Genomic DNA, 100732 nt, shown 5'->3' on the forward strand with positions numbered 1-100732 from the left:
GGTTGATTGGGTGCTCAAAGTACATGTGTGGTTTATAAAACTACATATGTATATATAGAGCAAGGGTGTAGTGCATGACGCCGATGATGTATATACAAGAGCGAGTATGTAGCGCGTGACGCCGATGCCACGTTTGTGGCGGCAACTCTCGGCTGAACCTGGCGCGCCCATCGATCACACGGATCCTCCGGCGGCGCGGCTACCGTGGATTCCAACAAACGCTCCAGCGCCCGATGGGCGGCGCGCGAGACGGTCAACAAGAGCAAGCCGGCCTTCGCCGCGCCGCCCATCACCGCCCCTCCCACTTGATGTGCACGCCCTCAGAAAGCCAACCTCCGGCAGCGCGGAGCGTCATCGGCACATGCCCCGAAAACGCAATGCCAAACGTGGCCGCCCGCGCGGCCGCGGCTTGGCGGCCCTGTAGATTTCATTCCCCGAACACGGGTCCAGCAGCGCGACAAATCTCGAAACCCGTAGCCCCTGGCGGCGGTGGCTTGCGGAGTGGGCAACCTCGATGCGCCCGAGGGAATCGGAAGGGAGCCGAAGGCGGACGACGATGACAACGGGGGGGCCCGCCTAGGGAAGTCCGGCGCCCGCGCGCCGGACCGCAATCGTGGGCGCCCACTCCGCAAGCCACCGCCGCCAGGGGCGACCTACGAAGAACCGTCGACGAGCAACCTACGAAGCCCCATCCGACGCTAGCCCCTATTTGGAATAAACCAAATCTCGCAACCCCAACGACAACCCAGGCCAATAAGTAATCACAAGAAGGCAAACAATCACCACCCCCACGAATGGCACCAACGGCTTGATCAACCTCTCCAACGGCAGCTTGGCAACCGCGCACGCCGCAAAGAGATTCACCCCGAATGGCGGCGTAATCATGCCCAGCGCCAAGTTGACCACCATGATGATGCCGAAGTGCACCGGGTCCACGCCGAACTTCAGGGCCACCGGCAGCAACAGCGGGGCCAGCACCACGATCGAGGCCGAGGTTTCGATGAACATGCCGATCACGAACAGCGCCGCGTTCACCCCCATCAGGAACGTGAACTGCGTGTCGAACAGCTGCGACAGCCAGATGCCCAGCGCGTCGGGGATGCCTGCGCGGTTCAGCAGGAAGCTGAAGACCCCGGCGTTCGCGATCACGAACATGATCACCGCCGTCGAGACTACCGACTTGTGCAGCGTGTCCGACAGTTGCTTGAAACTCAGGCGGCGGTAGATGAATTTTCCCACCACCACCGCGTACATCACCGCCACCACCGACGCTTCCGTCGGCGTGAAGACGCCGCCGTAGATGCCGCCCAGGATGATGACCGGCATCATCAGCGCCAGCCAGGCGCGCTTGAAGGCCGGCCACAGCGGCAGGCGGCCTTCGCCGTCGCGCTTGCCCAGGTTGTTGCGTTTGGCGTAGATCCAGACGTAGAACATCAGGGCCACGCCGATCAGGATGCCAGGCATGACGCCAGCGATGAACAGTTCGCCGGTGGACGTGTCGGTCGACACCGCGAACAGGATCATCGGGATCGATGGCGGAATGATCACGCCCAGCTCCGCCGCGCTGGCTTGTAGCGACGCCGCGAAGGGGGCGGGGTAGCCGTGGCGGATCATCGCCGGGATCAGGATCGCGCCCACCGCGAAGGTCGTGGCCACGCTGGAACCGGCCACCGCGGCGAAGATCATGCAGGTCAGCACGCAGGTGCAGGCCAAGCCGCCCTGGATACCGCCGACCACGCTCTTGGCGAACTCCACCATGCGTTCGGAAATACCGCCGGCTTCCATCAGGTTGCCGGCCAGGATGAAGAAGGGGATCGCGACCAGGGGGTACTTGTCCAGGGCGGCGTACAACTGCTGGGCCACCACCAGCCAGGGCAGGTTGGCGGCGCCGACGCCGGCCAGGCTGGCCAGGCCGATCGACACCGCGACCGGCACGGACAGCCCGAAGAAAATCAGCATCGAGACAATCATTAATTGGGACATGGCAATATCGTCTGCTTGGATTCGGGGCGGGGGCTCAACCTTGCGCGTCGTTGCGCACGGGGACGTCTTCTTCCTCGCCAGCGCACCAGCGGGCCAGCACGGCGATGGCGGCGAGCGTGGCGCCGACCGGAATGGCCGAGTAGATCCAGGAAATGGAGATGTCCAGGCTGGGCACGTTCTGGAAGCGCACGCGGTAGGTCATCTGGCCGCCGATCCAGGCGATGAAGCCCAGGAAGCCCGCGCAGATCAGGCCGATGACCGCTTCGAGCACGCGGCGGCGCAGGCCGCCCAGCATATTGCGCAGCAGTTCGACGCTGATCATGGCGCCGTGGCGAAAGGCCAGCGCCACGCCCAGCAGCACCGTCCAGATCAGCAGGGCGCGTGTCAGCACCTCGCTCCAGTCGGCGGGGGAATGCAGTACGAAGCGCGCGATGACCTGGTAGAAGGCGGCGGCCGCGGCGGCGACCAGGAGGAGTTGGGCGATGACCGACACCAGCTTGAAGAGGATGCGGTCGAAGGCGCAGAGCAATCGCATAGGAGTTTCCGGTAGCGGATAACGAGGGGCAGGGCAGGGACTAAGGGGGCGCATCGATCGGGGCGAAACGCCGCAACCCCATCAAGCAGCCGCACGGCGCGGAATCGCTGCCAGGGCGGAACCGGGTTCCGCCGCGGCAGCGGCTCGCGTCCGCCGGGTTTACTTGGTGTCGCGGATCGCGTCGATCAGCTTCTTGTCGAACTTCTTGTAGTACTCGGGGTAGGCGGGTTCGACGGCGGCGGCGAAGGCGGCGCGGTCGACTTCCGAGACCTGCATGCCTTCCTCCTTGAGCTGTTCGACGCCGGTCTTCTCGATGTTGTCCACGTAGGCGCGCATGGCCTGGGCGGATTCCTTGCCGGCCTTGTCGAACTTGGCCTTGTCGTCGGCGGACAGGCCGTCATAGACATTGGACGACATCAGCACCAGCGCCGGGCCGTAGACGTGGCCGGTCAGCGACAGGTATTTCTGCATCTGCGACAGCTTGGCCGACGTGATCACCGACAGCGGGTTTTCCTGGCCGTCGATGGTGCCCTGTTGCAGGGCGGTGGCCACTTCGGGCCAGGCCATCGGGGTGGGCAGGATGCCGATCTGGCGGAAGGCCGTGATGTGGATCGGGTTCTCGGTCGTGCGGATCTTCAGGCCCTTGGCGTCCGCCGGGGTCTTGACCGGGCGCACGTTGTTGGTCAGATGGCGAAAGCCCTGTTCGCCCCAGGCCAGCGCGATGATGCCGCGGCTGGGGAACTTTGCCAGCATATCTTGTCCGATCTTGCTGTCCAGCACGTTACGGGCGTGCGGCAGGTCGCGCAGCAGGAAGGGGATGTCGAAGACGCCGGTCTCGGGCACGAAGTTCAGGGTGGCGCCGGTCGAGACGATGGCCAGGTCGATGGTGCCGATCTGCAGGCCTTCGATCACTTCGCGTTCGCCGCCCAGCGCGCTGTTGGCGAATTGCTGTACTTTGTATTTGCCGCCGCTGGACGCTTCGATGGATTTGGCCAGGGCGTCGGCGCCGGCGCCATAGTGCGACGACGCGGACAGGGCATACGCCATCTTCAGTTGGGTCTGGGCCGAAGCGGCCAGGGGGGCGGCAGCCGCGCAGGCGGCAAGAATCGTGGCCGCGAGCCAGGATTTACGCATTGTCTTCTCCAGGGTTTTGGGTATTTTTTTGCAGCTTGATGTGTGGCACCGTAAGGCGCTTCGCGCATGATAGCGGGATTCGGCCCCCATTCCGGCCGTTGGTTAACATTGGCAGATGATGGATTTCCCTGATGTCTCGCGGGCCCGGCGCCCCGGTTTCTGGACCACCCTGGCGCTGGGCGCCCGCATGATGATGCGCGATGCGCGGGCCGGCGAGCTGCGGCTGCTGGTGCTGGCCCTGGTGGTGGCGGTGGCCGCCGTGACCAGCGTCGGCTTCCTGGCCGACCGCGTCAGCCGCGCATTGGAGCGCGACGCCGGCCAGATGCTGGGCGCCGACCTGGTGCTGGACGCCGACGAGCCGGTGCCGCAGGCCTTCATGGACCAGGCGCGCGAACGTGGCTTGCAGGTTTCCAGCACCTGGCAGTTTCCGTCCATGGTCAGCGCCGGCGACGGCGCGCAATTGGCGGCGCTCAAGGCCGTCGAGCCCGGCTATCCGCTGCGCGGCGCCCTGCGGGTGACCGACGCGCCGTTCAGTCCCGATGCGCCCACCCGCGACATCCCGCCTGAGGGCGCGGTCTGGGTGGACGCCCAACTGCTGTCGCTGCTGAGCCTGAAGGTGGGCGATACCCTGAACGTGGGCGACGCCCATCTGCGCATCGACCGCGTGATCACGTACGAACCGGACCGCGGCATGCAGTTCGTGAATGTGGCGCCGCGGGTGCTGCTGCGCGCCAGCGACCTGCCGGCCACCGGCCTGATCGCGCCGGGCAGCCGCATCGGCTACGCGCTGCTGGCCGCCGGCCAGCCGGACGCGGTGGCGGGGTACTCCGCCTGGCTCAACCAGAACCTGAAGCGGGGCCAGAAGGTCGCCACGCTGGAATCGGGCCGCCCCGAAGTGCGCCGCACGCTGGACCGGGCGCAGCGCTTCCTATCGCTGGTCGCGCTGCTGGCCGTGCTGATTTCCGCGGTGGCGGTGGCGCTGGCGGCGGGCCGTTACATGACGCGGCACCGCGACGGCATCGCCGTCATGCGCTGCCTGGGGGCGGTGCAATCGCAGGTGGCGCGCATGCTGACCCTGGAATTCGCGCTGGTCGGTCTGTTTGCCTCGGCCGCCGGCTGCCTGCTGGGCTACGCCGTGCATCAGGTGCTGGTGATGGTGCTGGCCTCGTTGATCGATACCGCGCTGCCCGCGCCGTCGGCCATTCCGGCGTTGCAGGGGCTGTTGACCGGCCTGTTGCTGCTGCTGGGGTTTGCTTTGCCGGCGCTGGCGCAGTTGCGCCACGTGCCGCCGGCCCGGGTGTTGCGGCGTGACGCCGATACCCTCAGCGCCCGCAGCGCCACCGGCTATGTCGTAGGCGCCGTCGGCTTTGCCCTCTTGATCTGGTGGTTCGCCGGCGACGCCAAGCTGGGCGGCGTGGTGGCGGGCGGCTTCCTGGGCGCGTTCGCCGTGTTCGCGCTGGTCGCCTGGCTGTGCATCCTGGGCCTGGCGCGGCTGCGCGGCCTGGCCGCCGGCCTGCCGGCCCTGCGTTTTGCGCTGGCCGGGGTGGTGCGGCGGCGCGCCGCCACCATCACGCAGGTCTGCGCGCTGGCGGTGGGGCTGATGGCCTTGCTGCTGCTGGCGATGACGCGCACCGACCTCATCCAGGGCTGGCAGCGCACGCTGCCGCCGGACGCGCCCAACCGTTTCCTGATCAATGTGCAGCCGGACCAGCGCCAGGCCGTGACCGACGCGCTGACCCGCGAGGGGCTGGGCGGTATCGTGCTGTCGCCGATGGTGCGGGGCCGCCTGATCGCCGTCAATGGCAAGCCGGTGGGCCCTGACGACTACGAAGAGCCGCGCGCCAAGCGCCTGGTGGACCGCGAGTTCAACCTGTCCTATGGCCAGGACATGCCCTCGTCCAACCGGATCGAGCAGGGCCGGTGGCTGACGCCGGGATCGGCCGAGGTCTCGCTGGAATCGGGTCTGGCCAAGACCCTGGGCATCAAGCTGGGCGACAAGATAACCTTCGACGTGGCGGGCCAGCAGGTGGAAGTGGCCGTGTCCAGCACGCGGCGGGTGGATTGGGATACGATGCGCGTGAATTTTTTCGCCATCCTGACGCCCGCGTCCCTGGCCGACATGCCGCAAAGCTGGATCACGTCCTTTTACCTGCCGCCCGACAAGGCGCAGGTGCTACCCGCGCTGGTGCGGCAGTTCCCCAACCTGACGGTGTTCGACGTGGGCGCGATCCTGCAGCAGCTGCAGTCGGTGCTCAACGAGGTCGGACGGGCGGTGCAGCTGTTGTTCCTGTTCACGTTGGCGGCCGGCGTGCTGGTGCTGTCGGCCGCGCTCACCGCCACCCGCGACGAGCGCATGCGCGAGGCCGCGGTGCTGCGCGCCCTGGGGGCCACCCGCCGCCAGCTGGCGCGTTCGCAGCGCATCGAGCTGTGGGCCGTGGGCGGGCTGGCCGGCCTGCTGGCGGCGGCCGGCGCCACCGCGATCGCTTGGGCTTTATCAACCCAGGTGTTCGATTTCACCATTACCCTCAGCCTCTGGCCCTGGCTGGCCGGGGTGGGCGCGGGTATGCTCGGCGCCTGGGCCGGCGGCGCGCTGGCGCTGCGCGGCGTGCTGCGCACCCCGCCCCTGGTCACCCTTAGAGAAACCTGATGAGTTCCCGCGTGCAGATCATTACCGAACCCGTGGATATTTCCCGCAGCATTTTCGAGCTGCTTGGCGGCGAGCCGGGCGTGCGCGCCCTGGTCGACCGCTTCTACGACCTGATGGACATCGAACCGGACCTGAAGGAACTGCGCGCCGCCCACGGCCCCAGCCTGGACGAGGCGCGCGACAAGTTGTTCTGGTTCCTGTGCGGCTACTTCGGCGGCCCTGATCACTATATAGAGCGCTTCGGCCATCCGCGGCTACGGGCCCGCCACCTGCCGTTCTCGATCGGCATCGTCGAACGCGACCAATGGGTCGCGTGCATGGGCCGCGCGATGCAGGACGAAGGCATCGAGCCCGCCCTGGTCGAACGCCTGTTGCAGTCGTTCTTCGGCGTGGCCGACTGGATGCGCAACCGTGAAGGCTAAGCCGGACCCCTCCGGCGCCCGGCGCCAGGCCTGGCCCGCGCCATTGGCCGGCGCCATGCTCAGTGACGCCCGCCTGGGCGATTCCGGTCCCGACATCTTCAACCCGTCCCACTACGGCGACCGGGCCCGTCCGGTTGATGCCGGCGGCCGCCAGGCGGCCTGGTTCGTGCAGGGGCAGGGTTGGCAGGGCGTGTTGCGGCGCTACCGCCGCGGCGGGCTGATCGCCAGGATCAGCCGCGACACCTACCTGTGGGCCGGCGAGGACCGCAGCCGCAGCTTCCGCGAATTCCGGCTGCTGGCGGCGATGCGCGAGCAAGGCCTGCCGGTGCCCGCGCCGCTGGCCGCGGCCTACTGGCGCCAGGGGCCGACCTACCGCGCCGCCATCGTGGTCGAGCGCATCCCGGGCGTGCGGCCGCTGGCGCAGGCCCTGGCCGACCCGCTCTGGCAGCCGGTGGCCGAAGTCATCGTGCGGATGCACCGGGCCGGCGTCTGGCATGCGGACCTGAATGCCTTCAATATTCTGATCGGTTCCGACAACCGGGTCTGGCTCATCGACTTCGACCGCGGCACCCAGGGCAGGCTGTCCGACCGCCAGCGCCAGGGCAACCTGGAGCGCCTGCGCCGTTCGCTGGTGAAGGTGGCCGGCGAAGACGGCGAACGCTTCTGGCTCAAATTGCGCGACAGCTACTGGACGGCCTGGGGCGTGGGCGTGCAGCCGTAAGCCCATGGCGGCCCCGGACGTCGCAATCGGGGCCTAATTGCGGCAAATTCGGCTAAATCTGCCGGTAAAGTTGGTCAGGTCCTTGCTAAAAAGCTTTATGATTTCGCCTTTTGGTACTCCTGTAACTTACGGCGGATAGCTGGGGGGCTGGTAATGAAACTAAGGGCGGGAATGCGCTGGGCGCTAGGGACGATGCTGGTCATGGCAGCCACGTCGGCCGCGGTGGCGCAGAACAAGGTCGTCAACGTCTACAACTGGGCCGAATACACGGCGCCGGACACGATTCCGGGTTTCGAAAAGGAAACCGGCATCAAGGTCCGCTACGACGTCTACGACAGCAACGACACCCTGCAGGCCAAGCTCCTGGCCGGCAAATCGGGTTACGACGTCGTTGTCCCGTCCACGCATTACGCCTCGCGCCAGATCGAGGCGGGCCTGTTCCAGAAACTGGACAAGTCCAAGCTTCCCAACCTGAAGTACCTGGACCCGGACGTCATGGCGCTGGTTGCCGCGGTCGATCCCGGCAACGAATACGCCGTGCCCTGGGGCTACGGCACCAACGGCCTGGGCTACAACGTCACCAAGGTCAAGCAGATCATGGGCGACAACGTCGACCTGGCCAGCTGGGACATGATCTTCAAGCCCGAGAACGCCGCCAAGCTGAAAGAGTGCGGCATCTCGATGCTGGACGAAGCCGCGCAGGTGTTCCCGGCCGTGCTCAAGTACCTGGGCAAGGATCCCAACACCACCAACGCCGACGACTACAAGGCCGCGCTGGATGTCCTGAAGCAGATCCGCCCCTACATCCGCCAATTCAGCTCGTCGGGCTACATCGACGAATTGGCCGTCGGCGATCTGTGTATGGTCTATGGCTTCTCCGGCGACGTCATGATCGCCCGCAAGCGCGCCATGGAAGCCAAGAAGGCCTACGAAGTGAACTACTTCATCCCCAAGGGCGGCGCCCCGGCCTGGTTCGACCTGATGGTCATTCCCAAGGACGCGCCGCATCCGGAAGAAGCCCTGGCGTTCATCAACTACATTGAAACGCCGCAGGTGCACGCCGCCATCACCAACACCATGTTCTACCCGAACGCCAACAAAGAGGCGCGCAAGTACGTGGTCAAGGACGTGGCCGACAACCCGATGATCTACCCGTCGCCCGAGGTCTCCAAGACCTTGTACGTCATCAAGGCCCTGCCTTTGAACATCCAGCGCCTGCAAACCCGCATGTGGGCCGAGCTGAAGTCCGGACGATAGCCATCATGACCGATAGCCGTTACTCGGCGCAGCATTCGGCTGACCCGGACGAGTTCGTCCGGGTCGCCGATGTCGTAAAGATCTTTGGCGACGTGGTCGCCGTCCGTTCCGTCAACCTTTCGGTCAAGCGCAACGAGATTTTCGCGTTGCTGGGCAGCTCCGGCAGCGGCAAGTCGACCTTGCTGCGGATGCTGGCCGGCTTCGAGGAAGCCACCTCCGGCCAGATCCTGCTCGACGGCGAAGACATCACCAGCGTGCCGCCGTACCGCCGGCCCGTGAACATGATGTTCCAGTCGTATGCGTTGTTTCCGCACATGACGGTCGAGGCCAACGTCGCCTTCGGCCTGAAGCAGGAAGGCGTGGACCGCGCCGAAATCCACGACCGCGTGTTCGAAGCCCTGGACCTGGTCCAGATGGCGGGCTATTCGCGGCGCAAGCCCAACCAGCTGTCCGGCGGCCAGCAGCAGCGCGTCGCCCTGGCGCGCAGCCTGGTCAAGCGGCCCAAGCTGCTGTTGCTCGATGAACCGATGTCCGCGCTGGACAAGCAGATCCGCCAAAAGACCCAGATCGAGCTGGTCAAGATCCTGGAGCAGGTCGGCGTGACCTGCATCATGGTCACCCACGACCAGGAAGAGGCCATGACCATGGCCCATCGCCTGGCCGTCATGACCGAAGGCCAGATCGTCCAATGCGGCACGCCGCAGGACGTCTATGCCTTCCCGAACTCGCGTTTCGTGGCCAGCTTCATCGGCTCGACCAATATGTTCACCGGCACCATCGTGGTCGACGAACCCGACCACGTCGCCATCGAAAGCCCTGAATTGAGCCGTCCGCTGTACGTCAGCCACGGCGTCAGCGAACCCCTGGGCATGGACGTGCACGTGTCGATCCGCCCCGAACGCATGGTGGTGTCGCGCGAGCAACCCGCAGGCGATTACAACTGGGCCCACGGCATGGTCAGCCACATGGCCTGGATGGGCAGCTACGCGCTCTACCAGATACGCCTGGATTCGGGCGCCATGGTCGAGGCCAGCGTGCCCAGCCTGCTGCTGGCCCAGATGGACGCCCCGGGCATCGATGAAGAAATCTTCGTCAGCTGGGACGCCGACAGCGCGACGGTGCTGGCGTCATGATCCGCTTTTCGCCCCGCGACTGGTTGCCGTCTGGCCGGACGCTGGCGGTGGTGCCGCCGTTCGCCTGGCTGGTGCTGTTCCTGCTGGTGCCGTTCCTGCTCGTGTTCAAGATCAGCTTCGCCGAGCTCAAGTTCGGTGTTCCGCCGTACACGTCGCTGGCGGAATTCAAGGACGAAGCGGTGCAGTTCAGTCTGCACCTGCGCGGCTACATCCTGCTGTTCACCGACAGCCTGTATTTCGCCACCTACCTCAGCTCGGTCAAGATCGCCGGCATCACCACGCTTGCCTGCGTGCTGATCGGCTATCCCATCGCCTATTACATCGCGCGTTCGTCGCCTGGCGTGCGTAATCTGCTGCTGCTGGGCGTGATCCTGCCGTTCTGGACCTCGCTGCTGTTGCGGGTGTACGCCTGGGTCGGCATCTTGCGCAATGATGGGTTGCTCAATAATTTCCTGCAGTGGCTGGGCATCATTTCCAGCCCGCTGGAGATCTACCGCACCGACCTGGCCGTGTACATCGGCATGGTCTACGCCTACCTGCCGTTCTTCATCCTGCCCTTGTACGCCACCCTCGTGAAGATGGACCTGCGCCTGCTGGAAGCCGCCTACGACCTGGGCGCCAAGCCCTGGCAGGCGTTCTGGCAGATCACCGTGCCGCTGTCGCGCCAGGGTGTCATCGCCGGCGCCATGCTGGTGTTCATTCCGGCGGTGGGCGAATACGTCATCCCCGAAATGCTGGGCGGTGCCAATACGCTGATGATGGGCCGCGTCATGTGGAACGAGTTCTTCAACAACACCGACTGGCCGATGGCCTCGGCGGTGACCTGCGTGATGGTGCTGTTGCTGCTGGTGCCGCTGGCGCTGTTCCAATACAACCAGGTCAAGCAGCAGGAACTGGCGACCGGGGGCCGCAAATGAACGGTCCCAACAAGACTTTGCGCGCCATCGTGCTGGGGCTGGGCTACTTCTTCCTGTATGTGCCCATCATCAGCCTGATGGTGTTCTCGTTCAACGAGTCGCCGGCCGTCACGTCCTGGACCGGCTTCTCGTTCCGCTGGTACCACTCGCTGTTCAATGACGACGCGCTGCTGCGCGCGGCCTGGCTGTCGTTCCGCATCGCCGCCATGACCGCCACGGCCGCCGTCATCATCGGCACTTGGGCCGGCTATGTGCTGGGCCGCATGGGGCGGTTCCGCGGTTTTGCGCTGTACGTCGGCATGCTCAGCGCGCCGCTGGTCATTCCCGAGGTCGTGCTGGGCATCTCGCTGTTGCTGATGTTCGTGGAACTGCGCGGCCACCTGGGCTGGCCGGCCGAAAATGGCATCTTCACGATCTGGGTCGGCCACGTGACCCTGTGCATGGCCTTCGTGGCCGTGGTGATCCAGACCCGCATCCGCGACCTGGACCGCTCGCTGGAGGAAGCCGCGCTGGATCTGGGCGCCACGCCCATCGTCGTGTTCTTCAAGATCACGCTGCCGCTGATCGCGCCGGCGCTGGCATCGGCCTGGCTGCTGTCCTTCACCCTGTCGCTGGACGACGTCGTGCTGGCGTCCTTTTTGTCCGGCCCCAGTTCCAGCACCTTGCCCATGGAGGTCTTCTCCCGCGTGCGGCTGGGGCTGAAACCCGAGATCAATGCGCTGGCCACGCTGTTCATCCTGGCGGTGGGCACCTGCGTGATCCTGGCCAACCGCATGCAATGGCGCAAGGAGTCCGAACCCAAATGAAGCAAACCACCCTGTATGGCCTGACCAAGTGCAGCACTTGCGTCAAGGCGCGCGACTGGCTGACCGAACACGGCGTCGATCACCAGTTCATCGACTACCGCGACCATCCCGTGGCGGCCGCCACCCTGAAGGCCTGGTCCGGCAAGGTCGGCGGCTGGGAAAAGCTGGTCAACCGCGCCTCCATGACCTGGCGCAACCTGCCCGACGACCGCAAGACGCCCGCCACCGACGCGCAATGGACCCAGCTGATCGCTGAATTCCCCGCGCTGGTGCGCCGTCCCGTCACCGTCACGCCCGATGGCGAGGTCGGTGTCGGCTTCAGCGAAAAGCGCTACGGCGAACGTTTCGCCTGACACCGTGGCCACCCGGGCCAACCAGGCATCGCGCCGCGCGGGCAACGCGTTGCCCGATGCCTTTTTCAATCGCGACGCCCGCGTGCTCGCGCGCGAGTTGCTGGGCAAGGTCGTGCGCCATCGCGTGGGCGGCCTGTGGCTGTCGGCCCGCATCATCGAGACCGAAGCCTACTACCTGGAAGAAAAGGGCAGCCACGCGTCGCTGGGCTATACCCACAAGCGGCGCGCCCTGTTCATGGATGGGGGCGTGGTCTACATGTATTACGCCCGCGGCGGCGACTCGCTCAATTTCAGTGCCGCCGGCCCCGGCAATGCCGTGCTGATCAAATCGGCCTATCCCTGGACCGACGCGCTGTCCGGTCCCGACGCGTTGGCGCGCATGCAGCAGCTGAATCCCGATGCCCAGGGGCAGCCGCGGCCGCCCGCCAAATTGTGTGCGGGCCAGACGCTGCTGTGCCGCGCGTTGGGCCTGAAAGTGCCGGATTGGGATGCCCGCCGGTTCGATCCGCGGGCGCTGTTCGTGGAAGACGTGGGCCAAGCGCCGCAGGCGTTGATCAGCACCACCCGCCTGGGCATTCCGCCCGGACGCGACGAGCACCTGGAATACCGCTATGTCGACCCGGCCTACGCGGCTTATTGCACCCGCAACCCGCTACGCCGCGGGCAGGTGGCGGGGCGGGACTATCAATGGGTCGACCCGCAGGGGAGAGTGCTGCAACACGCGCCCTGAGCATCAGGGGCAGGGGGCGGTATCGCCGCCCGCCATGCTGCAGGCCGGGTTCAGACCTGCGCGCCCGATCCGCTTTGGCTGGCTCTCAGGGCCGCCTCGCGGGCGCGGCGCGCCATGGCGGCGCGCATCTCGACGTATTTGCGCTGGATGCGCTTGCGGTTGAGCCGCTTGCTCCAGGCGTAGACCGGCACCAGCGGCAGCACGCCGAAACCATCGATCAGGAACAGGCCCGTCTTGCCGTCCGCGTTCTGGCCGCAGGCGATGTTGCTGGCCGACAGGTCGTGCAGCACGACGTGGGCATCGGCCAGGTCTTCGACGAATTCGTCCAGTTGCGCGGACAGGTTGGCGTCCATCTTGCCCTGGCGCGCCAGGTCGGCCACGGTGGGCGCGATGTTGCCTGCGGCGTCGGTGATCTTCTCGACCAGCAGGCCCAGGCCCAGCGTCGTCTGCGCCACGCCCACGATGCGCGCCATGGGCACCTGCCAGACGCCGGACGGGCGCGTGGTGGTGGTGACGTACTCGGTGATTTCGTTCAGGTAGACGCGGTAGGCGCTTTCGCGCTGGTACTGCTTGTACCAGCGCTTGAAAGGCCGCGCTTCCAGGTAGACGGCGCGCGCCTGCATGTCCATCACCTTGACGAGCAGGGACGGTGCATGCGGGTGCTGGAAGATGTGGCGATCGCCGCCAATGGCCACGGGCGTTTCGTCATTGAGATTCAATGGACCGAAGACGGATCCGAAGCCGACGGCGGGCGCACAGGATGTAGGGAGATCAGCGGTATTCAACTCTTTTTAAGGATTTTATATATGTTGTTAACAGTTTAATGCTCTTGCTTGCTCTTGGTCTTGCATCCGCGGGGTGAAGTCGTTTCGGATAGCTACAAGGGCAGGGATGCGGCCCTATAATTTCGGGCAGCTGCCGTGGGCGCGGCGTGGGGGTTTACCTTGTCGAATGACATTCTGCTTTGGATTGCCGCCGGTGGCGCGGTGCTGGCCTGCCTGGCGGCCCTGACGGCCGTGGTGATAGCGCGGCTGTCGCGTCCCAGCCACGATGGCCGGCTGGACGCGTTGCTGGAAGGGCTGGAGCGCACCGAACGGGCCTTGCGGGCCGATATCGGCGAGGGCCAGCGCGGCCTGCGCGCCGAATTCTCGGAATCGACCCGGGCCTTGCGCCAGGAGCTGGCGCAATCCCACGGCGACCTGCGCGCCGCGCTGACCCGCGACGCCCAGGCGGCCCGCGCCGAATCCGCCGAATCGCTGGGCCGCTTCGCCGCGGGCTTTGGCGAGCAGTTGCAGGGGCTGATCCAGATCAACGAGCGCCGCTTGATGGAAGTGCGCACGACGGTCGACCAGCGCCTGCAGGCGTTGCAGACCGACAACAGCGCCAAGCTGGACGAGATGCGCCGCACCGTGGACGAAAAGCTTCACGCCACCCTGGAACAGCGCCTGGGCGAGTCGTTCAAGCAGGTGTCCGACCGCCTCGAAGCCGTGCACAAGGGCCTGGGCGAAATGCAGGCGCTGGCCGCTGGCGTAGGTGACTTGAAGCGGGTGCTGACCAATGTGAAGTCGCGCGGCACCTGGGGCGAAGTGCAGTTGGCGCGGCTGATCGAAGACAACATGACGCCGGAGCAGTACGCCAGCAACGTCAAGCCGGTGCCGGGCAGCGACGCGGCGGTCGAATTCGCCATCCGCCTGCCGGGGCGCGGCGATGGCGGGACGCCGGTCTGGCTGCCGATCGACGCCAAGTTCCCCAAGGAAGAATACGAGCGCCTGATGGATGCGCAAGAGGCCGCCGACGTCGAAGGCGTCAAGGCGGCCGGCGCCGCGTTGGGCAAGGCCGTTGAAGTGCAGGCGCGCCTGATCGCGTCCAAGTACGTGGCGCCGCCGCACACCACGGACTTCGCCATCATGTTCCTGCCCACCGAAAGCCTGTATGCCGAAGTGCTGCGGCGGCCGGGCCTGCTGGACCGCCTGCACGATCTGCGCATCAATGTGGCGGGGCCCAGCAACCTGGCGGCGCTGCTCAACAGCCTGCAAATGGGCTTTCGCACGCTGGCCATCGAGCAGCGCTCGTCCGAAGTCTGGCAGGTGCTGCGCGCGGTCAAGACCGAATTCGGCAAGTTCGGCGACGCGCTGGCCGGCGTCAAGAAAACGCTGGACACCGCCAGCAGCAAGATCGGCCAGACCGAGGTGCGCACCCGCGCCATGCTGCGCAACCTGAAGAGCGTCGAGGCCTTGCCCGAGGCCGAGGCCGCGCGCCTGCTGGGCGGCGACGGCCTGGAAACCAACGCGGGCAGCGACGCCGAGGCCGCCGACGAGACCCCGCTGCCCGACGCTGGCCGGCCCGCGGGCTGATCCACCGCTTGGCCCGCAGGCGGTCCATGCCCGGTCTGCGGCCGGCCCGCGCTTGTGACCGGGGCGGTCTGTCGATATCCTCATAGTTGCGGCATTTCGCCGTCGATATCTGGAGCATCGTAAGCATGAGCCCCGCTGACCGACTTGATTCCTCTTCCTTCGACGCGATGGCGCTGGGCGCCGATATCGCCCAGGGAGCCACGACCGCGCTTGCCGCGATGCAGCAAGCCGTGGAAAGGGTGGCGGCGCGCAATCCGTCGATCAATGCCGCCTGCGGTGTGCAGGCCGAACTGGGCCTTGAACTGGCCGGAAAACTCGATGACGAGCTGGCGGGCCTGACGTCCGATCAGCGCCTGGCGCTGCTGCGCCAACGTCCCTTCCTGGGCGTGCCCACGCTGCTCAAGGACCTGGGCACGGCGGCGCTGGGGTTGCCCAGCGCCATGGGTTCGGTACTGTATGGCAAGGTCGACTGGACGGTCGACGCCGAAATCGTCAAGCGTTACCGCCGCGCGGGCCTCATCCCGTTTGGCCGCAGCACCAGCGCCGAACTCGGCCTGAGCCCCACCAGCGAATCCCCTGTCTACGGAGCCCCCACGCAGAACCCCTGGAAGGCCGGTCACAGCGCGGGCGGTTCCAGCGGCGGCGCGGGAGCCGCGCTGGCCAGCGGCATGGTGCGCATCGCGCACGGCAGCGACGGCGGCGGTTCGATCCGCATTCCCGCTTCGTGTTGCGGCGTGCTCGGCCTGAAGCCGTCGCGCGGCATGATGCCGCTGGGCCCGCTCAAGGGCGAAGGCTGGGGCGGCTTGGCCACCGAGCACATGATGACCCTGTCGGTGCGCGACTGCGCCACGTCGCTGGACATCAGTGCCGGTGCCGACGTGGGGGCGCCGTACGCCTCGCCCGCCAAGCCGCAGGACACCTATCTGGACATCGTCTCGCGGGTGTCCGCCGACCCGCAATCCGCGCCGCGGCGCCGCATCGCGTTCATCAGCACCACCTACGAGGGCGCGGCCATCGATCCCGAAGTCGCCGCCGCCGTCGAAGAGGCCGCCCGCTTCTTTGCCGGGCTGGGGCACGAAATGGTCAGCGCCGCCCCGCCCGTCGGTTCGGAAGAAGTGCTGTCGCCCATGTTGCCCTTGATCGCCAGCGCGGCGGCCAACGCCATCGACGGATTCGTCGGCGCGCGCAACCGCCGGCTGGCCGCCGACGAACTGCAACCGACCACGCTGGGCGCGCGCGAATATGCGCGCGCCATCTCCGGGGCGCAGTACGTCGCCTGCGTCGATAGCTGCCACGAGATCACGCGGCGCATCGGGCGCTTTCTGCATCGCGACGGCGCGCAGGGCCACGACCTGTTCCTGTCGCCGGTGCTGGCGCAGTTGCCTGCGCCTATCGGCCGCTACGCCATGGACAACGCCGACTACCTGGCATACCGCCTGGGCAAGAAGGGCGTGATCGCTTATTCGCCCTTCGCGCCGCTGGCCAACCTGACCGGCATGCCTGCGATTTCCATTCCGTTCGGCCTGTCGGCCGACGGCCTGCCCATCGGCATCCAGGTCATGGGCCCGCTGGGCAGCGAGGCCTGGTTGCTGGAACTGGCCGCCCAGGTCGAGGCCTTGCGGCCCTGGCAGCGGGTAGCGCCCATCGCCAGGTAGCGGCGCTGCCGGGCAGGCGGGTAGCAGGACGAGCGTGGCTGTGGCGCGGCCGCGCGTGGCACATCAACGTATAGCCGGGAGCCAGCATGACTTCGTTCGTGACCCATACCGTCCTTAATCAGGTTCCGCCCCTGGAAGATTATTCGCTGTACGAGACCGACCCCGCCCTGCGCGAGGCCGCGGCCCGCGAGGGCGCCGGGGCCTGGGCGGGCGACCTGGCGGCGCACGGCGCCTGGTTGGGGCGGTCCCAGACCCTGGCCGCCGGCGCCGAAGCCAACCGCTGTCCGCCGCGTCTGTTGGCCTACGACCGCGGCGGTCATCGCATCGACCATGTGGAATTCCATCCGGCGTGGCAGCTGCTGATGAACGGCATCGCGGCGCGCGGCCTGCACAGCCGGGCCTGGGCGCAGCCGGTGCCCGGCGCCCAAGTGGCGCGCGCCGCGGCCTACCTGATGCAGGGCCAGGTCGAGGCCGGCACGCTGTGTCCCACCACCATGACGTTTGCCGCGGTGCCTCTGTTGCAGCGCGAGCCGGCGGGCGTGGTCGACTATGGCGGCGATTGGCTGCCCGCGCTGTATTCGCGAGAATTCGACGGCGCCGACGCGCCCCTGGCCGGCAAGCGCGGCGCCCTGATTGGCATGGGGCTGACCGAGAAGCAGGGCGGCTCCGACCTGCGCGCCGTCACCACGCGGGCCGAGCCGCTGGGCCCGGCGGGCCGAGGCTGCGCCTATCGTCTCGTCGGGCACAAATGGTTTTTTTCGGTGCCGCAGGCCGACGCGCATCTGGTACTGGCGCAAACCAGCGAAGGACTCAGCTGCTTTTTCGTGCCGCGCTGGATTCCCGGCGGGCCGCGCAACGCCATCCGCATCCGGCGCCTGAAGGACAAGCTGGGCAATCTCAGCAACGCCAGCGCCGAGGTCGAATTCGAAGAGGCCTGGGGGGCGATGGTGGGCGAGCCCGGACGCGGCCTGGCAGTGCTGCTGGAAATGGCGGCCACCACCCGGCTCGATTGCGTGCTGGGCAGCGCCGCGCTGCTGCGCCAGGCGCTGGTGCAGTCGCTGCACCATGCCGGCCACCGCCAGGCTTTCGGCAAGCCGCTAATGGCGCAGCCGCTGATGCGCAACGTGCTGGCCGACCTGGCGCTGGAATCCGAGGCCGCCCAGGCGCTGGCGCTGCGGCTGGCGCGGGCGGTGGACGAGCGGGGCGACACGCGGTCGCGCGCGCTGGCGCGGGTGGGCACGCCGGCCGCGAAACTCTGGGTCTGCAAGCGGGCGATCACGGCGGTGGCCGAATGCATGGAAGTCTGGGGCGGTAACGGCTACGTCGAAGAAGGCCCCATGCCGCGCCTGTATCGCGAAACGCCGGTCAACTCCATCTGGGAAGGCTCGGGCAACGTCATGGCGCTGGATGTGTTGCGGGCCCTGCAACGCGAACCCGAAGCGCTGCCGGCCCTGGAAAGCGAATTCGCGCCGGCGGTGGGCCAGTACCGTGAATTCGACGCGGCGCTGGCGGACTGGCGGTCATTGCTGGCCGGCACCGTCCAGGCCGAGTTCCAGGCCCGCCGCATCGCTTGTGGCCTGGCGCGGCTGTGGCAGGCGGCGCTGTTGATCCAGCACGCGCCCCAGGCGGTGGCGCAGGGCTTTGTCGGCAGCCGCCTGGGCGCGGCTGGCGGCGTGTTCGGCGAGCTGGCGGCGGGCGCCGACGTGGCGGCGATCCTGGCGCGGGCCTGGCCGGCCGCGGCCGCATGCTAAATTTCCCCGCTCTACTCACCTTTTTTCCGCATTTTCCCCGCCATGCTCACCCAGCAAGAACTCAAGCAGCAAGCCGCAGACGCCGCCCTGGAACTCGTTGAACAGGTTGCCGGCCCGGACGTCATCATCGGCGTGGGCACCGGTTCCACCGCCGACCTCTTCATCGACGGGCTGGCGCGTTTCAAGGGCCGTATCGGCGGCACGGTCGCCAGTTCCGAGCGCAGCGCGGCACGCCTGGCGGGCCATGGCCTGAAAGTGCTGGACCTGAACGACGTGACGTCCATGCCGCTGTACGTGGACGGCGCCGACGAAATCGACGCCAACCTGCACATGATCAAGGGCGGCGGCGGCGCGCAGACGCGCGAAAAGATTGTGGCCTCGGTGGCCGAGCGCTTCGTCTGCATCGTCGACGAATCCAAGCTGGTGCAGGTCATGGGCAAGTTCCCGCTGCCGATCGAAGTCATCCCGATGGCGCGTGAATCCGTCGCCCGCGCCATGGTCGCCCTGGGCGGCCAACCGCGCCTGCGCGAAGGCTTCGTCACCGATAACGGCAACATCATCCTGGACGTCGCCGGCCTGTCGATCACCGACGCGCCGGGCCTGGAAGCCCGCATCAACAACCTGGCGGGTGTCGTGACCGTCGGCCTGTTCGCCATTGCCGGCGCCGACGTGGCGCTGCTGGCCACGCAAAACGGCATCCGCCGCCTGGACCGCCGCGCCTGAGCGCGCGAGCGGTGCGCTCCGCCCGCGCTTGCCGGGGGCGGAGCCGCGATTCATAATCCTGTCACACTTGGGTCATAACCTTGCCGGTTGTGCAGGCCCATCTCGAGAAACTCTTTCATATCGGGGCAATGCAATGAGATCAACCACGCAGGGAGCCCGGATGACGGAGCATACAAACAAGCAGTTCGACGCAGATCTGGAAAGCGTCCGTTCGCAGTTCTTGCAGATGGGCGGCGTGGTCGAAGCCATGATCCAGGAGGCCATCGATGCGCTGGCCAGCGGCGATCTGACGCTGGTTGAAAAGGTGCGCGAGCGTGAAAAGGAAGTCAATCGCCACGAAGTGGAGATCGACGAGAGCATCAGCCGCATCCTCGCCCGCCACCAGCCCACCGCCATCGACCTGCGCATGCTGATGGCCGTGTCCAAGATGCTGACCGACATGGAACGCTCGGGCGACGAGGCCGAGAAAGTGGCCACCGTGGCCCGCCGCATCCACGAAGCCGACATGCCGCACATTCCGGTGATCGAATTGCGTCACATGGCCTCCAACGTGCGCACCATGCTGCACCAGGCCCTGGATGCCTTCGCCCGCCTCGACCCCATCCTGGCCGCCGCCGTCGTGCGCAGCGACAAGGAAGTGGACAAGGAATGGAAGGGTGCGCTGCGTCACCTGATCACCTACATGATCGAAGACCCGCGCACCATTTCGCGCGCCATCGATATGATCTTCATCGCGCGCGCGCTGGAACGCATTGGCGACCACGCCAAGAACATGTCCGAACGCGTCATCTACATGGTCAAGGGCGCCGACGTGCGCCACACCGGCGTCAAGAACACCGAGCGCCTGGCGCGCGGCGAAGAAGACACCCCGAACGAACAGCAGGATTCCTGATCCGCGGGCGGCTTTGCGCCGCTCGCTGTCCAGGCAAAAGAAGGCCCCAAGCGCCGCGGCGTCTTGGGGTTTTTTCTTGAGGTACTGGTTTTCCTGCTTTTGTTTGGTATCGGTGGCGGGTGGCCGTGCCTTACCGCGTGGCGGCTACGGCGGCCGGCGGCAGCACCGTACCCTGGCACAGCCGTGGGTCGGGCACGCCGGGTTTGCCGGCATTGATGCGTCCGGCCAGGCGGCGGCCGAAGGCGGGCAGGGCCTGCGCGCTGACCTCCAGGTCATACCAGCCTTCGCAGCCTGCGTATTTCAATTCCAGCGCGCCGCCGGCCTGCACGTGCGCCATGGCGCGCCAGCCGTCGCCCATGCGTGATTCGATCTTCACCGGCTGGTGCGTGTCGCCGTGGTTGATCAGGCGCAGTCGCACGCCGGATGTCACCGGCACCAATTGCGTTTCGAGCAGGCCGGCGTCTTGCGCGTCGCCGCGGAACTGGCGGTGAAAGCCGTCGGGGCCCAGCAGCCACAGATCGTAGGCGCCGTCCGCATGCAGGCGCCAGCCGTCGTCCAGCCGGGCACCCGCGCCCACCGTGTAGCGGCGCGGGGCGCGCGCCAGCACCAGGCGGTCGTACACATGCAGCACGGCGCCGGCCGTGCCGGGGTTGCGGAAGGTCAGGCGGTAGTGCTCGCTGTCCGCGGTCATGCGGCCCACGGCCTCCAGGGCATAGGGCAGCGCGCAGGCGTGGCGGATGCTGTCGGCGTGCAACCAGCCGCGGTCGCCGGCAAAATCGAAGGCCGAGGTCAGGTCGCCGGCCACGGCGCGGCGCCAGGCGCTGATGTTGGGCTCGGCCACCCCGAAACGGGCTTCCAGGAAGCGGATCACCGAGGTGTGGTCGAACACCTGCGAATTGACCCAGCCGCCCCGGCTCCAGGGGGACACCACCAGCATCGGCACGCGCGGGCCCATGCCGAAGCCGCGGCCGTGCAGCGCCGGCGGGTCGTCCGGAGAGCCGGCGCTGGGGCCGTGGCGGGCATCGTGGTATTCGCCGTCCAACTCCACCGTGGACAGGCCGCCGCAATGGTTGCCCGCCGGGTCGTGCGTGACGCGCGCCGGGGGCGCGGGTGGCGGCATGTGGTCGAAAAAGCAGTCGTTCTCGTCGTAGGTGACCAGGAACACGCAGCCGCTCCAGACGGCAGGGTTGCGCGTCAGGATCTCGAGCACCCGCTCCGTATAGGCGCCGCCCTGGCGCGGCGACGAGACTTCCGGATGCTCGGAATCGGCGGTGGGCGCGATGATCCACGACACCTGGGGCAGCGTGCCCTGGTCCACGTCGCGCGCCAGGTCGTCCAGGGTATGGGTGGACAGGGCCCGGTCGCGCAGCGGCGCGTGCGCGGCGTCGCCGGCAAGCTGGCGGCGGTACTGGCGAAAGCCGGCCAGCGGGTTGTCGTGGAAGTTGTCCGCCATGTCCTGGTAGATGCGCCAGTCGATGCCGGCGGCCTGCAGGCGTTCCGGGTAGGTGGTCCAGCCATACCCCTGGTCGGCCGGTCCCAGGCGGTCGAACGTATTGACCAGGGCGGGGCCGCCGGCGCGCCCCAGCGGATCGTTGGTGCCGGTCCACAGGAACAGCCGGTTCGGATTGGTGCCGGCGTGGATCGCGCAGTGGTAGGCGTCGCACAGCGTGAAGGCGTTGGCCAGCGCGGTCTGGAACGGCACTTCGTCGGGACGGTAGGCACCCAGCCCCAGGCGGCTCTTGGCGGCCAGCCATTGGTCCATGCGGCCGTCGTTCCAGGCGCGCTGGGCGTCGTCCCAGGTGTGCGGCGTGATGTAGCCCACCGGCGTGTGGCTGGCGTATTCGCCATGCAGCGCATAGGGCCGCAGTTGCTGGCCGCCGTCGGCCTGAATCAGCACGTTGCCCGCCGCGGTGGGCGCGGGATGCGGGTCGGCAAAGCCGCGCACGCCGGGCAACGCGCCGAAATAATGGTCGAAGGACCGGTTCTCCTGCATCAGGATGACGACATGCCGCACATCGTCCAGCGTGCCGCGCTTGCGGTCGGGCGCGATCGCCAGCGCACGGCGAATGGCCGGGGGCAGGTCTGCGGCGAGGGCGGAACTCGGTTCTTCTGTCATGACGGCTTTAATACGACCAGCAATATCGGAATCTTAAGGCCAGTGCCGGGCGGGGCGGCCAATCGGGCTGCAAAAGCGCGAAGCCCCTCGCGAACGAGGGGCTTCGAGGCGTGCCGCGCGCGGCGGCGCGGCGGCAATCAGGCCGAGGGCGGGACGTAGCCCTGAGCTTCGACGCTGCCATCTTCGAACAGGAAGCGTTCCATTTGCTGCTGCAGATACTTGCGGGCGCGGGCGTCGGCCAGGTTCAGGCGGTTTTCGTTGACCAGGCGGGTTTGCACCTGCTTCCACTCTTCCCAAGCTTCCTTGGAAATGCTTTGCCAGATACGGGTGCCGAGTTCGCCGGGGTAGGGCGGAAAATCCAGCCCTTCGGCTTCACGCTTCAATTTCACACAGTTGACGGTACGGGCCATGGTTCGCTGCCGGAAAGAATAAGTAATGGGCCATTTTAGCGGGCTTGGCGCGCGGACGGCGCCAAGCCCCTTCGGACCCTGCGGGTAGCGCCGGGCGTTACAGCTTCTTGATGAACACCAGGCTGTTGCGCGAGCGGTTGTAGTGGTTCTGTTTTTCGCGTGGCAGGTCGGTGATGCCGCCCTGCACGAAACCGCGCTTCATGAACCAGTGCGAGGTGCGGGTGGTCAGCACGAACAGCCGCTTGGCGCCGGTGGCGCGGGCGCGCGATTCCATGTGGCGCAGCAGGATCTCGCCTTCGCCCGAGCCTTGCCATTCGGGGTGCACGATCAGGCAGGCCATTTCGGCCATCTGCTCGTCGGCGAAGGTGTGCAGGGCCGCGCAGCCGTAGATCACGCCATCGTGCTCGAGCACGGTGAAGTTTTCGACATCGCGTTCGACCACGCTGCGCGGGCGCGGCACCAGCGTGCCGTCGGCTTCCAGGGGCTCGATCAGGCTCAGGATGGCGCCGACGTCGTCGATGGTGGCCGGGCGCAGGTCGTCCAGCGTGTCTTCCACCACCATGGTGCCCACGCCGTCGTGGGTGAAGATTTCGAGCAGCACGCTGCCGTCCAGCGCGAACGGCACCAGGTGGGCGCGGGCCACGCCGCGCTTGACCGCCAGCGAGGCGTACTGCAGGTAGGCGCCAGTTTCCTCGTCCAGCGAGCCGGCGGCCAGCAGGCCGTCGGCGTCGACGCGGGCCAGTTCGGTGTCGACGGTGCCGTCTTCGTTCAGCACGCCTTGGCCGCTGGACAGGAAGATCAGCTTTTCAGCGCGCAGCGCCACGGCCACGCTGGTGGCCAGGTCTTCCATGGCCAGGTTGAAGGCGTCGCCGGTGGGCGAGAAGCCCAGGGGCGACAGCAGGACGACCGACGAACCCTTTTCGATGGCGAACTTCAGCGCGTCGACGTCGATCTTGCGCACCTGGCCGGTGTGCTTGTAGTCCACGCCGTCGAGCACGCCGGTGGGGCGCGCGGTGACGAAATTGCCCGAAATGACGCGGATGTGCGCGTGCGACATGGGCGTGTTGGGCAGGCCCTGGCTGAAGGCGGCCTCGATGTCCAGGCGGATTTCGCCGGCGGCTTCCTTGGCGCATTCCAGCGCGGCGGCGTCGGTGGGCGCCAGGCCGCGGTCGAATTGCTGGGTGAAGCCCTTCAGGCGCAGTTGTTCGTTGACCTGGGGGCGCGAGCCATGCACCAGCACCAGCCGTATGCCCAGCGAGGACAGCAGCGACAAGTCCTGGACCAGCGCATTCAGCGCGCCGGCCTGCACCAATTCACCGCCAAACGCCACTACGAAGGTCTTGCCTCGGAACGCATGCACATAGGGCGCCACATCTCGGAACCATCGGACGAACTGGGCAGGGGCGAATTCAGGGGCTTCAAGGGCGGAGACGGTGTCTGGTTCCAGGTCGGGCATGATGGGTGGGGCAAATCCTGAGAGTGGCAACAACGCGGCGAGGCGCCGCGTCAACGCGCCGTCGCAAGGGCGGCGTGCCGAAATTATATGACCGCGGGGCGTTTATATAATAGGAACCTAACCGGACAAATCGTACATGCCAGAATCTTCCCGCCCGCGGCCGCCCGAAGCAGCCGACGGGTCGACCCGTGCCCCCGGAAAGCCGCGGGCCAGCGGCGTGGCCCAGGCCGAGCGCCGGGCGCCCCGCCCCGAGCGGCCCATTCCCGCCGTCACCTACCCCGAAGACCTGCCCGTCAGCGCGCGGCGCCAGGAGATCGCGCGCGCCATCGCCAACCATCAGGTGGTGATCGTCAGCGGCGAGACCGGCTCGGGCAAGACCACCCAGCTGCCCAAGATCTGCCTGGAGCTGGGCCGCGGCCGCCAGAAGATGATCGGCCATACCCAGCCGCGGCGGCTGGCCGCCACCTCGGTGGCCAAGCGCATCGCCGAGGAACTGAATACCCCGATGGGCGAGGTGGTGGGCTACCAGGTGCGGTTCAGCGACCGCACCGGCCCCAACGCGTCCATCAAATTGATGACCGATGGCATTTTGCTGGCCGAGTCGCAGCGCGATCCGCTTTTGCGCCGCTACGACACCATCATCATCGACGAGGCGCACGAACGCAGCCTGAACATCGATTTTCTGCTGGGCTACCTGAAGCAGCTGTTGCCGCGGCGCCCGGACCTGAAGATCATCATCACGTCGGCCACCATCGACGCCGAGCGCTTCGCCCGCCATTTCGCGGCGTCCGAAGACAAGCTCGCGCCGGTCATCGAGGTCTCGGGCCGGCTGTACCCGGTTGAATTGCGCTACCGCCCGGTGCGCGAGGAAGCCGCCGAGGACGAGGCGCCCGCCAAGCCCGGCCGCGACCGCGAACGCATGTCCGGCGACGAAGAGCGCGACCTGGTCGACGCCATCGTCGACGCCGTGGACGAGTGCGCCCGCCATGGTCCGGGCGACGTACTGGTGTTCCTGCCCGGCGAGCGCGAGATTCGCGAGTCGGCCGAGGCGCTGCGCAAGCGCCATCCGGCTGGCACCGAGGTGCTGCCGCTGTACGCGCGCCTGTCGCAGGCCGAACAGGAACAGATCTTCCATCCGCGCGGCAACGCGCGGCGCATCGTGCTGGCCACCAACGTGGCCGAAACCTCGCTGACCGTGCCCGGCATCCGCTTCGTGGTCGACAGCGGTCTGGCCCGCATCAAGCGCTATTCCTGGCGCAACAAGGTCGAACAGCTGCGCATCGAGCCCATCAGCCGGGCCTCGGCCAATCAGCGCGCCGGCCGTTGCGGCCGCGTCGGCCCGGGCGTATGCATCCGGCTCTACGACGAGGCCGACTTCAACGCCCGCGCGGCCTTCACCGACCCCGAAGTGCTGCGCTCGTCGCTGGCCTCGGTCATCCTGCGGATGAAGTCGCTCAAGCTCGATGACATCGAGCAGTTTCCCTTCGTCGAAGCACCGCCCGGGCGCGCCATCGCCGACGGCTACCATCTGCTGCAGGAACTGGGCGCCATCGAGCTGGCCTCGGCCGACGACGATCCCGATGCCACCCGCAGCGGCGCCTCGTTCGTGCTGACCGAGACCGGCCACGAACTGGCCAAACTGCCGGTGGACCCGCGCATCGGCCGCATGATCCTGGCCGCGCGCGAACAGCAGTGCCTGGCCGAAATGCTGATCATCGCGTCGGCGCTGTCGGTGCAGGACGCCCGAGACCGCCCCATGCAGGAGCGCGAGGCGGCCGAAGCCGCCCACGCCAAGTTCGCCGACGACAAGTCCGAGTTCATTTCCTTCCTGAAACTGTGGCGCTGGTACGGTGAACAGGTCCAGCACAAGGCCTCGCAGCGCAAGCTGGTGAGCCTGTTGCGGCAGAATTTCCTGTCGCCCATCCGCCTGCGCGAATGGCACGACGTTCACACCCAGCTGGCTGCCCTGGTGGGCGAACAGGGCTGGCGCGTCAACCAGATCGAGGCCACCTACGAACAGCTGCACCTGGCCCTGCTGTCGGGCCTGCTGGGCAACATCGGCTTCAAGAGCGACGAGGGCGGCCATTACCAGGGCGCCCGCGACATCCGCTTCCACATCCACCCCGGCTCGCGCCTGGTCAAGAAGGCGGGCCGCTGGATCGTCGCCGCCGAACTGGTCGAGACGACCCGGCTGTATGCGCGCTGCGTGGCCAGGATCGACCCGGTCTGGCTGGAAAAGGTGGGCGCCCACCTGATCCGCAAGAACTGGTCGGACCCGCGCTGGGAAAAGAAGGCTGGCCAGGTCGTGGCCAACGAACGCGCCACGCTGTACGGGCTGACCATCTACACCGGCCGGCGCATCCAGTACGGCCGCGTGCATCCGCGCGAGGCGCGCGAACTGTTCATCCGCCAGGCGCTGGTGCCGGGCGAGATCGATACGCGCCTGGCCTTCGTGGCCCACAACCGCAAACTGATCGCCGGCATCGAAAAGCTCGAGCACCAGACCCGCCGCCCGGACATCCTGGTCGACGACGAGCTGATCTACGCCTTCTACGACCGCCAGTTGCCGGCCGACATCTCGCAGACCGCGACCCTCGAAAAATGGGTGGGCGGGCTGGACAAGGCCGCCGCGGCCAAGCTCATGCTGACGCGCGACGAGTTGATGCGGCACGAGGCCGCCGGCGTCACCACCGACGTCTTTCCCAAGAAGGTCGAGTGGCAGGGCGTCTCGATGGCGCTGGACTACCACTTCGAGCCCGGCTCGCCGCGCGATGGCGTGACGCTGTCGGTGCCGCTGTTTGCCCTGAACCAGATCGATCCGGCGCGCTGCGAATGGCTGGTGCCCGGCATGCTCAAGGAAAAGGCGCATCTGCTGCTCAAGTCCTTGCCACAGAAGCTGCGCCGCCACTGCGTGCCGCTGCCCGACTACGCCGCCGGCTTCTACGACCGCTGGTTCGAGCGCATGGCCGATCCCCAGATGGGCCTGGTCGACGCCCTGATCGCCGACATGTGGGACCAGGTGCAGGTGCGCCCGGCCGTGGCCGATTTCAAGCTGGAAACCCTGCCGGCCCACCTGTTCATGAATTTCCGGGTGGTCGACGAGCATGGCCGCATGCTGTCCGCCGGCCGCAACCTGGCCCAGTTGCGCGCCGAATTCGGCAAGCAGGCCCAGGCCACCTTCCAGCAGTTGGCGGCCAGCGATACGCAGGTGGCCCAGGCGCTGGCGCATGAAAACCTGACGTCCTGGTCGTTCGGCCCGTTGCCGGAGATCCTCGAGATCAAGCGCCGCGGCCAGTCGGTCATCGGGTATCCGGCGCTGGTGGACCGGGGCGCGCATTGCGACCTGGACGTGTTCGACGATCCCGACGAGGCCCGCAAGGCCCACCGGGCTGGCCTGCTCAAGCTGTTCCGGCTGGGCCTGCGCGAGCAGGTCAAGTTCCTGGAAAAGAACCTGGCCGACCTGACCAGGATCAGCATGCTCTACATGACGCTGGGCACGCAGGAAGAGCTGCGCGACCAAATCATCGACTGCGCCCTGGGCCAGGCCTGCCTGGCCGAGCCCTGGCCCGTCAACGAGCAGCAGTTCGAGGCCCGCCGCACCGAAGGCAAGGGCCGGCTGGGCCTGCTGGCGCAGGAGGTTGCCCGCCTGGCGGGCACGGTGCTGACGGAATACGCGGCCCTGCAGCGCAAGCTGCCGCAGGCCAAGCCGCACGCCGCCGCCTACGCCGACCTGCAGCAGCAGCTGGGGGCGCTGATGCCCAAGTGGTTCATCCGCGACACCCCCTATGCCCAGTTGTCCCACTACCCGCGTTACCTGAAGGCGGCGGTGGCGCGCATCGACAAGCTGCGCGCCGATCCGGGGCGGGACGCCAAGCTGGTGGCCGAAATGGCGCCGCTGCTCACGCAGTACCAGCGGACCCGCTCGGCCCTGAAGGGGGCGCCCGACCCGCGCCTGGACGAGTTCCGCTGGCTGCTCGAAGAGCTGCGGGTGGCGCTGTTTGCGCAGGAATTGCGCACGCCCATGCCGGTTTCGGTCAAGCGGCTGATGAAAAGCTGGGAGTCCCTGCAACGCTGACGGCGGGACGGCGCGAGCCGTCCCGTATTACAGGCAGATTTCAGTCGTTTTCCGTTCAGAGACGCGTCATCTGGTTATGCTTCAATGCGCGGGCCTTTCCCCGCCGCTCCCTGGAGCATTGCCGACATGTTCGAGCTTTTCAGCACCCGGACCCGCCCGTCCTCGTCGTCCCGCTCCTCGCCCAACCGCTGGGACTGGGCGCTCTTGCCCCTGGTCCTGGTGGTGCTGGCCGCCATGGCCTACGGCGCCTCGCAGATGAGCCGCCCCTTCGCCGTCGGCGAAGAACTGCCGATCTCCCTGGATCCGGTCTACCTGCCGTACTACCTCTTGCGCACCATCCTGCGCATGTTCACGGCGCTGGCCTTCTCGCTGCTGTTCAGCTTCATCTTCGCGGCCATCGCCGCGAAGTACCGCACGGCGGAAAAAGCGATGATCCCGATGCTGGACATCCTGCAGTCGGTGCCCATCCTGGGGTTCCAGGCCATCGCCATCGCCCCGTTCATCGCGCTGTTCCCCGGCAATCTGCTAGGGGTGGAATGCGCGGCGATCTTCGCCATCTTCACGTCCCAGGCCTGGAACATGGCGTTCAGCCTGTACCAGTCCATGCGCACCGTGCCGGCCGAGCTCAACGAGGCGGCGCGGGTGTTCCGGCTGTCGAGCTGGCAGCGCTTCTGGCGCCTGGAACTGCCGTACGCCACCCCGGGCCTGCTCTGGAACATGATGATGTCCATGTCCGGCGGTTGGTTCTTCCTGGTGGCGGCCGAAGCGATTTCGGTGGCCGGGCAGGACATCAAGCTGCCCGGCATCGGCTCGTACATCGCCGTGGCCATCGACGCCGAGGACGGCCGCGCCATCGCCTGGGCCATCGGCGCCATGATGGCCGGCATCCTGCTGTACGACCAGCTGTTCTTTCGCCCGCTGCTGGCCTGGGCCGACAAATTCCGCTTCGAGGAATCGCAGGCCGACGTCGCCCAGCAGTCCTGGCTGCTGGACTGGACTCGCCGCAGCCGCTGGATGCAAGCCCTGTCCAACCTGTTCTGGGCCCGCATGCGGCGCGCCCTGGGCTGGTTCAGCGTGTCCTATGACGGCACCTCGATCCGGGCCCGCGCCAAGGCGCCGGACCCGCGCTGGACCCGGGTCTGGGATTCGCTGCTGGCCGCCGGCGCGCTGCTGGCCACCTACAAGCTGGTGGTCTTCGTGCACGCGGAAGTGGGCTGGGCCGAAGTGCTGCACGTGGTGGGCCTGGGCGGCATCACCCTGGTGCGGGTGATGGTGCTGATCGGGCTGGCGTCCACGATCTGGGTGCCGATCGCCGTCTGGATCGGCCTGCGGCCCAAGTATTCCCAGCGGGTGCAGGCGGTGGCGCAGTTCCTGGCGGCATTCCCGGTCAATCTGCTGTTTCCAGCCGTGGTGTTCGTGATGGTGGCGTTGAAACTCAGCCCCAACATCTGGCTCAGTCCGCTGATCATCTTCGGCACCCAGTGGTACATCCTGTTCAACGTGGTGGCGGGGGCGTCGACGATCCCCAACGAACTGCGTCTGGCGGCCAGCAACCTGGGCCTGAAGGGCTGGCTGCTGTGGCGCCGGGTGTACCTGCCGGCCGTGTTCCCCAGCTTCATCACGGGGGCCATCACCGCCAGCGGCGGCTCCTGGAACGCCAGCATCGTGGCCGAGTACGTGTCCTGGGGCAACACTTCGCTGGTGGCCGACGGCCTGGGCAGCTATATCAAGCAGATGACCGAGCAGGGTGATTTCCACCGCATCGCGCTTGGCATCGGGGTCATGAGCATCTTCGTCATGCTGCTGAACCGGTTCTTCTGGCGAAAACTGTATTTGCTGGCCGAAGACCGCGGCCGGTAGGAGTCCTCATGAATGCCAATCTCCTGATCGAACTGCACGATGTGGGCAAATCGTTCCGCGCCGCGGACGGCACTGCCCGCAACGTGCTGGAACACGTGGACTTCATCCTGCACGAAGGCGAGATCGTCGCTTTGCTGGGCAAGTCCGGCTCGGGCAAATCGACGCTGCTGCGCATCATGGCGGGGCTGGTCAATGCCGACCAGGGCACCGTCACCTATCGCGGCCAGCCGGTGTACGGCCCCGCGTCGGGCATCGCCATGGTGTTCCAGTCGTTCGCGCTGTTCCCCTGGCTGACCGCGCAGCAGAACGTCGAACTGGGGCTGGAAGCCCAGGGCGTGGCGCCGGCCGAACGCGCCAAGCGCGCCGACGCCGTGCTCGACCTGATGGGCCTGGGCGGTTTCGGCGGCGCCTTGCCGCGCGAACTGTCCGGCGGCATGCGCCAGCGCGTCGGCATCGCCCGCGCGCTGGTCATGAACCCCGACGTGCTGTTGATGGACGAGGCTTTCTCGGCGCTGGACGTGCTGACCGGCGAAACCCTGCGCGACGACATGCTCGAGCTCTGGGACGAAAGCCGCATCTCGACCAAGGGCATCCTGATCGTGTCGCACAACATCGAGGAAGCGGTCATGATGGCCGACCGCATCATCATTTTTTCCAGCGACCCCGGCCGCATCCGCAGCCAGGTCCAGATCGGCCTGCCGCGGCCGCGCAATGCCGACTCTCCGCAGGTGCGGGCGCTGATCGACGAGGTCTACGCGCTGATGACCCAACGCCCGGCGCACGATGTGCCCACCCCGCGTCAGCAGGGCCTGGGCTACCGCTTCCCGCAGACCGAGGTCGAGCGCATGGAAGGCGTGCTGGATGTGCTGGCCGAGGCGCCCTTCAATGGCCGCGCCGACCTGCCCAAGCTGGCCGAAGAAGCCGAGATCGCCGACGATGACCTGCTGCCGGCTTGCGAAGCCCTGGGGCTGTTCGGACTGGCGCAGATCGACAAGGGCGACATCTTCCTGACACCGCTGGGCCAGCGCTACGTGCACGCCGACCAGGGGCAAAAGCAGATCATCTTCGGGCGCCAGTTGCTGGCCCACGTGCCGCTGGCCGCGCATATCCGGCACAGCCTGGAACAGGAGCCCGCCGGTGCGCTGCCGGAAAAGAACTTCCTGGATTCGCTGGAAGAGTTCCTGAAGCCCGACGAGGCCGAACGGGTGTTGAAGATCGCCGTGGAATGGGGCCGCTATGGCGAAATCTATGGCTACGATTACCACACCGGCCTGCTGACGCTGCCGGACCGCGACGCGGGGTGAGGGGCAGGGGCGGCGGGCCGGGCGGCCCGCCGTGGCGTGCTACAGCGCGATGAAGCCCACGATCACCAGCGCGATCAGGCCATACTTGGTGGCCTTGTACACCGTGCGGTTCCAGGCCTTGAAGGCCTTGCGCTTCTGGTCGATGACCCAGTGCGCGTGGGTCAGCTTGTTGATGGCGCCGGTCTGGTCGCCGCCGTCGTTGGGCGAGCTGGCCGCCGACATCACCACCCGGCCGAACCAGCGGTTGAAGGCTTCGGCCCAGCCCCATTTCAGTGGGCGCTCGACGTCGCAGAACAGGATGATGCGGTTCTGGTCGGTGCGGTTGTAGGCTTCGTGGACGTAGGTTTCGTCAAACACCACGCTTTCGCCGTCGCGCCAGCTGTACTGTTCGCCGTCGACGATGATGTGGCAGCCGTTGTCGTTGGGCGTGACCAGGCCCAGGTGGTAGCGCAACGAGCCCGCGAACGGGTCGCGGTGCGGGTTGAGCTGGCCGCCAGGGGGCAGCTCGGCGAACATGGCCGCCTTGACCTTGGGCAGCGTCTTCAGGATCGCTACGGTCTTGGGGCATAGCTCTTCGGCCGACGGGTGGCGCGCGTCATACCATTTCAGGTAGAAGCGCTTCCAGCCGTACTTGAAGAACGAATTGAAGCCGATGTCGTTGTGGCTGTCGGCCGCCTTGATGCGGCGCAGCTCGGCCATTTGCACGGCCTCGTCGCGGATCGTTTCCCAGTTGTCGTCCAGGACCTTGAGCTCGGCGATTTCGCTGGTGGTCAGGTAGGGCGTGGACGGCACGCGCGAAGCCAGCACCATGAAGGCATTGACGGGGGCGAGCAGCACGGAATGGTCCAGCAATTGCCGGCCCAGGGGCAGCTTGACGCGGCCTCGGAAGTGCGCAAACAGGATGGCGGCAAGCCAGATCCCGGGTATCAGCCATTTCATACGTAAATCTCGTCGTGCGGCGGGTGAGTCAGGTCCAATCGTCTATTGTTACACAGGGCTGCCCGGCAGGCGGCGCCGGAATCGTCCACGGCGCGTTTTTGGGCCGTTCGACTAGGTACAATTCCGCTATGTCCGAAGCCGTAACAAACCCGTCCCCATTTGTTCACCTGCGCGTCCACTCCGAGTTCTCGGTGGTGGACGGTATTGTGCGCATCCCCGACCTCATCAAGCGCGTGGCCAAGCTGGGCCAGCCCGCGGTCGCCCTGACCGATCTGTCGAACCTGTTCGGCCTGATCAAGTTCTACAAGGGCGCGCGCGGCGCGGGCGTCAAGCCCATCGCCGGCGCCGATGTCTGGCTGACCAACGACGAAGACCCGTCCAAGCCGTTCCGGGTGTTGCTGCTGGTGCGCAACCACCAGGGCTACCTGAACCTGTGCGAACTGCTGTCGCGTTCGTTTCTGACCAACCAGGGCAAGGGCCGGGCTGAAATCCGCCGCGAATGGCTGCAGGGCCAGGAAGGCCTGATCGTGCTGTCAGGCGGGCGCGGCGGCGACGTCGGCCAGGCGCTGGACGCCGGCAACGCCGTGTCGGCGCTGGCGCTGGCGCGCCAATGGGCGCTGATGTTCCCGGGCAGCTACTACATCGAACTGCAGCGCGCCGGCATGGACGGCGACGAAGCCTACACCCAGGCCGCCATGCGCCTGGCGGCCGAAGCCGGCCTGCCGGTGGTGGCCACCCACCCGGTGCAGTTCCTGGACGAATACGAATTCCAGGCGCACGAGGCCCGGGTCTGCATCGCCGAAGGCGAAATCCTGGCCAATCCGCGCCGGGTGCGCCGCTTCACCAAAGAGCAGTACCTGCTCAGCTCCGAGGAAATGGCGCGCCGCTTCGCCGACGTGCCCTCGGCGCTGGCCAACACGGTCGAAATCGCCAAGCGCTGCAACCTCAGCCTGGTGCTGGGCAAGCCGCGCCTGCCGGATTTCCCCACGCCCGACGGTGTGACGCTGGACGACTACCTGGTCCAGCTGTCCGAAGAGGGCCTGGAAAAGCGCATGGAGTTCCTGTTCCCGGACGCCGCCGAACGCGAGTCCAAGCGCGCGCAGTACTACGAACGCCTGCGCTGGGAATGCAAGACCATCATCCAGATGGGCTTTCCGGGCTACTTCCTGATCGTGCAGGACTTCATCAACTGGGGCAAGAACAACGGCGTGCCGGTCGGCCCGGGCCGGGGCTCGGGCGCCGGCTCCCTGGTGGCGTACGCGCTGGGCATCACCGACCTGGATCCCATCCGCTACGACTTGCTGTTCGAGCGCTTCCTGAATCCCGAGCGGGTCTCCATGCCCGACTTCGATATCGACTTCTGCCAGGACAACCGCGAACGCGTCATCGACTACGTCAAGGAAAAGTACGGCCGCGCCGCCGTGAGCCAGATCGCCACCTTCGGCACGCTGGGCGCCAAGGCCGTGGTGCGTGACGCCGGCCGCGTGCTGGACATGCCCTACATGTTCTGCGATGGCCTGTCCAAGCTGATCCCGTTCAACCCGATGGACCCCTGGTCGCTCGAACGCACTCTGAAGGACGAGCCCGCCTTCAAGGACCGCTACGAACAGGAAGAAGAAGTGCGCGCGCTGGTCGACCTGGCCAAGCCGCTCGAAGGCCTGACCCGCAACATCGGCATGCACGCCGGCGGCGTGCTCATCGCGCCCGGCAAACTCACCGACTTCTGCCCGCTGTATTGCCAGCCCGGCCAGGAAAACAGCGCGGTCTCGCAGTTCGACAAAGACGACGTCGAAGCCGCCGGCCTGGTCAAGTTCGACTTCCTGGGCCTGCGCAACTTGACCATCCTGGACTGGGCCGTGCGCTACGTGCGTCAGTTCAACGAAGACAAGCGCGACTTCGACGTCATGGCGCTCAGCCTGGACGACCCGGCCGCCTACAAGATTCTGTGCGACGCGAACACCACCGCGGTGTTCCAGCTGGAATCGCGCGGCATGAAGGAACTGCTCAAGAAGCTGCGCCCCAACACCTTCGAAGACATCATCGCCATGCTGGCCCTGTACCGTCCGGGGCCGCTCGAATCCGGCATGGTGGACGACTTCGTCAACCGCAAGCACGGCCGTGCCGCGGTGGACTACTTCCACTCCGACCTGGAAGCGACCCTCAAGAGCACCTACGGGGTCATCGTCTACCAGGAACAGGTGATGCTGATCTCGCAGATCATCGGCGGCTATTCGCTGGGCGGCGCCGACCTGCTGCGCCGGGCCATGGGCAAGAAAAAGCCCGAGGAAATGGCCAAGCACCGCGAGTTGTTCGAACAGGGCGCCAAGGAAAAGGGCCACGATCCCGACCTGGCGGTCAAGCTGTTCGACTTGATGGAAAAGTTCGCGGGCTACGGCTTCAACAAGTCGCACTCGGCCGCGTACGCGCTGATTTCCTACCAGACCGCCTGGCTCAAGGCCTACCACCCGACCGAATTCCTGGCCGCCACCATGTCGTCCGATATGGACGACACGGACAAGGTCCAGATCTTCTGCCGCGATGCGCAGGACAATGGCGTCGAAGTCCTGCCGCCCGACGTCAACTTCTCGGGCTTTCGCTTCGAGCCGGTGGCCGACAAATACACCGAAAAGGGCAAGCCGCCGCGCACCATGCGCTACGGCCTGGGCGCCGTGAAGGGCACGGGTCAGGGCGCGGTCGAAGACATCCTGCGCGCGCGCAAGGAAGGCGGCCCGTTCCAGAACCTGTTCGACTTTTGCCGCCGCGTCGGCAAGCAGGCCGTCAACCGCCGCACCATCGAAGCCCTGATCAAGGCGGGCGCGTTCGACACCATCGAACCCAATCGCGCCGCCATGCTGGCGTCGGTGCCCACCGCGATGGAAGCGGCCGAGCAGGCCGCGCGCAGCGCCAACCAGTCGTCCCTGTTCGGCGACGACAGCAGCGACGTGGTGGCCGGCGAACTGGCCAAGGTCGCGCCCTGGGACCTGCACAAGAAACTGACCGAGGAAAAGTCGGCGCTGGGCTATTACTACAGTGGCCACCTGTTCGACGCCTGGCGCGACGAAGTGCGCCAGATCGTGCCGATGCAGCTGGCGCGGGTCGAGCCGCAGCGCGACCTGCAATGGATGTGCGGAGTGCTGGCCAGCGTGCGCGTCATGATGACCCGCCGCGGCAAGATGGTCTTCGCGGTGCTGGACGACGGCACCGCGCAGGTCGAAATCTCCGTCTTCAACGAACTGTACGAAAAGCACCGCAACCGGCTGCGCGAAGACCAGCTCGTCATCGTGCAGGGCAAGGTCAGCAACGACGACTACTCCGGCGGCATGCGTATCGTGGCCGAGCAGCTCTATGACCTGCAGCTGGCGCGCGAGGCGCGGGCCAAGTCGCTGCGCGTCAAGCTCAACGGCGCGGCCGACGCCGCGCGCCTGCGCCAGATGCTCAATCCGTTCCGCGCCGAGCCCGAAAACGGCATTCCCGGCGTGCCGGTCGACATCGTTTACACCAAGAACAATTTCCTGTGCACGGTGCGGCTGGGCGAAGAATGGCGCGTCCGCATGGCCGACACGCTGCTCGAGAACCTGAATGCCTGGACCAAGCCCAACGGCGTGGAGGTCACGTACTGATGCGTATCGTTCACTCTGAAGCCGCCACCAGTTTCGGCGGCCAGGAAGGACGGATCTTCAAGGAAATGAACGCCATGCGCGCGCGTGGCCACCACCTTGAAGCCATTTGCCAGCCCAGCGCGCTGCTGGCCCAGCGCCTGTCGGACGCGGGCTTTACCGTGCACACGCTGGAAATGGACGGTCCCGTCAATTACCTGAAGGGCGTTGCCGCCATCCGCCGCATCCTGCGCGAAGGCCGCTTCGACGTCCTCAACACGCACAGCCGCCGCGACACCGTCATCGCCGCGGCCGCCGCGCGCCTGGCGGGCACGCCGCTGATCGTGCGCACCCGCCATCTGTCCAACAAGGTCGGTTCGCTGTGGTCCTATACCCGGCTGCCGCATCGCGTTACCACGGTCAGCGACCACGTGCGCGAGCACCTGATCGAACGCGGCGTGCCGGCCGATCGCGTCGCCACCGTCTATTCGCCCATCGTGCTGCCGCCGCCGGTCGAACACTCCACGCTGCGCGAAGAATTGGGCCTGGCGCCGGACGACCTGGTGGTGGGGTGTGTTGCCGTCATGCGCGCCACCAAGGGCCACAAGGACCTGATCGACGCCATGGCGCCGCTGATGGCCAGCCGGCCCAAGCTGCACCTGGTCTTCGTGGGCGGCGGTTCGCCGGTGTTCGAGCAGACCGAAGCCTACGTGGCCGAGCGGGGCCTGCAAGACCGCATCCACCTGATGGGCACCCGGCGCGACGTGCCCAACCTGTTGGCCGGGTGCGACCTGTTCGCGCTGGCGACCCAGCAGGAAGCGTCCGGCACCGTCTACGTCGAAGCCCAGGCCAGCGGTCTGCCGGTTATCGGCACCGACGTGGGCGGCGTGTCCGAGATGTTCCGCAACGGCGAAACCGGCATCCTGGTGCCGCCCAAGGACCCGGCCGCGCTGACCGCCGCGCTGGAAAAGCTGATCGACGACCCGGCGCTGCGCCGCCGCATGGGCGAGGCCGGCCGCAAGATGGTCTGGGAAGAGGGCGTCTTCTCGCCGGCCCGCCTGGCCGAAACCACCGAAGCCATCTACGCCAAATGGCTGGCGGAGCGGCGCGGATGAACGCGCCCAACGTCCCGGTGCTGATGTACCACCATGTCACGCCGGCCGGCGGCATGATCAACGCCTTGCCCGATGTCTTCGAGGCGCAGATGTCCCGACTGGCGCGGGCTGGTTACCAGTCGCTGTCCACCGATCAGTTCGCCGCCTATCTGGCCGGCGCGCCGGTGCCCGAGCGCTCCGTGCTCATCACCTTCGACGACGGCTACCTGAACAACTGGGTCCACGCCCATCCGATCCTGGCGCGCCACGGCATGCGCGCTGTGTTGTTCACCATCACCGGCTGGATCGGTGACGGTCCGGTGCGGCCCCATGCGGGGCAGGGCCTGCCGCTGCCGGCCACGCCCGACCACGATGCTTGCAAGAAGGCGGTGGCCGAAGGCCGCAGCGACGACGTCATGCTGCGCTGGAGCGAAATCGAGGCTATGCAGGCGGCCGGTACGTTTGAATTCCATTCGCACACCCATACCCACACGCGCTGGGACAAGGTCTGCGGGGCCGATGTCGACGCCAAGCGCGCGCACATCGCCCAGGAACTGGCCGACTCGCGCGAAACGCTGACGCGCCGCCTGGGGCAGGCCAGCGATCATCTCTGCTGGCCCCAGGGCTATTTCGACGCCGACTACGTGGCGGCAGCCCGGCAGGCGGGTTTCCGCCACTTGTACACTACCGACCCTTTTGGCCAGAACACGCCCGCCGCGGACCCCGAACACATCTACCGCTTCGCGGTGCGTAACCAGGGCGGCACCTGGCTGAACCGGCGCATCTGGTTGTCGCGCGATCCCTTCTGGGGACCGCGCTATCACGCCTGGAAGGCCTGGAAAAAGCGTCTTAGGAATCGCGGATGAAGTTATCAGTCATTGTCATCACCAAGAACGAAGCGGCCAACATCGCCGATTGCCTGAAGTCCGTGGCCTTTGCGGACGAATTCATCGTGGTGGACTCGGGCAGCACCGATGGCACGGTGGAACTGGCACGCGCCCTGGGCGCCCGGGTTGAAATCACGCCCGATTGGCCCGGCTTCGGCCCGCAGAAGAACCGCGCGCTGGACCTGGCCACTGGCGACTGGGTGCTGTCGATCGATGCCGACGAGCGCGTCACGCCCGAACTGGCCCGCGAAATCCAGGACACCATCAACGCCCCGGCCGCCGATACCTATGAAATCGCGCGCCTGTCCAATTTCTGCGGCCGCGACATCCGCCACAGCGGCTGGTGGCCCGACTACGTGCTGCGCCTGTTCAAGCGCGGCACCGCGCGCTTCAACGACGCGGCCGTGCACGAGCGCGTGGTGCCGGTGAGCGGCCAGCCGCTGCAGCTCAAGGGCTACTTCAACCACTACCCCTACGACAACCTGGACGCGCTGATCACCAAGATCAACCGTTATTCGTCCGATGCTGCCGCCATGATGTACGCCAAGGGCCGGCGCACGTCCGTCCTGGGCGCGCTGGGCCACAGCTTCTGGACCTTCGTCCGCATCTACCTGATCCGTCGCGGTTTCCTGGATGGCCGCCATGGCCTGGTGCTGGCCGTCACCGCGGCCGCGGGCAGCTTCTTCCGCTATTCGAAGCTGATGTTCCTGGCCGAGAAGAAGAAGTGAGGATCCTCTACACCAACTTCCACGCCAACAACGGCGGCGGCCACGTCACCTACATCATCAACCTGGCGCGCGCCCTGGCGGCGGATCACCAGATCACCGTCGCCGCGCCCGCCAGCAGCCGCCTGTACCGCTACGCCAAGGCGATTCCCGGCGTCACGGTCGTGGACATGCGCTACACCACGCGCCCCTCGTCGTGGTTCGGCGACCGGGCCCGCCTGCGCCGCCTGATCAAGGATGGCCGCTTCGACATCATCCATGCCAACGGCTCGGCCGACCACAAGCAGGTCATGCTGGCCACGCTGGCCATGGCGCGCCGCCCGCGCATCGTCTTCACCAAGCACAACGATCACCCGGTGACCAGCTTCGGCCACAAGCTGCGGGTGGCGCTGGCCACCGACCACAGCATCGCCGTCAGCGATTACATCCACCGGTTCCTGGCCGATTCGCCCTACCAGCGGCGCCCGATCACCACCATCCGCCACGGCATCGACACCCAGTTCTTCGCGCCGCCGCCCGCTGAAAGCCTGGACAAGCTGCGCGACATCTTCTTCGGCCCCGAGTGGCGCGGCAAGCTGTTGCTGGGCAGCGCCGGCGGCACCGACTACGACAAGGGCTGGCTCGACCTGGTGGCCGCCGTCGCGGCGCTGCCGCCCGGTGACAAGGAACGGGTGCTGCTGCTGGTGGCCGGCGATCCTCCCATCGAAGCCAAGCTGGCGCGCGTGCGCGAGCTGGGCATGATCGACCAGGTGCGCTTTCCCGGCCTGCTCGACGACGTGCGCGCCGCGCTGGCGTCGTGCCACGCCGGCTTCGTGCTGTCTTACCGCGAGGCGCTGTCGTTCGCCTGCCGCGAGATCATGGCCCTGGGCCTGCCCGCCCTGGTCACCAATGCCGGCGGCCTGCCCGAAAACGTCACGGAAGGGGTTGACGGCTGGATCGTGCCGGTGCGCGACGTGGCCGCCATGACCGCGCGCCTGCAGGACATGCTGGCCCACCCCGACAAGGTCCGGGCCATGGGCGCCAATGCCCGCGAAACCAGCCTGCGCGACTTCAACCTGACGCGTTTCGCCCAAGCAACAGTCGACGTCTACCAGCGAACATTGGGCGGACACTGAGCGCTTATAATCCGCGCTATGTCTATCCCCATTCTCATGTACCACCAGATCGGCGAGCCCAATCCCAAGGGCACGCCGTTTCGCGGCCTGACGGTGCACCCCGACGACTTCGCGCGCCAGATGCGCTGGATGCGTTTCCTGGGCTACCGCGGCCTGTCGATGCGCGACGTCATGCCCTATGTGCGCGGCGAACGCCGCGGCAAGGTGTTCGGCCTGACCTTCGACGACGGCTATCGCAACGTGGTTCAGAACGCCATGCCGGTGCTGGACAAGCTGGGCTTCACGGCCACCAACTACCTGGTGGCCAATCAGTTCGACGGCGGTAATGTCTGGGACGCCAAGATCGGCATCCCGTTTTCGCCGCTGATGACGGTCGAAGAAATGCGCCAGTGGGCCGCGTCCGGCCACGAAGTCGGTTCGCACACGCTGGACCACGTCCACCTGCCCGAGATGACGCCCGACGAGGCCCGCCGCCAGATGGTCGAGTCCAAGGATGCGCTCGAGCAGGCGCTGGGCGCGCCCGTCACTGCCTTCTGCTATCCCTACGGCGACCACGGCCCCGAACACCTCGTCATGGCCCGCGAAGCCGGCTACGACAACGCCACGCTGACCAAGCGCGGCCTGGCCAACGCCAGCGACGATCCCTTCGGCCTGCCGCGGGTGACCGTGTCGCGTTCGACGGGCATCTTCCGTTTCCTGCAGAAATGCCTGACCCGCTATGAAGACACCCGCGGGCGCGGCTGAGCGGCGGCTGCGCATCGCATTGCTGGTCGACCGCTTCGGCAACCGCTTCGGCGGCGCTGAAGCCTACGGGGTCGAGCTGATGCGCGTGCTCGGCAAGCGCCACGATGTCTCCATCGTCGCCCGCGACTTCGACAGCGACCTGCCGTTTCCTTTCCTGCCCATCCGCTTTCCCGGCTGGCTGCCCAGCTGGATGCGGGTGCTGTACTTCGCCTGGAAGGCCGACCGCCTGACCCGCGGCCGCTACGACATCGTGCATTCGCACATGAACGGCTGGGCCGGTGAAATCCAGGTCATGCATGTCACCCCGGTGCGCTACAACCGCCTGACCCGCGTCAAGCCGTCCAAGCGGGCGCTGGCCTGGCTCAGCCCGCGCCTGGCCACCTATCTGCTGCTGGAAAAATTCCGCGTGCGCCAGGCGCCGGCGCGCCGCGTCGTGGCGGTGTCCGGGCTGATCATGGACCAGCTGCACCGCAGCTATGGCCCGCAATTGCCGGTCGACATCATCGCGCCTGGTGTCAAGCTGCCCGCGCCCGAAGCCGCCGCCGGCCGGGATGCCACCCGCGCCCGGCTCGGCTGGGACGCCGGCACCATCGGCTGTCTGTTGGTGGCCCGCAACCCCTTGCGCAAGGGGCTGCCGGCGCTGCTCGACGCCTTGGCGCTGTTGCCCGCGGCCTACCGCCTGCTGGTGGTGGGCGCCGACGACGCCACCCGTGAACGCGTGCGCGCCGCCGGCGAGGTCGCCCAGCGCGTCACGCTGGTCGACCCCACGCCCGAGGTCGCCCAGTACTTCGCCGCGGCCGACATCTACGCCCACCCGACCCTGAACGACAGCTATGCCATGGCGCCCCTGGAAGCCATGTCCCACGGCTTGCCGGTCGTGGTCAGCTCGCCCGCCTACTGCGGCTTCGCCCAATACCTGTCGGCGGGCAAGGACGCCCTCATCCTGCAAGATCCGCGCGACGGCGCCCAGCTGGCGCAAGCCTTGCAACGCCTGGGCGACGAACCCGAGCTGCGCGCGGCCCTGTCCGAACGTGGCCTGGCCATCGCCCGCGACCAAAGCTGGGAAACCGTGGCGTCGCGCTACGAAGAGCTGTATCAAGCGGTGCTGCAAGAGCGCGCTTGAACTTGGCCGCGGACGAGATGCCAGCGGCTTCAGGTAAAAAAAACGGGACCTCAAAAGGTCCCGTTTTCAATGCCGCGGCGCGGTCGCCCGTTCCAGTTCGTCGAGCCAGCGCACCGCGTATTCCCGGTCCGGCCCGCACATGTCGTGCTGGGCTTGCAGCCCGCCGCAGAAATCCGGCCGCGCAGGCTGGCCGAAAATCGCGCAGCGCATGTCTGGCAGCAGCTGGATACAGGGCACGCCCGCCGGCTTGCCATCCGGCATTCCCGGAATCGGGCTGGTGATCGACGGCGCGATGCAACAGGCCCCGCAGCCCGGCCGGCAGGCAAGCGCCGCGCCCACGTTCAGACCCACCCGCGCAGCCAGTACACGAACAGCCCGGCGTATTCCTTGATGATGGAACGGCTGGCGTCGAAGGTGCGCTGGTCGGGCAGCCACAGGTTCAGCGAACCGTCGGCGGGGCGCACGATCTGGGGCGGGGCGGGGGCGGCGATGGCCACTACCCCCTGCTTGGAAAATGCCGCCATCGCGCGCGGCATATGCAGGGCCGACGTCACCAGCAGCACCTTGCCGATGCCACGGGTCTTGAGCTGGTCTTCGGTCAGGGCAGCGTTCTCGTAGGTCGTGCGGCTGGCGTTTTCCAGGATCAGCGCCGTTTCCGGCACGCCCTGCTGGCGGATGGCATGGGCCATGCCGCGGGCTTCGCTGACATCGCCTTCCAGCGCGCCGCCGGACAGCACCACCTTGGGCGCGCGCCCGGCCAGGTACAGCTGCGCCGCGGTATCCACGCGCACCACGGCGGTGTCCTTGTCGTAGGGCAGGAACCAGTTGGCGCGGCCATTGGCGGTATTGCCGCCCAGCACCACGATGGCGTCGGCGGTGGGCGATTCGGTGGGCGGCAGATGCGGATAGCGGCTTTCCAGCGCGCCGCCCAGCCACAGCGACGTGGCGGGCAGCGACCAGGCCAGGGCCCACAGCAGGCCCGCGACGATCAGGGCGCCGCCGGTCTTGCGCAGCCGGAACAAGCCGAGCACCAGGCCGACCACCACCAGGGTCAGGCACAAGTTGTAGGGAATGATCAGATTCGCGAGGTAGCTGGAAAAGGTCATGTCAAAACAATCCGTTTACTGCGCACCGTCCAGCAGCAGATTGGCCTGCTGTTCCACGGTTTCGATGGACGGCCACGCCGTCTCCGACCCGACGCACACCGCCCGAGGCGACCACGGGCCGGTGCGGCCCGGACGGGTGACGCCGAACAGCGTCAGTTCCCGGGCGGCGGCCGCCGCGGCGACGTGCGACACGCCGGAGTCGTTACATATCACCAGCGCCGCCCTGGCGGTCAGGGCAGCGAACGCGCCCAAGGACAGGGGAGGCAGCAACTGCGCCGTCGGCGCATTGCGCCGGGCTTCGTCGGTTTCCGCCGGAGGGGGGCACATTACCACGGTATGGCCCCGTGCCTGCAGTGCGCGGGTAAGTGTATCGAATCCTGGCCATACCTTGATCTTGCCCCGGTGCAGGCCGGTAGCGGTGGGGGCGATCAGCACGAAACGCTGGCCCGCCAATCCGGCCGCTTCCAGCGCCAGCAACGCGGTGCTTTCGTGGACAGGCGTCAGCGGCAGGTCCAGCGTGGGGCCCGGCTCGGCCGGGCCGGCGGGCAGGTCCCAGCGGGTCAGGGCCTCGCGCGTCAGGTGGTGCCAGGACTGCACGGCGTGCAACGCCGCCTGCGGCTTGGCCACCGGCCAGCGCAACAGGAAGCTGCGGCCGTCATCCCGGTAGCCGGCCGACGGCAGGCCCGCCAAGCGGAACACCAGGGCGCTGGACAGCGAATCCGGCAGCAGCAGCCCGCGCGCGCGGCGGCCATCGGCCCCCAGGCTGCGGCGGTGGGCGCTGACCTGCGCCCGATCTGGCCCCACTTTTCCCAGCATGGGAATGAAATCCCGCTTTTGCACGCCGTCCAGCAGGTCGCGGGCCCAGGGACGGGCGCATATCACCAGGGGCACGCCGGTGGCCTGCAGGGTACGCAGGCTGGGCAGGCTCATGCAGACATCACCCACCCAGTTGGGCAAGCGGACGTAAAGGCAACTGATTTCGGACATGGACAGGCGCGGTGCGCATCAAAGGCTGAAAGAAGGGAGGGGGCCGCGCCGCAGCGCGTAGCCGGTACAATCCCGGGCACAATTGTATTAAAGCGAGTGATTCCTTGAATTCTGCCGCACGCAACGCGCCCGCGGGCTCTCAGCCCGTCAAAGCTGAACTCTGGAGCCGCATCTATACCCGGGTCGGTTCCTACTGGAAGGGGCTGGTGCTGGCGACCCTGCTGATGGCCGGCGCCGCTGCCACGCAGCCCACGCTGGCCGTCATTATGAAGCCCTTGCTCGACGATGGCTTCGCGGGGACCAAACCCTATTATGTCTGGGCGCTGCCGCTGGCGGTGGTCGGATTGATCTTCGTGCGCGGCGTCTGCAACTTCTTTAGCGATTACCTGCTGGCATGGGTCGCCAACAACGTGTTGCTGGGCATGCGGCGCGACATGTTCGAGCGCCTGCTGGGCCTGCCCGACGCCGATTTCAAGCGCGGCGACACCGGGCGCCTCTTGAACCGCTTCACCATCGACGCAGGCAACGTCACCGGCTACGCCACCGACGTCATCACGGTGCTGGTGCGCGAAACCCTCGTCGTCATCGCCCTGATCTGCGTGCTGCTGTACATGTCGTGGGTGCTGACCCTGATCATCCTGATCATGCTGCCGGTGTCGGTGCTGATCGCCCGGGTCTTCATCAAGCGCCTGCGCCGCATCAACCGCGAAATGGTCAACATGAACGCCGAACTGACTCGCGTGGTCAGCGAAGGCATCGACGGCCAGCGCGTCATCAAGCTGTTCGACGGCTATGAAGTCGAACGCGGCCGCTTCGATTTCGTCAGCACCCGCCTGCGCCGCTTCGCCATGCGCACCGCTACCGCCGACGCGGCCCTGACGCCCCTGACCCAGGTCTGCATCTCGATCTCGGTGGGCGCGGTCATCGCCGTGGCCCTCAGCCAGGCCAACAGCGGCGCACTCACGGTCGGCAGCTTCGCGTCCTTCATGGCCGCGCTGGCCCAGATCTTCGATCCCATCAAGCGCCTGACCAACCTGGCTGCCCGCATGCAAAAGATGCTGGTGTCGGCCGAAAGCGTGTTCACGCTGATCGACCAAGTGCCCGAAGGCGATACCGGCACCCGCGAGCTGCCCGAGCCCGTGCGCGGCAAGGTCGAATTCCGCAACGTCACGCACCGCTTTACCGACGCCGACCGCGACACCGTCAATGACGTGTCCTTCGTCGTCGATCCCGGCCAGACCGTGGCCCTGGTGGGCCGCTCCGGCAGCGGCAAGACCACGCTGGTCAACATGCTGCCGCGCTTCGTCCTGGCCGATACCGGCGCCATCTTCGTGGACGACGTGCCCATCAACGACCTGAAGCTGCGCAGTCTGCGTTCGCATCTGTCGCTGGTCAGCCAGGACGTGGTGCTGTTTGACGACACCATCGCCGCCAACGTCGGCTACGGCGCCTTGGGCCAGGCCAGCGAGCAGCAGGTGCGCGATGCCCTGGCAGCCGCCAACCTGCTCGAATTCGTCGAAGGCCTGCCGCAAGGCATCAATACGCCCGTGGGCGAAAACGCCGCCCGCCTGTCCGGCGGCCAGCGCCAGCGCCTGGCGATCGCCCGCGCGCTGATCAAGAACGCGCCCATCCTCATCCTGGACGAAGCCACCTCCGCGCTCGACAACGAGTCCGAGCGCCAGGTCCAGGCCTCGCTCGAGCGCCTGATGAAGGGCCGCACCACGTTGGTCATCGCGCACCGCCTGTCCACCGTGCAGAACGCCGACCGCATCATCGTGCTGGACGCCGGCAAGATCGTCGAGCAGGGGCCGCACGCCCAACTGCTGGCCGCCAATGGCCTGTATGCGTCGCTCTACAAGATGCAGTTCCGCGAAGACTGACCCCGCGCGCGGCGCCTCGGCGCCGCGCCACCCTGGAGCCGACCATGTCCCTGCCCGCCGAAGGCAACCAGCTCGTCAACGTCGTGGTCTTGCTGGGGGCGGCGGTGGTGGCCGTGCCCTTGTTCAAGCGCCTGGGGCTAGGCTCCGTCCTGGGATATCTGGCCGCCGGCCTGGTGATCGGGCCGTTCGGCATCGGCTGGTTCTCCGATCCCAAATCCATCCTGCACGTCGCTGAACTGGGCGTCGTGATGTTCCTGTTCATCATCGGCCTGGAAATGCAGCCGTCGCGGCTGTGGAAGCTGCGCGGTGAAATCTTCGGACTGGGTGTTGCCCAGGTGCTGGCCTGCGGCGCGCTGTTGACCGTGGTCGGCCTGGCCGCCGGCCTGTCGGGCGCTGCGGCGTTCATGGCGGCCATGGGCTTCGTGCTGTCGTCCACCGCCATCGTCATGCAGATCCTGGCCGAGCGCGACGAAACCGCCAGCGCCCAGGGCCAGCGCATCGTTTCCATTCTGCTGCTCGAAGACCTTGCCATCGTGCCGCTGCTGGCGCTGGTCGCGCTGCTGGCCCCGCCCGGCGGCGGCGAGCATGCCGATCCCTGGCTGCAATCGGCCATCGCCATCGGCTGCATCCTGGCTTTGCTCGCCGCGGGGCGGTGGCTGCTCAATCCGCTGTTCCGGCTGCTGGCCGCGGCACATGCCCGTGAGGTCATGACGGCCGCCGCTTTGCTGGTAGTGCTGGGGGCGGCGCTGGTCATGGAACTGGGCGGCCTGTCCATGGCCATGGGCGCCTTTCTGGCCGGCGTGCTGCTGTCCGAGTCCACCTTCCGCCACCAGCTTGAAGCCGAGATCGAGCCCTTCCGCGGCATCCTGCTCGGCCTGTTCTTCCTGGGCGTGGGCATGTCGCTGGACCTGGCCGCCGTGGCCCGCGAATGGCAGCTGATCCTGGCCGGCGTGGTGATCTTCATGGCGGTCAAATCGGTCGGCGTATACGTGGTTGCCCGCATGCTGCGCGCCGGCCACGCCGAAGCCCTGACCCGCGCGGCCCTGCTGGCCCAGGGGGGCGAATTCGCTTTCGTGCTCTACGGCGCCGCCGCGGCCGCCGGCATTTTCGACGCCCATCTGGCAGCGGTGCTGATCGCCGTGGTCATTATCTCCATGGCGCTGACGCCTCTGTGCGTGCTGGCCCTGCGCTGGCTCCTGCCCAAGCCCGCGCCTTCGATGGACGGCGTGGACGTTGCCCAGGACCTGGACGGTTGCGCCCTGATTGTCGGCTTTGGCCGCTTCGGCCAGATCGTGACCCAGGCCATGCTGGCGCGCGACCTGAAAGTGTCGATCCTCGACACCGATACCGACGCCATCCGCGCCGCCGCCAAGTGGGGCGTCAAGGTGTATTACGGGGACGGTACCCGGATCGACATGCTGCGCACGGCGGGCGCCGAAAACGCCAAGGCCATCCTGATCTGCATCGACAATCCGCAGTCGGTCAGCCACATGGTCAAGCTGATCAAGTCCGAATTCCCGCTGGTGCAACTGGTGGTCCGCGCCTACGACCGGATCCACTCCCTGGCTCTGGCCAAGGACGGCGTCGACTACCAGGTCCGCGAAACCTTCGAATCGGCGCTGGTGTTTGGCGAAGCCGCGCTGCGCGCCATCGGCGTGCCCGCCGACGAGGCGGCGGAAGTGGTGGCGGACGTGCGCAAGCGCGATACCGACCGGTTCGACCTGGAAGTGGCGGGCGGGCTGTTCGCCGGCCGTTCGCTGCTATACGGCAACATGACCGGGCCGGCCGACGGCAGGAACGACCAGCTGGACCGCGAAACCGCGGGCCCGGCCTCTCATTCCGAGCCCGGCGCGCCCGCCTGAAACCTGCCGGTGCGCCGTAAATCGGGTGCTCCCCCGGGGATGACAGACTTATTACCGAGTCTTTGCATTACTTTACGCATCATTTCACGCGCAAGTCCGATCGGCTGAGGTAGATTGGTTTCCAACGGCGCTTCGCTTCCGAAGCGCGTTTGCCAGGGGGCTGCCATGCTGCAATCGGAGCGGATTTCCACGACCCCGCAAGCTGTCGGGCTTGAACTTGCACGGCGTCAAGCCATGACCCTGCGTTGCGGGTTTTCCGCTGGCGCCATGCGCCAGCTCGGCATCGCGTCCGGCCAGGCCTGGGCCATCAGCGCCCATCGGGAAACGGACAAGGCGCGCGGCGCCAAGGCCTTTCCCTTCCGGATCGCCGCGGCCGTCGCGTCTTGAAGGCGCGGCCAGGGCGCTGTTAGCCCTGGCGGCCGCCAGTCCACCGATGGGGCAGGCGGCCTACAGCTGGGCCATTGCCGCCCGGCTTTTCCCGGCCGACTTGGCCAGATACAGGGCGCGGTCGGCCGCGTGCAGCACGGCGGCGGTATCGGCGCCGTGGCGCGGAATCAGCGCAATGCCGATGCTGCCGCCGATATAGACCGGCATTTCCTGTTGTAGATCATAGGGTTGCCGGACGCTGTCGATGATCCGGTCGGAAAAGCGCCGGATGTCCTCGTTGCCATCCAGCCGTATCAGCAACACGAATTCGTCGCCGCCGATGCGGCCGGCTTCGGCGCCGGGCGGCTTCAAGGCCAACAGGCGTTCGGAAACCTGCTTGAGCAAGGCGTCGCCGGTGCCGTGGCCGTAGGTGTCATTGACCGCCTTGAATCCATCCAGGTCCAGGTACAGCACGGCGAATTCGGCCGCGCCCTGGCTGGCGCGCCCCACCGCCTGGTCCAGCGCGTGGAACAGGCCATAGCGGTTCAGCAGTCCGGTCAGCGAATCTTGCCGCGCCTGCCGTTCGTTCTCGCGTTCGGCCAGCATGGTCGCCACCAGCATGCCGTTCAGCCGGTACGAAGCCATCGACATCGAAATCATGTACAGCGGCACCTGCACCAGCACCAGCCAGAAGATGGGTTCCTGCGTGAACAACGCGGCCAGGGCGCACGGCCCCACGCTCAACGCCACCATCGCCGCCGACAGCCGCGGCGCGCCAAAGTTGCGCACGCAGATGCCGCCCACCATGGACGCCGCCGACAGGCAGGCCAGGGTCGCCGCGATCCAGTCGCCGCTGGTCAGGCTGATGAAGGTGCCGTAGCCCACACTGCCGGCCCAGCACAGCGCCAGTACCACGTACAGGTCGGTTGGCGTCGGGCGCCGCGTCAATGCCAGGCGCCGGGCCGACACCAGCACCACGATGCGCGAGGCGCAGACCAGCGTTTCAAGGCCCAGCCACAGCAAAAACAGGGGCTCGGGTCGCCGCAAGGTGATCAGCGCCGCCACCAGGAGCGTGTTGATGATGCCGCCGAAGAAAATCGGCAGCGAGCCAAATAGTCCGCCCACCAGCGCCACCCGGATGTCCTGCGGCACATTGCGCCCCGGGTTCACCAGCCACTGGGTGAACCGCAGGTTCGGCAAGCTGTAAATCCTGTCCTGGGTGTTCATAGATTCGTTCAATAGGAACGGGGCAAGCCGCTAGCGCCGGGCGGCCCGAGGCCATCTTGCCTGTCAACACGCGCTTGCGGCATTATGGCCCCAAAAAAGCACGACACCCCCGCGATCGCGAAGGAGCGCCGCATTGAAGTCCCATGGGTTACTACACCGCAGTCTGTACGCCCTGGCCGGGCTGATCGCGATCGGCATCTGCGCCGCCGCGGTCGCGCTGCTTTGGATCGACCGCCGCGCCACCTGGCACCAGGCTTACGTGGCGGCAAGCAATCTCACCGAAGTCCTTTCCGCCGATATCAGCCGAACTATCCGTGTCTACGACCTGTCGTTGCAAGGTGTCATCGATCGCCTGCATGAACCGGGCATCCAGGACGCGCCGCGCCCCATGCTGCAACGCCTGCTGTTCGATCGCGCGGCCAGCGCTGAATTCCTGGGCACCATTCTCATCCTGGATCGTGACGGCAATGTGCGGTACGACTCGCAAAGCCTCGACCCGCCCAAGGTGAATTTCGCCGACCGCGATTTTTTCCAGGTCCATCGCGACAATCCCGATGTCGGCATGTACATCAGCCGCCCATATCTCAGCCGGTTGCGCGACGGCGATGAGAGCATCGGCATCAGCCGGCGGCTGTTCAATCCGGACGGCAGTTTCGCCGGGGTGGTCACGGGGTCGTTGCGGCTGGCGTACTTCCGCGACCGTTTCTCGGGGTTGTCGATCGGTCCGAAGGACATCATCACCATTTTCCGTGACGACGGCACGGTCATCGCGCGCACGCCGTATTCATCGCAAGACCTGGGGGCCGACATTGGCCAGGAACTGGACTTCCAGCAATTCCTGATCCGCCGCGACGGCGCCTTCGTCGGCGTGCTGGCGCCCGACGGTGTCAACCGGCTCTACACCTTCGACCATGTGCCGGGCACGCCGCTGGTCATCGATGTGGCGATGGCGGTGGAGCAGGTGCTCGAACCCTGGTGGCGGCGCGCGATGCTGGTCATTCCCATCACCTTTGCGCTGTTCGCCTCCGTGATGGCGCAGATCGTCCTATACCGCCGCGAAACCAGGCTTCGCCAGGAGGTCGAAAGCCAGCTCGCCAAAGAAGCCCAAACCGATGGTCTGACCGGGATCGCCAACCGACGTACCTTTGACGAGACGCTGCAGCGTGAATGGCTGAGCGCCGGCCGCGAAGGGCAGCCGCTGTCCTTGCTGTTCCTGGATGCGGACCGGTTCAAACGCTACAACGACCGCTATGGCCACCAGGAAGGTGACGAACTGCTCAAGATCCTGGCGCTGACCCTGCGCGGCAAGGCCCGCCGCCCGCGCGACCTGGTGGCGCGTTATGGCGGCGAGGAATTCGTGGCCTTGCTGCCCGGCACCCCGCAGGAGCGCGCCATTGAAATTGCCGAGGCCATCCGTCAGGCGGTCGCCGGCCTGCGCGCCCAGCACGAAGACAACGAGGGCGGCATCGCCACCGTCAGCATCGGCGTGGCCACGGCCATTCCCCAGCCGGGAGAAGCTTCCGCCACATTGGTGGAAGCGGCCGACGCCGCGGTCTACCGCGCCAAGGAAGCCGGCCGCAATCGGGTAGTGGCTGCCGGCGATTGACCGGGCGGTTGCCGGTGTCATCATGATCCGGCAACCCGGCAACCCGGCAACCCGGCAACCCGGCAACCCGGCAACCCGGCAACCCGGCAACCCGGTCATCCGGCAACCCGGTCATCCGGCGTGGCCGTTGAGTCCGGCCCAATCCCGATTGCGCGCCCCAAAAAGAAAGCCGCGCAAGGCGGCTTTCTGTAACGCAACCGTGGTCAGGGGTTATTTGCCCATCATCACGGCTTGCAGACGGGTTTGCGCCTGCTGCACCTTCTGCGCCTGAGCAGTCAGTTCCTGCACCAGCTTGTTCAGCTCGGCCTGTACGGTCGGATCCTGCACACGCGCCACCGGACCCGACAGGTCGATCTGCGACTTGTGCGCTTCCACGTAGTCGGCGATGGCCAGGCTGCTGTCCAGTGTGCCGGTGATCTGCGGCAACACTTCGCGGAAGGTATTGGCCGGCAAGGTCACCGTCTTGTCGTAGGCCTTGTCGTACACCGCCTTCAAGTCGTCAGGCTGCTTGAGCTGCGCGCGCGCGGCATCCGCCTTGGCCTGTTCCTTGGTCAACGCCTCGCCCATGTCCTTCAAGCCGGTCTGCACCGCCTTGATATCGTCGCGCCGGGTCACCACATCGTTCAGCGAGCGCATTGCGCCCTTTTGCATCAGGTTGCCCATGGGCTTGACCGACGCATCCATGCCGGTATTGAAGTCGGTGATCACGGCGTACTGCGACGCGTAGTCGCCGAAGGACTTCTTCTCTTCATCCGTCAGCTTGGGCACGCGCACGCCAGGCTTATCGACGATGCGGGTTTGCAGGAACTGCATGAACGCGGCGCGCTGCTCGGGTTCTTTGCTGCCGCAGGCGGCCAGCATCAGCGGCAATGCCAGAGCCAGCGCAAGGATCGGACGGAATAGGGATTTCATGGGGTGATTCTCCGAAAGCATAGGAAAGGGCGCGGCCCGCTTACGTCGCGGTCGGCCCAGCCGGTGGCGAGAATATCGGGTCGCTGCTTGCCTTGCCACGGGTTTCAAACTTCATTTCAATCGAAGTGTCGAGATACAAACTTCACACAGATTGACGTGAAAACTTCGCTGGTAACTGCTAGGCGCCGGCCTAAGCCCTGACGCCAATGCTGGCGTTTCCTTGCGGTCCCGCTTGACCAGCCGCACTTAACCCGGCGTGCCTGGCCGGTCGCACCTATAGCGGGCCACGCGCAAAATAAAACCGCCCGAAGGCGGTTGTGTGGGGGGAGGGGGCGCCGCAGCTCAGACCAGAATGATGTCGTACTTCTCTTGCGTATACGTGCTCTCGACTTCCAGCGACACGCGCTTGCCTACGAAGTCGCCCAGCATCGCCAGATGCTGGCTTTCCTCTTCCAGAAACAGGTCCACCACGTCCTGCGACGCCAGGATGCGGAATTCTTTCGGATTGAACTGGCGTGCTTCGCGCAGGATCTCGCGCAGGATCTCGTAGCAAACCGTACGCGGCGTGCGCACATTGCCGCGCGATTCGCACATCGGGCAGGGCTCGCACAACTGGTGCGCCAAGGAGTCGCGGGTCCGCTTGCGCGTCATCTCCACCAGGCCCAGCTGGGTAAAGCCGTTGACCGTCATGCGGGTGCGGTCGCGCGACAGCGCCTTCTTTAATTCCGCCAGCACGGTTTCCCGGTGTTCCTGCTCTTCCATGTCGATGAAATCCAGGATCACGATGCCGCCCAGATTGCGCAGCCGCAACTGGCGGGCGATGGCCTGGGCCGCTTCCAGGTTGGTCTTGAAGATGGTGTCGTCGAAATTGCGGCCGCCTACGAAGCCGCCGGTATTCACGTCCACGGTCGTCAGCGCTTCGGTCTGGTCGATGATCAGGTAGCCGCCCGACTTCAGGTCCACGCGGCGCGACAGCGCCCGCGCGATCTCCTCATCCACGTTGGCCGTATCGAACAGGGGGCGCTCGCCGCTGTAGTGCTGGATGCGGTCCACCACCGAAGGCGTATAGATGCGGGCCCATTCCAGCATGGCCGCGGTCGTGGTGCGCGAGTCCACCAGAATTGCGCCGGTCGATGGCCCCACCATATCGCGCAGTACGCGCTGGGCCAGCGTCAGGTCCTGATGCAGCAGCGCCGGCGCCGGTTGCGTGCGAGCGGCCGCCTGCACGCTGGTCCACAGCTTGCGCAGGTATTCCAGGTCCGCGGTCAGTTCTTCGTCGTTGGCGCCTTCGGCCTGGGTCCGCACAATGAAGCCGCCTTTCTCTTCCGCGGGCATCAGCGCCTGCAGCCGCTCGCGCAACTGAGTGCGTTCGGACTCGGAGTCGATCTTCTGCGAAATGCCGATGTGCGGATCGTGCGGCAGGTACACCAGCATGCGTCCGGCCATGCTGATCTGGGTCGACAGCCGGGCGCCTTTGGTGCCCAGCGGATCCTTGACCACCTGGACCATGATGGTCTGCCCCTCGAACAGCAGCTTCTCGATGGGAGTGGGGGTCAGCCCCTGGCTGCGCTCGCCCCGGTTCTCGCGCAGATCCGCGATGTGGATGAAGGCCGCGCGCTCCAGGCCGATATCGATAAAGGCGCTCTGCATGCCGGGCAGCACCCGGACCACCCGCCCCAGGTAGATATTGCCCACGTGCCCGCGCTGGATGCTGCGTTCCACGTGCAGCTCCTGCACCGACCCTTGCTCGACCAGCGCGACGCGGGTCTCGAACGGTGTGATGTTGATCAGGATATCTTCGCTCAACGCGATGGTTGGGGGCATGGGGGCATCTTCTCCGGTGTGGTGGCGCGCGCGGGCAGAGCGCCAAGGCGAATAGTAAACGTACCTATGGGACAGGCAAGTCGATGGTTCAACTCTATCTATATAGGCACAAGTTCAGCTATCTATATATAGGAGGCTGCATGGATGCAAGTTCCCCTATCTAAGTTCCCCTATATATAGAGGGCTGTCCTGTGGTGTAAGGCAGTCAACCAGGTTGCCGGATGGGATTGGCACGTGTAGCGGACAGACCAGGCAGCTGGACGAGACAGGCTGACGGGCTGACAGGCTGGCGGGTGAGGCGGATGAGGGGGGGCAGGTCAGCGGTTTCGGCGCTCAAAGCAAAATTCATCGAGCTTTTTGCGTCCGGCGTGTGACAAGCCGAAATTCTGTGCTATAGTCTCGCTCCTTCGCAGTTCAAGCAGTTTTGTGAGCAGCGAGGCCAAGCAAGTGCAACGGATCGGGACGCAAGCGCGAACGGATCTGCCGCAGGGCTCCAAGGCGATGGGTTGGCAACAGCTCTCGAACCAGCAGTCAGCGGGTTTTGCAAAAGAGGGTGCAAATCAGGCAGAAGCCAGTTGCACAATCTGCAAAAATTGTGCTATAGTCTTGGGCTTGGCTGGTGACAGCGAATCAGGGTTTGCCCGGTAGGGTGGTCTGAATCAAGTTGCTAGTCATCTGGGCGGTAACCAACCTCTGGGGTGTCCCGGGGCTGCTGCGAAAGTGAAGCGATTCACGAAAAGCGGCGGGGTTGCAAGATAGGATGCAAATTAGGCAAAAGCCGGTTGCATAATCTGCAAAAGTTGTGTTATAGTTTCAGGCTTGGCAGTTGCCGAAAACTTAGGGTTAACCCTGATATTTCGATAGCTGCTAGGGCGAGACCTGAAGGGGTCGCAAGGCAGGGCGGCAGGTTGAGTTGAAAAACGAAAGTTTTAAGACGAAACGAAGCTGACTTGACAAGCGATAAAAACTTCTTCATAATCTCGTTTCTCTGCTGCAACGACAGCGACGACGCGAAAGCGAAGTTAGCCGAAGTTAAGGGCAGAAGGCAGTAAGAAGTAAGCGCAGTACAGAATTTAGCAGTGCCGCTCTTTAACAATTAAACAACCGATAAGTGTGGGCGCTTGATGCGAGTGCAGTGACCGGGTTTTAAACCCCAGTCACAAGCACAATGAAATCAAGTGCTCACTAGAAGTGAAGTACCTTAGACGTCAAGTTTAAGAACATACCTCACTTCCTTTGAGTAGCGACGTATGACTCGACCCTTTTCGGGGGTTAAGAAATACGAACAAATACAGAGATTAAACTGAAGAGTTTGATCCTGGCTCAGATTGAACGCTAGCGGGATGCCTTACACATGCAAGTCGAACGGCAGCACGGACTTCGGTCTGGTGGCGAGTGGCGAACGGGTGAGTAATGTATCGGAACGTGCCTAGTAGCGGGGGATAACTACGCGAAAGCGTAGCTAATACCGCATACGCCCTACGGGGGAAAGCAGGGGATCGCAAGACCTTGCACTATTAGAGCGGCCGATATCGGATTAGCTAGTTGGTGGGGTAACGGCTCACCAAGGCGACGATCCGTAGCTGGTTTGAGAGGACGACCAGCCACACTGGGACTGAGACACGGCCCAGACTCCTACGGGAGGCAGCAGTGGGGAATTTTGGACAATGGGGGAAACCCTGATCCAGCCATCCCGCGTGTGCGATGAAGGCCTTCGGGTTGTAAAGCACTTTTGGCAGGAAAGAAACGTCCCGGGTTAATACCCCGGGAAACTGACGGTACCTGCAGAATAAGCACCGGCTAACTACGTGCCAGCAGCCGCGGTAATACGTAGGGTGCAAGCGTTAATCGGAATTACTGGGCGTAAAGCGTGCGCAGGCGGTTCGGAAAGAAAGATGTGAAATCCCAGAGCTTAACTTTGGAACTGCATTTTTAACTACCGAGCTAGAGTGTGTCAGAGGGAGGTGGAATTCCGCGTGTAGCAGTGAAATGCGTAGATATGCGGAGGAACACCGATGGCGAAGGCAGCCTCCTGGGATAACACTGACGCTCATGCACGAAAGCGTGGGGAGCAAACAGGATTAGATACCCTGGTAGTCCACGCCCTAAACGATGTCAACTAGCTGTTGGGGCCTTCGGGCCTTGGTAGCGCAGCTAACGCGTGAAGTTGACCGCCTGGGGAGTACGGTCGCAAGATTAAAACTCAAAGGAATTGACGGGGACCCGCACAAGCGGTGGATGATGTGGATTAATTCGATGCAACGCGAAAAACCTTACCTACCCTTGACATGTCTGGAATTCCGAAGAGATTTGGAAGTGCTCGCAAGAGAACCGGAACACAGGTGCTGCATGGCTGTCGTCAGCTCGTGTCGTGAGATGTTGGGTTAAGTCCCGCAACGAGCGCAACCCTTGTCATTAGTTGCTACGAAAGGGCACTCTAATGAGACTGCCGGTGACAAACCGGAGGAAGGTGGGGATGACGTCAAGTCCTCATGGCCCTTATGGGTAGGGCTTCACACGTCATACAATGGTCGGGACAGAGGGTCGCCAACCCGCGAGGGGGAGCCAATCCCAGAAACCCGATCGTAGTCCGGATCGCAGTCTGCAACTCGACTGCGTGAAGTCGGAATCGCTAGTAATCGCGGATCAGCATGTCGCGGTGAATACGTTCCCGGGTCTTGTACACACCGCCCGTCACACCATGGGAGTGGGTTTTACCAGAAGTAGTTAGCCTAACCGCAAGGGGGGCGATTACCACGGTAGGATTCATGACTGGGGTGAAGTCGTAACAAGGTAGCCGTATCGGAAGGTGCGGCTGGATCACCTCCTTTCAGAGCTAAAGTGCTCGTGTTAAGTGTCCACTCTTATCGGTTGTTTGATATATAGCTGGGATCGGTTGTGGGCTTGGGTAGAGGGATTCCTCCCTGTGTCCATGGCATCCTGACTACTGATCCGAGAAGGTTTTGGGTCTGTAGCTCAGTCGGTTAGAGCACCGTCTTGATAAGGCGGGGGTCGTTGGTTCGAATCCAACCAGACCCACCAAGTATTTCTGCGCAGGTGACTGTGTTGGAATATGGGGGTGTAGCTCAGCTGGGAGAGCGCCTGCTTTGCAAGCAGGATGTCATCGGTTCGATCCCGTTCACCTCCACCATTGATTCTTGGGCTTGGTTTTCAAGCGATCGCCTGGTGGTGTCGTGTAGAGGCTAACTCATAGCGTCGTGTGCTGATAAGCGCACGGTCTTATGAGTTAGGTTTTACCTAACAGCTATATTCGTTCTTTAACAATCTGGAAGAAGCACAACGAAATGTACTTATCAAGTACTCGGCGCAAGCTGATGAAGATAAGTACGGGTTGTGATTGCATTATTTTGTTCCAAGTTCTCAAGACTGAAGTGATTCACTTCAGACTGCTTTGAAACTTATGAACGGCACAAACGCTAATACTCAGGTCCTATAGCCTACAGCGTTATAGGATCAAGCGACTAAGTGCATATGGTGGATGCCTTGGCGATCACAGGCGATGAAGGACGTAGTAGCCTGCGAAAAGCTACGGGGAGCTGGCAAACAAGCTTTGATCCGTAGATATCCGAATGGGGAAACCCACTGCAGCGATGCAGTATCCCTAGCTGAATACATAGGCTAGTGGAAGCGAACCGGGTGAACTGAAACATCTCAGTAGCTCGAGGAAAAGAAATCAACCGAGATTCCGAAAGTAGTGGCGAGCGAAATCGGAAGAGCCTTTACGTTTTAGCATGCAAGATAATCGAACGGAATGGAAAGTCCGGCCGTAGCAGGTGATAGCCCTGTAGATGAAATTTTGTGTGTGGAACTAAGCGTAAGAAAAGTAGGGCGGGACACGTGAAATCCTGTTTGAAGATGGGGGGACCATCCTCCAAGGCTAAATACTCGTGATCGACCGATAGTGAACCAGTACCGTGAGGGAAAGGCGAAAAGAACCCCGGAAGGGGAGTGAAATAGATCCTGAAACCGTATGCATACAAACAGTAGGAGCCTCCTTGTGGGGTGACTGCGTACCTTTTGTATAATGGGTCAGCGACTTACATTCAGTGGCAAGGTTAACCGAATAGGGAAGCCGTAGCGAAAGCGAGTCCGAATAGGGCGATTCAGTCGCTGGGTGTAGACCCGAAACCAGATGATCTATCCATGGCCAGGTTGAAGGCACGGTAACACGTGCTGGAGGACCGAACCCACTAATGTTGAAAAATTAGGGGATGAGCTGTGGATAGGGGTGAAAGGCTAAACAAATCTGGAAATAGCTGGTTCTCTCCGAAAACTATTTAGGTAGTGCCTCAAGTATTACTGCGGGGGGTAGAGCACTGTTATAGCTAGGGGGTCATGGCGACTTACCAAACTATGGCAAACTCCGAATACCCGCAAGTACAGCTTGGGAGACAGAGCACCGGGTGCTAACGTCCGGACTCAAGAGGGAAACAACCCAGACCGCCAGCTAAGGTCCCGAATTATCGCTAAGTGGGAAACGAAGTGGGAAGGCATAGACAGTCAGGAGGTTGGCTTAGAAGCAGCCATCCTTTAAAGAAAGCGTAATAGCTCACTGATCGAGTCGTCCTGCGCGGAAGATGTAACGGGGCTAAGCGATAAACCGAAGCTGCGGGTGTGCACTTTTAGTGCACGCGGTAGGAGAGCGTTCTGTAAGCCTGCGAAGGTGGCTTGTAAAGGCTGCTGGAGGTATCAGAAGTGCGAATGCTGACATGAGTAGCGATAAAGGGGGTGAAAAGCCCCCTCGCCGTAAGTCCAAGGTTTCCTGCGCAACGTTCATCGGCGCAGGGTGAGTCGGCCCCTAAGGCGAGGCAGAGATGCGTAGCTGATGGGAAACTGGTTAATATTCCAGTACCGTCGTACAGTGCGATGGGGGGACGGATCGCGGAAGATCATCAGGGTGTTGGATGTCCCTGTTGCTGTATCGAAGATGGCGCTTAGGCAAATCCGGGCGCGTAAATCAAGGGTATGGCACGAGCGAGCATTGCTTGCGAAGTGATTGGAAGTGGTTCCAAGAAAAGCCTCTAAGCTTCAGCTGTACGAGACCGTACCGCAAACCGACACAGGTGGACGGGATGAATATTCCAAGGCGCTTGAGAGAACTCAGGAGAAGGAACTCGGCAAATTGATACCGTAACTTCGGGAGAAGGTATACCCCGGTAGTGTGAAGCGCCTGCGCGCTTAGCATGATGGGGTCGCAGAGAATCGGTGGCTGCGACTGTTTATTAAAAACACAGCACTCTGCAAAGACGAAAGTCGACGTATAGGGTGTGACGCCTGCCCGGTGCCGGAAGGTTAAGTGATGGGGTGCAAGCTCTTGATCGAAGCCCCGGTAAACGGCGGCCGTAACTATAACGGTCCTAAGGTAGCGAAATTCCTTGTCGGGTAAGTTCCGACCTGCACGAATGGCGTAACGATGGCCACACTGTCTCCTCCTGAGACTCAGCGAAGTTGAAGTGTTTGTGATGATGCAATCTACCCGCGGCTAGACGGAAAGACCCCATGAACCTTTACTGTAGCTTTGCATTGGACTGTGAACCGGCCTGTGTAGGATAGGTGGGAGGCTTTGAAGCGTGGTCGCTAGATCACGTGGAGCCATCCTTGAAATACCACCCTGGTTTGTTTGCGGTTCTAACCTTGGTCCGTTATCCGGATCGGGGACAGTGCATGGTGGGCAGTTTGACTGGGGCGGTCTCCTCCCAAAGTGTAACGGAGGAGTTCGAAGGTACGCTAGGTACGGTCGGAAATCGTGCTGATAGTGCAATGGCATAAGCGTGCTTGACTGTGAGACTGACAAGTCGAACAGGTGCGAAAGCAGGACATAGTGATCCGGTGGTTCTGAATGGAAGGGCCATCGCTCAACGGATAAAAGGTACTCTGGGGATAACAGGCTGATACCGCCCAAGAGTTCATATCGACGGCGGTGTTTGGCACCTCGATGTCGGCTCATCTCATCCTGGGGCTGTAGCCGGTCCCAAGGGTATGGCTGTTCGCCATTTAAAGAGGTACGTGAGCTGGGTTTAAAACGTCGTGAGACAGTTTGGTCCCTATCTGCCGTGGGCGTTGGATACTTGACGGAGCCTGCTCCTAGTACGAGAGGACCGGAGTGGACGTACCTCTGGTGTACCGGTTGTCATGCCAATGGCATTGCCGGGTAGCTAAGTACGGAAGAGATAACCGCTGAAGGCATCTAAGCGGGAAACTCGTCTGAAGAATTAGGTATCCCGGGGACTTGATCCCCCTAAAGAGTCGTTCGAGACCAGGACGTTGATAGGTCGGGTGTGGAAGCGCAGTAATGCGTTAAGCTAACCGATACTAATTGCTCGTGAGGCTTGATCCTATAACACTGATGGTTATGACCTGGTGATATAGCGTTCCAAGTGTCGTTCAATACAAAATCTGGCTGCCCCGTCAGCAGCCAGCCAACACCAATTACACCCCACTGTGCGTGATCATCGAGCCGCTAGCTCTGATTACCCACACGTTGCGCTTCTTCCAAGATTGGAGTTGTTGCCCACAAAGCAATAACTCAACCAGTTACGCCTGACGACCATAGCAAGGTGGTACCACTCCTTCCCATCCCGAACAGGACAGTGAAACGCCTTTGCGCCGATGATAGTGGACGGACGTCTGTGAAAGTAGGTCATCGTCAGGCTTTTATTGCTCAAAACCCCACAGGCTCAGCGCCTGTGGGGTTTTGTCTTTGCGGCGCCGGATCGGCGCGCCGGCATGATTGTCTCGACGGCGGTGTCATGAAAAAAGATGCCATGACCTATCGTCAACAAGCCCGCAAGCCGCGCCAGCATTGAATGTGCCCAAATAACAACGCTCGTGGACCCGATGGGTTTGTGCGGTAAGATTGACCGAGTCAATTGTTGGAGCGTAATCGTGAGTGATACCCAGACCCCCGCGCCCGGTACGGCATTAGACCTGCGCACGCTGACCCATGTGGCCTATGGCTTGTTCGCCCTGGGCTTTCTGACCAGTGGGTTCCTGGGCATTGCTACGCTGGCGGCGGTTGTGCTGATGTACCTGAAGCGTTCGGATGCCGCCGGCACCGTTTACGCCGCCCATTTCGACTGGCTGCTGCGCACGTTCTGGTGGGCGTTGCTGTGGCTGGCCATCAGTGGTCTGGCCCTGGTCATCTATATCGGCTGGATCGGCGTGGTTGCGACGGTCGTTTGGGGCTTGTACCGCTTGATCAAAGGCTGGTTGTCCCTGATGGAAGGCACGGCGCCGACCACCTACGCTTGATTCCAGGCATCCCCGATGAAAGGCCGGCAATATGCCGGCCTTTTGCTTTCCTGGGGCTAAGGCGACGGCTCATCTCCCGGGAGTGCGACATCCCCATCGGTGGGGACTGAGTGCAAGGCGAGCGTTCGAATCTGCTGCGCGGCATTTGAGATTCATGTGGGTCGTAGCTGAGCTGTGCGTGACGCAGGCGCCGTCAGCCATCATGGACGGCAGTCGGAGCAGTGGCTAGGCAGGCCTCTCTTTTTGCGGCGCGGGCATACGCTGACGCTGACGCTGACCCACAAGGGCCGGGTTCATCTCGATGAGCTATCGCTCGCGTTTGACCGCATGGCGCCGCTGGCGGCGCAGGTCCGCCAGCGCAAGGATGGGCCACTACGCATTCTGGCATTGCCGTCGTTTGCGTCTCGTTGGCTGCTGCCGCGCGTCTGTCGGCCTTCCGGGTGCGCCATCCGGATATAGAAAGCTGGCCGCCTTATGTAGCTGTCTGACCAGGCGCTGCCCAATGACTTCAGCTATTGGCTGGTCTATGCGCACGCGACGGCGCAGCGGCCGGAAGCCGCGGCATTCCGGGCATATCTACTGGAGGTGGCGCACAAACACGTCGCAAGACAGCGCGTCAAGCGAGGGCGGAAACTAAGTAGAACTAGGAGGTGAGGGCTGTGCCCATCGCAGGTATGGGTCAAGCCACGCAAGGCGGAAAGCCTGCGGAACTGCTGCGGCGAGGGCTCGCCGTAAGTCGGGTCCGCCCGGCATTAAAGCCAGGGCGTCGCGACAGTATCGAGGCAGGGACGTACCGAGTACGCCCTTAGCCTGCTTACTTCAGATGTGCGTTGACCAGCTTGGTCAGTTCGAACATCGTGACCTGATCCTTGCCAAAGATCGGGCGCAGCTTGGCATCGGCGTTGATGTTGCGCTTGTTGCTGGCGTCTTGCAGGTTGTGCTTCTTGATGTATTCCCAGATCTTCTTGGTGACCTCGGTGCGCGGCACGGCTTCCGAACCGATCACAGCGGCCAATTCGGCGCTGGGAGTCAGGGGCTTCATGAATGCAGCGTTCGGCTTGCGCGCGGTCGCGGGTTTGGAGGTTGTGGCCATAATGCGGCGCTCCTTCTCTGGCTGTTGGAAAAATTGTCCTGCGGCCGGAGCATAACGTGTCTCTCCCGTAAAGACAAAGGCATTTATCCTCTGTAGCAACTAAAATGTGCTGACCGTCCCCTCCCTCACGTCATTCTGTAACCTCCTATGTACGCACGTTCTCCTTTGGAATCAATTCGCCTGTTTCATGACGAATTGACGGCGCTGCGGCGCGATTTGCATGCCCATCCGGAACTGGGCTTTGAAGAAGTCCGAACGTCCGGGATCGTTGCGGGCGCGCTGGAGGCGCTGGGAATCGAGGTGCACCGGGGCATCGGCAAGACCGGCGTGGTGGGCGTCATCCGCGGCAAGCGCTGCGACAGCGGCCGCATGATCGGCCTGCGCGCTGACATGGACGCCTTGCCCATGACCGAAGACAACGATTTCGGCCACAAGTCCACCAAGCCCGGCCTGATGCATGGTTGCGGCCATGACGGTCATACGGCGGTTCTGATCGGCGCGGCCAAGTACCTGGCGCAGACGCGCAATTTCGACGGTACGGCGGTGTTGATTTTCCAGCCGGCGGAAGAAGGGCGCGGCGGCGCCAAAGCCATGCTGGAAGATGGGTTATTCGACACGTTTCCGTGCGATGCCATCTATGCGCTGCATAATTGGCCCGGCCTGAGACCCGGCACGATCGGCATCAATCCGGGCCCGATGATGGCTGCCGCCGACCGCTTCGAGATTCAGATCACGGGCCGCGGCGGCCATGGCGCGCATCCTTACCAGACGATCGACCCGGTGACGATCGCGGGCCACATCATCACGGCCCTGCAGACCATCGTGTCGCGCAACGTCAATCCGCTGGATTCCGCGGTGGTGTCGATCGGCTCGATGCAGGCTGGGCATCCTGGCGCGATGAGCGTGATTCCGCGCGAAGCCAAGCTGGTGGGCACGGTGCGTACGTTTCGCAAGTCGGTGCAGGAGATGGTCGAGACGCGCATGCGCGAACTGGTCACCGCGATCGCCGGCGCATTCGGCGGCACGGCCGAGCTGATCTACGAGCGCATCTACCCCGCGACGTTGAACACGCCGCAGCACGCCAACCTGGTTGCGGATATCGCCACCGAGATGATCGGCAAGGAAAACGTTGTGCGCGACCTGGTGCCGTCGATGGGTTCCGAAGATTTTTCCTTCATGTTGCAGAGCAAGCCCGGCGCGTATTTCCGGCTGGGGCAGGGCGGAGCCGAGTCCGGCTGCGTGCTGCACAACTCGCATTTCGATTTCAACGATGCCGTCATTCCCCTGGGCAGCGCGATGTTCTGTGCGCTGGCCGAACGGGGCATGCCGCTGGCAGATTAAGAAGCCCTCCATGTCTACGCAAAACACCAACCAACTGACCATCACCCGCCCTGACGACTGGCACCTGCACCTGCGCGACGGCGCCGCGCTCGAGGCCGTGGTGGCGGACACCGCCAGGCAGTTCGCGCGCGCCATCATCATGCCGAACCTGAAGCCGCCGGTGACCACCACCGAGCAGGCGTTGGCGTATCGCGGCCGCATCCTGGCGGCGCTGACCAAGGCGGGCGGCAATGCCGATGCCTTCACGCCGCTGATGACCCTGTACCTGACCGACAACACCTCGGCCGAAGAGATCTTCCGGGCGCATGAGTCCGGCCAGGTCTACGCGGTCAAGCTGTATCCGGCGGGCGCCACCACCAACTCCGACGCCGGCGTGACAGACCTGCTGGGCAAGTGCGCCAAGGCGCTGGAAGCGCTGGAAAAATGCGGCATGCCGCTGCTGGTGCACGGCGAAGTGACCGACCCGTCGATCGACGTGTTCGACCGCGAGGCGATTTTCGTGGAGCGTGTGATGAAGCCGCTGCGCCGCGCGTTCCCGGCCCTGAAGGTGGTGTTTGAACACATCACGACCAAGGAAGGCGCCGAGTACGTGCGTGATGCCGAAGGCCCGATCGCCGCGACGATCACGCCGCAGCACATGCTGTACAACCGTAATGCGATTTTCCAGGGCGGCGTGCGGCCGCATTGGTATTGCCTGCCGATCCTCAAGCGCGAAACCCACCGGTTGGCGCTGGTGGAAGCCGCGACTAGCGGCAGCCCGCGATTCTTCCTGGGCACGGACAGCGCGCCGCACGCGCGCGGCCTGAAAGAGCACGCTTGCGGCTGCGCGGGTTGCTACACCGCGCTGCACGCCATGGAGCTGTATGCGACGGCATTCGACGCAGTCGGGCGTCTGGACAAGCTGGAAGGGTTTGCGAGCCATCATGGCCCGGACTTCTACGGCCTGCCGCGCAATACGGGCAAGCTGACGCTGGTGCGCGAAAGCTATCAGATTCCCGAGGAAGTGCCGTTCGGCAATACGTCCTTGGTGCCGTTGGCCGCGGGCGAAACCCTAGCCTGGCGCGCCGTGGTCTGAGCGCGGCAGGCGCCGCTATCTATATATATAGATAGCGGCCGCTTATTCAGAGGGCGCCTTCGCGGCGCGCCTCCAGCAGTTCCCAGCGAGCGAACTTTTCTTCGAGCTCGCTTTCCAGCTTGGACAGTTCGCCGTTGATGCGGTCGACTTCGGCCGGCGCGTCGCGGTACAGGCTGCCGTCCGCCAGCTTGCCCGCCAGTTCGGCCTGCTTGGCTTCGAGCGCGGCGATGGCTTCGGGCAGGCCTTCCAGTTCGCGCAGTTCCCACGAGTTCATCTTGACGGTCTTGGCAGGCTTGGGCTTGGCAGCCTTGGCGCGCGCGGCGGCTTCGTCGGCGGCCTTGATCGCCTTTTCAGCGTCTTCGCCGTTGGCCGAAGCCGGGCGCTGGGCGACCCACTCGTCGTAGCCGCCCACGTAGTCGCGCCAACGGCCATGGCCTTCGTAGGCGATGGTCTGCGTAACGACGTTGTTCAGGAAGGCGCGGTCGTGGCTGACGAGCAGCACGGTGCCAGAGTATTCCTGCAGCAGTTCTTCCAGCAGTTCCAGCGTCTCGATGTCCAGGTCGTTCGTGGGTTCGTCCAGGACCAGGACGTTGGCGGGACGGGCGAACAGGCGCGCCAGCAGCAGGCGGGCGCGTTCGCCGCCGGACAGGCTGCGCACGGGCGAACCGGCGCGGGCCGGCGAGAACAGGAAGTCGCCCAGGTAGCTCATGACGTGCTTGCGCGTGCCGCCGATTTCCACCCATTCGCTGCCCGGGCTGATGATGTCCACCAGCGTGGCGTTTTCATCCAGCTGCGCCCGCATCTGGTCGAAATACGCGACCGACACGTTGGTGCCCAGGCGGGTCGTGCCGCTGTCGGGCTGCATTTCGCCCAGGATCAGCTTGAGCAGTGTGGTCTTGCCGGCGCCGTTGGGGCCGACGATGCCGATGCGATCGCCGCGCAGGAGCGTGGTGGAGTAGTCGTCGACCACAATCTTGTCGCCGAAGCGCTTGTTGACGTGCTCCAGTTCGGCAACCATTTTGCCGGAACGCTGGCCTTCGGCCAGGGCCAGCGACACGTCGCCGACGCGTTCGCGGCGATCCGCGCGCTCGACCCGCAGCTTCTCCAAGCGGCGCACGCGGCCTTCGTTACGGGTACGGCGGGCTTCCACGCCCTTGCGGATCCAGATTTCTTCCTGGGCCAGCAGCTTGTCGAAGCGCGCCTGCTCCAGGCGCTCGGATTCGAGCCACTGGGCCTTGCGCTCTTGCCATTGCGAGAAATTGCCGGGGAAGCTGAGCAGGCGCCCGCGGTCCAGTTCGACGATGCGCGTGGCCACCGAATCCAGGAAGCGGCGATCGTGGGTGATGATGACCGCGGCGCCTTTCCAGTTGCGCAGCATCTCTTCGAGCCAGGCGATGCCTTCGAAGTCGAGGTGGTTGGTGGGTTCGTCCAGCAGCAGCAGATCGGGTTCGTCGACCAGGGCGCGTGCCAGGGCGACGCGCTTGCGGGTGCCGCCGGATAGGCCGGCGATCTGGACGTCGGCCGGCAGGCCGAGTTTTTCCAGCACCGAGCGCACGCGCGACGGGCGCTGCCAGTCTTCGTGGTCGTCTTCCACATTGCACACCACGTCGAAGACGGTGGCGTTCTCGTCCAGTTCGGGTTCTTGTTCGACGGTGGCCACGCGCAGGCCCGAGCTGCGGGCGATATCGCCGTCGTCGGGTTGGGTCCTGCCGTCCAGCAGCCGCAGGAGCGAAGACTTGCCGGCGCCGTTGCGGCCGATGAGGCCGATCCGCTCGCCGGCCTGGATGGCGAAATCGGCGTGATCCAGCAGCGGATGGTGGCCGTAGGCCAGCTGGATGTTGGTAAGCGTGATGAGAGTAGCGAGGGCCATGTAGTGGTAGTGTCTGCTGCGTCTAAGCGAATCAAGCCGTATTGTCGCAGGAACCCCGGCGGCCCGTTTGGCCCGCTTCGGGGGACAGGGCCACGACCTGTACTAGAATACGCACCGCAAGGCGGGTCGGGCGATCGCGGTGGATGCGAATCCATCGAGGAAGGTCCGGACTCCACAGGGCAGGGTAACGGCTAACGGCCGTCCGGTCGCGTCTTCGGGCGCGGGCGAGGAATAGGGCCACAGAGACGAGTCTGCGGGGCGGGCGCGCTAGTCGCGCACTGATACGGCCATCTCCGTATTGCGCCGGTCGGCAACGATCGGCGGCGTCGCAGGGTGAAACGCGGCAACCTCTACCCGGAGCAACATCAAATAGGCATGCGTGCGGCCCTCGGGTCGCGAAGGGCGGCTCCGTCCAAGCATGCGGGTAGATGGCTAGAGCGGCTCAGCAATGATCCGCGCAGAGGAATGATTGCCCGCCAGGGAAACCTGGCGTACAGAATCCGGCCTATAGACCCGTCTTGCATTGAATTCTCCATTCGCGCGGCGCCGGCAAGCCTTTTTTCAGGGCTCCAAATGCGGCAGCCCGCGCGGAACGCCCGCCAGTCTTTGGCAAGCGGGCCAGGTAAAACAATGCAAAGGCATCGTTAGCCGCCACTTCTTAAGAAGCACTTTTAGATAGTGACGCAACCTCCTGATTTATTGGGAGGTTTTTCTTTTTGCGCATTTACAAGTTGCTCTAAGTCCTTGTTGTGATTGAAAAAATTGCAACCGCGCGCTTGACCGCCCCATTGCCATACCGTAGAGTGGGAAATAGTAGGAAATTGTGCAATTAAGTGGGGTAAAAGTGGTGTTTCAGGGAAGCAGCGCGCTCACGCTGGATGCCAAGGGGCGGATCTCGATTCCGACCCGGCATCGTGACGCGCTGGTGTCGCAGGCGGAAGGCCGCCTGACCCTGACCCGCCACCCAGACGGCTGCCTGCTGGTGTACCCGCGGCCCGAGTGGGAAAAGAAGCGCGAGCAGATTGCCGCCTTTCCCATGACGGCTCGCGCGTTGCAGCGGCTGTTGCTGGGCAACGCTCAGGACGTGGAACTGGACGGCTCCGGCCGCGTCCTGATCGCGCCTGAACTGCGCAACGCTTCCGGTATGACGCGCGATGTGATGCTGCTCGGTCTGGGCGCTCATTTCGAGCTGTGGGATGCCGCTACCCTGGCAAGCCGAGAGGCTGAAGATCTGGCCAAGGGTATGCCGGATGTGTTGAATCAGTTTTCGTTCTGAAAAAGTTATGGAATTCGAACATCGGCCCGTCCTGCTGGAGCCGACGGTGGACGCGCTGTTGCTGGCCGATTTCGGCGGCAAGGGCGCGACCCGGTCGCACGCTCAGGACGAGCCGGCCGCGGCTACGCGGGCGGAACGTGGCGTCTTCGTGGACGGCACCTTCGGACGCGGCGGGCACAGCCGGGAATTGCTCGGCCGCCTGGGACCCGCGGCGCGGCTGGTCGTGTTCGACAAGGATCCCGAGGCGATCGCGGTGGCCAATGCGTTGGCCGCGGCCGATTCCCGGGTGACGGTGGTGCATGGCGGCTTTGCCACCATGGCCGAAGAATTAGGGCAGCTCGGCATCGACAAGGTCGATGGCGTGATGCTGGATCTGGGCGTGTCGTCGCCTCAGATCGACGATGCCGAGCGCGGTTTCTCGTTCATGCGAGACGGCCCGCTGGACATGCGGATGGACACCACTCGTGGACCCACGGTGGCGGATTGGCTGGCGCAAGCCAGTGTGGATGAGATGCGGGAGGTCATAGCGGATTATGGCGAAGAACGGTTTGCTTTTCAGGTTGCAAAGGCGATTGCTGCTCGCCGCGCAACAAGGCCGCTGCGCACCACGCTCGAACTTGCCGAGTGCGTCGCCAGCGCCGTCCGCACGCGCGAAAAGGGGCAGCATCCGGCCACACGCACCTTTCAAGCTCTACGGATTTACATCAATCGGGAACTCGAAGAGCTCGCGCGCACCCTCGCGTCAGCTCTAGACCTGCTTGCCCCGGGGGGGAGGTTGGCGGTGATCAGCTTTCATTCGCTTGAAGACCGCATGGTCAAGCAGTGCATCGCGGCGGCGGCTCGTCCGGCTGCCGCGCATGCACGCCTGCCGCTGCGCGAAAGCGAAATGCCCCAACCCGTATTGCGTTCCCTGGGACGCGTGCTGGCCGAAGACGACGAAGTCTCGGCCAATGCGCGCGCCCGTTCGGCGGTGCTGCGCGTCGCCGAGCGTACCGAAACACCCCTGTCCGCCGATGGCGGCGCCGCGTTCGTGAAGATCGGCTCGCTGCCCGGCAGCGATCTGGCTCCGCCGCCTCGCCGTGGCGGTAAAGGAGGGCGCCGCTGATGGGTCGCGTCAACCTGATCGTTGCGGCTTTACTGATGCTGTCGGCCATTTCCCTGGTCACCAGCCGGTATCAGTCGCGCCAGCTCTTTGTCGAGCTGGGCCGCGATCAGGCGCAGGCACGCGACCAGGAAACGAACTGGCGGCGCCTGCAGCTGGAACGGGCCGAGCTGGCGCGCAACGCGCGCGTCGATGTGATTGCCCGCGATAGCCTGAAGATGATTCCCATCGTGCCCGACCGCACGCTGTACTTGAACCAGGCTCCCGTCGCTGCCAATGGAGGCGCCCAGTGAAGCGCGTTCCGTTCTTCGATAATCCGGTGCTGCGCGGGCAGTTGCCCACCTGGCGCGCACGCCTGGTGCTGATCCTGTTGTTCGGCGGTTTCGCCGTGCTGGCTGGCCGGGCGCTGTTCCTGCAGGGGATTTCCACGGAATTCCTGCAGCAGCAGGGCGAGCGCCGCTATGAGCGCACGCTGACGCTGGCCGCCACGCGCGGCAAGATCATGGACCGCAATGGCGCGGTGCTGGCGTCCAGCGTGCCGGCGCGCGCGATCTGGGCGATTCCCGAAGACCTGAAACAGGCTACGCCCGCCCAATTGGCTTCCCTGGCCGCGCTGCTGGAGTCGCCCGTTGCGGATCTGCGCCGCCGGGTCGAGGAAGACAAGAACTTCGTCTATCTGAAGCGCCAGGTCTCGATGGACGTGGCCGACAAGATCAAGCAACTGGGCTTGCCTGGCGTGCACCAGCAACCCGAGACGCGCCGCTACTATCCGGACGGCGACGTGATGGCGCACGTCGTCGGCTTCAACAGTGTCGAAGACCAGGGCCAGGAAGGCGTCGAGCTGACCTTCAATCAGCAGCTGTCGGGCCGCCCGGGCAGCCGCCGCGTCATCAAGGATCGCCTGGGCCGCGTCATCGAAGATGTGCAGGCCGTGACTTTGCCGGTCGACGGCCGCGATCTGCGCCTGTCGATCGACACCCGCCTGCAGTACCTGGTGTTCAAGGAACTGAAGGACGCCATGGACAAGCACCAGGCCAAGGGCGCAACCGCCGTGGTCGTCGATGTGCATACCGGCGAAATCCTGGCGCTGGCCAACGTGCCCACGTTCGACCCGAACAAGCGCGAGACCTTCCACGGCGCCAACCTGCGAAACCAGGCCATCACCGACACGTTCGAGCCCGGCTCGATCATGAAGCCGTTCACAGCCGCACTGGCGCTGGACCTGGGCCGCATCAGCACCACCACCCTGTTCGAAACCGGCAATGGCCGTTTCACCTATCAGGGCAGCACCATCAGCGACGTGAGCCGCAACGGCACCCTGGACGTGGCCGGCGTGCTGCGCAAATCCAGCAACATCGGCATGACGATGATCTCCGAGAAGCTGGAATCCCGCGAAATGTGGGACCGCTTCACCGAATTGGGCCTGGGCCAGGCGCCGCAAGTGGGATTCCCCGGCGCGGCCCCCGGCCGCCTGCGTCCGTGGGACCGCTGGCGCCTGATCGAAAAGGCCACCATGGCCTACGGCTACGGCCTGTCCGTGTCGCTGCTGCAAGTGGCCCGCGCCTATACCGTGTTCGCCCGCAATGGCGACATGGTGTCGCTGACTCTGGTCAAGCGCGACAGCGATCCCACCAGCGTCAAGATCTATACGCCCAAGACCACCGCCCTGGTCCGCGGCATGCTGGAGGCCGCGGCCGGCCCGGACGGCACCAAGGCCGCCCAGGTCCAGGGCTACCGCGTGGCAGGCAAGAGCGGCACCGCGCGCAAGATCGTGGACGGCAAGTACAGCATGCAGCGCTATCGCAGCTCGTACGTGGGCTTTGCACCGGTTTCCGATCCCAAGATCGTCGTGGCGGTGTCCATCGACGAACCCACGGTCGGCGGCTATTACGGCGGCGCGATTGCCGCACCCGTGTTCTCCCATATTGTCGGCGGGAGTCTGCGGTTGATGGGTGTGCGGCCGGACGCACCCTTCGAATCCACTATTGTTGCCGGCATCAAGGAGCCAGGCAGATGAGCGCCAAAGGCTTCTTCTCATCCCCCGCCGCCACGGTCGAACAAGCCGTGGCGTGGTTGCATTCGCGCGTGTCGTTGACCGCGCACCTGAAGTTGGACTCCCGCGAGATCGAGCCGGGCGACGTGTTCGTCGCCTGCCCGGGCCTGTCCAGCGATGGCCGCCTCTATATAGAGAAGGCGTTGGCGCTGGGCGCCAGCGCGGTATTGTTCGAAGCGCCGGCCAACGAGGCCATCGAGGCCGCCGCCGGCGACACGCCGATGCTGCCGGTGACCGGCCTGCGCGCGCTGCTGGGCGAGCTGGGCGACACCTGGTATGGCCGCCCCTCGTCGGCGCTGGCCGTGGTGGCCGTGACCGGCACCAACGGCAAGACCTCGTCGGTCCAATGGATTGCCCATGCGCTGGGCCGCAACGACAAGCCTTGCGGCACCATCGGCACCTTGGGCGCCGTGCTGCCTGACGGACGCACGCTGGGCGGCAGCCTCACGACGCCCGATGTGCTGACGGTGCATCGCCTGCTGGCCGCCATGCGCGACGCCGGCGCCAAGGCGGTGGCCATGGAAGCCTCTTCCATCGGCATCGAACAGGGCCGCATGGATGGCGTGCGGGTGGCGTTGGCCGCCTATACCAACCTGACCCGCGACCATCTGGATTACCACGGCACGATGGAGCGGTACGAAGAGGCCAAGGCGCGCCTGTTCCGTTGGCCGGGCCTGTCCGCCGCGGTGGTGAACGCGGACGACGAAGCCGGCCGCCGCCTGATCGCCTCGTTGCCGGCCGGCGTGTCCGTCATGGGCTACAGCCTGAGCGCCGATCCTGCCGTGCCCGCCGCAATGCGCGCGCGCGACTTGCAGGCTACCGCGCAAGGACAGATCTTCACGCTGGTCTCGCCGCACGGTGAGGCCCAGATCGTGACGCGCCTTCTGGGCGCGCACAACGTTTCCAACCTGCTGTTGGTGGCGGGCGTGCTGTACAAGCTGGGGCTGCCGTTTGCGCAGATCGCGCGCGAATTGGCCGCGACCGACCCCGTCGACGGCCGTCTGCAGACCGTGGAACCCGTCGCTTCCGGCACCCAGGCCAATGGCGGCCGCGGCACGCTGGTGGTGGTGGACTACGCCCATACGCCCGACGCGCTGGCCCGTGCGCTGGCCGCGTTGCGTCCGGTGGCGCAGGCGCGCGCCGGCCGCCTGGTCTGCGTGTTCGGTTGCGGTGGCGAGCGTGATCCGGGCAAGCGTCCCGAGATGGGCCGCATTGCCGCCGAACTGGCCGACCACGTGGTGGTGTCCAGCGACAACCCCCGCACCGAATCACCCGAAGCCATCGTGGCGCAGATCCTGACCGGCATTCCCGCGTCGGCCGGCGCCGAGGTGCAGGTCGATCGCGCCCGCGCCATCATGCAGACCGTCTGGGCGAGCGCGCCTGAAGACGTGGTGCTGCTGGCTGGCAAGGGCCATGAAACCTATCAGGACGTCGGCGGCGAAAAACTGCCGTTCGACGATCGCGAATGGGCGCGGCTGGCGCTGCTGTTGCCGCTGGTCAAGGGGGTGTCCACGGACACCCGGCGTATTGGCGCGGGCGAGCTGTTCGTGGCGCTGGTAGGCGAGAACTTCGACGCCCACAACTACCTGGATCAGGCAGCTGAACGCGGCGCCTGCGCCGCCGTGGTCGCGCACGCCGTGGCGGACTCGAACCTGCCGCAACTGGTGTTGGGCGACACCCGCCTGGCGCTGATGCGTATTGGCGCGGCCTGGCGCGCCCGCTACACACTGCCCGTGGTGGCGGTGACGGGCAGCAACGGCAAGACGACCACCAAGGAAATGATCTCGGCCATGCTGGCCGGGTGGCGTGGTGAGACGGGCCGGCTGGCGACCGCCGGCAATCTGAACAACGACATCGGCGTGCCGCTGACCTTGTTGCGTCTGCGCCCCGAGCATCGCGCCGCCGTGTTCGAGCTGGGCATGAACCACCCGGGCGAAATCGCGCAACTGGCCGCCATCGCGGCGCCCAGCGTGGCCCTGGTCACCAACGCCCAGCGCGAGCATCAGGAATTCATGCACACCGTGGAAGCGGTGGCATACGAGAACGGCGCCGCCATCGCGGCCTTGCCCGACGACGGCATCGCCGTCTATCCGGGCGACGAGCCTTACGCGGCGATCTGGGACAAGCTGGCCGAGCCGCGCCGGGTGCTGCGCTTCGGCTTGCAGCCTGGCTTGGATGTCTATGCGGAACAGATCCTGGCGGACGTCGATTCGACGCGCTGCCGTGTGGTGACGCCGGTCGGCGCCGCCGACCTGACGCTGCCGGTGCCCGGTCTGCACAACCTGCGCAATGCGCTGGCGGCGATCGCCAGCGCAATCGCCGCGGGGGCGCCGCTCGACGTCGCGGTGAAGGCGCTGGCGAGCTTCAGCCCGGTGGCAGGGCGCATGCAATACAAGAAATTGAGTGACGGAACGTTGCTCATTGATGACACCTACAATGCCAATCCCGATTCGGTTCGCGTGGCCGTCGACGTGCTGGCGCGCATCGGTGGCACCCGCGTCCTGGTACTGGGCGACATGGGCGAGGTCGGGGACAACGGCCCCGCCATGCATGTCGAGGTGGGCAATTACGCGCGCGAGCATGGACTCGACGCACTCATCACGCTAGGCGAAGCCAGCCGCGCGGCAGCCGCCGCATTCGGTTCGGGCGCGCACGCCTGCGCATCGGTAGACGAAGTCGTTGCCGCGTTGCGCGGCCTGCGCGCGTCCTGCGTATTGATAAAGGGATCGCGCTTTATGCGCATGGAGCGGGTAGTGACGGCTTTTACTTCGATTGACGGGCAAGTGTCCAAGGGGCAGGGAGACCACCATGCTGCTTGAGATCGCCCGCCTGCTTTCCGATGATGTGCGCGCCCTGGGCGTGTTCGAATACATCACCTTGCGCGCGGTGCTGGCGTGCGCGACCGCGCTGCTGATCGGCCTGGTGGCCGGTCCGCGCGTGATCCGCAAGCTGACCGAAATGAAGATCGGCCAGGCCGTGCGTTCGTACGGTCCCGAAACGCACCTGGTCAAGACCGGCACCCCGACCATGGGCGGCGTGCTGATCCTGATCTCCATCGCCATCAGCACGCTGCTGTGGGCGGATTGGACCAACCGTTTCGTGTGGGTGGTGCTGCTAGTCACGTTCGGCTTTGGCTGGATCGGCTGGATGGACGATTACCGCAAGGTGGTCTACCGCGATCCCGAAGGTATGCCGGCGCGCCAGAAGTTCTTCTGGCAAGCCACCATCGGCCTGGTGGCCGCGATCTATCTGGCGTTCGCCGTGTCGGCGCCCGCCAATACCGAACTGTGGCCGCTCTTCAAGGCCTGGGTGGGCAGCGGCTTCACGATGGCGCTGCCGACGCGCGCCGACCTGATCGTGCCGTTCTTCAAGACTGTCAGCTATCCGCTGGGCGTGCTGGGCTTCGTGGCGCTGACCTGGGCCGTGATCGTGGGCACCAGCAACGCCGTCAACCTGACCGACGGCCTGGACGGCCTGGCAATCATGCCTACCGTGATGGTGGGCAGCGCGCTGGGCATCTTCGCCTACGTGGTCGGCCGCGTCGACTATTCGAAGTATCTGCTGTTCCCGTATATCCCCGGCGCCTCCGAATTGATGGTGCTGTGCGCGGCGATCGGGGGCGCGGGGCTGGCATTTTTGTGGTTCAACGCGTATCCGGCGCAGGTCTTCATGGGCGACGTCGGCGCGCTGGCATTAGGCGGCGCGTTGGGCACCATCGCGGTCATCGTGCGCCAGGAAATCGTGCTGTTCATCATGGGCGGCGTGTTCGTCGTCGAGACCCTGTCGGTGATGATCCAGGTGACCTGGTTCAAGTACACCAAGCGACGTTATGGAACAGGTAGACGCATATTCCGCATGGCTCCGCTGCATCATCACTTTGAAGTGGGCGGCTGGAAAGAAACCCAGGTGGTCGTGCGTTTCTGGATCATCAGCATGATGCTGGTGCTGATTGGCCTCTCAACCCTGAAGTTGCGATGAATTTGATGGAAACCTCCCGCGCCGATGCGCCGCTTGTCCTGATCCTCGGATTGGGCGAGTCGGGCGTCGCCGCCGCTCGCTGGAGCGCCCGGCAGGGTGCCCGCCTGCGCGTGGCCGACACGCGCGCGGAACCGGGCGGATTGCCGGCGCTGCGCGATGCGCTGGCGCAGGCCGAGGTCGAATACCGCCTGGGTTGCGACACGTCCTTCGATACCGCGCTGCTCGATGGCGTGGATCAGGTCGTGATCAGCCCGGGCTTGGCGCCGACCGGCGCGCCCGCCGAAGAGCTGCTGCGCGAGGCCCAGGCCCGCGGTATCGAGGTGATCGGCGAAATGGAATTGTTCGCGCGCGCCCTGGCCGAGCTGGCCGAGACCCGCGAATACCGTCCCCGTCTACTGGCCGTGACCGGCACCAACGGCAAGACCACCGTTACCGCGCTGACCCGCGATCTGGTGCAGGCCAGCGGCCTGTCTGTGCTGGCCGCCGGCAATATCAGCCCGGCCGCCCTGACGGCATTGATGGAAGCGCTGGACGCCGACGAATTGCCGCAGGTGTGGGTGCTGGAGTTTTCCAGCTTCCAGCTGGAAACCACACACACCTTGATGGCCGACGCGGCGGTGGTGCTCAACGTCACGCAGGATCATCTGGACTGGCATGGCGGCATGGACGCCTATGCGAAGGCCAAGGCGCGTCTCTTGAAGATGGCGCGCGTCGCCATCGTCAATCGCGAAGATCCGTACACCGTGGCCATGGTGCCGACGCTGGACGCCCTGAATGTGCGCAGCTTTGGCCGCGACGTGCCGGAACGCGTGGGCGACATGGGCCTGGAACTGGGCCAGGGCGTGGCCTGGCTGGTGGCGGCCGAGCCGGTCGATTTCGACGAGCCCGTCGCGCCCGTGCGCCGCAAGAAAGACGCGCCGGAACCCATGCGCGCCAAGGGCCGCATGAGCCGCCTGATGCCCGTGGATGCCCTGCGCATCCGCGGCATCCACAACGCCCTGAACGCCTTGGCCGCGCTGCAACTGGCACGTTGCCTGGACCTGGGCTGGGGCGCCATGCTGCGCGCCCTGCGCGACTACGCGGGTGAGCCGCATCGCGCCGCCTTCGTGCGCAACATCGGCGGCGTGGACTACATCAACGACAGCAAGGGCACCAACGTGGGCGCCACCGTGGCCGCGCTGGAAGGCCTGGGCCAGCCCGTGGTGCTGATCGCCGGCGGCCTGGGCAAGGGGCAGGATTTCTCGCCCCTGATCCCGGTAGTGTCGCGCCATGCGCGCGCCGTGGTGCTCATTGGCCAGGATGGCCCCGAAATCGGCCGCGTGCTGGCTGAAACCGGCGTCGATTGCATCCAGGCAACGTCCCTGCGCGAGGCCGTGCGCCGCGCCGCCGAGCTGGCGCAGGCCGGCGATGCGGTGCTGTTGTCGCCCGCCTGCGCCAGCATGGACATGTTCCGCAACTACCCACACCGCGGGCAAGTGTTCGTGGAAGAGGTCGAAGACCTGGCCCGCGACCGTGGAGAGGTGGCATGAGCCTGATCGCCGATCTCACCGCTAGCGTCAACGCCGTACGGCCCGGCCGTACCCGCATGCGCAACTTCGATCTGCCGCTGGTCATCGCGGCGTCGACGTTGCTGCTGCTTGGCTTGCTGATGGTGTATTCGGCATCGATCGCGCTGGCCGACGGCCCGCGCTATGCCTCGTATGGCCGCTATTACTTCGTGATCCGTCACGGCCTGTTCATCAGCGCCGGTCTGCTGGCCGCCGCGATCGTGCTGGCGATTCCGATCCGCGTCTGGCAACGCCTGGCCGTGCCGCTGTTCGTGGTGGCGATGGTGCTGCTGGTGGCGGTGCTGGTGCCCGGCATCGGCCGTGAAGTCAACGGCGCGCACCGCTGGATTCCACTGGGTCCGCTGAACTTCCAGCCTTCCGAATTGATGAAGCTGGCCGCGCTGCTGTATGCCGCCGACTACACAGTGCGCAAGCAGGAACACATGCAGGCTTTCGCGCGCGGCTTCCTGCCGATGGCATTCGCGCTGGCCGGCGTGGGCATGCTGCTGCTGCTCGAGCCCGACCTGGGCGCCTTCATGGTGATCGTCGCGATCGCCATCGGCATCCTGTTCCTGGGTGGCATCAACGGCAAGTACTTCAGCAGCCTGCTGGCGGTGCTGGTCAGCACCTTCCTGATGCTGATCTGGCTGTCGCCGTGGCGCCGTGCCCGCCTGTTCGCGTACCTGGACCCCTGGAACGAAGACAACGCCTATGGCAGCGCCTATCAGCTGTCGCATTCGCTGATCGCGCTGGGCCGCGGCGAATGGCTGGGCGTGGGGCTGGGCGCCAGCGTCGAGAAACTGCACTACCTGCCCGAAGCGCACACCGACTTCCTGATGGCGGTGGTGGGCGAGGAGCTGGGTTTCGCCGGCGTGATGCTGGTGATCACGCTGTTCGCCATCATCGTCTACCGCGGCTTCGACATCGGCCGTCAGGCCATCGCCATGGAACGCACCTTCGCGGGCCTGGTGGCGCATGGCGTGGCGATGTGGTTCGGCGTGCAGGCGTTCATCAATATGGGCGTGTGCCTGGGGCTGTTGCCGACCAAGGGCCTGACCCTGCCGCTGATGAGCTACGGTGGTTCGGGCGTGGTGATGAACCTGTGCGCGTTGGCCATGCTGATCCGGGTCGACGTCGAAAATCGCATCATGATGCGCGGGGGGCGGACATGAGCACGACGCCGCGCACCATCCTGATCATGGCCGGCGGCACCGGCGGGCACATCATGCCCGGTCTGGCCGTGGCCGATGTGCTGCGTCAACGCGGCTGGCGCGTGCTGTGGCTGGGCAATCCCGACAAGATGGAAGGCAAGCTAGTGCCGCCACGCGGTATCGAGCTGGTGCCTTTGCGTTTCGCCGGCGTGCGCGGCAAGGGCGCCGCAGCGCTGCTCAAGTTGCCGTTCCTGCTGGTGCGCGCGTTCGGTCAGGCGTGGGCCAGGCTGTCTGCCGTGCGGCCGGACGTGGTGCTGGGCATGGGCGGCTACGTCGCCTTCCCCGGCGGCGTCATCGCGGCGCTGCGCGGCACGCCGCTGGTGGTGCACGAACAGAACGCCGTGGCCGGCACCGCCAACAAGTGGTTGGCCCGCATGGCGCGCCGCGTGCTTAGCGGGTTTCCCGGCGTGCTGCCCAAGGGCGAAGCGATGGGCAATCCGGTGCGCGCCGACCTGTGCGCCTTGCCCGACCCCGCTCAACGCTATGGCGGCCGCAGCGGTGCGCTGCGGGTGCTGGTGGTGGGCGGCAGCCTGGGCGCCCAGGCGCTTAATAGCGCCGTGCCGCAGGCGCTGGCCCGTCTGCCCGAAAGCAGCCGGCCGGTAGTCGTGCACCAGGCCGGTGAACAACATTTGCCGGCGCTGCAGCAGGCCTACGCCCAGGCGGGCGTGATGGCCGACTGCCGCGCCTTCATCGACGACATGGCCGGCGCCATGGGCGATGCCGACCTGCTGATCTGCCGTGCGGGCGCCATGACGGTGTCCGAAGTGGCCGCGGCAGGCGTGGCGGCGCTGTTCGTGCCGTTCCCCCATGCCATCGATGATCATCAAACCGCCAACGCGCGCTTCCTGAGCGACGCGCAGGCCGCCTGGCTGCAGCCGCAGAACGCCTTGAGCCCCGAGTGGCTGGCGGACTGGCTGGGCCAGCGCTCCCGTCAAGAACTGCAGGCTGTCGCCGAACGGGCCCGCGCGCATGCGCACCCCGAAGCGGCGGCCCATATCGCCGACGTCTGTGAACAAGCAGCGGGGCGTTCATCATGAAACACAGAATTCAACATATCCATTTCGTAGGCATCGGCGGCTCCGGCATGAGCGGCATTGCCGAGGTGCTGCTCAACCTGGGCTACACCATCAGCGGTTCCGACTTGAACGAGTCGGCTGTGACGCGCCGTCTGGCCAGCCTGGGCGTGAACATCGCGATCGGCCACGTCGCCAGCAACGTCACCGGCGCCGGCGCGATCGTCACGTCCACGGCGGTGGCGGGCGACAACCCCGAAGTCATCGCGGCGCGCGCCGCGCGCATCCCGGTAGTGCCGCGCGCGATCATGCTGGCCGAACTGATGCGCCTGAAGCGCGGCATCGCCGTGGCCGGCACGCACGGCAAGACCACGACGACCAGCTTGGTGGCCAGCATCCTGGCCGCGGGCGACCTGGACCCGACCTTCGTGATTGGCGGCCGGCTCAATTCCGCCGGCGCCAATGCGCGGCTGGGGCAGGGCGACTACATCGTGGTCGAGGCCGACGAATCCGACGCCTCGTTCCTGAATCTGTTGCCGGTGATGGCCATCGTGACCAACATCGATGCGGATCACATGGACACCTATGGCCACGATGTTGCGCGCTTGAAGAGCGCCTTTATCGAGTTCACGCAGCGCCTGCCGTTCTATGGCAGCGCCGTGCTGTGCACCGACGACGCCAATGTGCGCGAGATCATGCCGTTCGTGTCGCGTCCCATCACCTCTTATGGCTTGAATGAAGACGCGATGGTGCGCGGCTACGAAGTGCAGCCGGAAGGCACTCGCATGCGCTTCAACGTGCAGCGCAGCCACCGCGACACGCTGTTGCCGCCGCTGCAGGTGGTGTTGAACCTGCCGGGTTTGCACAACGTGCGCAATGCGCTGGCGGCGATCGCCGTGGCGACCGAGCTGGGCGTGTCCGACGAGGCGATCTGCGACGCGCTGGCCTCGTTCAAGGGCGTGGGCCGGCGTTTCACGCAGACTGGCGAATTCCCGGTGCCGGCGTCGCACGGCGGCGGCACGTTCACGGTGATCGACGACTACGGCCATCATCCGGTCGAAATGGCCGCCACGCTGGCCGCGGCCCGCGGCGCCTGGCCCGACCGCCGCATCGTGCTGGCGTTCCAGCCGCACCGTTACACGCGCACCCGCGATTGCTTCGAAGACTTCGTGCGCGTGCTGGGCACGGCCGACGCGGTGCTGCTGACCGAGGTCTATTCCGCCGGTGAGCCGCCGCTGGTGGCCGCCGACGGCCGCGCCTTGTCGCGGGCCCTGCGCGTGGCCGGCAAGGTTGAACCGGTATTTGTCGAAGATGTCGCCGAGCTGCCGCAAGCCGTGGTGGATTTCGTGCGCGACGGCGACGTGGTGATTGTTATGGGAGCGGGTTCGATCAGTAAGGTCCCCGCCCAAGTTGGAGAATTGGCATGAACGCGAAATTCGGCAAGGTAGGCGTGTTGTACGGCGGCCGTTCCGCCGAGCGCGAGGTGTCCCTGATGTCCGGGGCCGGCGTGCACCAGGCGCTGTTGAGCGCCGGTGTCGACGCGCACCTGTTCGACACGGGCGAGCGCAGCCTGGCCGACCTGGCTGCCCAGAATTTTGACCGCGTGTTCATCGCGCTGCATGGCCGTTATGGCGAAGACGGCACGATCCAGGGCGCCCTGGAATTGCTGGGCATCCCCTACACCGGCAGCGGTCCGACGGCGTCCGCGCTGGCCATGGACAAGATCATGACCAAGCGGGTCTGGTTGCAGCAAGGCCTGCCCACGCCGGAATTCGAGATGCTGGATGCCGACACCGAGCTGCGCCTGGTGCCGGACCGCCTGAGCCTGCCGCTGATCATCAAGCCGCCGCACGAAGGCTCGACCGTGGGCATCACCAAGGTGGTGGGGTATTCCGACATGAAGGAAGCCTACGCCCTGGCCGCCAAGTTCGACGCCGAGGTGCTGGCCGAACAATTCATCCAGGGCCGCGAACTGACCGTCGCGGTGCTGGGCGGCGGCAAGACCGCCCGCGCGCTGCCGGTGATCGAGATCGCCGCGCCCGGCGGCAATTACGACTACGAGCACAAGTATTTTTCGGACGACACCCAGTACTTCTGCCCCGCGACGCTGCCGCCCGCGGTGGCCGAGGAAGTGGCCGACATCGCGGTGCGCGCCTATCGCGCGCTGGGTTGCGAAGGCTGGGGCCGTGCCGATTTCATCCTGGACGCCAACAACCGCCCCTGGCTGCTTGAAATGAATACCTCGCCCGGCATGACGAGCCATTCCCTGGTTCCCATGGCCGCCCGCGCCACGGGGATGAGCTACGCCGACCTGTGCGTGGCAATCCTGGCCGACGCCTCGTGCAAAGTGCACAGCGCCGCCCGCAACGCTTGACCTGGATACTCCGTGTGGAACGACGCTCGCACCACCAACCTGATCGCCAACACGCTAGCCGTGCTGGCGGTCTGCGCCATGCTCCTCGCGGGCGTGGTGTGGGTCGTGCAACGCCCGTATTTCACGCTGTCGGCCATCGAGTTGGAGTCCACGCCGGATACCGAGCTGCACTATGTGTCGCCGGGTGCGGTACGCGCGGCGATCGCTGGGCGTTTCAAGGGCAACTTCTTCACGGTGGACCTGGACGACGCCCGCGAGATCTTCGAATCGGTGCCCTGGGTGCGGCATGCCACCGTGCGCCGCATCTGGCCCAATGTGCTGCGCGTGCGGATCGAAGAACAGCAGCCCCTGGCGCTGTGGAACGAAAACCAGATGATCAACACCTGGGGCGAAGCGTTCACGGCCAACACGGGCGAAGTGGACGACGAAACGGTATTGCCGCAGTTCTCCGGGCCCGAGGGTACCGAATCACTGGTGGTGCAGCGCTACGCCGAATTGGCGCGCTGGTTCGCACCGCTCGATATGCACGTCAAGCAGTTGGAGCTGAGCCCGCGCTATGCCTGGCGCGTGGTGCTGTCCAACGGCATGTTGCTGGATCTGGGCCGCGATCCGGGCGCCGATGCGCCGGATCCGCATGGCCTGCCCGGCGCGCTGCCGTTCGCGGCTCGCATTCAACGCTTTGTGCAGGCCTGGCCCGCCGTGGCGGGGCGCCTGGAAGGGCGCACCATCACGCAGGCCGACCTGCGCTATCCCAATGGTTTCGCCCTGGCGCTGGCCCCGTTGCCCGCGTCGGAAACCAAATCCAAATCCACACCGAAACCTCCCAAGAAACGCTAACGCCATGACCCGTGACATCAAGGACCTTATCGTCGCCCTCGATATCGGCACCAGCAAGGTGGTGGCTGTGGTGGCTGAAATCTTGCCCGAAGGGCGATTCGAAGTGCTCGGCCTGGGCCAGCACGAATCGCGCGGCATGCGCAAGGGCGTGGTCGTCAATATCGAGACCACTGTGAATTCCATCCAGCGAGCGCTTGAAGAAGCCGAGCTGATGGCAGATTGCAAGATCCGCGACGTCTACACCGGCATCGCCGGCAGCCATATCCGCAGCTTCAACTCCAGCGGCATGGTCGCCGTCAAGGACAAGGAAGTCACCGCCACCGACGTTGCGCGAGTCATCGAGACCGCCAAGGCGGTGAACATCCCCACCGATCAGCAGGTGCTGCACGTGCTGACGCAGGAATTCATCGTCGACGGCCAGGAAGACATCCGCGAGCCCATCGGCATGAGTGGCCTGCGCCTGGAAGTGCGCGTGCACATCGTGACCGGCGCGGTCAGCGCCGCGCAGAACATCGTCAAGTGCGTGCGCCGTTGCGGCCTGGAAGTGCAGGACCTGATCCTGCAGCCCCTGGCCTCCAGCCTGGCCGTGCTGACCGCCGACGAAAAAGAGCTGGGCGTCGTGCTGGTCGATATCGGCGGCGGCACCACCGACGTCGCCATCTTCACCGGCGGCGCGATCCGCCACACCGCCGTGCTGCCGATCGCCGGCGACCAGATCACCAACGACATCGCGGCCATGCTGCGCACGCCGACGCCCGATGCCGAAGAAATCAAGCTGCGTTACGGCGTGGCCAAGCAAGTGCTGGCCAGTCCGGATGAATCCGTGGAAGTGCCGGGGCTGGGCGACCGCGGCCCGCGCCAGGTCAAGCGCCAGGCGCTGGGCGCTGTCATCGAGCCGCGCGTGGAAGAGCTGTTCACGCTGGTGCAGCAGGTCGTGCGCGATTCCGGCTACGAAGACCTGCTGGCGTCCGGCGTGGTGCTGACCGGCGGCTCGGCGCAGCTACCCGGCATGATCGAACTGGCCGAGGACGTGTTCCTCAAGCCGGTGCGCGTGGCGGTACCCGAATACGAAGGCAGCCTGGCCGACGTGATGCGCAATCCGCGCTTCTCGACCGTGATGGGCTTGCTGCAGGAAGCGCGCATGCAGCGTGTGCGCGGCCGCAAGGTCGCCGCGCAGACGGGCAACTTCAAGAGCCTGCTGGCGCGCATGAAGGAATGGTTTATGAATTAGAGGGGGGCAGGTTGGGGCCTGCTCCTTGGCTTGATCCGCAGCGGTATCGCGGGCCGGGCCAGAAAGGGGAGGCGTCTCAAACCCGTTGCGGACCAAAGCAGTCGGCTTCGGCTTTGAGGCGATTCACAAAATATAGGTTGTTGGGGAATTTTTGTGATTTGCAAAATCGGACTTGTGAGGGAGTCATCATGATGAACTTTGAGATGCTTGAGAACAACACCAAAGGGACCGTAATCAAGGTCGTTGGTGTGGGCGGTGCAGGCGGCAATGCCGTCGCGCACATGATTCGCAGCGGCGTGCACGGCGTGGATTTCATCTGCGCCAACACCGATGCGCAAGCGCTGGCGGCAACCAATGCCCCGGTGCAGATTCGCCTGGGCCGCACGGGCCTGGGTGCGGGCGCCAAGCCCGAGCAAGGCCGCGCGTCGGCGGAAACCGCGCGCGAGGAGATCCGTGCCGCCCTGAACGGCGCGCACATGGTCTTCATTACCGCCGGCATGGGCGGCGGCACCGGCACGGGCGCAGGTCCGGTCGTGGCCGAAGTGGCCAAGGAGCTGGGCATTCTGACGGTGGGCGTGGTGACCAAGCCCTTCACCTTCGAAGGCAACAAGCGCCTGAAGATGGCCGAGGACGGCATCGCCGAACTGGCCAAGCACGTGCATTCGCTCATCGTGGTGCTCAACGAGAACCTCTATGAACTGATGGACGAGGACGCGACGCAGGAAGACTGCTTCCGTTCGGCCGACGATATCCTGCACAACGCGTGCGCGGGTATCGCCGAAATCATCAACGTCGAAGGTAACGTCAACGTCGACTTCGAGGACGTCAAGACGATCATGGGTGAGCAAGGCCAGGCCATGATGGGCACGGCATCGGCTTCGGGCGCTGACCGCGCCCGCGTCGCCGCCGAGCACGCCATCGCCTGCCCGCTGCTGGAAGGCGTGGACCTGAACGGCGCTCGCGGCGTGCTGGTCAACATCACAGCCAGCCGCTCGCTGAAGATGCGCGAAACGCGCGAAATCATGGAAACGATCCGCAGCTACGCTTCGGACGACGCGACCGTGATCTTCGGCACTGCCTACGACGAGTCGATGGGTGAAAACCTGCGCGTGACCGTGGTTGCGACCGGCCTGGGCCGTGCGCAGGCGCGTCCGCAACTGGTGCAGAGCACCGCTGAAGTGCTGCGTACCGGCACCGACAACATGCCCATGGGCACGATGCCGGCCGGTCAGGGCGATTACCGCAATCTGGACATGCCGTCGGTCATGCGCAATCCGCGCAGCCAGGCGTCGGCTCAGGTGCGTGCACTGGAAAGCTCGGGCATGGATCACTTTGACATCCCGGCTTTCCTGCGCAAGCAGGCGGATTGAACCTTAGAGCCTGATTCAGGCTCTACATGCACTCCCTCATCTCCGGCTTGCCTGTCCCCGCAGGCAAGCCGGAGGCGGAGCGGCCCGTGTTTCCCTTGCACGGCTTGAATAGGGGACGGTTTTATCGGTCGGTCCAGGCGCCTTGATGGCGTTGGGAACCGGACAGAGTTACAATACGTCAGTTACGCCGGCAATCTGTTCGTTATCTTGCCGGCTTCCTGGCTCAAAATACCTTAGTCTCATGTTCCGACAGCGCAGCATTCAGAATCTCGTCCGCACGACAGGCGTCGGCGTCCACTCCGGACGGCGGGTCGAGCTCACCCTGCGCCCGGCGGCGCCCAACACGGGCATCGTGTTCCATCGCGTGGATTTGCCCGAAGTCGTCGACTTGCCGGCGCAGGCCACGGGCGTGGGCGACACCCGCATGGCGTCCGTATTGCAGCAGGGCAATGTCCGCGTGTCCACGGTGGAACATCTCATGTCGGCATTGGCCGGCCTGGGCATCGACAACCTGCATATCGACCTCACTGCCGAAGAAGTCCCCATCATGGACGGCAGTGCGGCCACCTTCGTGTACCTGTTGCGCTCGGCGGGCATCGTCGAGCAGAACGCGCCGAAGCAGTTCATCCGTGTGTTGAAGACGGTGGAAGTGCGCGAGGGCGAAGGCCGCACCGAGAAGTGGGCCCGGCTTGAACCCCATGAAGGGTACGCGCTGGCCTTCTCGATCGACTTTCGCCACCCCGCCATCGATTCGACCGCGAATTTCGCCGAGATCGATTTCGCGACCCACTCGTACGTGCGCGAAATCGCGCGTGCCCGCACCTTCGGCTTCGTCAACGAAGTGGAAGCGCTGCGCTCGATGGGCCTGGCCCGCGGCGGCAGCCTGGACAACGCCATCGTCATGGACGAATACCGGGTGCTGAACAGCGACGGCCTGCGTTACGACGACGAATTCGTGAAGCACAAGATCCTGGACGCCATCGGCGACCTGTATCTGCTGGGCAAGCCGCTGGTGGCGCGCTACGTGGCGTGCAAGTCGGGCCACGGCCTGAACAACCAGCTGGCCCGCGCGCTGCTCGAGCAACGCGATGCCTGGGAATTGATCACCTACGAATCGCAAGCCGAAGCGCCGCAGGCCTTCCGGCACGAATGGCAACTGGCCTGAGGCCAGTTCGCCGATAAGGTCCGGCATGGCGGGGTCCGTCCCCGGCTGATGTCCGGTCCTGCCACGGGATGGCGCCAGCCGCCATCCGGTCCTCCTCAAGACGCCATCCAGGTGTAACCCGAGGGTTCATACGGTCCGACAACTTGGTTTCGCTTGGTATCCAGGCGGGTTGCATGCCGGACAAGCCTGGCTATCTCAGCTACTCTTGTGGTGCTTCAATAGCTTGGCGACTGCGTCGGCTAGCGGGCCGGGGCGCAGGGTGTCATGCAGCGCTTCAAAGGCGCCCAGGGCGGTATCGCCCAGAGGCTGCGCTTCTTTAGGGGGCAGCGGCTGGCGGGCGCCGGGCTTGGGCAGGCCGGCTTGTACCTTGACGGCAATTTCGTTAAGGTTCCAGCCTTGGTCCGACAAGGCTTGCGCGATGCGCGGGGCCAATTGACGCATCTTCGCCGCGTGCGCGGCACTGGGCACCACCAGTTGAAGGCGCTGGTTTTCCAGCTTGCCTACCTGGCACACGGCGCCCAACGGGGCGGGCAGAATCGCCGCCACCGCATATTGGATTTGCAAGTGCTTGCGGGCGGTCGCCAGTACGCCGGCGCCCCGCATGTCATGACCCAGCCATCCCAGGGCGGTATTTTCTTTCCGCCGGCTGGAACTGGAACGTTGACGGTATGAAGTGGGTCTATTCATCCCGGCTCTAAGAATTAGGAAGCAAACCTTGAAAATAGTGATTATGCACGCCCGCGAAGGGCAGGACGGGCATTTCACCCTGGGAGGCGCACGATTGGCGTTGTTTCTGGGGGGCGCCCTGATGACGGCCGCCATCTTTGGCGCCGCCCTTCAGCGCTACCTTACTCCTATCCTGCCGGCGGTCCACACGGTGGGGTGGCCGCTGTCCGGACAACCGGGACGCGACGCTGATTTCCTGCGCGGCAACATGAACCTGCTGGCCGCCAAGGTGGGCGCGTTGCAGGCCAAGCTGGTCAGCATCGACGGGCTGGGCCAGCGGGTGGCTCAGGTGGCCGGAGTGGCCTATACCGATCCGGAAGTGGCCAAGCAACTGGCCGCGGCGCCGGCCGACGCGAACCACGCGCCCGAGGCGACCCAGGTCATGGACGACCTGTTCACCGACCGCACGCCGCCCACCGCGGCGTCGGCCGAAGCGCTGGGCCGCCAACTGGACGAAATCCAGGAGCGGCTTGCGCTGCAAACCGACAATCTCAAGCTGCTGGACGCGGCGCTGACCCGGCGGTCGGCCGATCAGGCCCGCATGCCCACGGCCATGCCCATTACCGATTATCCGTACCTCAGCTCATCCTACGGCTGGCGCCGCAATCCCGTGACCGGGCGCCAGGCCATGCACGAAGGCCTGGACTTTGCCGCGCCGCCGGGCACCCCCATCCTGGCCGCATCGGGCGGGGTGGTGCTGGAAGCCAAATTCCTGCCGGGCTACGGCAACATGGTTGAAATCGACCATGGCGACGGCCTCATCACACGCTACGCCCATGCCTCGTCGCTGCTGGTCAAGCAAGGCCAATTGGTCGAGCGGGGCCAGCAGGTCGCCCGGGTCGGCTCGTCGGGCCAATCCACCGGGCCGCACTTGCATTTCGAGGTCCGGCTGGCTGGGCAACCGCTGGATCCGCGCCTGTTCCTGGGCCCGCAGCAGCACGCGCCGCCCGCGGTGGCGCAGGTCGGCGCCAACGGCGCCGCGCGCTGACCCCTAATCCGGGCTACAGTGCCACCCTGGCCATAGGGTCAGGCTATTGCGCTCCAGGTGCGTTAAACTGGTTCGTTTCCCAGCGGACCCCCGCTCAACCAAATAAATCAAGTCACGGGCGACGCTGCCCTTAGCCTAATGCTTGGCGCGGCGTGGTTCGTGCGGCCGACATACGCATGGTTTCTCTGCTCAAAAAACTCATAGGTAGCCGCAACGACCGGCTGCTTAAGCAGTATCGCAAGCTGGTAACCCAGATCAATGGGCTGGAGCCCAAGATCTCCGCGCTCTCCGATGCGGAGCTGGCGGCCAAGACCGAGGAGTTCAGCTCTCGTCACGCCCAGGGCACTTCCTTGGACGACCTGCTACCGGAAGCCTTCGCCGTCGTGCGCGAAGCCGGCAAGCGGGTTTTCGGCATGCGTCACTTTGATGCGCAGTTGCTGGGCGGCATCGCCCTGCATAGTGGCAAGATCGCCGAAATGCGCACAGGTGAAGGCAAGACGCTGATGGCGACGCTGCCGGTCTACCTGAACGCGATCGCCCGCAAGGGCGTGCACGTGGTGACGGTGAACGATTACCTGGCCCGCCGCGACGCTGAATGGATGGGCCGCCTGTATCACTTCCTGGGCCTGTCCACGGGCGTGGTGGTGCCGCAGCAGCCGAACGAGGAAAAGAAGGCCGCTTACGCCGCCGACATCACGTACGGCACCAATAACGAATTCGGTTTCGACTACCTGCGCGACAACATGGAATACCGTGTTGAAGACCGGCGCCAGCGCGCGCTGTTCTACGCCATCGTCGACGAAGTGGACTCGATCCTGATCGACGAGGCGCGTACGCCCTTGATCATCTCCGGCCAGGCCGAAGACCACACCGAGCTGTACATCCGCATGAATGCGGTGCCGCCGCTCTTGACCCGCATGGCCAGCGAGCCCAAGCCGCAAGAGCCGGAACCCGAAGGCGACTATTGGGTCGACGAAAAGAGCCAGCAGGTCTACCTGTCGGAAGCCGGTCACGTCAATGCTGAAGGCATCCTGGCGCGCCTGGGCATCCTGCCCGAGGGCGAGTCGCTGTACGACCCGCGCCATATCGCCCTGATGCATCACCTGATGGTGGCGCTGCGCGCCAACTCGCTGTTCTTCCGCGACCAGCAGTATGTGGTGCAGGACGGCGAAGTCATCATCGTCGACGAGTTCACGGGCCGCCTGATGGTGGGCCGCCGTTGGTCCGATGGCCTGCACCAGGCGGTCGAAGCCAAGGAAGGCGTGAAGATCCAGCACGAGAACCAGACGCTGGCATCCATTACGTTCCAGAACTACTTCCGCATGTACGAAAAGCTGTCCGGCATGACCGGTACGGCCGATACGGAAGCGTACGAATTCCAGGAGATCTACGGGCTCGAAACGGTCATTATCCCGACCAACAAGCCCATGATCCGCAAGGATCAAAACGACCAGGTCTTCAAGACCGACCCGGAAAAGTACAACGCGATTCTCGAAGACATCCGCGATTGCCACGAGCGCGGCCAGCCGGTGCTGGTGGGCACCACCAGCATCGAAAACTCCGAGCTGCTGTCGGGCCTGCTGAAAAAGGCCAAGCTGCCGCACGAAGTGCTGAACGCCAAGCAACATGCCCGCGAAGCCGAGATCGTCGCCGAAGCCGGCAAGCCTGGCCACATCACCATCGCCACCAACATGGCGGGCCGCGGCACCGACATCGTGCTGGGCGGCAGCGTGGACAAGCAGGTTGACCTGATCCGCGCGGACGAATCGCTGTCCGAGGCCGAAAAGAACGCGCGCATCGAAAAGATCCGCGCCGACTGGAAGCCGCTGAACGAGCAAGTGAAGGCCGCCGGCGGCCTGCGCATCATCGGTACCGAGCGCCACGAATCGCGCCGTATCGACAACCAGCTGCGTGGCCGCGCCGGCCGCCAGGGCGACCCGGGTTCGTCGCGTTTCTACCTGTCGCTGGAAGATTCGCTGATGCGCATCTTCGCGGGCGACCGCGTGCGCGCCATCATGGAGCGCCTGAAGCTGCCCGAAGGCGAGCCCATCGAAGCCGGCATGGTGACCCGCTCGATTGAAACCGCGCAACGCAAGGTGGAAGGCCGCAACTTCGACATCCGCAAGCAATTGCTGGAATACGACGATGTCGCCAACGACCAGCGCAAGGTGCTGTACTCGCAGCGCAACGACGTGCTGGAAGCCGCCAGCGTGGGCGCCACGGTGGAAAACCTGCGCGACGCCGCGGTGGTCGACCTGTTCAACACGTATGTGCCGCCGGAATCGGTGGAAGAGCAGTGGGACATCCCGGCGTTGCAAAAGGCGCTGGAAGCCGACTGGCAGATCCGCCTGCCGCTGGTCGAGATGCTCGAAAAAGAAGCAAGCCTGACCGACGAAGACCTGCGCGAACGCGTGGTCGCGGCGGCGCGCGACATCTACCGGGCCAAGGTCGAGCAGGTGGGCGCGGAATCGTGGTCGCAGTTCGAACGTTCGATCATGCTGCAGGCCATCGACACGCACTGGCGCGAACACCTGTCGGCGCTGGATTACCTGCGCCAGGGCATCCATCTGCGCGGTTACGCCCAGAAGAACCCCAAGCAGGAATACAAGCGCGAAGCCTTCGAACTGTTCTCGGGCATGCTGGACCGCATCCGCGACGATGTGGTGCGCGTGCTGATGACCGTGCGAGTGCAGTCGTCCGAGCAGGTCGAGCAGGCCGAAGCCGAAGCCGCCCAGCCGCATGTGCAGAACGTGCAATACCACCACTCCGACTACGACGAGGCCCTGGCCCAGTCGGCCACGGAAGAGGGCGCGCAGCCGGTGCGCAACGCGCTGCCCAAGGTGGGCCGCAACGATCCGTGCCCGTGCGGCAGCGGCAAGAAGTACAAGCAGTGCCACGGCAAGCTGGTCTGACCGGATAAACGCCATGCTGCATTCCGTCGGCCACACCGAATTCGACCATGCCGTGGTCATGGTGCGCGACCGGCTGGATGCGCTGGCGCCGCACTTCGAGCGCCAGGGCTTTCACCTGAGCGACAAGGCGGTGCACAACCTGGGGTCGTGCAACCGCCTCATCGTGCTTGAAGGCACCTACGTCGAATTGCTGGGCTGGCCGCCCGGCGCGCCGCCGGCCCGCAAGGAAATCGCCGACTCCCCCTTCGGGCTTGAAGCGCTGGTGTTCCGCACCTATGACGCCGACGCCACGCGCGAGCGTCTGCTCGCTGCCGGCTTCGCGGTCAATCCCATGCAGGAACTGAGCCGGCCGGCCATGCTGGACGGCCAGGAAGTCCAGGCCCGTTTCCATACCGTGCGATTTGCCGAGCAGCCGCTGCCCGGCATCCGCATGTATTTCTGCCGCCATCTGACGCCCGAGTGCGTCTGGTCGCCAGAACTCATGGCGCACCCCAATGGGGCCCGCAGCCTGACGCGCATCGATGCGCGCGCCGCCCAGGCGCGCCAAGTGGCCGAACGCCTGGCTCTGGTGGCGGGCGTCAAGGCCGAAGCCGCCGCAGGCGGCTGGGACGTGCCGCTGGCCAACCTGCGCATCCATGTGCAGGAAGACCCGTCGGCGGCCGTGCCGGTCTTGTCCACGCTGACGCTGGAAAACCGCGACGGCGCGCACTACACGCTCGATACCGGTCTTTGAGCCACGGCGCGGCTACTCGGCGGCGCGTCTGCTTTCCCCTTCATCCGACGACACGCCCTATAAAAGGGCCGGATTGATCGCGCCCACTTTCCGGGCAAACCCGGGTTGCGAGGTAAAGTGTATGCACTTTAGTATGCACTTCATTCCGGCTTGGAGCGCCCTGGCGGCCCTGCTTTCGTATGACGCAATCCCGACCCACAGCCCGCACCTCGGCCGGACAGGCCGAGCTGTACAACGCCGTCAAGGCCATGGCGGTGAGCTTCGAGTTCAAGCCGGGCGAACGCATCAATGAAGTAGAGCTGGCGCGGCGCTTGAACGTCAGCCGCACGCCGCTGCGCGAGGTGTTGAACCAGTTGATGGTGGAAGGCTTCCTGACCCGCTCGGTGAACCGCGGCTTCATTGCCCGGTTGCTGGATGCCAAGCAGATTCACAGCCTCTATGAATACCGGGCAGTGCTGGAAGCCGGCATTGTCCGCGCCGCCTGCGAGCGCGCCAGCGACGAGGAATTGGCGGCGCTGCGCGCCTTTGTCGAACGCTCGCGCGACGTGCCCGAAGACAGCGACGCGACCCGCCTGCTGGAACTGGACGAGGCTTTCCACCTGACACTGGCGCGCCTGTCGCGCAACGAGGAATTCGTGCGGGCGTTGGAGAGCGTGAACGCGCGCATCCATTTCGTCCGCTGGATCGACATGCAGCAGGGCCGACGCAGCCAGACGCAGGGCGAGCACATGCGCATCGTCCAGGCGCTGGAGCGGCGCGATGTCGACGCCTTGCCGGACATGATGTGCAGCCACATCGGCCGGCGGTTGGACCAGATCACGGATGTCATCCGCACCGGTTTTTCCACGATTTACATGCGGGACCAGGCCGAACCCGCCTCGGCAGCGCCGGCCAACACCACAACAGCAGGGGAAAAAACATGACCTACACATCGATGCGGCGCGCCTTGGCGGCCGTCTGCGCGCTGGCCGCGCTGGGAGGCGGCCTGGCCGCGCCCGCCCATGCGGACGAAAAGCCGCTGGTACTGGTGGTGCCGTACCCGCCGGGCGGCAGTACCGATATCCTGGCCCGCATCATGCAGCCGCGCCTGTCGCAGGAATTGGGCGGCCGGGCGGTGGTGGTGGAAAACCGGCCGGGCGCGGCCAGCCAGATCGCGACTGCCTTCGTGGCGCGCGCCGAACCCGATGGCAGCACGCTGCTGGTCAGCTTCGACAACCACGGCATCAATCCCGCCGTAAAGCCCAAGCTGCCCTATGACACGTTCAAGGACTTCGTCGCCATCACCCAGACCGTGCGCTTTCCGCTGGTACTGGGCGCCAACCCAGGCGTGCCGGGTGACAACCTGAAGGAATTCCTGGCGGCGGCCGCCAAGCAGCCGGCCAACAAATTCAACTATGCGTCCACCGGCGTCGGTTCGCTGAACCACCTGGCGCCCGAAGAGCTCAAGCGCCTGTCCAAGGTGGAGCTGCTGCATGTTCCCTACGGCGGGGGCGGGCCCGCCATCCAGGCGGTGGTGGGCGGCCAGGCGAACATGACCTGGCTGAGCTTTGCCGCGCTGCGCGGCCAGATTCAGGCCGGCAAGATCAAGCCGCTGGCCGTGGCCGGCGAGAAGCGCCTGCCGGAATTGCCCAATGTGCCGACGGTGGCCGAGTCGGGTTTTCCGGGCTTCGTGGCCTATTCCTGGAGCGGCATGTTCGCGCCCAAGGGGACGCCGGACGCCACCATCAAAAAGCTGACCCAGGCATTCAACACGGTGCTGGCCGACGCGGACGTCAAGAAGAAGCTGCAGGAAGCGGGCTTCGAGATCGTGGCGTCCAATGGACCGGCGCTGGATGCCTACGTGAAGGCGGAATACGACCGCTGGAGCACCTTCATCAAGAGCAGCAACATCAATCTGGATAACTGAGCGGTTCGCGGCGGGACGCAGCGGCGTTCCGCCCGGCCCGCGCATCGCGTGGAGAAGACATGGATACCTTGACCGGCGCCGAAGCAATGGTGCGGATGCTGCAACACAACGGCGTCAAACACATTTTCGGCCTTTGCGGCGATACCAGCCTGCCGTTCTATGACGCACTCTACCGGCTGGACCACGGCATGCAGCACGTGCTGACCCGGGACGAGCGCAGCGCCGGCTACATGGCCGACGCCTATGCGCGCGTGACCGGCAAGGTCGGCGTGTGCGAAGGCCCCAGCGGCGGCGGCGCGACCTATCTATTACCCGGGCTGGTGGAGGCCAATGAGTCGTCCATTCCGGTGCTGGGCATCACGTCCGACGTGGCGGTGGGCTCGCGCGGCAAGTACCCGCTGACCGAGCTGGACCAGGAGGCCCTGTACCGGCCGTTGACGAAGTGGAACCGTACGATCGACCGCGCGGACCAGATTCCGGGCATGGTGCGCGCCGCGTTCCGCGCGATGACCACCGGCAAGCCTGGCTCGGCGCACCTGTGCTTTCCCTATGACGTGATGAAGCAGCAAGTGGACGCGGCCGACATCTGGGCGCAGCCCGAACATGCGCGCTTTCCGTCGCTGCGCTTCGCGCCGGATCCGGCAGACGTGGCGCGCGCCGCGCAGCGGTTGGTCGAGGCGCGTTCGCCCGTAATCATTTGCGGCGGCGGCGTGGTGATCGCCGGTGCCAGCGGCGCGCTGCAGGAATTGGCCGAGACCCTGAAGGCGGCGGTCTGCGTGACCGTCAGCGGACAGGGCAGCCTGGCCGATACGCATCCACTGAACGCGGGTGTGGTGGGTTCCAACGGCGGCGTGATGGCCACGCGCGACGTGGTGGCCGCGGCCGACGTGGTGCTGTTCATCGGTTGCCGTGCGGGGTCGACCTCGACCGAGCATTGGCGCTTTCCGAGCCGTGACGTGCCGATCCTGCACATTGACATCGATCCGATGGTGATCGGCGCCAACTACCTGACCGAGGTCGGGCTGGTCGGCGATGCCAAGCTGGCGCTGGAAGCGTTGGGCGCCGAAGTCCAGGCGCGCCGCGCGCATCGGCCGTCCGATGCCGTGGACGGCGCGGTGCTGGCCGGGCGCGCGAAAGCCGCGCGGCGGGCGCAATTGGAGCCGCTGGCCGCCAGCCTGGAAACGCCGATCCGTCCGGAGCGCGTGGTGCAGTCGCTGAACCGCCTGTTACCCGATGACGCGGTGGTGTGCGCCGACCCCGGGACGCCTTGCCCGTATTTCTCGGCCTACTACGACGTGTCGCGTCCGGGCCGCCATTTCATCACCAATCGCGCGCACGGCGCGCTGGGGTTCTCGATGTCGGCGGCGTTGGGGGCCTGGGTGGGCCGGCCGCAGTCCAAGTGTGTGTCCGTCATGGGCGACGGCAGCTTCGGCTTTACGGTGGGCGAGCTGGAAACCATCGTGCGTCACAAGGCGCCGCTCTTGATGATCGTGTTTTCGAATTCGGTCTACGGCTGGATCAAGGCCAGCCAGAAGGCGGGCTACGACAAGCGCTACTACAGCGTGGACTTCGACCGCACCGATCACGCCCGCATCGCCGAGGCTTATGGCGTGAAGGCGTGGCGGGTGGAAGACCCGGCCAAGCTGGATGCGGCGATCAAGGCGGCGATGGAGCATGACGGGCCCGCCCTGATCGACGTAGTGGCGCAGCCGTTGCAGGATACGGCGGCACCGGTGAGCCAGTGGATGGGCTGAGGCCCGGACAGAAACGGGGCCCTTGGGTCCCGTTTTTTTTGCGTCGCGTTCAGTGCGGCGCGGGCGTGGGCACGAGGTGATTGACGCCGGTGCACAGGTCGGCCTGGTCGACGCCGTAGATGTGCAGGGACACGGCGACGCCGGGGCCGGCGTTGCCCAGGCGGTGGATCTGGCGCAGACCCGGCGTGGCGGTGACGATGTCGCCGGGGCGGCGGCAGGCCTCGCCGCAGGCGATGGCGGCGGCCGCATCCGGATCCCAGCGGTAGTGGGTTTCGGCCAGTTCGCCCTGCAGCACCTGGTAGGTGCACCAGGTCTTGTGGCCATGCACCGGGCTGAATTGCCCCGGACGCCAGATCAGGTAGGCGACGGTGAAGGCGCCATGCGGATCGGCGTAGGCGATGTGACGGGTGTAGGTGTCGGCGCGGCCGGCGCGCAGGTCTTCGGGCAGGTTTTGCAGCATGTCGCCTGCATTGGCGACACTGGCGGCCAGGTCGCGCAGCAGGGCGCGCGCCGCATTCAGCTGGGCGGCCTGCACCGACTCGCATAGCGAGCGCAGATCGGCGGTGGCGAGTTGGGCAGAAGGCATGCGTGTCCCCCTGAATGACAAGCCTTCATCTTAGGGATTCGCCGTGGAATGCCTTTGCCAAATTCGCCCGTTTGGCGGGAAAGATTGGAAAAAAATTCCATCCTTGCGGCGGCCCGGCGCTCCTATACTGATCCGCTTCGTGGCACAACTCTGGGGAGTCAGGCATGGATCTGGGGATCAGCGGCAAGACCGCATTGGTGTTCGGCGGCAGCCGAGGCATGGGCCGGGCGTGCGCCCTGCAATTGGCGCGCGAGGGCGTGGCGGTGACCATCGCGGCCCGCAACCCGCAGACGCTTGAGCAGGCCGCCGCCGAGATTTCGCGCGAAACGGGCATCGGCGTTGGCTGGGTCTCGGCCGACCTGACGCTGGACACGGGGCGCGAGGCCGCGCTGGCCGCCTGCCCGCATCCCGACATTCTGATCAACAACGCCGATGGCCCCATGCCGGGCGACTTCCGCAACTGGAGCCATGACGACTGGATCGCGGCGCTCGACTCCATGATGCTGGGGCCGATCGATATGATCCGCCGCGTGGTGGACGGCATGATCGAACGGCGCTTCGGGCGCATCGTCAACATCGTGTCGCGCAGCGTCAAGGCGCCGCATGCCGAGCTGGGGCTGTCCAACGGCGCGCGCGCCGGGCTGATCGGCTTTGTGAGCGGCCTGGCGCGCCAAACCGTGCGCCACAACGTGACCATCAACAATCTGCTGCCGGGCGCGTTCGCCACCGACGCGCAGGCGCGCCACATCCGCGGCATGCTCGAGGACACCGGCAAGACCTTCGAGCAACTGTGGGACGAACGCGGCCGCGCCAGTCCGGCAGGGCGCTATGGCCAGCCCGAAGAACTCGGGGCGCTGTGCGCCTATGTCTGCTCGGCGCAGGCCAGCTACATGACCGCGCAGAACATCCTGCTGGACGGCGGCGGCTACCCCGGCACCTACTGAATCCGCCGCGGAGCAAGGGTGTTCCGCGGCTGGACGCGAGCAGGGGGAAAGGGCAAGATTGGGCCGATATCGCTTGAGGAACCTCAATGGACCAGACGGACATCAAGATCTTGGCGTTGCTGCAGAAGGACGCCACCTGTTCGGTCGCCGAAATCGCCGAGCAGGTGAACCTGTCCGTCACCCCCTGCTGGCGCCGCATCCAGAAGCTCAAGGACGACGGCGTCATCGCGCGCAATGCCATCTTGCTGGACCCGCGCGCGCTGGGCCTGAACCTGACCGTGTTCGTGTCCATCAAGACCAGCCAGCACAACGAAAAATGGACGCAAAGCCTGATCAACGCCGTCATGGCGTTGCCCAACGTGGTGGAATTTCACCGCATGGCGGGCGACATCGACTACCTGCTCAAGGTGGTGGTCGAGGACATGGCGGCCTATGACCGCTTCTACCGCCGCCTGATCGGCGCGGTGGACCTGCTGGACGTCAGCGCCAGCTTCTCGATGGAAGTCATCAAGAGCACCACCGAGCTGCCGCTGAACGCGGTCTGAAGGCGTGCCGCCAGGGCTTGCTCGCCGGGCGCGCAATTTTTTTCCCCTGCGGCCCCCTTCGGGGAATACAAATTTCTTTCGGCGTGTTGCGAGACGGCAATCTCGCAATTCTTTTGCGCGGCAGGCGGCGTAGGATATCCGTCATTCCAGCTATGGAATGAACCGGGATATCAGAGGACCCTATGTCGTTGGCAGTACCCGCCGGCTGCGCCGGATTGGCGAAGACGCAACCCGCGTCGGTGCAAGCGCTTTTGGATGGATGGAACGGCACTGACGATCTGTGGGTGTTCGCCTACGGTTCCCTGATCTGGCATCCCGGTTTCGCCTGGCGCGAACGCCGCCTGGCGACGGTGCGCGGTTACCACCGGTCCCTGTGCCTGTGGTCGCACGATCATCGCGGTTCTCCCGATAATCCCGGCCTGGTGTTTGGCTTGAATCGTGGCGGCTGTTGCCGTGGCGTGGCCTTTCTGGTTGCCGCCAGCGACGTGCCCACGGTTTTCGAGGCGCTGTGGCGCCGTGAAATGGTCACCGGTGCGTATACCCCGCGGTGGCTGACCTGCCATACCGAACAGGCACCGGTGCGCGGCCTGGTCTTCCTGTTGAACCGTGCCTGCCATGAGTATGCGGCCGACCTGACCGACGACCGCCTGCTGGCATCGGTGCGCAATGCGGTCGGGCAATCCGGCCCCTGCCTGGACTACGTGGTGGAAACCGAGAGGGCCTTGCGGGCTCACGGCATCGACGATTGGCGCCTGGGCGAACTGGTGCGCCGGCTGGGCCTGCAACCCTGCTGAGGCTGCGCAAACGAACAAACGGGGTCTTCTTGCGGCCCCGTTTCATTTCAGACGAAATCCCGTCGACGCGTCAGAACGACCAGCGGCCGAACATGAACAGCACATTGCCCGCGCCTCGCGAGCCCGGGATGTAGGTGGCGTAGAGCATGGTGTCCTTGTAGCCGGCCGAGACCAGCGGCAGCACGCCCGGGAAGGGCACGTAGCTCATGATGTCGTGGCGCGCGGTCAAAAAGACCGTGTAGCCGGCGCCGAGGCGGAAGTTCTCGCCGACTCGTCCGATCTTCAGAAAACCGTAGCCGGCGATGGGTTCGACCTTGCTGTGCGAATCCAGGAACGCCATGGCGTACAGGCCCTGCCAGTCGCCGTCTTCGTCATAGATGCTGCGGCCGTAGCCGCCACCCCAGGCCAATTCGTTGAAGCTGTTGATCTTTTCGCGGCTGTACATGGCCCGGTTGTGCCATGAATACCCGCTGAAGTAGAGGTCGTTGCCGCCTTCGTTCCAGATCTGGTCGATCCGGTTGCAGGCGGACTGCGCCCACGAGGGCATGTTGTCACAGGCGTGCGCGGCGGCGCTGAAAGTCGAGAGCAGCAGGCAAAATAGAGCTGCCCGGAGTCTGGCGGTCATGGGTGGAACAGGAAATATGATGACGATCCCGTTACTGTAACGGAGCACTTTTCATATTTACTGTCATAGAGCTGTCAGATGGCCGCTGAAGACATCCGATGAAACATTGATGTGCAGGTCCGTTGCGAGCGCGCTACAGCAGGAAGATGGTCGCCAACCCCAGGAAGATGAAAAAGCCCAGCGAGTCGGTGGCGAAGGTCAGCAGGACCGACGAACCCATGGCGGGATCCTTGCCGAAGCGGGCCCGCAGCATGGGCACCAGCACGCCGACCGACGCGCCCACCAGCATATTGCAGATCATGGCGGCCATCATCACCAGCGCGATCGACAGCGAATGCGAGATGGCCCAGGCGAACAGGGCCGCCACCAGGCTGCCGCACAGGCCTACCATCAGCGTCACGAACAGCTCGCGCTTGACCAGCTGCCACAGGTTGCGGCCGGTGATCCGGCCCATGGCCAGGGCGCGGATGATCAGCGTCATGGTCTGGTTGCCCGAATTGCCGCCGATGCCGGCGACGATGGACATCAGGAACGCCAGGATGACGATCTGGCTGACGGTGCCTTCGAATTGCGACGCCACGAACGACGCCGTGGCCGCGGTACAGAGGTTGAATAGCAGCCAGGGCGCGCGGTTGCGCAGGGCGGTGCTGACCGGCGCGAAGATGTCTTCTTCTTGCAGACCGGCGCGCGACAGGGCCTGTTCCTGGGAGTCTTCGCGCATCACGTCGACGACGTCGGCGATGGTGACGCGGCCGATCAGGCGGCCTTGGTCGTCCATGACGGGGGCGGACACCAGGTCGTAGCGTTCGAATGCGCCGGCGGCGTCGGCGTCGGAATCCAGCGGGTTGAGCGCGAGGAAGTCCGAGTTCATGACCGCGCGCACTTCGGTTTCGGGTTCACTGACCAGAAGGCGCGACAGCGGCAGGATGCCTTGCAGCTTGTCCTGGCGGTCGACCACGAAGATCTGGTCGGTGTGATCGGGCAATTCATGCAGGCGGCGCAGGTAGCGCAGCACCACTTCGAGCGTGACGTCTTCGCGCACGCGGACCATTTCGAAGTCCATGATGGCGCCCACGCTGTCTTCCGGATAGCCCATGGCTTCCAGCAGTTGCGCGCGTTCCTCTTCGGTCAGGCCCTTCTGCACTTCGGCCACCACGTCGGGCGGCAGATCGGGCGCCAGGTCCGCCAGTTCGTCGGCGTCCATGTTGCCGGTGGCGGCCACCAGGTCCTGGCGGTCCATCGCTTCGATCAGCGATTCGCGCACCCAGTCTTCGACCTCGAGCAGCACGTCCGCGTCGTGTTCGGGGCTGACCAGCTTCCAGATGGCCTGGCGTTCGTCCTTGGGCAGCGATTCCAGGATGAAGGCGATGTCCGCCGGGTGCAGCCCGTCCAGCAGGGTCTTGAGCTCTGCCTCGTGCTGGCGGTGCACCAGGTCTTCGACCAGGGAGGCCTTGGCATCGCCTTCTTCCTGGCGATGCACCAGGTCGGCGACCAGTTGCTGGCGGCGCAGGCGCTCCTGCACTTCCGCCAGGGCGTGTTGCGCGTCTTCCGGGTCGAGGCGACGGGGCGTCGCAGGCGGTTTCTGCGCGGCGGCGGACTGCGTCATGCGTTACGGCTCAAAGAGTGGGAAGGGGGCGGCTACGCCGCGCTTCGTCGGTGGCGACGTAAGTCAGGGTGGCTTCGGTGACCTTGACCACTTCGGCGTCCAGGCGCTGGCGTTCGGCATAGACCTCGACCGAGACGGTGACGGAGGTTTTGCCGGTCTTGATCACCGCGGCGTAGAAGCTGAGCAGGTCGCCCACGAAAACCGGCTGCTTGAACTGGAAGGCATTGACGGCGACGGTGGCGACCCGGCCGGCCGCGCGGCGGGCGGCGGGGATGGACCCCGCGATGTCGACCTGGGACATGATCCAGCCGCCGAAAACGTCCCCGTGGATATTGGCGTCCGCCGGCATTGGCATGACGCGCAATACCGCGTCGCGATCGGCGGGCAAAGTCGTGAAGGGGGTTTTGGTGCTGGAGGTCATGCGGCCGGCTCCAATGCAAGGCAACCAGCCGATTATGCAGGAAAAACGTGGCCCCCGGGCGTGCGCCGGGGGCCTGCCGCCGTGGTTTATCGCGGGATCACGAAGCCAGCTTGACGATGCCGTAGCCGCCCACCAGCAACCAGGCGTAGAGAATCAGGCCCAATGCCATCACGCGGGGGCCGGCCTTGCGGATCTGCGCGAAGCGGGTTTCGATGCCCAGCGCGGTCATGGCCATGGTCAGCGCGAAGACGTCCAGGCGGCGGATGGCGGCCACGGCATCGGCCGGAATGATATTGAGCGAGTTGATGATGGCCAGGACCAGGAAGCCGACCGCGAACCAGGGGATGGGCAGCTTGGCGCCCTTGGCCTGGCTGCCGGCGTGGCTGGCGGCGCTGCGCAGGTACAGGCCCAGGACCAACAGCACCGGCACCAGCAGGGCGACGCGGGTCATCTTCACGATGGTGGCCACTTCCGTGGTGGCGGGGTCGATGTTGCTGGCCGCGCCGACCACCTGCGCCACTTCGTGGATGGTGCCGCCGATGTAGATGCCCAGGGACTGGGTGTCGAATTGCAGCCAGCCCGCGTGGTACAGGACCGGGTAGAGGAACATGGACAACGTGCCGAACAGCACCACAGTGGCTACTGCCACGGCGCTCTTGTGCGGGGCCGCGCGTAGGGTCGGTTCGAAGGCCAGCACGGCGGCCGCGCCGCAGATGGCGCTGCCGGCGGCGGTCAGCATGGCGGTGTCGCGGTCCAGCCCCAGCAGGCGCTGGCCGACCAGGGTGCCGATCAGCAACGTGCCGACCACCACCGCGACCGACACGGCCAGGCCGGGCAGGCCCACGGCGGCGATCTGCTGGATGCTGATGTTCAGGCCATAGAAGGCCACGGCGATGCGCAAGAGGCGCCGCGCGGTGAAATTGACGCCCACGCCCCAATCCACCGGCATCGTGCCGCGCAGGAAGTTGCCGTACAGCATGCCGCAGACGATGCCGACCACCAGGGGCGAAAAACCCAGTTGGCGGATGGCGGGCAGGTCGGCCAACTGCATGACGGCGGCGGCCATGAGGCCGACGAACAGCACGCCGTTGAGTTTGTCGCGCCAGGGCGTGGCGGTGGCAGCCGAAGCGGGGGGGCTGGCCGGGGCGGGAGAGAGC

At 65.3% G+C, this 100732-nt stretch carries 77 protein-coding genes, 2 tRNA genes, 3 rRNA genes and 1 other RNA gene; 61 read left to right on the top strand and 22 right to left on the bottom strand.

Translation table 11 applies throughout. The annotated features are described in order from the left end of the window. Window positions 1-705 precede the first annotated feature (705 nt). The 3 genes from A9974_RS05865 to A9974_RS05875 form a co-directional block, all read right to left on the bottom strand. Complete coding sequence (locus A9974_RS05865; protein ID WP_183003218.1) at window positions 706-1983, bottom strand: TRAP transporter large permease; 1278 nt, start codon at window positions 1981-1983, stop codon at window positions 706-708. Window positions 1984-2017: 34 nt separating this feature from the next. Beyond that, on the bottom strand, window positions 2018-2518 hold the full coding sequence (locus A9974_RS05870) for a TRAP transporter small permease (RefSeq protein ID WP_183003219.1): 501 nt from the start codon (window positions 2516-2518) through the stop codon (window positions 2018-2020). Between the two features lie 159 nt (window positions 2519-2677). Further along, complete coding sequence (locus A9974_RS05875) at window positions 2678-3652, bottom strand: TRAP transporter substrate-binding protein (protein ID WP_183003220.1); 975 nt, start codon at window positions 3650-3652, stop codon at window positions 2678-2680. A gap of 115 nt (window positions 3653-3767) precedes the next feature. Here A9974_RS05875 and A9974_RS05880 point away from each other — a divergent pair, with 115 nt between their 5' ends. From A9974_RS05880 to A9974_RS05920, 9 genes are all read left to right on the top strand, one after another. Continuing rightward, entirely contained in the window at window positions 3768-6299 is a 2532-nt protein-coding gene (locus tag A9974_RS05880; protein ID WP_183003221.1) for an ABC transporter permease, read from the top strand. Further along, window positions 6299-6721 carry a group II truncated hemoglobin gene (locus A9974_RS05885; protein WP_183003222.1) on the top strand — a complete coding sequence of 141 codons (423 nt, stop codon included), beginning with the start codon at window positions 6299-6301 and terminating at the stop codon, window positions 6719-6721. Before A9974_RS05880 ends, A9974_RS05885 begins: the two co-directional genes overlap by 1 nt. Window positions 6722-6776: 55 nt before the next feature. Then, window positions 6777-7442, top strand: a complete 666-nt coding sequence (locus A9974_RS05890; RefSeq protein WP_255468051.1) for a 3-deoxy-D-manno-octulosonic acid kinase — start codon at window positions 6777-6779, stop codon at window positions 7440-7442. A 153-nt stretch (window positions 7443-7595) separates the two neighbouring features. After that, a complete protein-coding gene (locus A9974_RS05895; RefSeq protein ID WP_183003224.1) occupies window positions 7596-8699 on the top strand; it encodes a polyamine ABC transporter substrate-binding protein in 1104 nt (367 codons plus the stop codon). A 5-nt stretch (window positions 8700-8704) separates the two neighbouring features. Continuing rightward, complete coding sequence (locus A9974_RS05900; protein WP_183003225.1) at window positions 8705-9832, top strand: ABC transporter ATP-binding protein; 1128 nt, start codon at window positions 8705-8707, stop codon at window positions 9830-9832. Next, on the top strand, window positions 9829-10749 hold the full coding sequence (locus A9974_RS05905) for an ABC transporter permease subunit (RefSeq protein WP_183003226.1): 921 nt from the start codon (window positions 9829-9831) through the stop codon (window positions 10747-10749). Before A9974_RS05900 ends, A9974_RS05905 begins: the two co-directional genes overlap by 4 nt. Further along, window positions 10746-11555 carry an ABC transporter permease subunit gene (locus A9974_RS05910; protein WP_183003227.1) on the top strand — a complete coding sequence of 270 codons (810 nt, stop codon included), beginning with the start codon at window positions 10746-10748 and terminating at the stop codon, window positions 11553-11555. Before A9974_RS05905 ends, A9974_RS05910 begins: the two co-directional genes overlap by 4 nt. Then, on the top strand, window positions 11552-11908 hold the full coding sequence (locus A9974_RS05915) for a Spx/MgsR family RNA polymerase-binding regulatory protein (protein ID WP_183003228.1): 357 nt from the start codon (window positions 11552-11554) through the stop codon (window positions 11906-11908). Before A9974_RS05910 ends, A9974_RS05915 begins: the two co-directional genes overlap by 4 nt. 4 nt (window positions 11909-11912) lie before the next feature. Further along, window positions 11913-12638 (top strand): DNA-3-methyladenine glycosylase, encoded by a 726-nt coding sequence (locus tag A9974_RS05920; protein WP_370539579.1) that lies wholly within the window; start codon window positions 11913-11915, stop codon window positions 12636-12638. Between the two features lie 50 nt (window positions 12639-12688). Here the strand turns inward: A9974_RS05920 and A9974_RS05925 are convergent, their stop codons facing one another. Further along, on the bottom strand, window positions 12689-13423 hold the full coding sequence (locus A9974_RS05925; protein ID WP_183003230.1) for a PhoP regulatory network YrbL family protein: 735 nt from the start codon (window positions 13421-13423) through the stop codon (window positions 12689-12691). Window positions 13424-13582: 159 nt separating this feature from the next. Between A9974_RS05925 and rmuC the strand changes: the two genes are divergently transcribed. The 5 genes from rmuC to phoU all read left to right on the top strand — a co-directional run bounded on the left by rmuC (window position 13583) and on the right by phoU (window position 20013). Next, window positions 13583-14992, top strand: a complete 1410-nt coding sequence (rmuC, locus tag A9974_RS05930) for a DNA recombination protein RmuC (RefSeq protein WP_220805859.1) — start codon at window positions 13583-13585, stop codon at window positions 14990-14992. A gap of 125 nt (window positions 14993-15117) precedes the next feature. Next, window positions 15118-16647 carry an amidase gene (locus tag A9974_RS05935; protein ID WP_183003231.1) on the top strand — a complete coding sequence of 510 codons (1530 nt, stop codon included), beginning with the start codon at window positions 15118-15120 and terminating at the stop codon, window positions 16645-16647. Window positions 16648-16733: 86 nt separating this feature from the next. Continuing rightward, complete coding sequence (locus A9974_RS05940) at window positions 16734-18398, top strand: isovaleryl-CoA dehydrogenase (RefSeq protein WP_183003232.1); 1665 nt, start codon at window positions 16734-16736, stop codon at window positions 18396-18398. Between the two features lie 42 nt (window positions 18399-18440). Then, window positions 18441-19121: a ribose-5-phosphate isomerase RpiA gene (rpiA, locus tag A9974_RS05945; RefSeq protein ID WP_183003233.1), complete on the top strand. Its 681-nt coding sequence runs from the start codon at window positions 18441-18443 to the stop codon at window positions 19119-19121. A gap of 160 nt (window positions 19122-19281) precedes the next feature. Beyond that, window positions 19282-20013 carry a phosphate signaling complex protein PhoU gene (gene phoU / locus A9974_RS05950; RefSeq protein ID WP_183003234.1) on the top strand — a complete coding sequence of 244 codons (732 nt, stop codon included), beginning with the start codon at window positions 19282-19284 and terminating at the stop codon, window positions 20011-20013. A 130-nt stretch (window positions 20014-20143) separates the two neighbouring features. Here the strand turns inward: phoU and A9974_RS05955 are convergent, their stop codons facing one another. The 3 genes from A9974_RS05955 to argA all read right to left on the bottom strand — a co-directional run bounded on the left by A9974_RS05955 (window position 20144) and on the right by argA (window position 23995). Next, window positions 20144-22129: a phosphocholine-specific phospholipase C gene (locus tag A9974_RS05955; RefSeq protein ID WP_183003235.1), complete on the bottom strand. Its 1986-nt coding sequence runs from the start codon at window positions 22127-22129 to the stop codon at window positions 20144-20146. Between the two features lie 137 nt (window positions 22130-22266). Beyond that, window positions 22267-22539 (bottom strand): oxidative damage protection protein, encoded by a 273-nt coding sequence (locus A9974_RS05960; protein WP_006384045.1) that lies wholly within the window; start codon window positions 22537-22539, stop codon window positions 22267-22269. A 97-nt stretch (window positions 22540-22636) separates the two neighbouring features. Continuing rightward, window positions 22637-23995: an amino-acid N-acetyltransferase gene (argA, locus tag A9974_RS05965; RefSeq protein WP_183003236.1), complete on the bottom strand. Its 1359-nt coding sequence runs from the start codon at window positions 23993-23995 to the stop codon at window positions 22637-22639. Between the two features lie 136 nt (window positions 23996-24131). Between argA and hrpA the strand changes: the two genes are divergently transcribed. The 3 genes from hrpA to A9974_RS05980 all read left to right on the top strand — a co-directional run bounded on the left by hrpA (window position 24132) and on the right by A9974_RS05980 (window position 31234). Continuing rightward, entirely contained in the window at window positions 24132-28070 is a 3939-nt protein-coding gene (gene hrpA / locus A9974_RS05970) for an ATP-dependent RNA helicase HrpA (RefSeq protein WP_183003237.1), read from the top strand. 126 nt (window positions 28071-28196) lie between these two features. Beyond that, window positions 28197-29930, top strand: a complete 1734-nt coding sequence (locus tag A9974_RS05975) for an ABC transporter permease subunit (protein ID WP_183003238.1) — start codon at window positions 28197-28199, stop codon at window positions 29928-29930. A gap of 8 nt (window positions 29931-29938) precedes the next feature. Further along, entirely contained in the window at window positions 29939-31234 is a 1296-nt protein-coding gene (locus A9974_RS05980; RefSeq protein WP_183003239.1) for an AAA-associated domain-containing protein, read from the top strand. Window positions 31235-31273: 39 nt separating this feature from the next. Here the strand turns inward: A9974_RS05980 and lpxO are convergent, their stop codons facing one another. Then, on the bottom strand, window positions 31274-32173 hold the full coding sequence (gene lpxO, locus A9974_RS05985; RefSeq protein WP_183003240.1) for a lipid A hydroxylase LpxO: 900 nt from the start codon (window positions 32171-32173) through the stop codon (window positions 31274-31276). Window positions 32174-32301: 128 nt separating this feature from the next. Here lpxO and dnaE point away from each other — a divergent pair, with 128 nt between their 5' ends. Genes dnaE through A9974_RS06020 form a run of 7 tightly spaced genes read left to right on the top strand, consistent with a single transcriptional unit; the run spans window position 32302 to window position 41457 of the window. Next, window positions 32302-35793, top strand: coding sequence for a DNA polymerase III subunit alpha (gene dnaE, locus A9974_RS05990; RefSeq protein WP_183003241.1), 3492 nt, complete (start codon window positions 32302-32304; stop codon window positions 35791-35793). After that, window positions 35793-36884, top strand: a complete 1092-nt coding sequence (locus tag A9974_RS05995) for a glycosyltransferase family 4 protein (protein ID WP_183003242.1) — start codon at window positions 35793-35795, stop codon at window positions 36882-36884. The genes dnaE and A9974_RS05995 overlap by 1 nt, the downstream gene beginning before the upstream one ends. After that, complete coding sequence (locus tag A9974_RS06000; RefSeq protein ID WP_183003243.1) at window positions 36881-37729, top strand: polysaccharide deacetylase family protein; 849 nt, start codon at window positions 36881-36883, stop codon at window positions 37727-37729. The genes A9974_RS05995 and A9974_RS06000 overlap by 4 nt, the downstream gene beginning before the upstream one ends. Continuing rightward, window positions 37726-38478, top strand: a complete 753-nt coding sequence (locus A9974_RS06005; RefSeq protein ID WP_183003244.1) for a glycosyltransferase family 2 protein — start codon at window positions 37726-37728, stop codon at window positions 38476-38478. The genes A9974_RS06000 and A9974_RS06005 overlap by 4 nt, the downstream gene beginning before the upstream one ends. Then, on the top strand, window positions 38475-39590 hold the full coding sequence (locus tag A9974_RS06010) for a glycosyltransferase family 4 protein (protein WP_183003245.1): 1116 nt from the start codon (window positions 38475-38477) through the stop codon (window positions 39588-39590). The genes A9974_RS06005 and A9974_RS06010 overlap by 4 nt, the downstream gene beginning before the upstream one ends. Before the next feature lie 18 nt (window positions 39591-39608). After that, window positions 39609-40334, top strand: coding sequence for a polysaccharide deacetylase family protein (locus A9974_RS06015; RefSeq protein ID WP_183003246.1), 726 nt, complete (start codon window positions 39609-39611; stop codon window positions 40332-40334). Beyond that, on the top strand, window positions 40309-41457 hold the full coding sequence (locus A9974_RS06020) for a glycosyltransferase family 4 protein (RefSeq protein ID WP_183003247.1): 1149 nt from the start codon (window positions 40309-40311) through the stop codon (window positions 41455-41457). Before A9974_RS06015 ends, A9974_RS06020 begins: the two co-directional genes overlap by 26 nt. A gap of 66 nt (window positions 41458-41523) precedes the next feature. On the opposite strand, the gene A9974_RS06025 is transcribed toward A9974_RS06020, so the two are convergent. The 3 genes from A9974_RS06025 to A9974_RS06035 are packed head-to-tail and all read right to left on the bottom strand — an operon-like array spanning window position 41524 to window position 43550. Then, window positions 41524-41808, bottom strand: coding sequence for a YkgJ family cysteine cluster protein (locus tag A9974_RS06025; protein ID WP_370539580.1), 285 nt, complete (start codon window positions 41806-41808; stop codon window positions 41524-41526). Continuing rightward, window positions 41799-42563: a YdcF family protein gene (locus tag A9974_RS06030; protein ID WP_183003248.1), complete on the bottom strand. Its 765-nt coding sequence runs from the start codon at window positions 42561-42563 to the stop codon at window positions 41799-41801. Before A9974_RS06030 ends, A9974_RS06025 begins: the two co-directional genes overlap by 10 nt. A 15-nt stretch (window positions 42564-42578) precedes the next feature. Beyond that, window positions 42579-43550 carry a glycosyltransferase family 9 protein gene (locus A9974_RS06035; RefSeq protein WP_183003249.1) on the bottom strand — a complete coding sequence of 324 codons (972 nt, stop codon included), beginning with the start codon at window positions 43548-43550 and terminating at the stop codon, window positions 42579-42581. A 104-nt stretch (window positions 43551-43654) separates the two neighbouring features. On the opposite strand from A9974_RS06035, the gene msbA reads away from it, so the two are divergent. The 3 genes from msbA to A9974_RS06050 all read left to right on the top strand — a co-directional run bounded on the left by msbA (window position 43655) and on the right by A9974_RS06050 (window position 47679). Continuing rightward, entirely contained in the window at window positions 43655-45430 is a 1776-nt protein-coding gene (msbA, locus tag A9974_RS06040; RefSeq protein ID WP_183003250.1) for a lipid A export permease/ATP-binding protein MsbA, read from the top strand. Between the two features lie 44 nt (window positions 45431-45474). Further along, window positions 45475-47292 carry a monovalent cation:proton antiporter-2 (CPA2) family protein gene (locus tag A9974_RS06045; RefSeq protein WP_183003251.1) on the top strand — a complete coding sequence of 606 codons (1818 nt, stop codon included), beginning with the start codon at window positions 45475-45477 and terminating at the stop codon, window positions 47290-47292. Window positions 47293-47526: 234 nt separating this feature from the next. Further along, window positions 47527-47679 carry a hypothetical protein gene (locus A9974_RS06050; RefSeq protein ID WP_255468050.1) on the top strand — a complete coding sequence of 51 codons (153 nt, stop codon included), beginning with the start codon at window positions 47527-47529 and terminating at the stop codon, window positions 47677-47679. Window positions 47680-47739: 60 nt separating this feature from the next. Here the strand turns inward: A9974_RS06050 and A9974_RS06055 are convergent, their stop codons facing one another. Then, on the bottom strand, window positions 47740-48885 hold the full coding sequence (locus tag A9974_RS06055; RefSeq protein WP_183003253.1) for a diguanylate cyclase: 1146 nt from the start codon (window positions 48883-48885) through the stop codon (window positions 47740-47742). A 133-nt stretch (window positions 48886-49018) separates the two neighbouring features. Between A9974_RS06055 and A9974_RS06060 the strand changes: the two genes are divergently transcribed. Next, window positions 49019-50491, top strand: a complete 1473-nt coding sequence (locus A9974_RS06060) for a sensor domain-containing diguanylate cyclase (protein WP_183003254.1) — start codon at window positions 49019-49021, stop codon at window positions 50489-50491. A 210-nt stretch (window positions 50492-50701) separates the two neighbouring features. Here A9974_RS06060 and A9974_RS06065 read toward each other — a convergent pair whose 3' ends face one another. Then, window positions 50702-51403, bottom strand: a complete 702-nt coding sequence (locus A9974_RS06065) for a DUF3053 domain-containing protein (RefSeq protein ID WP_183003255.1) — start codon at window positions 51401-51403, stop codon at window positions 50702-50704. A 342-nt stretch (window positions 51404-51745) separates the two neighbouring features. After that, window positions 51746-53209, bottom strand: a complete 1464-nt coding sequence (rng, locus tag A9974_RS06070) for a ribonuclease G (RefSeq protein ID WP_183003286.1) — start codon at window positions 53207-53209, stop codon at window positions 51746-51748. Window positions 53210-54527: 1318 nt separating this feature from the next. Here rng and A9974_RS06075 point away from each other — a divergent pair. The 6 genes from A9974_RS06075 to A9974_RS06100 all read left to right on the top strand — a co-directional run bounded on the left by A9974_RS06075 (window position 54528) and on the right by A9974_RS06100 (window position 60499). Further along, window positions 54528-56058 (top strand): 16S ribosomal RNA (locus tag A9974_RS06075). A 134-nt stretch (window positions 56059-56192) separates the two neighbouring features. Continuing rightward, window positions 56193-56269: transfer RNA gene (locus tag A9974_RS06080), tRNA-Ile, on the top strand. A 33-nt stretch (window positions 56270-56302) separates the two neighbouring features. Next, window positions 56303-56378 (top strand) — tRNA-Ala (locus tag A9974_RS06085). A gap of 321 nt (window positions 56379-56699) precedes the next feature. Then, window positions 56700-59585, top strand: a 23S ribosomal RNA gene (locus A9974_RS06090). Between the two features lie 202 nt (window positions 59586-59787). Continuing rightward, window positions 59788-59900 (top strand): 5S ribosomal RNA (gene rrf / locus A9974_RS06095). The 16S, 23S and 5S rRNA genes sit together here with 2 tRNA genes alongside, the layout of an rRNA operon. A gap of 233 nt (window positions 59901-60133) precedes the next feature. Further along, window positions 60134-60499, top strand: coding sequence for a hypothetical protein (locus A9974_RS06100; RefSeq protein WP_183003256.1), 366 nt, complete (start codon window positions 60134-60136; stop codon window positions 60497-60499). Between the two features lie 814 nt (window positions 60500-61313). On the opposite strand, the gene A9974_RS06105 is transcribed toward A9974_RS06100, so the two are convergent. Continuing rightward, window positions 61314-61592, bottom strand: coding sequence for an SWIB/MDM2 domain-containing protein (locus tag A9974_RS06105; RefSeq protein WP_006217453.1), 279 nt, complete (start codon window positions 61590-61592; stop codon window positions 61314-61316). 147 nt (window positions 61593-61739) lie between these two features. Between A9974_RS06105 and A9974_RS06110 the strand changes: the two genes are divergently transcribed. Continuing rightward, complete coding sequence (locus tag A9974_RS06110) at window positions 61740-62933, top strand: M20 aminoacylase family protein (RefSeq protein WP_183003257.1); 1194 nt, start codon at window positions 61740-61742, stop codon at window positions 62931-62933. Next, a complete protein-coding gene (gene pyrC / locus A9974_RS06115; RefSeq protein WP_183003287.1) occupies window positions 62929-64008 on the top strand; it encodes a dihydroorotase in 1080 nt (359 codons plus the stop codon). The genes A9974_RS06110 and pyrC overlap by 5 nt, the downstream gene beginning before the upstream one ends. 46 nt (window positions 64009-64054) lie before the next feature. Here pyrC and A9974_RS06120 read toward each other — a convergent pair whose 3' ends face one another. Further along, the gene (locus A9974_RS06120) at window positions 64055-65878 is read right to left on the bottom strand and encodes an ATP-binding cassette domain-containing protein (protein WP_183003258.1); all 1824 of its coding nucleotides are present in this window, start codon (window positions 65876-65878) and stop codon (window positions 64055-64057) included. 118 nt (window positions 65879-65996) lie between these two features. Between A9974_RS06120 and rnpB the strand changes: the two genes are divergently transcribed. From rnpB to lpxC, 16 genes are all read left to right on the top strand, one after another. Then, window positions 65997-66402, top strand: an RNA gene (rnpB, locus tag A9974_RS06125) — RNase P RNA component class A. Between the two features lie 323 nt (window positions 66403-66725). Further along, the gene (mraZ, locus tag A9974_RS06130) at window positions 66726-67154 is read left to right on the top strand and encodes a division/cell wall cluster transcriptional repressor MraZ (RefSeq protein ID WP_025136620.1); all 429 of its coding nucleotides are present in this window, start codon (window positions 66726-66728) and stop codon (window positions 67152-67154) included. 7 nt (window positions 67155-67161) lie between these two features. Further along, window positions 67162-68259: a 16S rRNA (cytosine(1402)-N(4))-methyltransferase RsmH gene (gene rsmH, locus A9974_RS06135; protein ID WP_183003259.1), complete on the top strand. Its 1098-nt coding sequence runs from the start codon at window positions 67162-67164 to the stop codon at window positions 68257-68259. Next, window positions 68259-68549 (top strand): cell division protein FtsL, encoded by a 291-nt coding sequence (gene ftsL, locus A9974_RS06140; protein ID WP_183003260.1) that lies wholly within the window; start codon window positions 68259-68261, stop codon window positions 68547-68549. Before rsmH ends, ftsL begins: the two co-directional genes overlap by 1 nt. Further along, window positions 68546-70273, top strand: a complete 1728-nt coding sequence (locus A9974_RS06145) for a penicillin-binding protein 2 (RefSeq protein ID WP_183003261.1) — start codon at window positions 68546-68548, stop codon at window positions 70271-70273. The genes ftsL and A9974_RS06145 overlap by 4 nt, the downstream gene beginning before the upstream one ends. Continuing rightward, window positions 70270-73128, top strand: a complete 2859-nt coding sequence (gene murF, locus A9974_RS06150) for a bifunctional UDP-N-acetylmuramoyl-L-alanyl-D-glutamate--2,6-diaminopimelate ligase MurE/UDP-N-acetylmuramoyl-tripeptide--D-alanyl-D-alanine ligase MurF (protein WP_183003262.1) — start codon at window positions 70270-70272, stop codon at window positions 73126-73128. The genes A9974_RS06145 and murF overlap by 4 nt, the downstream gene beginning before the upstream one ends. Beyond that, window positions 73118-74287 carry a phospho-N-acetylmuramoyl-pentapeptide-transferase gene (mraY, locus tag A9974_RS06155; RefSeq protein ID WP_183003263.1) on the top strand — a complete coding sequence of 390 codons (1170 nt, stop codon included), beginning with the start codon at window positions 73118-73120 and terminating at the stop codon, window positions 74285-74287. The genes murF and mraY overlap by 11 nt, the downstream gene beginning before the upstream one ends. Continuing rightward, entirely contained in the window at window positions 74284-75816 is a 1533-nt protein-coding gene (gene murD / locus A9974_RS06160; protein WP_183003264.1) for a UDP-N-acetylmuramoyl-L-alanine--D-glutamate ligase, read from the top strand. Before mraY ends, murD begins: the two co-directional genes overlap by 4 nt. Beyond that, entirely contained in the window at window positions 75813-77006 is a 1194-nt protein-coding gene (gene ftsW / locus A9974_RS06165; protein ID WP_183003265.1) for a putative lipid II flippase FtsW, read from the top strand. Before murD ends, ftsW begins: the two co-directional genes overlap by 4 nt. Next, complete coding sequence (gene murG / locus A9974_RS06170) at window positions 77003-78082, top strand: undecaprenyldiphospho-muramoylpentapeptide beta-N-acetylglucosaminyltransferase (protein WP_183003266.1); 1080 nt, start codon at window positions 77003-77005, stop codon at window positions 78080-78082. Before ftsW ends, murG begins: the two co-directional genes overlap by 4 nt. Next, the gene (gene murC / locus A9974_RS06175; RefSeq protein ID WP_183003267.1) at window positions 78079-79485 is read left to right on the top strand and encodes a UDP-N-acetylmuramate--L-alanine ligase; all 1407 of its coding nucleotides are present in this window, start codon (window positions 78079-78081) and stop codon (window positions 79483-79485) included. Before murG ends, murC begins: the two co-directional genes overlap by 4 nt. Next, window positions 79482-80432: a D-alanine--D-alanine ligase gene (locus A9974_RS06180; RefSeq protein ID WP_183003268.1), complete on the top strand. Its 951-nt coding sequence runs from the start codon at window positions 79482-79484 to the stop codon at window positions 80430-80432. The genes murC and A9974_RS06180 overlap by 4 nt, the downstream gene beginning before the upstream one ends. Window positions 80433-80444: 12 nt before the next feature. Beyond that, entirely contained in the window at window positions 80445-81269 is an 825-nt protein-coding gene (locus A9974_RS06185; protein WP_183003269.1) for a cell division protein FtsQ/DivIB, read from the top strand. Window positions 81270-81273: 4 nt separating this feature from the next. Further along, window positions 81274-82500 (top strand): cell division protein FtsA, encoded by a 1227-nt coding sequence (gene ftsA, locus A9974_RS06190; RefSeq protein WP_006217473.1) that lies wholly within the window; start codon window positions 81274-81276, stop codon window positions 82498-82500. 188 nt (window positions 82501-82688) lie between these two features. After that, window positions 82689-83870: a cell division protein FtsZ gene (gene ftsZ, locus A9974_RS06195; protein WP_183003270.1), complete on the top strand. Its 1182-nt coding sequence runs from the start codon at window positions 82689-82691 to the stop codon at window positions 83868-83870. A 241-nt stretch (window positions 83871-84111) separates the two neighbouring features. After that, the gene (gene lpxC, locus A9974_RS06200) at window positions 84112-85035 is read left to right on the top strand and encodes a UDP-3-O-acyl-N-acetylglucosamine deacetylase (protein WP_183003271.1); all 924 of its coding nucleotides are present in this window, start codon (window positions 84112-84114) and stop codon (window positions 85033-85035) included. A 195-nt stretch (window positions 85036-85230) separates the two neighbouring features. Here lpxC and A9974_RS06205 read toward each other — a convergent pair whose 3' ends face one another. Next, complete coding sequence (locus A9974_RS06205; RefSeq protein WP_175190689.1) at window positions 85231-85638, bottom strand: flagellar hook-length control protein FliK; 408 nt, start codon at window positions 85636-85638, stop codon at window positions 85231-85233. Window positions 85639-85765: 127 nt separating this feature from the next. Here A9974_RS06205 and A9974_RS06210 point away from each other — a divergent pair, with 127 nt between their 5' ends. The 6 genes from A9974_RS06210 (at window position 85766) to A9974_RS06235 (ending at window position 94054) form a co-directional block, all read left to right on the top strand. Next, the gene (locus tag A9974_RS06210) at window positions 85766-86749 is read left to right on the top strand and encodes a M23 family metallopeptidase (protein WP_183003288.1); all 984 of its coding nucleotides are present in this window, start codon (window positions 85766-85768) and stop codon (window positions 86747-86749) included. A gap of 176 nt (window positions 86750-86925) precedes the next feature. Further along, window positions 86926-89661: a preprotein translocase subunit SecA gene (gene secA / locus A9974_RS06215; protein ID WP_183003272.1), complete on the top strand. Its 2736-nt coding sequence runs from the start codon at window positions 86926-86928 to the stop codon at window positions 89659-89661. Between the two features lie 13 nt (window positions 89662-89674). Then, window positions 89675-90394, top strand: coding sequence for a VOC family protein (locus A9974_RS06220; protein ID WP_183003273.1), 720 nt, complete (start codon window positions 89675-89677; stop codon window positions 90392-90394). Between the two features lie 179 nt (window positions 90395-90573). Next, on the top strand, window positions 90574-91317 hold the full coding sequence (locus A9974_RS06225) for a GntR family transcriptional regulator (protein WP_183003274.1): 744 nt from the start codon (window positions 90574-90576) through the stop codon (window positions 91315-91317). Then, entirely contained in the window at window positions 91314-92300 is a 987-nt protein-coding gene (locus A9974_RS06230) for a tripartite tricarboxylate transporter substrate binding protein (protein WP_183003275.1), read from the top strand. Before A9974_RS06225 ends, A9974_RS06230 begins: the two co-directional genes overlap by 4 nt. A gap of 59 nt (window positions 92301-92359) precedes the next feature. Next, entirely contained in the window at window positions 92360-94054 is a 1695-nt protein-coding gene (locus A9974_RS06235) for a thiamine pyrophosphate-binding protein (RefSeq protein WP_183003276.1), read from the top strand. A 49-nt stretch (window positions 94055-94103) separates the two neighbouring features. Here A9974_RS06235 and A9974_RS06240 read toward each other — a convergent pair whose 3' ends face one another. Then, window positions 94104-94640, bottom strand: a complete 537-nt coding sequence (locus A9974_RS06240) for a cysteine dioxygenase family protein (protein ID WP_183003277.1) — start codon at window positions 94638-94640, stop codon at window positions 94104-94106. 164 nt (window positions 94641-94804) lie between these two features. Here A9974_RS06240 and A9974_RS06245 point away from each other — a divergent pair, with 164 nt between their 5' ends. From A9974_RS06245 to A9974_RS06255, 3 genes are all read left to right on the top strand, one after another. Beyond that, window positions 94805-95584, top strand: a complete 780-nt coding sequence (locus A9974_RS06245) for an SDR family oxidoreductase (protein WP_183003278.1) — start codon at window positions 94805-94807, stop codon at window positions 95582-95584. 86 nt (window positions 95585-95670) lie between these two features. Then, a complete protein-coding gene (locus tag A9974_RS06250; protein WP_183003279.1) occupies window positions 95671-96129 on the top strand; it encodes an Lrp/AsnC family transcriptional regulator in 459 nt (152 codons plus the stop codon). 182 nt (window positions 96130-96311) lie between these two features. After that, on the top strand, window positions 96312-96923 hold the full coding sequence (locus tag A9974_RS06255; protein WP_183003280.1) for a gamma-glutamylcyclotransferase: 612 nt from the start codon (window positions 96312-96314) through the stop codon (window positions 96921-96923). A gap of 70 nt (window positions 96924-96993) precedes the next feature. On the opposite strand, the gene pagP is transcribed toward A9974_RS06255, so the two are convergent. From pagP to A9974_RS06275, 4 genes are all read right to left on the bottom strand, one after another. Next, the gene (gene pagP / locus A9974_RS06260; protein WP_183003281.1) at window positions 96994-97548 is read right to left on the bottom strand and encodes a lipid IV(A) palmitoyltransferase PagP; all 555 of its coding nucleotides are present in this window, start codon (window positions 97546-97548) and stop codon (window positions 96994-96996) included. A 133-nt stretch (window positions 97549-97681) separates the two neighbouring features. Further along, window positions 97682-99154, bottom strand: coding sequence for a magnesium transporter (gene mgtE, locus A9974_RS06265; protein ID WP_183003282.1), 1473 nt, complete (start codon window positions 99152-99154; stop codon window positions 97682-97684). A 10-nt stretch (window positions 99155-99164) separates the two neighbouring features. Further along, window positions 99165-99575, bottom strand: a complete 411-nt coding sequence (locus tag A9974_RS06270) for an acyl-CoA thioesterase (RefSeq protein ID WP_183003283.1) — start codon at window positions 99573-99575, stop codon at window positions 99165-99167. 97 nt (window positions 99576-99672) lie between these two features. Next, on the bottom strand, window positions 99673-100659 hold the full coding sequence (locus A9974_RS06275; protein WP_183003289.1) for a YeiH family protein: 987 nt from the start codon (window positions 100657-100659) through the stop codon (window positions 99673-99675). Window positions 100660-100732: the final 73 nt, after the last annotated feature.

It is taken from the genome of Achromobacter sp. UMC71 (genome assembly GCF_014170305.1).
Lineage (GTDB): Bacteria > Pseudomonadota > Gammaproteobacteria > Burkholderiales > Burkholderiaceae_B > Achromobacter.

Bases quoted from the DNA above. Each gene is read 5' to 3' on its own strand.
- A9974_RS06245 (WP_183003278.1), top strand. From the start codon at position 94,805: ATGGATCTGGGGATCAGCGGCAAGACCGCATTGGTGTTCGGCGGCAGC.
- A9974_RS06000 (WP_183003243.1), top strand. From the start codon at position 36,881: ATGAACGCGCCCAACGTCCCGGTGCTGATGTACCACCATGTCACGCCG.
- A9974_RS05905 (WP_183003226.1), top strand. From the start codon at position 9,829: ATGATCCGCTTTTCGCCCCGCGACTGGTTGCCGTCTGGCCGGACGCTG.
- A9974_RS05890 (WP_255468051.1), top strand. From the start codon at position 6,777: ATGCTCAGTGACGCCCGCCTGGGCGATTCCGGTCCCGACATCTTCAAC.
- A9974_RS06180 (WP_183003268.1), top strand. From the start codon at position 79,482: ATGAACGCGAAATTCGGCAAGGTAGGCGTGTTGTACGGCGGCCGTTCC.
- A9974_RS06270 (WP_183003283.1), bottom strand. From the start codon at position 99,575: ATGACCTCCAGCACCAAAACCCCCTTCACGACTTTGCCCGCCGATCGC.
- lpxO (WP_183003240.1), bottom strand. From the start codon at position 32,173: ATGAAATGGCTGATACCCGGGATCTGGCTTGCCGCCATCCTGTTTGCG.
- rsmH (WP_183003259.1), top strand. From the start codon at position 67,162: ATGGAATTCGAACATCGGCCCGTCCTGCTGGAGCCGACGGTGGACGCG.
- murF (WP_183003262.1), top strand. From the start codon at position 70,270: ATGAGCGCCAAAGGCTTCTTCTCATCCCCCGCCGCCACGGTCGAACAA.
- A9974_RS05880 (WP_183003221.1), top strand. From the start codon at position 3,768: ATGATGGATTTCCCTGATGTCTCGCGGGCCCGGCGCCCCGGTTTCTGG.
- argA (WP_183003236.1), bottom strand. From the start codon at position 23,995: ATGCCCGACCTGGAACCAGACACCGTCTCCGCCCTTGAAGCCCCTGAA.
- A9974_RS06250 (WP_183003279.1), top strand. From the start codon at position 95,671: ATGGACCAGACGGACATCAAGATCTTGGCGTTGCTGCAGAAGGACGCC.
- ftsA (WP_006217473.1), top strand. From the start codon at position 81,274: ATGACCCGTGACATCAAGGACCTTATCGTCGCCCTCGATATCGGCACC.
- A9974_RS06020 (WP_183003247.1), top strand. From the start codon at position 40,309: ATGAAGACACCCGCGGGCGCGGCTGAGCGGCGGCTGCGCATCGCATTG.
- phoU (WP_183003234.1), top strand. From the start codon at position 19,282: ATGACGGAGCATACAAACAAGCAGTTCGACGCAGATCTGGAAAGCGTC.
- secA (WP_183003272.1), top strand. From the start codon at position 86,926: ATGGTTTCTCTGCTCAAAAAACTCATAGGTAGCCGCAACGACCGGCTG.
- A9974_RS05975 (WP_183003238.1), top strand. From the start codon at position 28,197: ATGTTCGAGCTTTTCAGCACCCGGACCCGCCCGTCCTCGTCGTCCCGC.
- A9974_RS05885 (WP_183003222.1), top strand. From the start codon at position 6,299: ATGAGTTCCCGCGTGCAGATCATTACCGAACCCGTGGATATTTCCCGC.
- A9974_RS05955 (WP_183003235.1), bottom strand. From the start codon at position 22,129: ATGACAGAAGAACCGAGTTCCGCCCTCGCCGCAGACCTGCCCCCGGCC.
- A9974_RS05960 (WP_006384045.1), bottom strand. From the start codon at position 22,539: ATGGCCCGTACCGTCAACTGTGTGAAATTGAAGCGTGAAGCCGAAGGG.
- A9974_RS05940 (WP_183003232.1), top strand. From the start codon at position 16,734: ATGACTTCGTTCGTGACCCATACCGTCCTTAATCAGGTTCCGCCCCTG.
- A9974_RS06030 (WP_183003248.1), bottom strand. From the start codon at position 42,563: ATGACCTTTTCCAGCTACCTCGCGAATCTGATCATTCCCTACAACTTG.
- mgtE (WP_183003282.1), bottom strand. From the start codon at position 99,154: ATGACGCAGTCCGCCGCCGCGCAGAAACCGCCTGCGACGCCCCGTCGC.
- A9974_RS06205 (WP_175190689.1), bottom strand. From the start codon at position 85,638: ATGCGGGGCGCCGGCGTACTGGCGACCGCCCGCAAGCACTTGCAAATC.
- ftsW (WP_183003265.1), top strand. From the start codon at position 75,813: ATGAGCCTGATCGCCGATCTCACCGCTAGCGTCAACGCCGTACGGCCC.
- rpiA (WP_183003233.1), top strand. From the start codon at position 18,441: ATGCTCACCCAGCAAGAACTCAAGCAGCAAGCCGCAGACGCCGCCCTG.
- A9974_RS06110 (WP_183003257.1), top strand. From the start codon at position 61,740: ATGTACGCACGTTCTCCTTTGGAATCAATTCGCCTGTTTCATGACGAA.
- A9974_RS05875 (WP_183003220.1), bottom strand. From the start codon at position 3,652: ATGCGTAAATCCTGGCTCGCGGCCACGATTCTTGCCGCCTGCGCGGCT.
- murG (WP_183003266.1), top strand. From the start codon at position 77,003: ATGAGCACGACGCCGCGCACCATCCTGATCATGGCCGGCGGCACCGGC.
- A9974_RS05900 (WP_183003225.1), top strand. From the start codon at position 8,705: ATGACCGATAGCCGTTACTCGGCGCAGCATTCGGCTGACCCGGACGAG.
- A9974_RS05870 (WP_183003219.1), bottom strand. From the start codon at position 2,518: ATGCGATTGCTCTGCGCCTTCGACCGCATCCTCTTCAAGCTGGTGTCG.
- A9974_RS06045 (WP_183003251.1), top strand. From the start codon at position 45,475: ATGTCCCTGCCCGCCGAAGGCAACCAGCTCGTCAACGTCGTGGTCTTG.
- A9974_RS05980 (WP_183003239.1), top strand. From the start codon at position 29,939: ATGAATGCCAATCTCCTGATCGAACTGCACGATGTGGGCAAATCGTTC.
- A9974_RS05910 (WP_183003227.1), top strand. From the start codon at position 10,746: ATGAACGGTCCCAACAAGACTTTGCGCGCCATCGTGCTGGGGCTGGGC.
- A9974_RS06225 (WP_183003274.1), top strand. From the start codon at position 90,574: ATGACGCAATCCCGACCCACAGCCCGCACCTCGGCCGGACAGGCCGAG.
- A9974_RS06005 (WP_183003244.1), top strand. From the start codon at position 37,726: ATGAAGTTATCAGTCATTGTCATCACCAAGAACGAAGCGGCCAACATC.
- A9974_RS05865 (WP_183003218.1), bottom strand. From the start codon at position 1,983: ATGTCCCAATTAATGATTGTCTCGATGCTGATTTTCTTCGGGCTGTCC.
- A9974_RS05995 (WP_183003242.1), top strand. From the start codon at position 35,793: ATGCGTATCGTTCACTCTGAAGCCGCCACCAGTTTCGGCGGCCAGGAA.
- murC (WP_183003267.1), top strand. From the start codon at position 78,079: ATGAAACACAGAATTCAACATATCCATTTCGTAGGCATCGGCGGCTCC.
- pagP (WP_183003281.1), bottom strand. From the start codon at position 97,548: ATGACCGCCAGACTCCGGGCAGCTCTATTTTGCCTGCTGCTCTCGACT.
- ftsL (WP_183003260.1), top strand. From the start codon at position 68,259: ATGGGTCGCGTCAACCTGATCGTTGCGGCTTTACTGATGCTGTCGGCC.
- A9974_RS06015 (WP_183003246.1), top strand. From the start codon at position 39,609: ATGTCTATCCCCATTCTCATGTACCACCAGATCGGCGAGCCCAATCCC.
- A9974_RS06230 (WP_183003275.1), top strand. From the start codon at position 91,314: ATGACCTACACATCGATGCGGCGCGCCTTGGCGGCCGTCTGCGCGCTG.
- A9974_RS06210 (WP_183003288.1), top strand. From the start codon at position 85,766: ATGCACGCCCGCGAAGGGCAGGACGGGCATTTCACCCTGGGAGGCGCA.
- A9974_RS06120 (WP_183003258.1), bottom strand. From the start codon at position 65,878: ATGGCCCTCGCTACTCTCATCACGCTTACCAACATCCAGCTGGCCTAC.
- A9974_RS06055 (WP_183003253.1), bottom strand. From the start codon at position 48,885: ATGAACACCCAGGACAGGATTTACAGCTTGCCGAACCTGCGGTTCACC.
- ftsZ (WP_183003270.1), top strand. From the start codon at position 82,689: ATGATGAACTTTGAGATGCTTGAGAACAACACCAAAGGGACCGTAATC.
- A9974_RS06240 (WP_183003277.1), bottom strand. From the start codon at position 94,640: ATGCCTTCTGCCCAACTCGCCACCGCCGATCTGCGCTCGCTATGCGAG.
- A9974_RS06235 (WP_183003276.1), top strand. From the start codon at position 92,360: ATGGATACCTTGACCGGCGCCGAAGCAATGGTGCGGATGCTGCAACAC.
- hrpA (WP_183003237.1), top strand. From the start codon at position 24,132: ATGCCAGAATCTTCCCGCCCGCGGCCGCCCGAAGCAGCCGACGGGTCG.
- mraY (WP_183003263.1), top strand. From the start codon at position 73,118: ATGCTGCTTGAGATCGCCCGCCTGCTTTCCGATGATGTGCGCGCCCTG.
- A9974_RS05895 (WP_183003224.1), top strand. From the start codon at position 7,596: ATGAAACTAAGGGCGGGAATGCGCTGGGCGCTAGGGACGATGCTGGTC.
- murD (WP_183003264.1), top strand. From the start codon at position 74,284: ATGAATTTGATGGAAACCTCCCGCGCCGATGCGCCGCTTGTCCTGATC.
- A9974_RS06050 (WP_255468050.1), top strand. From the start codon at position 47,527: ATGACCCTGCGTTGCGGGTTTTCCGCTGGCGCCATGCGCCAGCTCGGC.
- A9974_RS05935 (WP_183003231.1), top strand. From the start codon at position 15,118: ATGAGCCCCGCTGACCGACTTGATTCCTCTTCCTTCGACGCGATGGCG.
- dnaE (WP_183003241.1), top strand. From the start codon at position 32,302: ATGTCCGAAGCCGTAACAAACCCGTCCCCATTTGTTCACCTGCGCGTC.
- A9974_RS06035 (WP_183003249.1), bottom strand. From the start codon at position 43,550: ATGTCCGAAATCAGTTGCCTTTACGTCCGCTTGCCCAACTGGGTGGGT.
- A9974_RS06065 (WP_183003255.1), bottom strand. From the start codon at position 51,403: ATGAAATCCCTATTCCGTCCGATCCTTGCGCTGGCTCTGGCATTGCCG.
- A9974_RS06105 (WP_006217453.1), bottom strand. From the start codon at position 61,592: ATGGCCACAACCTCCAAACCCGCGACCGCGCGCAAGCCGAACGCTGCA.
- A9974_RS06255 (WP_183003280.1), top strand. From the start codon at position 96,312: ATGTCGTTGGCAGTACCCGCCGGCTGCGCCGGATTGGCGAAGACGCAA.
- lpxC (WP_183003271.1), top strand. From the start codon at position 84,112: ATGTTCCGACAGCGCAGCATTCAGAATCTCGTCCGCACGACAGGCGTC.
- A9974_RS06220 (WP_183003273.1), top strand. From the start codon at position 89,675: ATGCTGCATTCCGTCGGCCACACCGAATTCGACCATGCCGTGGTCATG.
- A9974_RS05915 (WP_183003228.1), top strand. From the start codon at position 11,552: ATGAAGCAAACCACCCTGTATGGCCTGACCAAGTGCAGCACTTGCGTC.